The 115,343-nt window shown below is 61.7% G+C and carries 102 protein-coding genes and 4 pseudogenes (2 of these 106 only partly in view); 48 read left to right on the top strand and 58 right to left on the bottom strand.

The window, feature by feature from the left end:
- The 11 genes and pseudogenes from hutH (QU606_RS04870) to QU606_RS04820 all read left to right on the top strand — a co-directional run.
- On the top strand, nt 1-1,228 hold the 3' portion of the coding sequence (hutH, locus tag QU606_RS04870) for a histidine ammonia-lyase (RefSeq protein WP_193690091.1). The gene continues 305 nt to the left of window position 1, outside the view; only the last 1,228 of its 1,533 coding nucleotides appear in the window; its start codon lies beyond the left edge, outside the window; it ends in the stop codon at nt 1,226-1,228.
- Between the two features lie 145 nt (nt 1,229-1,373).
- A complete protein-coding gene (gene hutI / locus QU606_RS04865) occupies nt 1,374-2,579 on the top strand; it encodes an imidazolonepropionase (protein WP_069075079.1) in 1,206 nt (401 codons plus the stop codon).
- 11 nt (nt 2,580-2,590) lie between these two features.
- Nucleotides 2,591-3,394: an N-formylglutamate deformylase gene (gene hutG / locus QU606_RS04860; protein WP_304998158.1), complete on the top strand. Its 804-nt coding sequence runs from the start codon at nt 2,591-2,593 to the stop codon at nt 3,392-3,394.
- 261 nt (nt 3,395-3,655) lie between these two features.
- On the top strand, nt 3,656-4,627 hold the full coding sequence (gene pip / locus QU606_RS04855; RefSeq protein WP_024072919.1) for a prolyl aminopeptidase: 972 nt from the start codon (nt 3,656-3,658) through the stop codon (nt 4,625-4,627).
- Nucleotides 4,624-5,061, top strand: a complete 438-nt coding sequence (gene dtd / locus QU606_RS04850; RefSeq protein WP_069075077.1) for a D-aminoacyl-tRNA deacylase — start codon at nt 4,624-4,626, stop codon at nt 5,059-5,061. Before pip ends, dtd begins: the two co-directional genes overlap by 4 nt.
- Nucleotides 5,062-5,327: 266 nt before the next feature.
- Complete coding sequence (locus QU606_RS04845; protein ID WP_041161080.1) at nt 5,328-7,064, top strand: glucan biosynthesis protein G; 1,737 nt, start codon at nt 5,328-5,330, stop codon at nt 7,062-7,064.
- Nucleotides 7,057-9,629: pseudogene (mdoH, locus tag QU606_RS04840) on the top strand (glucans biosynthesis glucosyltransferase MdoH); the annotation flags it as partial. The gene QU606_RS04845 and the pseudogene mdoH, both read left to right, overlap by 8 nt.
- A 225-nt stretch (nt 9,630-9,854) precedes the next feature.
- Nucleotides 9,855-10,655, top strand: coding sequence for a transporter substrate-binding domain-containing protein (locus tag QU606_RS04835; protein WP_193690092.1), 801 nt, complete (start codon nt 9,855-9,857; stop codon nt 10,653-10,655).
- A gap of 218 nt (nt 10,656-10,873) precedes the next feature.
- Entirely contained in the window at nt 10,874-11,671 is a 798-nt protein-coding gene (locus tag QU606_RS04830; RefSeq protein WP_041160821.1) for a transporter substrate-binding domain-containing protein, read from the top strand.
- A gap of 276 nt (nt 11,672-11,947) precedes the next feature.
- Entirely contained in the window at nt 11,948-12,907 is a 960-nt protein-coding gene (locus tag QU606_RS04825; protein ID WP_024072925.1) for an amino acid ABC transporter permease, read from the top strand.
- Nucleotides 12,900-13,634: an amino acid ABC transporter ATP-binding protein gene (locus tag QU606_RS04820; protein WP_024072926.1), complete on the top strand. Its 735-nt coding sequence runs from the start codon at nt 12,900-12,902 to the stop codon at nt 13,632-13,634. Before QU606_RS04825 ends, QU606_RS04820 begins: the two co-directional genes overlap by 8 nt.
- 72 nt (nt 13,635-13,706) lie before the next feature.
- Here the strand turns inward: QU606_RS04820 and QU606_RS04815 are convergent, their stop codons facing one another.
- From QU606_RS04815 to ubiE, 12 genes and pseudogenes are all read right to left on the bottom strand, one after another.
- Complete coding sequence (locus QU606_RS04815; RefSeq protein ID WP_304998157.1) at nt 13,707-15,614, bottom strand: methyl-accepting chemotaxis protein; 1,908 nt, start codon at nt 15,612-15,614, stop codon at nt 13,707-13,709.
- Between the two features lie 138 nt (nt 15,615-15,752).
- Nucleotides 15,753-16,466, bottom strand: a complete 714-nt coding sequence (locus tag QU606_RS32820; RefSeq protein WP_370531105.1) for a methyl-accepting chemotaxis protein — start codon at nt 16,464-16,466, stop codon at nt 15,753-15,755.
- A 144-nt stretch (nt 16,467-16,610) separates the two neighbouring features.
- Nucleotides 16,611-17,669: pseudogene (locus QU606_RS32815) on the bottom strand (methyl-accepting chemotaxis protein); the annotation flags it as partial.
- 102 nt (nt 17,670-17,771) lie between these two features.
- Nucleotides 17,772-18,479, bottom strand: a complete 708-nt coding sequence (locus QU606_RS04805; RefSeq protein ID WP_024072929.1) for a 16S rRNA (uracil(1498)-N(3))-methyltransferase — start codon at nt 18,477-18,479, stop codon at nt 17,772-17,774.
- A complete protein-coding gene (gene tatC / locus QU606_RS04800; RefSeq protein WP_024072930.1) occupies nt 18,476-19,267 on the bottom strand; it encodes a twin-arginine translocase subunit TatC in 792 nt (263 codons plus the stop codon). The genes QU606_RS04805 and tatC overlap by 4 nt, the downstream gene beginning before the upstream one ends.
- Entirely contained in the window at nt 19,264-19,686 is a 423-nt protein-coding gene (gene tatB / locus QU606_RS04795; RefSeq protein WP_024072931.1) for a Sec-independent protein translocase protein TatB, read from the bottom strand. The genes tatC and tatB overlap by 4 nt, the downstream gene beginning before the upstream one ends.
- Nucleotides 19,687-19,696: 10 nt before the next feature.
- Nucleotides 19,697-19,975: a twin-arginine translocase TatA/TatE family subunit gene (locus tag QU606_RS04790; RefSeq protein ID WP_024072932.1), complete on the bottom strand. Its 279-nt coding sequence runs from the start codon at nt 19,973-19,975 to the stop codon at nt 19,697-19,699.
- A 25-nt stretch (nt 19,976-20,000) separates the two neighbouring features.
- Nucleotides 20,001-20,333, bottom strand: a complete 333-nt coding sequence (locus tag QU606_RS04785) for a phosphoribosyl-ATP diphosphatase (protein ID WP_024072933.1) — start codon at nt 20,331-20,333, stop codon at nt 20,001-20,003.
- 2 nt (nt 20,334-20,335) lie between these two features.
- The gene (gene hisI, locus QU606_RS04780; protein ID WP_024072934.1) at nt 20,336-20,728 is read right to left on the bottom strand and encodes a phosphoribosyl-AMP cyclohydrolase; all 393 of its coding nucleotides are present in this window, start codon (nt 20,726-20,728) and stop codon (nt 20,336-20,338) included.
- A 42-nt stretch (nt 20,729-20,770) separates the two neighbouring features.
- Nucleotides 20,771-22,375, bottom strand: a complete 1,605-nt coding sequence (ubiB, locus tag QU606_RS04775; protein WP_304998156.1) for a ubiquinone biosynthesis regulatory protein kinase UbiB — start codon at nt 22,373-22,375, stop codon at nt 20,771-20,773.
- Nucleotides 22,372-22,995, bottom strand: coding sequence for an SCP2 domain-containing protein (locus QU606_RS04770; RefSeq protein WP_024072936.1), 624 nt, complete (start codon nt 22,993-22,995; stop codon nt 22,372-22,374). The genes ubiB and QU606_RS04770 overlap by 4 nt, the downstream gene beginning before the upstream one ends.
- A complete protein-coding gene (gene ubiE, locus QU606_RS04765; RefSeq protein ID WP_003171186.1) occupies nt 22,995-23,765 on the bottom strand; it encodes a bifunctional demethylmenaquinone methyltransferase/2-methoxy-6-polyprenyl-1,4-benzoquinol methylase UbiE in 771 nt (256 codons plus the stop codon). Before ubiE ends, QU606_RS04770 begins: the two co-directional genes overlap by 1 nt.
- Before the next feature lie 144 nt (nt 23,766-23,909).
- Between ubiE and QU606_RS04760 the strand changes: the two genes are divergently transcribed.
- From QU606_RS04760 to QU606_RS04750, 3 genes are all read left to right on the top strand, one after another.
- A complete protein-coding gene (locus QU606_RS04760) occupies nt 23,910-24,185 on the top strand; it encodes a polyhydroxyalkanoic acid system family protein (protein ID WP_024072938.1) in 276 nt (91 codons plus the stop codon).
- Nucleotides 24,186-24,290: 105 nt separating this feature from the next.
- Complete coding sequence (locus tag QU606_RS04755; RefSeq protein ID WP_024072939.1) at nt 24,291-24,713, top strand: phasin family protein; 423 nt, start codon at nt 24,291-24,293, stop codon at nt 24,711-24,713.
- A 12-nt stretch (nt 24,714-24,725) separates the two neighbouring features.
- Nucleotides 24,726-25,685: a phasin family protein gene (locus tag QU606_RS04750; protein WP_304998155.1), complete on the top strand. Its 960-nt coding sequence runs from the start codon at nt 24,726-24,728 to the stop codon at nt 25,683-25,685.
- Nucleotides 25,686-25,765: 80 nt separating this feature from the next.
- Here the strand turns inward: QU606_RS04750 and QU606_RS04745 are convergent, their stop codons facing one another.
- The 6 genes from QU606_RS04745 to QU606_RS04720 all read right to left on the bottom strand — a co-directional run bounded on the left by QU606_RS04745 (nt 25,766) and on the right by QU606_RS04720 (nt 32,216).
- Nucleotides 25,766-26,290 carry a fimbrial protein gene (locus QU606_RS04745; protein WP_024072941.1) on the bottom strand — a complete coding sequence of 175 codons (525 nt, stop codon included), beginning with the start codon at nt 26,288-26,290 and terminating at the stop codon, nt 25,766-25,768.
- A gap of 18 nt (nt 26,291-26,308) precedes the next feature.
- Complete coding sequence (locus tag QU606_RS04740; protein ID WP_069075071.1) at nt 26,309-27,244, bottom strand: fimbrial protein; 936 nt, start codon at nt 27,242-27,244, stop codon at nt 26,309-26,311.
- A 56-nt stretch (nt 27,245-27,300) separates the two neighbouring features.
- The gene (locus QU606_RS04735; protein WP_370531086.1) at nt 27,301-29,805 is read right to left on the bottom strand and encodes a fimbria/pilus outer membrane usher protein; all 2,505 of its coding nucleotides are present in this window, start codon (nt 29,803-29,805) and stop codon (nt 27,301-27,303) included.
- Nucleotides 29,806-30,016: 211 nt separating this feature from the next.
- On the bottom strand, nt 30,017-30,784 hold the full coding sequence (locus QU606_RS04730) for a molecular chaperone (protein ID WP_069075069.1): 768 nt from the start codon (nt 30,782-30,784) through the stop codon (nt 30,017-30,019).
- An 8-nt stretch (nt 30,785-30,792) separates the two neighbouring features.
- Nucleotides 30,793-31,569 (bottom strand): molecular chaperone, encoded by a 777-nt coding sequence (locus QU606_RS04725; protein WP_304998153.1) that lies wholly within the window; start codon nt 31,567-31,569, stop codon nt 30,793-30,795.
- Between the two features lie 68 nt (nt 31,570-31,637).
- Nucleotides 31,638-32,216: a fimbrial protein gene (locus QU606_RS04720; RefSeq protein WP_024072946.1), complete on the bottom strand. Its 579-nt coding sequence runs from the start codon at nt 32,214-32,216 to the stop codon at nt 31,638-31,640.
- A gap of 348 nt (nt 32,217-32,564) precedes the next feature.
- On the opposite strand from QU606_RS04720, the gene QU606_RS04715 reads away from it, so the two are divergent.
- Nucleotides 32,565-33,260: a response regulator transcription factor gene (locus QU606_RS04715; protein ID WP_304998605.1), complete on the top strand. Its 696-nt coding sequence runs from the start codon at nt 32,565-32,567 to the stop codon at nt 33,258-33,260.
- 17 nt (nt 33,261-33,277) lie between these two features.
- On the opposite strand, the gene QU606_RS04710 is transcribed toward QU606_RS04715, so the two are convergent.
- From QU606_RS04710 to QU606_RS04665, 10 genes are all read right to left on the bottom strand, one after another.
- Nucleotides 33,278-33,898 (bottom strand): TetR/AcrR family transcriptional regulator, encoded by a 621-nt coding sequence (locus tag QU606_RS04710; protein WP_024072948.1) that lies wholly within the window; start codon nt 33,896-33,898, stop codon nt 33,278-33,280.
- Between the two features lie 27 nt (nt 33,899-33,925).
- Nucleotides 33,926-35,608 carry a class II poly(R)-hydroxyalkanoic acid synthase gene (gene phaC / locus QU606_RS04705; protein WP_168232209.1) on the bottom strand — a complete coding sequence of 561 codons (1,683 nt, stop codon included), beginning with the start codon at nt 35,606-35,608 and terminating at the stop codon, nt 33,926-33,928.
- An 88-nt stretch (nt 35,609-35,696) separates the two neighbouring features.
- Nucleotides 35,697-36,542: a poly(3-hydroxyalkanoate) depolymerase gene (phaZ, locus tag QU606_RS04700; RefSeq protein WP_024072950.1), complete on the bottom strand. Its 846-nt coding sequence runs from the start codon at nt 36,540-36,542 to the stop codon at nt 35,697-35,699.
- Between the two features lie 146 nt (nt 36,543-36,688).
- A complete protein-coding gene (phaC, locus tag QU606_RS04695) occupies nt 36,689-38,368 on the bottom strand; it encodes a class II poly(R)-hydroxyalkanoic acid synthase (protein ID WP_024072951.1) in 1,680 nt (559 codons plus the stop codon).
- Nucleotides 38,369-38,617: 249 nt separating this feature from the next.
- Nucleotides 38,618-38,995: a gamma-butyrobetaine hydroxylase-like domain-containing protein gene (locus tag QU606_RS04690; protein ID WP_069075066.1), complete on the bottom strand. Its 378-nt coding sequence runs from the start codon at nt 38,993-38,995 to the stop codon at nt 38,618-38,620.
- 147 nt (nt 38,996-39,142) lie between these two features.
- The gene (gene hslU, locus QU606_RS04685) at nt 39,143-40,480 is read right to left on the bottom strand and encodes an ATP-dependent protease ATPase subunit HslU (protein WP_024072953.1); all 1,338 of its coding nucleotides are present in this window, start codon (nt 40,478-40,480) and stop codon (nt 39,143-39,145) included.
- Between the two features lie 37 nt (nt 40,481-40,517).
- On the bottom strand, nt 40,518-41,048 hold the full coding sequence (hslV, locus tag QU606_RS04680; protein WP_010563201.1) for an ATP-dependent protease subunit HslV: 531 nt from the start codon (nt 41,046-41,048) through the stop codon (nt 40,518-40,520).
- 257 nt (nt 41,049-41,305) lie between these two features.
- Nucleotides 41,306-42,007: an SPOR domain-containing protein gene (locus QU606_RS04675; RefSeq protein ID WP_024072954.1), complete on the bottom strand. Its 702-nt coding sequence runs from the start codon at nt 42,005-42,007 to the stop codon at nt 41,306-41,308.
- 1 nt (nt 42,008) lies between these two features.
- Nucleotides 42,009-43,745 (bottom strand): arginine--tRNA ligase, encoded by a 1,737-nt coding sequence (gene argS, locus QU606_RS04670; RefSeq protein WP_150054090.1) that lies wholly within the window; start codon nt 43,743-43,745, stop codon nt 42,009-42,011.
- A gap of 110 nt (nt 43,746-43,855) precedes the next feature.
- Entirely contained in the window at nt 43,856-46,075 is a 2,220-nt protein-coding gene (locus QU606_RS04665; protein WP_304998152.1) for a primosomal protein N', read from the bottom strand.
- Between the two features lie 280 nt (nt 46,076-46,355).
- Here QU606_RS04665 and rpmE point away from each other — a divergent pair, with 280 nt between their 5' ends.
- The 3 genes from rpmE to QU606_RS04650 all read left to right on the top strand — a co-directional run bounded on the left by rpmE (nt 46,356) and on the right by QU606_RS04650 (nt 48,860).
- On the top strand, nt 46,356-46,589 hold the full coding sequence (gene rpmE, locus QU606_RS04660) for a 50S ribosomal protein L31 (protein WP_005784030.1): 234 nt from the start codon (nt 46,356-46,358) through the stop codon (nt 46,587-46,589).
- Between the two features lie 14 nt (nt 46,590-46,603).
- On the top strand, nt 46,604-47,410 hold the full coding sequence (locus QU606_RS04655; RefSeq protein WP_304998151.1) for a thermonuclease family protein: 807 nt from the start codon (nt 46,604-46,606) through the stop codon (nt 47,408-47,410).
- A 181-nt stretch (nt 47,411-47,591) separates the two neighbouring features.
- On the top strand, nt 47,592-48,860 hold the full coding sequence (locus QU606_RS04650) for a malic enzyme-like NAD(P)-binding protein (RefSeq protein ID WP_024072958.1): 1,269 nt from the start codon (nt 47,592-47,594) through the stop codon (nt 48,858-48,860).
- A 465-nt stretch (nt 48,861-49,325) separates the two neighbouring features.
- Here QU606_RS04650 and QU606_RS04645 read toward each other — a convergent pair whose 3' ends face one another.
- Nucleotides 49,326-51,788: a penicillin-binding protein 1A gene (locus tag QU606_RS04645; RefSeq protein ID WP_370531104.1), complete on the bottom strand. Its 2,463-nt coding sequence runs from the start codon at nt 51,786-51,788 to the stop codon at nt 49,326-49,328.
- A gap of 221 nt (nt 51,789-52,009) precedes the next feature.
- On the opposite strand from QU606_RS04645, the gene pilM reads away from it, so the two are divergent.
- The 24 genes and pseudogenes from pilM to QU606_RS04525 all read left to right on the top strand — a co-directional run.
- On the top strand, nt 52,010-52,666 hold the full coding sequence (gene pilM / locus QU606_RS04640; protein WP_304998150.1) for a type IV pilus assembly protein PilM: 657 nt from the start codon (nt 52,010-52,012) through the stop codon (nt 52,664-52,666).
- Nucleotides 52,663-53,214, top strand: a complete 552-nt coding sequence (locus QU606_RS04635; RefSeq protein WP_024072961.1) for a PilN domain-containing protein — start codon at nt 52,663-52,665, stop codon at nt 53,212-53,214. Before pilM ends, QU606_RS04635 begins: the two co-directional genes overlap by 4 nt.
- Entirely contained in the window at nt 53,211-54,191 is a 981-nt protein-coding gene (locus QU606_RS04630) for a pilus assembly protein PilP (protein ID WP_102625308.1), read from the top strand. The genes QU606_RS04635 and QU606_RS04630 overlap by 4 nt, the downstream gene beginning before the upstream one ends.
- Nucleotides 54,192-54,326: 135 nt before the next feature.
- Nucleotides 54,327-55,583 (top strand): annotated as a pseudogene (locus QU606_RS04625) (type IV pilus secretin PilQ); the annotation flags it as partial.
- Between the two features lie 4 nt (nt 55,584-55,587).
- Entirely contained in the window at nt 55,588-56,106 is a 519-nt protein-coding gene (gene aroK, locus QU606_RS04620; RefSeq protein WP_024072964.1) for a shikimate kinase AroK, read from the top strand.
- 125 nt (nt 56,107-56,231) lie between these two features.
- Nucleotides 56,232-57,332: a 3-dehydroquinate synthase gene (aroB, locus tag QU606_RS04615; RefSeq protein ID WP_024072965.1), complete on the top strand. Its 1,101-nt coding sequence runs from the start codon at nt 56,232-56,234 to the stop codon at nt 57,330-57,332.
- A gap of 10 nt (nt 57,333-57,342) precedes the next feature.
- On the top strand, nt 57,343-58,899 hold the full coding sequence (locus QU606_RS04610; RefSeq protein WP_193690099.1) for an SPOR domain-containing protein: 1,557 nt from the start codon (nt 57,343-57,345) through the stop codon (nt 58,897-58,899).
- A gap of 349 nt (nt 58,900-59,248) precedes the next feature.
- On the top strand, nt 59,249-63,694 hold the full coding sequence (gltB, locus tag QU606_RS04605; protein WP_069075058.1) for a glutamate synthase large subunit: 4,446 nt from the start codon (nt 59,249-59,251) through the stop codon (nt 63,692-63,694).
- Between the two features lie 32 nt (nt 63,695-63,726).
- Entirely contained in the window at nt 63,727-65,145 is a 1,419-nt protein-coding gene (locus QU606_RS04600) for an FAD-dependent oxidoreductase (RefSeq protein ID WP_024072968.1), read from the top strand.
- Nucleotides 65,146-65,385: 240 nt separating this feature from the next.
- Nucleotides 65,386-66,453 carry a uroporphyrinogen decarboxylase gene (gene hemE / locus QU606_RS04595; RefSeq protein WP_069075057.1) on the top strand — a complete coding sequence of 356 codons (1,068 nt, stop codon included), beginning with the start codon at nt 65,386-65,388 and terminating at the stop codon, nt 66,451-66,453.
- 312 nt (nt 66,454-66,765) lie between these two features.
- Nucleotides 66,766-68,226, top strand: a complete 1,461-nt coding sequence (gene gbpA / locus QU606_RS04590; protein WP_069075056.1) for an N-acetylglucosamine-binding protein GbpA — start codon at nt 66,766-66,768, stop codon at nt 68,224-68,226.
- Between the two features lie 103 nt (nt 68,227-68,329).
- Nucleotides 68,330-68,854, top strand: coding sequence for a cytochrome b (locus QU606_RS04585; RefSeq protein ID WP_069075055.1), 525 nt, complete (start codon nt 68,330-68,332; stop codon nt 68,852-68,854).
- Between the two features lie 7 nt (nt 68,855-68,861).
- Complete coding sequence (locus QU606_RS04580; protein ID WP_304998149.1) at nt 68,862-69,368, top strand: type II secretion system protein N; 507 nt, start codon at nt 68,862-68,864, stop codon at nt 69,366-69,368.
- Nucleotides 69,369-69,372: 4 nt separating this feature from the next.
- A complete protein-coding gene (gene gspD / locus QU606_RS04575) occupies nt 69,373-71,274 on the top strand; it encodes a type II secretion system secretin GspD (RefSeq protein ID WP_168232211.1) in 1,902 nt (633 codons plus the stop codon).
- Nucleotides 71,271-72,719, top strand: a complete 1,449-nt coding sequence (gspE, locus tag QU606_RS04570; protein ID WP_168232212.1) for a type II secretion system ATPase GspE — start codon at nt 71,271-71,273, stop codon at nt 72,717-72,719. The genes gspD and gspE overlap by 4 nt, the downstream gene beginning before the upstream one ends.
- Nucleotides 72,720-72,721: 2 nt before the next feature.
- Entirely contained in the window at nt 72,722-73,927 is a 1,206-nt protein-coding gene (gene gspF, locus QU606_RS04565) for a type II secretion system inner membrane protein GspF (RefSeq protein ID WP_193690102.1), read from the top strand.
- Entirely contained in the window at nt 73,928-74,371 is a 444-nt protein-coding gene (gene gspG, locus QU606_RS04560) for a type II secretion system major pseudopilin GspG (protein WP_024072976.1), read from the top strand.
- A 4-nt stretch (nt 74,372-74,375) separates the two neighbouring features.
- Nucleotides 74,376-74,837, top strand: a complete 462-nt coding sequence (gene gspH / locus QU606_RS04555; RefSeq protein WP_024072977.1) for a type II secretion system minor pseudopilin GspH — start codon at nt 74,376-74,378, stop codon at nt 74,835-74,837.
- On the top strand, nt 74,827-75,222 hold the full coding sequence (gspI, locus tag QU606_RS04550) for a type II secretion system minor pseudopilin GspI (RefSeq protein ID WP_277379065.1): 396 nt from the start codon (nt 74,827-74,829) through the stop codon (nt 75,220-75,222). Before gspH ends, gspI begins: the two co-directional genes overlap by 11 nt.
- On the top strand, nt 75,215-75,763 hold the full coding sequence (locus QU606_RS04545; RefSeq protein ID WP_024072979.1) for a type II secretion system protein GspJ: 549 nt from the start codon (nt 75,215-75,217) through the stop codon (nt 75,761-75,763). The genes gspI and QU606_RS04545 overlap by 8 nt, the downstream gene beginning before the upstream one ends.
- Nucleotides 75,760-76,614, top strand: a complete 855-nt coding sequence (locus QU606_RS04540; RefSeq protein WP_024072980.1) for a general secretion pathway protein GspK — start codon at nt 75,760-75,762, stop codon at nt 76,612-76,614. Before QU606_RS04545 ends, QU606_RS04540 begins: the two co-directional genes overlap by 4 nt.
- 2 nt (nt 76,615-76,616) lie before the next feature.
- Nucleotides 76,617-77,717, top strand: coding sequence for a type II secretion system protein GspL (gene gspL, locus QU606_RS04535; protein ID WP_041160824.1), 1,101 nt, complete (start codon nt 76,617-76,619; stop codon nt 77,715-77,717).
- A complete protein-coding gene (gene gspM, locus QU606_RS04530; RefSeq protein WP_024072982.1) occupies nt 77,714-78,145 on the top strand; it encodes a type II secretion system protein GspM in 432 nt (143 codons plus the stop codon). Before gspL ends, gspM begins: the two co-directional genes overlap by 4 nt.
- 192 nt (nt 78,146-78,337) lie before the next feature.
- Nucleotides 78,338-78,826, top strand: a pseudogene (locus QU606_RS04525) (cytochrome b/b6 domain-containing protein); the annotation flags it as partial.
- Nucleotides 78,827-78,858: 32 nt separating this feature from the next.
- Here QU606_RS04525 and QU606_RS04520 read toward each other — a convergent pair.
- Complete coding sequence (locus QU606_RS04520) at nt 78,859-80,127, bottom strand: MFS transporter (RefSeq protein WP_041161085.1); 1,269 nt, start codon at nt 80,125-80,127, stop codon at nt 78,859-78,861.
- A gap of 124 nt (nt 80,128-80,251) precedes the next feature.
- Between QU606_RS04520 and QU606_RS04515 the strand changes: the two genes are divergently transcribed.
- Nucleotides 80,252-81,145: a LysR family transcriptional regulator gene (locus tag QU606_RS04515; RefSeq protein WP_304998148.1), complete on the top strand. Its 894-nt coding sequence runs from the start codon at nt 80,252-80,254 to the stop codon at nt 81,143-81,145.
- 229 nt (nt 81,146-81,374) lie between these two features.
- Here the strand turns inward: QU606_RS04515 and QU606_RS04510 are convergent, their stop codons facing one another.
- From QU606_RS04510 to QU606_RS04415, 20 genes are all read right to left on the bottom strand, one after another.
- The gene (locus QU606_RS04510) at nt 81,375-81,791 is read right to left on the bottom strand and encodes a hypothetical protein (protein WP_024072986.1); all 417 of its coding nucleotides are present in this window, start codon (nt 81,789-81,791) and stop codon (nt 81,375-81,377) included.
- A 26-nt stretch (nt 81,792-81,817) separates the two neighbouring features.
- A complete protein-coding gene (locus QU606_RS04505; protein ID WP_024072987.1) occupies nt 81,818-83,044 on the bottom strand; it encodes a beta-ketoacyl-ACP synthase in 1,227 nt (408 codons plus the stop codon).
- The gene (gene fabG, locus QU606_RS04500) at nt 83,044-83,772 is read right to left on the bottom strand and encodes a 3-oxoacyl-ACP reductase FabG (protein ID WP_069075105.1); all 729 of its coding nucleotides are present in this window, start codon (nt 83,770-83,772) and stop codon (nt 83,044-83,046) included. Before fabG ends, QU606_RS04505 begins: the two co-directional genes overlap by 1 nt.
- Entirely contained in the window at nt 83,769-84,230 is a 462-nt protein-coding gene (locus QU606_RS04495) for a hotdog family protein (protein WP_024072989.1), read from the bottom strand. Before QU606_RS04495 ends, fabG begins: the two co-directional genes overlap by 4 nt.
- On the bottom strand, nt 84,227-85,393 hold the full coding sequence (locus QU606_RS04490; RefSeq protein WP_069075106.1) for a beta-ketoacyl-[acyl-carrier-protein] synthase family protein: 1,167 nt from the start codon (nt 85,391-85,393) through the stop codon (nt 84,227-84,229). The genes QU606_RS04495 and QU606_RS04490 overlap by 4 nt, the downstream gene beginning before the upstream one ends.
- Nucleotides 85,390-85,872: a hypothetical protein gene (locus tag QU606_RS04485; protein WP_024072991.1), complete on the bottom strand. Its 483-nt coding sequence runs from the start codon at nt 85,870-85,872 to the stop codon at nt 85,390-85,392. The genes QU606_RS04490 and QU606_RS04485 overlap by 4 nt, the downstream gene beginning before the upstream one ends.
- A complete protein-coding gene (locus QU606_RS04480; protein ID WP_150054006.1) occupies nt 85,869-86,603 on the bottom strand; it encodes a class I SAM-dependent methyltransferase in 735 nt (244 codons plus the stop codon). The genes QU606_RS04485 and QU606_RS04480 overlap by 4 nt, the downstream gene beginning before the upstream one ends.
- Nucleotides 86,600-87,847: an NAD(P)/FAD-dependent oxidoreductase gene (locus QU606_RS04475; RefSeq protein ID WP_024072993.1), complete on the bottom strand. Its 1,248-nt coding sequence runs from the start codon at nt 87,845-87,847 to the stop codon at nt 86,600-86,602. Before QU606_RS04475 ends, QU606_RS04480 begins: the two co-directional genes overlap by 4 nt.
- 33 nt (nt 87,848-87,880) lie before the next feature.
- Nucleotides 87,881-90,193, bottom strand: coding sequence for an MMPL family transporter (locus QU606_RS04470; protein ID WP_024072994.1), 2,313 nt, complete (start codon nt 90,191-90,193; stop codon nt 87,881-87,883).
- Nucleotides 90,183-90,833, bottom strand: a complete 651-nt coding sequence (locus QU606_RS04465) for an outer membrane lipoprotein carrier protein LolA (protein WP_102623823.1) — start codon at nt 90,831-90,833, stop codon at nt 90,183-90,185. Before QU606_RS04465 ends, QU606_RS04470 begins: the two co-directional genes overlap by 11 nt.
- A 29-nt stretch (nt 90,834-90,862) precedes the next feature.
- Nucleotides 90,863-91,288 (bottom strand): thioesterase family protein, encoded by a 426-nt coding sequence (locus tag QU606_RS04460; RefSeq protein WP_024072996.1) that lies wholly within the window; start codon nt 91,286-91,288, stop codon nt 90,863-90,865.
- On the bottom strand, nt 91,281-92,822 hold the full coding sequence (hutH, locus tag QU606_RS04455) for a histidine ammonia-lyase (RefSeq protein WP_304998147.1): 1,542 nt from the start codon (nt 92,820-92,822) through the stop codon (nt 91,281-91,283). The genes QU606_RS04460 and hutH (QU606_RS04455) overlap by 8 nt, the downstream gene beginning before the upstream one ends.
- Nucleotides 92,806-93,741 (bottom strand): glycosyl transferase, encoded by a 936-nt coding sequence (locus QU606_RS04450; protein WP_304998146.1) that lies wholly within the window; start codon nt 93,739-93,741, stop codon nt 92,806-92,808. Before QU606_RS04450 ends, hutH (QU606_RS04455) begins: the two co-directional genes overlap by 17 nt.
- The gene (locus QU606_RS04445) at nt 93,738-94,472 is read right to left on the bottom strand and encodes a glycosyltransferase family 2 protein (RefSeq protein WP_304998145.1); all 735 of its coding nucleotides are present in this window, start codon (nt 94,470-94,472) and stop codon (nt 93,738-93,740) included. The genes QU606_RS04450 and QU606_RS04445 overlap by 4 nt, the downstream gene beginning before the upstream one ends.
- Nucleotides 94,473-94,549: 77 nt before the next feature.
- A complete protein-coding gene (locus tag QU606_RS04440) occupies nt 94,550-96,220 on the bottom strand; it encodes an AMP-binding protein (protein ID WP_304998144.1) in 1,671 nt (556 codons plus the stop codon).
- The gene (locus QU606_RS04435; protein ID WP_024073001.1) at nt 96,217-96,762 is read right to left on the bottom strand and encodes a membrane protein; all 546 of its coding nucleotides are present in this window, start codon (nt 96,760-96,762) and stop codon (nt 96,217-96,219) included. The genes QU606_RS04440 and QU606_RS04435 overlap by 4 nt, the downstream gene beginning before the upstream one ends.
- Nucleotides 96,759-97,013: an acyl carrier protein gene (locus QU606_RS04430; protein ID WP_003187949.1), complete on the bottom strand. Its 255-nt coding sequence runs from the start codon at nt 97,011-97,013 to the stop codon at nt 96,759-96,761. Before QU606_RS04430 ends, QU606_RS04435 begins: the two co-directional genes overlap by 4 nt.
- A 9-nt stretch (nt 97,014-97,022) precedes the next feature.
- Entirely contained in the window at nt 97,023-97,292 is a 270-nt protein-coding gene (locus QU606_RS04425) for a phosphopantetheine-binding protein (RefSeq protein WP_024073002.1), read from the bottom strand.
- Nucleotides 97,270-98,082, bottom strand: coding sequence for a 1-acyl-sn-glycerol-3-phosphate acyltransferase (locus QU606_RS04420; protein ID WP_024073003.1), 813 nt, complete (start codon nt 98,080-98,082; stop codon nt 97,270-97,272). The genes QU606_RS04425 and QU606_RS04420 overlap by 23 nt, the downstream gene beginning before the upstream one ends.
- A complete protein-coding gene (locus QU606_RS04415; protein ID WP_024073004.1) occupies nt 98,058-98,777 on the bottom strand; it encodes a beta-ketoacyl synthase chain length factor in 720 nt (239 codons plus the stop codon). The genes QU606_RS04420 and QU606_RS04415 overlap by 25 nt, the downstream gene beginning before the upstream one ends.
- A 337-nt stretch (nt 98,778-99,114) precedes the next feature.
- On the opposite strand from QU606_RS04415, the gene QU606_RS04410 reads away from it, so the two are divergent.
- The gene (locus QU606_RS04410) at nt 99,115-99,885 is read left to right on the top strand and encodes a ParA family protein (protein ID WP_024073005.1); all 771 of its coding nucleotides are present in this window, start codon (nt 99,115-99,117) and stop codon (nt 99,883-99,885) included.
- A 229-nt stretch (nt 99,886-100,114) separates the two neighbouring features.
- Here the strand turns inward: QU606_RS04410 and trxC are convergent, their stop codons facing one another.
- The gene (trxC, locus tag QU606_RS04405; protein WP_024073006.1) at nt 100,115-100,549 is read right to left on the bottom strand and encodes a thioredoxin TrxC; all 435 of its coding nucleotides are present in this window, start codon (nt 100,547-100,549) and stop codon (nt 100,115-100,117) included.
- Between the two features lie 236 nt (nt 100,550-100,785).
- Between trxC and QU606_RS04400 the strand changes: the two genes are divergently transcribed.
- Complete coding sequence (locus tag QU606_RS04400) at nt 100,786-101,073, top strand: type II toxin-antitoxin system HigB family toxin (protein ID WP_024073007.1); 288 nt, start codon at nt 100,786-100,788, stop codon at nt 101,071-101,073.
- Between the two features lie 6 nt (nt 101,074-101,079).
- Nucleotides 101,080-101,481 (top strand): type II toxin-antitoxin system HigA family antitoxin, encoded by a 402-nt coding sequence (locus tag QU606_RS04395; RefSeq protein ID WP_024073008.1) that lies wholly within the window; start codon nt 101,080-101,082, stop codon nt 101,479-101,481.
- Nucleotides 101,482-101,499: 18 nt separating this feature from the next.
- Here the strand turns inward: QU606_RS04395 and selO are convergent, their stop codons facing one another.
- The 4 genes from selO to QU606_RS04375 form a co-directional block, all read right to left on the bottom strand.
- Complete coding sequence (gene selO / locus QU606_RS04390) at nt 101,500-102,963, bottom strand: protein adenylyltransferase SelO (RefSeq protein ID WP_069075112.1); 1,464 nt, start codon at nt 102,961-102,963, stop codon at nt 101,500-101,502.
- Between the two features lie 48 nt (nt 102,964-103,011).
- Nucleotides 103,012-106,395, bottom strand: coding sequence for a mechanosensitive channel MscK (gene mscK, locus QU606_RS04385; protein ID WP_024073010.1), 3,384 nt, complete (start codon nt 106,393-106,395; stop codon nt 103,012-103,014).
- A gap of 50 nt (nt 106,396-106,445) precedes the next feature.
- Nucleotides 106,446-108,188, bottom strand: a complete 1,743-nt coding sequence (locus tag QU606_RS04380; protein ID WP_024073011.1) for a potassium/proton antiporter — start codon at nt 108,186-108,188, stop codon at nt 106,446-106,448.
- A 232-nt stretch (nt 108,189-108,420) separates the two neighbouring features.
- Nucleotides 108,421-110,046 (bottom strand): methyl-accepting chemotaxis protein, encoded by a 1,626-nt coding sequence (locus QU606_RS04375; RefSeq protein WP_304998143.1) that lies wholly within the window; start codon nt 110,044-110,046, stop codon nt 108,421-108,423.
- Between the two features lie 277 nt (nt 110,047-110,323).
- On the opposite strand from QU606_RS04375, the gene QU606_RS04370 reads away from it, so the two are divergent.
- On the top strand, nt 110,324-110,554 hold the full coding sequence (locus tag QU606_RS04370) for a hypothetical protein (RefSeq protein WP_024073014.1): 231 nt from the start codon (nt 110,324-110,326) through the stop codon (nt 110,552-110,554).
- Complete coding sequence (locus QU606_RS04365; protein ID WP_024073015.1) at nt 110,551-110,844, top strand: cell division protein ZapA; 294 nt, start codon at nt 110,551-110,553, stop codon at nt 110,842-110,844. Before QU606_RS04370 ends, QU606_RS04365 begins: the two co-directional genes overlap by 4 nt.
- A gap of 123 nt (nt 110,845-110,967) precedes the next feature.
- Here the strand turns inward: QU606_RS04365 and QU606_RS04360 are convergent, their stop codons facing one another.
- From QU606_RS04360 to putA, 3 genes are all read right to left on the bottom strand, one after another.
- A complete protein-coding gene (locus QU606_RS04360; RefSeq protein ID WP_069075114.1) occupies nt 110,968-111,399 on the bottom strand; it encodes a hypothetical protein in 432 nt (143 codons plus the stop codon).
- 131 nt (nt 111,400-111,530) lie between these two features.
- Entirely contained in the window at nt 111,531-113,333 is a 1,803-nt protein-coding gene (locus tag QU606_RS04355) for an acyl-CoA dehydrogenase (protein WP_069075115.1), read from the bottom strand.
- Between the two features lie 229 nt (nt 113,334-113,562).
- Nucleotides 113,563-115,343, bottom strand: the 3' portion of a protein-coding gene (gene putA / locus QU606_RS04350) for a trifunctional transcriptional regulator/proline dehydrogenase/L-glutamate gamma-semialdehyde dehydrogenase (RefSeq protein WP_024073018.1). It continues 2,173 nt past the right edge of the window; only the last 1,781 of its 3,954 coding nucleotides appear in the window; its start codon lies off the right edge, out of view; it ends in the stop codon at nt 113,563-113,565.

Below are 115,343 nucleotides of genomic sequence, written 5' to 3'. Positions count from 1 at the left end.
GCTCAAGGTCAACAGCCTGAGCCGTGGCTTTTCCGGGATTCGCCGCCAGGTCATCGACGCACTGATCGCGCTGATCAACGCCGAGGTGTACCCGCATATTCCGCTGAAAGGTTCGGTCGGTGCGTCCGGCGACTTGGCGCCCTTGGCCCATATGTCCCTGGTGCTGCTCGGCGAAGGCAAGGCGCGCCACAAGGGCGAATGGCTGGAGGCGACCGACGCGCTGAAAGTCGCCGGCCTCACGCCGCTGACCCTGGCCGCTAAGGAGGGGCTGGCGCTGCTCAACGGCACCCAGGTGTCCACTGCCTACGCCTTGCGCGGCCTGTTCGAAGGTGAAGATCTGTTCGCCGGCGCCCTGGCCTGTGGCGGCCTCACCGTGGAAGCGGTGCTGGGTTCGCGTTCGCCGTTCGATGCGCGTATCCACGCAGCCCGTGGCCAGCGAGGGCAGATCGACTCGGCGGCGGCTTATCGCGACCTGCTCGGCGACAGCAGCCAGGTGTCGCAGTCGCACCAGAATTGCGACAAGGTGCAGGACCCGTACTCCCTGCGCTGCCAGCCACAGGTCATGGGCGCCTGCCTGACCCAGTTCCGCCAGGCCGCCGACGTGCTGGTGATCGAAGCCAACGCCGTGTCAGACAACCCGCTGGTCTTCGCCGCGGAAGGCGACGTGATCTCCGGCGGCAACTTCCACGCCGAACCGGTGGCCATGGCTGCTGACAACATGGCGCTGGCCATCGCTGAAATCGGTTCCCTGAGCGAGCGCCGTATCTCGTTGATGATGGACAAGCACATGTCGCAACTGCCGCCGTTCCTGGTGGGCAATGGCGGGGTGAACTCCGGCTTCATGATTGCCCAGGTGACCGCCGCGGCACTCGCCAGCGAGAACAAGGCGCTGGCCCATCCCCATAGCGTCGACAGCCTGCCGACCTCGGCCAACCAGGAAGACCACGTGTCCATGGCGCCGGCGGCCGGCAAGCGCCTGTGGGAAATGGCCGAGAACGTGCGCGGTATCTTGGCGGTTGAATGGCTGGCCGCCTGCCAGGGCCTGGACCTGCGCGAAGGCCTGAAAACCTCGCCGAAACTGGAAAAGGCCCGTGGCATGCTGCGCGCCAAGGTGGCGTTCTACGACAAGGACCGCTTCTTCGCCCCGGACATCATCGCCGCCAGCGAACTGCTCGCCAGCCGCTGCCTGAATGAACTGGTGCCGGCCAAGTTGCTGCCGAGCCTCTAAACACACCACACCCCCCTGTAGGAGCGAGCTTGCTCGCGAAAAACTCAAGGACACCGCATTCATCCAGGATGCACGCGTTATCGCTGACGTCCTTCGCGAGCAAGCTCGCTCCTACAGGGATCAGGGATCACATCGGGAGCCGTTGATGAAAACCCTTTGGCAGCACTGCCACGTTGCAACCATGGCCCAAGGCAAATACTCGATCATCGAGGATGCCGCGATGGTCACCGTGGGTTCGCTTATCGAGTGGATCGGCCCGCGCAGCCAAGTGCCCACGCTGGACTATGCCCAGGTGCATGACCTGCAAGGCGCCTGGGTGACTCCCGGGCTGATCGACTGCCACACCCACACGGTGTTCGGCGGCAACCGCAGTGGCGAATTCGAGCAGCGCCTTGAAGGCGTGAGCTATGCCGAGATCGCCGCCCAGGGCGGCGGTATCGCCAGCACTGTGCGCGCCACGCGCGCCGCCAGCGAAGACGAATTGTTCGAAAGCAGCCGCAAGCGCCTGTGCAGTTTGCTGCGCGATGGCGTGACCACGGTGGAGATCAAATCCGGCTACGGCCTGGACCTGGCCAGCGAACGCAAGTTGCTGAGGGTGATTCGCCGCCTCGGTGATGCGCTGCCGGTCAGCGTGCGCGCCACCTGCCTGGCGGCCCACGCCTTGCCACCGGAGTACAAGGACCGCGCCGACGACTACATCGATCACATCTGCACCGAGATGCTGCCGGCGCTGGCCGCCGAAGGGCTGGTGGACGCGGTGGATGCCTTCTGCGAATACCTGGCGTTTTCGCCCGAACAAGTCGAGCGCGTGTTTAAAGTCGCCCGGCAACTCGGCCTACCGGTCAAGCTGCACGCCGAGCAACTGTCATCGCTGCACGGTTCGAGCCTGGCGGCGCGTTACCAGGCGCTGTCGGCGGATCACCTGGAGTTCATGACCGAAGACGACGCCATCGCCATGGCCGCGTCCGGTACCGTCGCAGTCTTGCTGCCGGGGGCGTTCTACTTCCTGCGCGAAACCCAGTTGCCGCCCATGGATGCCTTGCGCAGGCACGGCGTGAAAATCGCCATCGCCAGTGACCTCAACCCCGGTACCTCGCCGGCGTTGTCGGTGCGGTTGATGCTGAACATGGCCTGCACCCTGTTCCGCATGACCCCGGAAGAAGCCCTGGCCGGCGCCACGCAACACGCGGCCACCGCCCTGGGCATGGGCGATACCCATGGCTCGCTGGAAGTGGGCAAGGTTGCCGACTTTGTGGCCTGGCAGATCGATCGCCCCGCCGACCTGGCCTATTGGCTGGGCGGCGAGCTGGATAAACGCGTCGTGCGCCACGGCGTCGATATCAATGTTTAAGGAGTACCGTTGTGGATAAGGTTCTGAGCTTCAAACAAGGCCGCGTGCCGCTGCTGATCAGCATGCCCCACGCCGGGTTGCGCCTCACGCCCGCGGTCGAAGCCGGTTTGATCCCCGAGGCGCAAAGCCTGCCGGACACCGACTGGCACATTCCGACCCTGTATGACTTTGCCGAGGAACTGGGCGCCAGCACCTTGGCGGCGCAGTACTCGCGATTTGTCATCGACCTCAACCGGCCGTCCGACGACAAGCCGCTGTACGTCGGCGCCACCACCGGCCTGTACCCGGCGACGCTGTTCGATGGCGTGCCGTTGTTCCGTGAAGGGCTGGAACCGAGCGCGACCGAACGCGCCAACTACCTGCAAAAGGTCTGGGGCCCGTACCACCGCACGCTGCGAGAGGAGCTGGCCCGCCTCAAGGCTGAGTTCGGCTATGCGCTGCTGTTCGATGCGCATTCGATCCGCTCGGTAATCCCCCACCTGTTCGACGGCAAGCTGCCGGACTTCAACCTGGGCACCTTCAACGGCGCCGCCTGTGATCCGGAACTGGCCAGCCAGCTCGAAGCCATCTGTGCCACTTATCCACAGTACACCCACGTCTTGAACGGGCGCTTCAAGGGCGGCCATATCACCCGCCATTACGGCAACCCGGCGCAGGATATCCACGCCGTGCAGCTGGAGTTGTGCCAGAGCACCTATATGGAAGAGTTCGAGCCGTTCCGCTATCGCCCGGATCTGGCCGAACCGACGCGGGTGGTGTTGAAGCAGTTGCTGCAAGGGCTTCTAGCGTGGGGGAAACAGCGTTATTCAAGGTAATTGAAGTGCGAGCTCTCGGGGGCGTGGGCACTGTGCTGTACCTCGGCAAAGGGCTGGTCCACGCTCGTTTGCGGGCCCAGGGCCAGGCGGCAGAGGTCGATCCGTTGTATCGCTGTCTGTTCCAGTACTTACATGGCGAACGGCTGACACCGGTCTAAGTACTCAAGGACATGCTCATTGCACAATTCGGGTTTATAGTGCCAGACGGCAAAATAAAAGACGTCCCACCAGGGATGAACCCGACCCCTTATGGAGCGCGCAATGCAGACTTGGTACCCGCAGATCAAACCCTACGCCCGGCACGATCTGGCCGTTGATGCCATTCACACGCTGTATGTCGATGAAAGTGGCTCCCCCGAGGGCTTGCCTGTGGTCTTCATCCACGGTGGCCCAGGCTCAGGTTGCGACGCCCAGAGCCGCTGCTATTTCGATCCGAACCTGTACCGCATCGTCACATTCGACCAACGTGGCTGCGGCCGCTCAACACCCCGCGCTAGCCTGGAAAACAACACCACCTGGGACCTGGTCGCCGACCTCGAGCGCATCCGCGAGCACCTGGGCATCGACAAATGGGTGCTGTTTGGCGGCTCCTGGGGCTCGACCCTTGCCCTGGCCTACGCGCAAACCCACCCCGAGCGCGTGCATGGCCTGATCGTGCGCGGCATTTTCCTCGCCCGCCCGCAGGACATCGAGTGGTTCTACCAGGCCGGCGCCAGCCGCCTGTTCCCGGATTACTGGCAGGACTACATCGCGCCGATTCCTGCCGATGAGCGTCACGACATGATCGCGGCCTATCACAAGCGCCTGACCGGCAACGACCAGATCGCCCAGATGCACGCGGCCAAGGCCTGGTCCGGCTGGGAAGGTCGCATGCTGGGCCTGTGCCCGAGTCCGCAGCATGTGGAGCGTTTCTCCGAGCCGCAACGCGCACTGTCCATTGCGCGTATCGAGTGCCATTACTTCACCAATAACTCCTTCCTGGAGCCCAACCAACTGATTCGCGACATGCATAAGATCGCCCATCTGCCTGGCGTAATCATCCATGGGCGCTACGATATGATCTGCCCTCTGGATAACGCTTGGGAGTTGCATCAGGCGTGGCCCAACAGCGAACTGCAGGTGATCCGCGAGGCTGGCCATGCGGCGTCCGAGCCCGGTATTACGGATGCTCTGGTCCGCGCGACCGGCGAAATGGCGCGACGCCTGCTTGACCTGCCACCAGAAGAAGCATGAAGGGCCTGTTGCAGCGGGTGCGTGGCGCCCGTGTCGAAGTCGCAGGCGAAATCGTAGGGGCGATCGACCAGGGTTTGCTGGTGCTGGTGGCCGTTGAGCCATCGGATACACGCGAGAGTGCCGACAAACTCCTGCACAAGCTGCTTAACTACCGGGTATTCAGCGACGACGAGGGCAAGATGAACCGTTCGCTGAGGGATATCGGCGGCGGTTTGCTGCTGGTGTCGCAGTTCACCCTGGCGGCCGACACCAGGAGCGGGCTGCGGCCAAGCTTCTCCACGGCGGCGCCTCCCGCCTTGGGAGCGGCGCTTTTTGAGCACTTGTTGTCACAAGCGCAACAATTGCATGGCACGGTGGCGTCGGGGCGTTTTGGTGCGGATATGCAGGTGCATTTGGTCAATGATGGCCCTGTGACCTTCCTCCTACAGACATGAATGTATTAAAAACGACTTTAATGCCTAAAAACGCAGGGTTTCGCTACAAATACTTCGTTGTCCCTGATGCGTTGTATCGCGGGCTACTAGATAATCGCGCGCTACGGGGATCAGCGTTGATTGGTCCATTTTTGACTTAGGTAGAGACTTGTCCGATAGCCTCAGGGGAATCATTTTGACCCAGGGGAGTCGGAACAATGCTCGCCAACCTGGCATATAGATAGCTGGCCGTTGGTTTTTTGATCTGTTTTCGGCGAGGGTTGCTCGTGATTGTTAGTCCCTGTAATGCACCAAAATTGTCTGCCAAACGGTTACGAAACGCACTGGTGACGGGCTCCGCCCTGTTTTGCCTGTTCGGCGCGGGTCAACTGTGGGCATTCAGTCTGGACGATGTGTCGGCCAAGGCAAAAGAGCTGGCCGGGCAGAAATACGAAGCTCCGCGCAGCAATCTGCCGAACGAATTCCGCGAAATGAAATTCGCGGACTACCAGAAGATTCGTTTCCGCAACGAAAAAGCCGAGTGGGCCGATCAGAACACCCCGTTCAAACTGTCCTTCTATCACCAGGGTATGCACTTCGATACACCGGTGAAAATCAACGAAGTCACCGCTGACAGCGTCCAGGAAATCAAGTACGACGCGTCGCGTTTCGATTTTGGCGACGTCAAGGTTGATCCCAAGGCCACCGAACAGCTCGGTTATGCCGGTTTCCGTGTGCTGTACCCGATCAACAAGGGCGACAAGCAAGACGAAATCATGACCATGCTCGGCGCCAGCTATTTCCGCGTCGTGGGCAAGGACCAGGTGTATGGCCTGTCCGCCCGTGGCATGGCGATCGATACCGCGCTGCCGTCCGGCGAAGAGTTCCCGCGTTTCACCGAGTTCTGGATCGAACGTCCAAAGCCGGGTGACAAGCACCTGGTGATCTTCGCCCTGCTGGATTCGCCACGCGCCACCGGCGCCTACCGCCTGATCCTGCGCCCGGGCACCGACACCGTGGTCGACGTCAAGTCCCAGATGTTCCTGCGCGACAAAGTCAGCAAGCTGGGGGTTGCCCCGTTGACTTCCATGTTCCTGTTTGGCGCCAACCAGCCATCCAAGGTCCTGAACTACCGTCGCGAACTGCACGATTCCAGCGGCCTGTCGATCCATGCCGGCAATGGCGAGTGGATCTGGCGCCCGCTGAACAACCCTAAACACCTGTCGGTCAGCAACTTCACCGTGGAGAACCCGCGTGGGTTCGGCCTGCTGCAACGCGGCCGCAACTTCAGCCACTACGAAGACCTGGACGACAACTACGACAAGCGCCCAAGCGCCTGGATCGAGCCTGAAGGCGACTGGGGCAAGGGTTCCGTCGACCTGGTCGAGATTCCGACCGCCGATGAAACCAACGACAACATCGTAGCGTTCTGGAGCCCGGCCGAACTGCCGGAAGTCGGCAAGCCGCTGGATGTTGCCTACCGCCTGCACTGGACCCTGGACGACGCCGCGTTCCATTCGCCGGACAGCGCCTGGGTCAAGCAGACCCTGCGTTCGACCGGTGACGTGAAACAATCCAACCTGATCCGTCAGCCCGACGGCAGCGTGGCGTACCTGATCGATTTCGAGGGCCCGTCCCTGAAGAAACTGCTGCCGGACGCGCCGGTGCGTAGCCAGGTGAGTGTGGGTGACAACGCTGAGCTGGTTGAAAACAGCGTGCGCTACAACGAGCACACCAAAGGCTGGCGCCTGACCCTGCGCATGAAGATCAAGGATCCCGGAAAACCCACCGAGATGCGTGCGTCCCTGGTGCAGGACATCGTGCAGCCTGAGCCTGAGCAGGTTTCGACCCAAGTGCTCAAGGCCGACAAGGTCCTGGCCAAGCAGCACGAGAAACAGGCCAAGAAAGACGCGAAAGACAAGGACGCCAAGCAGCCAGAAGCTGCCCCAGCCACACCGGAGCCGATCAAGACCGAGCAAGTCCTGACCGAAACCTGGAGCTATCAGTTGCCTGCCGATGAGTAATTCTCAAGCCCAGCCAGAGACTCTGTCCGAGTATCTGGCGCATCTCCCGATGACCGCTGAGCAGCGTGCCGAACTGGCAGGCTGCACATCCTTCACCGAACTGCACGAGCGTTTGTCGTCTTCGACCTTCGATGCGCCCGTCGACGCCGCCCAGGCGTCGGTCGGCCGCCGGTTGACCCTCAGCACGGCCGAAGAGCTGCAAGACGCCGAAATGCTGGTGCTCGACGCCAGCGGCCGCGTGTGCCTCAAGGCCACGCCGCCGATTCGTCGCACCAAGGTCGTACCGGAGCCATGGCGCACCAATATCCTGGTGCGCGGCTGGCGTCGCCTGACTGGCCGAACCAACCCGCCGAAGCCGCCGAAAGACGAGCGCGTGCTGCCGGCGGCGCGCTGGCGCACCGTGGGGTCGATCCGTCGCTACATCCTGCTGGTACTGATGCTCGGCCAGACCATCGTGGCCGGCTGGTACATGAAAGGCATCATGCCGTACCAGGGCTGGTCGCTGGTCGACTTTGACGAGATCCGCAACCAGACCCTGTTGCAAACCGCCACCCAGGTCCTGCCTTACGCCCTGCAAACCAGCATCCTGATCATGTTCGGGATCCTGTTCTGCTGGGTTTCGGCCGGTTTCTGGACCGCGTTGATGGGCTTCCTTGAACTGCTCACCGGTCACGATAAATACCGTATCTCCGGTAAAAGTGCCGGCAACGAGCCGATTCCCAAGGATGCACGCACCGCGCTGGTGATGCCGATCTGCAACGAAGACGTGCCGCGGGTATTCGCTGGCCTGCGCGCCACGTTCGAGTCGGTCGCGGCCACGGGTGACCTGGACCGCTTCGATTTCTTCGTGCTCAGCGACAGTAACGACGCTGACATCTGTATCGCCGAGCAACAAGCCTGGCTGGACGTGTGCCGCGAAGCCGGTGGCTTCGGCAAGATTTTCTATCGCCGCCGTCGCCGTCGCGTCAAACGCAAGAGCGGCAACCTCGACGACTTCTGCCGTCGTTGGGGCGGTGAATACAAGTACATGGTGGTGCTCGACGCCGACAGCGTGATGAGCGGTGAATGCCTGACCAGCCTGGTGCGCCTGATGGAAGCCACGCCGGATGCCGGGATTATCCAGACCGCGCCACGGGCGTCGGGCATGGACACCCTGTATGCGCGCATGCAGCAGTTCGCCACCCGCGTCTATGGCCCGCTGTTTACGGCTGGCCTGCACTTCTGGCAGTTGGGTGAATCCCACTACTGGGGTCACAACGCAATCATCCGCATGAAGCCGTTTATTGAACACTGCGCCCTGGCGCCGTTGCCAGGTAAAGGTGCGTTCGCCGGTGCGATCCTGTCTCACGACTTCGTCGAAGCCGCGCTGATGCGTCGTGCCGGTTGGGGTGTGTGGATTGCCTACGACCTGCCGGGCAGCTATGAAGAACTGCCGCCGAACCTGCTGGACGAACTCAAGCGTGACCGTCGCTGGTGCCACGGTAACCTGATGAACTTCCGCCTGTTCCTGGTCAAGGGCATGCACCCGGTACACCGTGCCGTGTTCCTGACCGGTGTGATGTCCTACCTGTCGGCGCCGTTGTGGTTCTTCTTCCTGGTGCTGTCGACGGCCCTGCTGGCGGTGAACACCCTGATGGAGCCACAGTACTTCATGGCACCGCGCCAGTTGTACCCGCTGTGGCCGCAATGGCATCCGGACAAGGCGGTGGCGCTGTTCTCCACCACCATTGTGTTGCTGTTCCTGCCAAAGTTGCTGAGCATCATCCTGATCTGGGCCAAGGGCGCGAAAGAGTTCGGCGGCAAGTTCAAGGTGACCCTGTCGATGTTGCTGGAGATGCTGTTCTCCATGCTGCTGGCGCCGGTGCGCATGATCTTCCACACCCGTTTCGTACTGGCCGCGTTCCTCGGCTGGGCCGCGACCTGGAATTCGCCGCAGCGTGACGACGACTCCACCCCCTGGGGCGAAGCGATCAAGCGCCACGGTACCCAGACCTTGCTCGGCTTCCTGTGGGCACTGCTGGTGGTGTGGTTGAACCCAAGCTTCCTGTGGTGGCTGGTGCCGATCGTGGGGTCGTTGATGCTGTCGATCCCGGTATCGGTGATTTCCAGCCGGGTCAATCTGGGCCTCAAGTCCCGCGACGAAAGCCTGTTCCTGATCCCTGAGGAATACAATCCGCCGCAGGCGTTGCTGTCGACCGAGAAGTACACCCACGAAAACCGTTGGCACGCCCTCAATGATGGCTTCATACGTTCGGTGGTCGACCCGCAGCAGAACGCCCTGGCCTGCGCCCTGGCGACCTCGCGTCACCGTGAGGCGGAGCCGATCGAGTACCTGCGTGGCGAGCGTGTTCGTCATGCGTTGAAAGTCGGCCCTGCCGGCCTCAACAACGCTGAACGCTTGGCCCTGCTCAGCGACCCGGTCGCCCTGGCTCGCCTGCACGAGCAGGTCTGGAACGATGGGCACGCCGAGTGGTTGGCCGCTTGGCGTAACTCGATCAAGGCCGACCCGCACGCCCCGTTGCTACCGTTGCAACCGGTGGTGTCCCAGGCTCAACCGGCCTGATGCTGAAGCCCTCAGGGGGTTACCCTGAGGGCATTCACGGCGTCTTCCTACAGCGCCCTCTGTTGCTCCAACCCCTTGTTATTTCGAAACAAAAGACCCCTGTCCAAGGCGTATTGCCGCGGCGACGGGTGGGTTAGCATCGCCCCCCAATCTGACTCGACCACCCAGGTTTACGCGCACTGGCGCTGTAGCGGGTTGTCGTGTGCTCAATGGAACGGGGGTATCTCATGATCAAAAGGTGTTTGTGTGCTGTGTTGCTGGGTGTCATCGGGTTCTTATACGGTGCTCCGGCCAACGCTGGCGCCATCGACGACGCGGTTCAACGAGGGGTATTGAGGGTCGGCACGACGCCCACCTACGTGCCCTTCGAAATGACCGATAAGCGTGGGCAGATCGTCGGCTTCGAAATCGACTTGCTCCAAGCCATGAGCAAGGCCCTGGACATCGAGCTGGAGATGGTGCCGGTGCCCTATACCGAACTGCTGCCGGGGCTGATGCAAAAGCAATACGACCTGATCGGCAGCGGCATGACGGTGACTCAGCAGCGCAACCTGAAATTGAACTTCAGCGACTCTTTCATCATTGTCGGCCAGACCGTGTTGCTGCATCCCGACCTTGCCGGCAAGGTCAGCAGTATCGAAGACCTGGATGATGCCGGTTATCGAGTCGTCGCCATCGAGGGGACGACCGGTGAGTTGGCCGCCAGGCGATTTCTGGGAGCGGCGCGGTTACGCACGTTCCCGACGCCGGAAGAAGGCGTGCGTCAGGTGGTAGAGGGCAAGGCCGACGCTTTTATCCACGATGCGCCTTACAACCTGATCGCCATCGCCAAGCCCGAAAACAGCTCGCTGTTGGCCCTGGAGCAGCCTTTCACCTATGAGCCACTGGCGTTCGGCCTGAAAAAAGGCGATTACGACAGCCTCAATTGGATCAACCATTTCCTGAACCAGGTGGCCCAGGACGGGACCTACGATCGTCTGTATGACAAGTGGTTCAAGGACACCGCCTGGATGGCGGAAGTGTACTGAAGTCATAACTGCTTACACATCAATCAATGGCTATTGCCAGGTGGCGAAGTGTCTGCCTCTGCGCTTTGCTGCACCGTTGTAGGGCGTTTCTGACATACCCCGACAACAAATCCCGGTGAAACCTTTGTGACAGGCATCGAGTGGGTTAGGATCGCACCCCGAAATGGTGCAGCCCTTTTGCGCGCCGACCTCATAAGAATGGTTCAGGGGACTTGATGATGAAAAAGTATCTTTCGATGCTGCTGCTCGGCGTCACCGCGCTGGTCGCGGCCAATGCGGCCCAGGCCGGCGCGATCGATGATGCGGTCAAGCGCGGCACGTTGAAAGTCGGCATGGACCCGACCTACATGCCGTTCGAAATGACCGACAAGCGCGGTGAAATCATTGGTTTCGAAGTCGACATTCTCAAGGCCATGGCCAAGTCCATGGGCGTCAAGCTGGAGCTGGTGTCCACTGGCTACGACGGCATCATCCCGGCGTTCCTGACCGGCAAGTTCGACATGATCGGCAGCGGCATGACCCTGACCCAGGAACGCAACCTGCGCCTGAACTTCAGCGAACCCTTCATCGTGGTGGGCCAGACCCTGCTGATTCGCAAGGAGCTGGAAGGCACCATCAAGTCCTACAAAGACTTGAATGACGAGAAATACCGCCTGACCTCCAAGCTCGGCACCACCGGCGAGATGGTTGCCAAGAAGCTGATCTCCAAGGCCAAGTACCACGGCTATGACAACGAGCAGGAAGGTGTGCTGGACGTGGTCAATGGCAAGGCCGATGCCTTCGTGTATGACGCCCCGTACAACGTCGTTGCCGAGAAAAAAGTCGGCAACGGCAAGCTGGTGTTCCTGGAAGAACCCTTCACCTTCGAACCGCTGGCGTTCGGTCTGAAGAAGGGCGACTACGACAGCATCAACTTCATCAACAACTTCCTGCACCAGATCAAGAACGACGGCACCTACGATCGCATCCATGACAAGTGGTTCAAGAGCTCCGAATGGCTCAAGGACATGGAATAACGCTGTAGTGCTTTGGTGCGACGGCTTGATGTGGTGAGCGGGCTTACTGTGGCGAGCGGGCTTGCCCCGCGTTGGGCTGCGAAGCAGCCCCAAAAACCTCAGGCCACGGTCCAGCTGAAACAGCGCGGCGATCTTAGTGGGGCTGCTTCGCAGCCCAACGCGGGGCAAGCCCGCTCGCCACAACAAGCCCGCTCAGCACAGTAAGCCCGCTCGCCACAGAGCAAGCCCGCTTGCCACATCAGGTGCGCGTACCCCGATTCTTTTGGATGTTGAGTAATGAAACAGAAAAAAGCCCAATGGCCCTGGCACCTGCTGACCGTGGTCGTGCTGGTCGGCCTGGCGGGCGCCTTGTACTACGCCACCTCGCTGATGTCCTACGAATGGCGCTGGAACCGTGTACCGCAATACTTCGCCTACCAGGCCGAAGAGTCCCAGCGCGCCGCAGACATTTCCACCGTCGTTGAACTGGTGCGCAAAGGCGATGTGGCCGAAGTCACCCTGCGCAACGATGCCGGCGTCGAACAACGCGTGAGTGTGGCCGGCAACAGCCTGCAAGTGGCGCGCGGCGATGATGTGGCCGAAGGCGATGTCATCGGGGTTAACCGCCATTGGGCGTTGGGCCCCTTGATGTGGGGCTTGTGGACCACGTTGTGGCTGTCGGTGGTGTCCGGGATTCTCGGCCTTGCGATTGGCCTTGCCACCGGTTTATGCCGGCTGTCCAATAATCCGACCCTGCGCGATCTGTCGACGATCTACGTCGAACTGGTGCGCGGTACGCCGCTATTGGTGCAGATCTTCATTTTCTATTTCTTTATCGGCACGGTGCTCAACCTGTCCCGGGAATTCGCCGGGATCGCCGCGCTGTCGCTGTTCACGGGCGCCTACGTGGCGGAAATCGTCCGCGCCGGCGTGCAGTCCATTACCCGTGGCCAGAACGAGGCGGCTCGCTCCCTGGGCCTGAGCGCCAGCCAGTCGATGCGCCATGTGGTGCTGCCGCAGGCCTTCAAGCGCGTGCTGCCGCCGCTGGCCGGGCAATTTATCAGCCTGGTGAAAGACACCTCGCTGGTCTCGGTGATCGCGATTACCGAGCTGCTCAAGAGCGGGCGCGAAGTGATCACCACCTCGTTCTCGCCGTTTGAAATCTTGTTCTGCGTCGCAGGCCTGTACCTGCTGATCAACCTGCCGCTGTCGAAAATGGCCAGCCGGCTTGAGCGGAGGCTCGCACAAAGTGATTGAAGTCCGCGATCTGGTAAAAGTCTTCGACACCCGTGGCCATGTGGTGCGCGCGGTGGACCATGTGACCACCCAGGTGGCCAAGGGCGAAGTGCTGGTGGTGATTGGCCCGTCAGGCTCGGGCAAGTCCACGTTCCTGCGGTGCCTCAATGGTCTGGAAGAGTTCGATTCGGGCTCGGTCAGCATCGATGGCCTGCAACTGGCCGACCCGAAAACCGACGTGAATGCCTATCGGCGTGAAGTCGGCATGGTGTTCCAGCACTTCAACCTGTTCCCGCACATGACGGTGCTGGAAAACCTCTGCCTGGCGCAAAAAGTCGTGCGCAAGCGCGGCAAGAAGGAGCGCGAAGCCAAGGCCCTGGCACTCCTGGAAAAGGTCGGCATCGCGCAAAAGGCCAATGAATTTCCGTCGCGCCTGTCCGGCGGCCAGCAGCAGCGGGTGGCGATCGCCCGTGCCCTGGCGATGGAACCCAAGGTGATGCTGTTCGATGAGCCCACCTCGGCCCTCGACCCGGAAATGGTCGGCGAAGTGCTGGACGTGATGAAGACCCTGGCCCTGGAAGGCATGACCATGGTTTGCGTCACCCATGAAATGGGCTTTGCCCGTGAAGTGGCAGACCGTGTGTTGTTCTTCGACCACGGCAAGTTGCTCGAAGATGCGTCACCGGCGCAGTTCTTCGACGCGCCGAAAGACCCGCGTGCCCAGGCGTTCCTGCGCCAGGTGTTGTAGCGCTGATGGTTCTTGGGGAAAGGGCTCTGTGTGGTGGGCGAGCACGCTCACTCACCACGCGTGCCGTGAACCTCAGAGCTTGAACTTGCCGACCAACGCCTGCAAATCCAGGCTCAGCCGCGTCAACTGAACGCTCGCCGCCGCCGTTTCCTCACTGGCGGCGGCGGCTTGTTCGGTCACGTCCCGTACCTTCAATACGCTGCGATTGATCTCCTCGGCCACCGCGCTTTGCTCCTCGGCGGCGGCGGCTATCTGTGGGTTCATTTCCTGGATCACCGATACCGTGCGCGCGATGGCCGCCAGCGCGTCGCCCGCATCGCGGCTCAGGCCAACGCTGAAGTCGGTCAAATTGCGGCTGCTGTCCATGATGTCTGCCACCTGCCGGGTGCCGTTGTTCAGGCCAAGGATCAGCCCTTCGATTTCCTCTGCCGACGCCTGGGTGCGCTGGGCCAGGCTGCGTACTTCATCGGCCACCACGGCGAACCCTTCACCGGCATTGCCCGCACGTGCCGCTTCGATCGCCGCGTTCAACGCCAGCAGGTTGGTCTGTTGGGACACCGACTTGATCACATCCAGCACACTGCCGATCTTGCTGCTTTCCTGCTGCAGCGTCAGCATCGCTCGACTGGAGAGCGCCATTTCATCGGCCAGTTGGCCGATCTGTTCGATCACCTGCGCAACCACTTTGTCGCCTGCGTGGGCCTGGTGGTCTGCCTCGATGGCCGCGAGGGAGGCTTGTTCGGCATGCCGTGCGACCTCCTGGGCCGTGGCGAGCATTTCGTTCATGGCGGTGGCGACCTGGTCGGTTTCAACTTTCTGGTGGTTCACGCCGGTCCGGGACTGCTCGGTCACGGCGGACAGTTGCCCGGCCGCGCTGGCAATCTGTCGGGCGCTGTCACCAATACCGCTGATCAGGTGGCGCAGGTTACGGGTCATCTGCCCGATGCTGTGCTGCAACTGGCCCAGTTCATCCCGGCGTTCCACCTCGGCGGTGTGGCGCAGGTCGCCCTCGGCGATGCAATTGGCGGTGATCAGTACCTGACGCAGGGGGGCGGCAATTTGTCGGGCGATCCCCCAGGCGGCCAGTGAGCCTAGCAACAAGGCGCCGAGGGTCACGCTGATCAGCAGGCGGCGTGTATTGTCCGCCTCTTTGTCGCGTTTGAAGGTCTGGCCCTCTATCACCTGTTCGCTTTGTTCGAGCAATTGGTTGAGCAGGTGTTCAAGCCGGTCCTGGACCGTCTCCGTGGCCACTTGGGCCTCCTTGAGTTTGATCAACTGCGCGCGATAGGCGGCCACGTCTGTCTTGAGCAAGGCCGAGTCCACGGGCAGGCTGGTCACGGCCGCATGCGTGACGTCCAGGGTGTCGAGGGTCCGGCCCACCCCTTCGGCGTACGCATCCAGTGAATCGGCGGCCCAGGCAGGCGCCTGGGCGCGATCCTCGGCCCGTGCCATGGCCTGGCGCAGGTTCTCGATGGCGTCGAGGGCCTGCTGGTCATTCTGGTCGGGCAGGTCGCTGGCCACTTGGGTGAGGGTATCGCTGGCCTGGAGGCTGGACTGGTGCAGGGAGGTGTGGGTGGCTTCTCGCTGTTCGATCAGGGGCGGTAGCTCTGCCAGGCCGGTCTTGAAGCCGATCACCAGGCGCTCCGCTTCCTGAATGCGCTGCAAGTCGGCCGGGGCGAGCAGATGGTTTGCCAGATAACTCAGGTGTTGGCCGATTTGCTCGATCCGCGTGTTCATGGCGTCGAGGCTGGCAGTGTCCGTGAGGGTTCGATACACGATACGGTCGGCGCGCACCGCTTCGGCGGCCGCAGTGAGTTGACCCAGGACCGTCAGGTTGGCTGAGCGGAAAAGCGCGGCATTCAAGGCTTGCCAGCCGGTTGCGGCGATGATGAGGCTGAGGATCAGCACTTGGCCGAACCCCAGGGCGAGCTTGAGGCGGACGCTGGCATTGGCCAGCAAGCGGATCAGCCGAGGAAACATGGTGAACCTCCGAATCGGAATAAACGCTTCGTTAGAAACGCTAAAACGATTCGAGGTGATGGCGGGCTGATAACTGCGTAGGAAATTTCACAAGTAGTCGTGTGGCGGCGACCTGGAGGGGGCGCCGCGCACGACCGCTCAGATGCGGAAGCGTCCGACCAGGGTTTGCAGGTAGTTACCCAGGCGCGCGAGTTCGGCACTGGACGCGGCCGTTTCTTCACTGGCGGCGGAGGTCTGCTCGGACACATCGCGCACGTTCAGTACGCTGCGGTTGATCTCCTCGGCCACCGCGCTTTGTTGCTCGGCCGCCGTGGCGATCTGTGAGTTCATCGTCTGGATGGTCGACACGGTGCGAGTGATGCTCGCCAGGGCGCTGCCGGCCCGGCGGGTCAGCTCGACACTGCTGTCGGTGAGCCCACGGCTGTTGTCCATGATGGTCGCCACTTGCTGGGTGCCGCTTTGCAGGCCGACGATCAGTTCTTCGATCTCTTCGGTGGACTTCTGGGTGCGTTGGGCCAGGCTGCGCACCTCATCGGCCACCACCGCAAAACCACGCCCGGCCTCGCCGGCGCGCGCCGCTTCAATGGCGGCGTTCAGGGCCAGCAGGTTGGTTTGCTGGGCCACCGACTTGATCACGTCGAGCACGCTGCCGATCTTGTCGCTTTCGCGCTTCAGATCGCCCATGGCCACCGTGGAATTACCGACCTCCGTGGCCAGGCGCTCGATCTGGGCGATGGCTTCACCGACTACCTTGTCGCCTTCGCGGGCCTGCTGGTCGGCGGCTACGGCGGCTTCGGAGGCTTCTTCCGCGTTGCGGGCGACTTCCTGCACAGTGGCCGCCATTTCGTTCATGGCCGTGGCCACCTGGTCCGTCTCGACTTTCTGGCTGTTGACCCCGGCGCTGGTTTGCTCGGTGACGGCCGAGAGCTGCTCGGCAGCGCTGGCAATCTGGGTGACGCCTTCGCTGATGCCGCCGATCAATTCGCGCAAGCCGACGGTCATGCTTTGCATGGCGCGTTGCAGTTGGCCGAGTTCGTCCTGGCGCTCCGACGTCAGGTTTTGGCTCAGGTCGCCCGAGGCGACGCGCTCGGCCAACTTGAGGGTCTGGCTCAGCGGGATGATGATCTGGCGGGTAATGGCCCAGGCGGCGACCAGGCCGAAGATCAACGCCAGCACGGTGGCCAGCAGCAACAGGTACTTGGCTTGTGCAGCGTCGGTGTCACGCACCACGGTCTGGGAGGCCGTGAGTTTTTCGCTATGGCTGAGCAGGATATCGCCCTGGGCACCCATGGCCTTGAGTGCTGCCGCGCTGGCCACCTGGGAGTCACGGTACTGGCTGACGGCCGCGCGATAGGCTTGCAGCGAGACGCTGGCCTGTTGCAGGTTGGCCTGGTAGTTGGCCGGCAGTTGGCCTTCCAGCTCGGTGATTTTTTTCAGGGCGTTGTCGATGGCATCAAGGGCCGGTTGCTCGGCTTCGACCTTGGCGCTGTAGGTGTAGCCGCGCACTTGGAAGCGCGCTTGCTGGATCAGCTTGCTCAGGCTGACCACGTTGTTGAACTGGGTGACGCTGTCGCCTTGCAGCAGGGATTTTTCGACTTCGCCTATCTTGAGCACGGCATTGTCGGCGGTATCGCCCAACTTGCTGCGCGCGTTTTCGCGATTGGCGCCGGCTTGTGCCATGTCGTTGAAGGCCCGCTTGTACTGCTCCACGGCCGCCAGTTGCTCGTCGATCAGGGCGACGTCGGCCGGTTGTTCGATCAGGGTGCGGGCGGTCTTCAGGCCGCTGTCGAGCTGGTTCAGCAACTCGCTGACAGCGCTGGTGCCTTGCTCGCCACGGCGCATTTCGTAGTCCAGGCGGGCCAGACGCAGGTCTTTGGTCAAGGCATTGAGGCTGGAGATATACCCCAGTTTGTCGCCACGACTGATCACATCACCCAGGCCGGTCCAGCCAGTGAAGGTGATCACCAGCGTCAGCAGCAGTACCAGACCAAAGCCGACGCCCAGTTTGGTTTTGACGCTGACATTCCCCAGCTTTTCGGCTAACCAACGATACATGCTGCGAACTCCCCTGGAGCAAAGCTTAGATTTATTCAGGGGGTATCGGCCTGCAAACGGGATTCTGTAGCGCCGTGGTGCGACTGTGGGAGGGTCGTGTGGTTAGAAGAGGCGGGCGAGCAGGGCAGTGACGGCGGTTTCCACGCGCAGGATGCGAGCGCCCAACTGCACCGGCTGCAGGCCGGCCTTGGCCAGCAGATCCACCTCGTAGGGAATCCAGCCGCCCTCCGGGCCGATGGCCAGGGTGACCGGCTCGTCCAGGGCACGCGGGCAAGGCGGATAGTCGCCGGGGTGGCCGATCAGGCCGAGGGTGCCTTGCGTCATGGCTGGCAGGCGGTCTTCGACGAATGGCTTGAAACGTTTTTCGATGATGATTTCCGGCAGCACCGTGTCCCGAGCCTGCTCGAGACCGAGGATCAGTTGCTCGCGAAGCGCCGCAGGCTCCAGGAACGGGGTTTGCCAGAAGCTCTTCTCAACCCGGTAGCTATTGAGCAGTACCACTTTCGGCACACCCATGGCCGCCACGGTTTGCAGCACCCGACGCAGCATCTTCGGGCGCGGCAGGGCGAGCAACAGGGTCAGGGGCAGTTTGGCCGGGGGCGGCAGCTCGAAGCTGACTTGCAGCTCGGCCTCACGGGCGTCCAGGCGCAGCAGTTGCGCATTGCCCATCAGGCCGCCGATGCGCCCCACGCGCAGGTTGTCGCCCACCGCCACACGGTGGACGTCCTGCATATGCACCAGGCGCCGATCACGCAGCACCACCCGGTCGGCCGCGATAAAGTCGGCCTCCTCCAGCAGCAGCAGGTTCACGGCTGGGTCGCTGGCGGCTGGTCATCGTCGGCGGGTTGGTCATCCGGGTGCTCGCCCCGCTTGCTGATCAGGCCGCTGAACAGGATGCCAATCTCGAACAGCATCCACATCGGCACCGCCAGCAGGGTCTGGGAGAAGATGTCCGGCGGCGTCAGGATCATGCCGACCACGAAGCAGCCGATGATCACGTACGGGCGGACCTTCTTCAGGTACTTCACGTCGACTACGCCGATCCATACCAGCAGCACCACGGCCACGGGGATTTCGAAGGCCACGCCGAAGGCGAAGAACAACGTCATCACGAAGTCGAGGTAGCTGGTGATGTCGGTCATCATCTCCACGCCAGCGGGGGTGGCCGCGGCGAAGAACTTGAAGATCAGCGGGAACACCAGGAAGTAGGCGAATGCCATGCCGGTATAGAACAGCAGGATGCTCGACACCAGCAACGGCACGGCGATGCGCTTCTCATGCTTGTACAGCCCTGGTGCGATAAAGCCCCAGATCTGATGCAGGATCACCGGGATCGCCAGGAACAGCGAGACCATCATCGTCAGCTTCAACGGCGTCAGGAACGGCGACGACACATCGGTGGCGATCATCGTCGCGCCGGCCGGCAGGTACTGGCGCAAGGGCGTGGAGACGAAGGTGTAGATCTGCTGGGTGAAGGCGAACAGCCCGGCGAAGATCACGAAGATTGCCGCTACGCAACGCAGCAGGCGGGTACGCAGCTCGGTGAGGTGCGAGACCAGCGGCATATGCTGGTCGTTTTCCGGTTTATCAGCGCTCATGGGGCTCGCGGCGGCAATGTAGGGTCATGGGGAGCGGGCGACGCCACGGGCGCCGGCGCTGGCTCTGTCGGGGTAGCGGTCGGGCCTGGCGCGACCGGTGTGGCTTCGGTCGCTGCGGGTGTGGGCGCGATGCTGTGCTCGGCCACAGGCTCCACCGGTTTGGCCGGCTCCTGCACCGGCGACAGAATTTTGCGCGCCTCTTGCTCCAACGACAGGATGTGTTCGTTGTGCAGTTGGCGGCGGATTTCATCGGCGCCGATTTCCCGTTCAACTTCCTGTTTGATGGCGTTGAAACTGCGTTTCAGGCGCCCGATCCACAGGCCGGCCGTGCGTGCGGCACCGGGCAGGCGTTCCGGCCCCAGCACCAGCAAGGCCACGAGGCCGACGAGGAGCAGTTCAGAGAAGCTGATACCAAACATTAGTCAGTGCTCACGAGTCTTTGCGGGTCGGCTCTTCGACTTTTTCAGCCTGCACGTCGAAGGTACGACGCTCGGTAATCGGCTGGGCGGCCTGCGGGTGGACAGGCTGGGCCGGCGGCACCGGGTTGACGACGGGCTCGGCCGGTTTTTCGTCGTCGTTCATGGCCTTGCGAAAGCCCTTGATCGACTCGCCGACGTCAGTGCCGAGGTTTTTCAGTTTCTTGGTGCCGAACACCAGTACCACCACCACCAGAATGACGATCCAGTGTTTCCAGTCAAAAATGCCCATGCTGCAATTCCTCGTTGAAAGTTATTCAGGCGGACGGGCGCGAGGCCTTTTCGGCATGCCCGGACAGGCCGAAGCGACGGTCCAGTTCATCCAGCACGGCCTGTGGGTGCTGCCCCAGTTGGGCGAGCATGACCAGGCTGTGGAACCACAGGTCGGCGGTTTCGTAGATCACATCGCTGCAGTCGCCGCTGATCTCGGCATCCTTGGCAGCGATGATCGTCTCGACGGATTCTTCGCCGAGTTTTTCCAGGATCTTGTTCAGGCCCTTGTGATACAGGCTCGCCACATACGAGCTGTCGGCGTCCGCGCCTTTGCGGTCTTCCAGCACCTGGGCCACACGGTTCAGGGTATCGCTCATGTTCAGTGTCCTGCCGAATAAATGGCGTGCGGGTCTTTGAGTACCGGTTCCACCACCTTCCATTCGCCGTTCTCGAACACGCGATAGAAGCAGCTGTGGCGGCCGGTGTGGCAGGCAATGCCGCCGATCTGCTCGACCATCAGGATCACCACGTCGGCGTCGCAGTCGAGGCGTATCTCGTGCAGGGTCTGCACGTGCCCGGACTCTTCGCCCTTACGCCACAGTTTGCCACGCGAACGTGACCAGTAAATGGCGCGCTGCTCGGCGGCAGTGAGGCTCAGGGCCTCGCGGTTCATCCAGGCCATCATCAGCACGCGCCCGGTCTTGTAGTCCTGGGCAATGGCCGGCACCAGGCCGTCACTGTCCCACTTGATCTCGTCCAGCCAGTCTTTCATCGTTCGGCTCCGGCAATTTGCGACAGTGTATAACCGGATCGGCTATCGACGCACGATCAGATAAACACCCACGGCGACCATGATCCCGGCCGGCCAGTGGCCCAACTCGTTCAATGGCCCGCCGATGGCCAGCATCACCCCGCCCACCAGGTGCGCGGCCCCCAGCAAGCGCAGGAACCAGTCATCCTTGCGCTGTTGCCACGGTGGCGACGGGTCCTTGGCGTGGGGCTGGGACATGCGCTCCAGCAGGTCGCGGGTCATATTGGCCAAGTGCGGCAGCTGTTCGACCTGGCTTTGCAGGTTGCCCAGCAGGGTTTTCGGGCTGACGCGCTCGCGCATCCAGCGTTCGAGGAACGGTTGTGCGGTGTTCCACAAGTCGAGGTCCGGGTACAGCTGACGGCCCAGGCCTTCGATGTTCAGCAGGGTTTTCTGCAAAAGAACAAGCTGCGGCTGCACTTCCATATTGAAGCGTCGCGCGGTCTGGAACAGGCGCATCAGCACCTGGCCGAAGGAAATATCTTTTAACGGTTTTTCGAAGATCGGCTCGCAAACGGTACGGATCGCCGCTTCGAATTCATTGAGCTTGGTTTCTGCCGGTACCCAGCCCGAGTCGATGTGCAACTGCGCCACGCGGCGGTAGTCGCGCTTGAAGAAGGCGAACAGGTTGCGCGCCAGGTAATCCTGGTCTTCCGGGGTCAGGCTGCCGACGATGCCGCAGTCGATCGCGATGTACTGCGGGCTCCACGGGTTGACGGTGCTGACGAAGATGTTGCCTGGGTGCATGTCGGCATGGAAGAAGCTGTCGCGGAACACCTGGGTGAAGAAAATTTCCACGCCACGCTCGGCCAGCATTTTCATGTCGGTGCGCTGGTCGGCCAGGGTGGCGAGGTCGGTGACCTGCACGCCGTAGATACGCTCCATTACCAGCACTTTCGGGCGGCACCAGTCCCAGTAGACTTGCGGCACATACAGCAGCGGCGAACCTTCGAAATTGCGCTTGAGCTGGCTGGCGTTGGCCGCTTCGCGCAGCAGGTCGAGCTCGTCGTAGATGGTTTTTTCGTAGTCGGCGACCACGTCCACCGGGTGCAGCAGGCGCGCATCGGCAGAAAAGCGTTCAGCGGCGCGGGCGAGGATAAACAGCCATGCCAGGTCCTGGCCGATGATCGGCTTGAGGCCCGGACGGATCACCTTCACCACCACTTCTTCGCCGGTCTTGAGTTGCGCGGCATGCACTTGTGCCACCGAGGCCGAGGCCAGGGGCTCGACGTCGAAGCGGCTGAACACGTCGCTGATTTTCTTGCCCAGCTGCTCTTCGATCAGCTTCATCGACTGCTGCGAATCAAACGGCGGCACGCGGTCTTGCAGCAGCATCAGTTCGTCGGCGATGTCTTCGGGCAGCAGGTCGCGGCGGGTCGAGAGAATCTGCCCGAACTTGATAAAGATCGGCCCCAGGTCCTGCAGGGCCAGGCGCAGGCGCGCGCCACGGCTCAGTTCCAGCGGCTTGCGCGGGAACCAGCGCCACGGCAGCATATAGCGCACCGCCAGCAGGAACCAGGGGAGAGGCAGGGCGAACAGCAGGTCATCGAGGCGGTAGCGGATTACGACGCGCTGGATACGAAACAAACGGCGGACGGCGAGCAGCTTCATGCGTTATCGCTTGGATCAAGGGAACGGCTCAGGCGCTCGAAGCGTGCCTCAAGGCGTTCCAGGTCGATTTTGGCCTTGTCGAGTTCGCGAAAGCGCGCTTGCGCTTCCCGTTGTCCGACCAGGGTGCGCGATTCTTCGCTCAGGTATTCGGCGAGGTTCTGGTTGAGGCTGGCGAACCCCTGCTGGTACCAGCGTGCGCGGCTGCGCAGGTGCCCGCTGATCAGTTGGGTGGCGACTGGGCCGATCCATTGTGACAGCTCGTATTCCCAGTCCAGCTCCAGGTCCTGCAGCACGGCGGCCAGGTCCATCAGCACCGCGCTATCGCCTTCCAGCTCCACTTCCGGGCCATGCAGGATGGCGGTCTTGTTACGGCTCAGCGCCAGATGCAACAGGCTGGAGGCCGGCGCGCGCAGGGTGCAGTCGGCCTCGGCAGCCCAGTGGCTGGCAAGCAGCAGGCCCTCATCGCTGGGCAGGATAAACAGCTGCAAGGCAGGGCTGCGGCAGTCGACGGCAATGATCTTGCCGTTCAGGTGCGCGAGCCGTGCCAGGGCAGTGCTGTCCAGGTGCAGTACACGGTTGAGGCCGTGTTCGACGCTGGCGAGAAGACCTTTGAGCAGCATCAGGGCTTGATGCCGCGGTGCAGGGCGACGATGCCCGACGTCATATTGTGGTACGTCACGCGGTCGAAACCGGCCTCCACCATCATCGACTTCAGGGTTTCCTGGTCGGGGTGCATGCGGATCGACTCGGCCAGGTAGCGATAGCTTTCGGCGTCATTGGTGATCAGCTTGCCCATCAACGGCATGAAGGCGAACGAGTAGGTGTCGTAGACCTTGGACATCAGCGCGTTGGTCGGCTTGGAGAACTCCAGCACCAGCAGGCGGCCACCCGGCTTGAGCACGCGCAGCATCGAGCGGATCGCGTCTTCCTTGTGTGTCACGTTGCGCAGGCCGAAGGCGATGGTCACACAGTCGAAATGGTTGTCGGGGAACGGCAGCTTTTCAGCGTCGGCCTGGACGAATTCGATATTGCCGGCCACGCCTTTGTCGAGCAGGCGATCGCGGCCGACCTTGAGCATCGAGCCATTGATATCTGCCAGCACCACCTGGCCGGTCGGGCCGACGAGCTTGGAGAACTTGGCCGCCAGGTCGCCCGTGCCGCCGGCGATGTCCAGCACGCGGTTGCCGGTGCGCACGCCCGACAGCTCGATGGTGAAGCGTTTCCACAGGCGGTGCATGCCACCCGAGAGCACATCGTTCATCAGGTCGTACTTGGCGGCTACGGAGTGGAACACCTCAGCGACTTTTTCCGCTTTCTGGCTTTCCGGGACGTTCTTGAAACCGAAGTGAGTGGTGGGTTCGGCATCGCTGCCTTTGCGCTGATCAGTCATATCGCTGTCACCAAAAGAGAATGCGGGACATGATAATCCCCAAGGCCTGCTTTGTCTTGGCAAGGCTGAAGGTAAGATAGAGGGCCACCGAGACCTTTTGCCGCATGGCGGGTGTTCCAGTCGTTATAAAGAGGAGTCATTGCAATGGCCCGTATTACCGTTGAGCGCGCACATTCCCTGGGTAAAGAAGGCGCACGCGCCAAGGCCGAAAAGTTGGCGAGCAAACTCCAGGAGCAATATGGCCTGGAGCCGTCGTGGTCTGGCGACACCTTGAACCTCAAGCGTTCGGGGGTTAAAGGCACGGTGTGGGTGGCGGATGATTCGCTGCGTATTGATGTGGAACTGGGCCTGTTGATGTCGGCCATGAGTGGCACCATCAAGTCCGAAATCGAGAAAGCCCTGGATAAAGCCCTGGCCTGATCCGATTGCTCTTAGGGTGCCGATTCTAATTTTTCAACCTACTTTGTGCCCAAGCCCTCAACTCCTGTGGGCCGTTCCTCCACCCTATTCTGCGTGAGGTGCACCATGGCCAAAGTTATCCTGAAGAAAAAAATCGACGCTCAGACCACTGCCCTGAGTGACGTTAAAAGCTACGCCCGCAAGATCTGGCTGGCAGGTCTTGGGGCCTACGCCAAGGTCGGAAGCGAGGGCGGCGAGTACTTCAAAGAGCTGGTTAAAACTGGCCAACATGTTGAAAGTAAAGGCAAAAAAGTTGTAGTTGAACAACTTGATGCTGCCAATAGTCAGATTGACCAAGTAAAGAGTAATGTCTCCAGCGTCAAAGGCCTGGTTGAAGTTCAGCTGGATAAAGTTGAAAAAGCTTTTGATACTCGTGTTGCAAGTGCCTTGAATCGAATCGGCATTGCGACTAAACATGACGTGGAGACACTCTCTGCTAAGCTCGAAGAGCTGACGGCATTGCTCGAACGTGTCGCGCGTAAACACTAAGGAGACATCGGGATGGCTGTTAAAAAGACTACTCAGAAAGAAGGCAGCTCGTGGGTCGGGAAAGTTGAAGAATATTCCCGCAAAATCTGGCTCGCTGGTTTAGGCGTTTACTCGAAGATCGACAGTGACGGCAGCAAACTCTTCGAGACGCTGGTTAAAGACGGCGAGAAAGCCGAGAAGTTGACCAAGAGCACGGTGGGTAAAAAAGTTGAAGCGGCGAAGGCAACTGCCGGCTCCGCCAAGTCGAGCATTTCTGACACTTGGGGCAAGTTGGAAGAGACGTTCGATAAACGCCTCCACAGTGCTATTTCGCGGCTTGGGGTGCCAAGCAAAGCGGAATTGAAGGCGTTGCATAGCAAGGTCGATACCCTGACCAAGCAGATCGAAAAGCTCACCGGCGCCAAAGTGACTCCGGTGAAAACCGCAGCCGCCAAACCGGCAGCCAAGCCTGCCGCTAAAATCGCTGCTGCCAAGCCCGCCGCGAAAGCCGCTGCCAAGCCTCTGGTAAAAGCTGCCGCCAAGCCGGCTGCCAAGGCTCCAGCCAAAGCTGCCGCCAAGCCAGCAGCCAAGCCAGCGGCAAAAACCGCAGCGGCCAAACCGGCCGCCAAGCCTGCCGCTAAACCAGTGGCCGCAAAAGTGGCTGCCAAGCCAGCAGCTAAACCTGCAGCTAAACCAGCAGCCAAGGCAGCTGCTAAACCCGCCGCCAAGCCAGCAGCTAAAACCGCAGCCGCCAAACCCGTTGCCAAGGCAGCCACTGCAAAACCTGCAGCCAAGCCAGCGGCCAAACCGGCCGTCGTGAAGAAGCCAGCTGCGGCTAAAAAACCAGCGGCGCCCAAGCCAGCTGTAGCGGCCAAACCTGCCAGTGCACCTGCATCCACTGCTTCCACGGCCAACTCGGTGTCCGCACCGACGCCCGCAGCTGTGGCTCCGACTGCAGTGCCGGTTACCCCGACGCCATCCAGTCAGTCCTGATTTCTTCCGGGACATAAAAATGCCTGACCCGCAAAGGTCAGGCATTTTTTTTGCCCAGGGCGCAGCCGCTTAAGTCGCCATCAGTTGTACGTGATCGATACGGTCACCGCGCTGGCCAGGGTTCCCTGGGTGATCGCACCGATTTTATAGTAGGCCGCGTTGAGCGGTATGACGGCTTTTTTGTTGCTTGTCGCAATCGTCCGGCTGCGCTGAGCGGCGGTGCCGTTGGCAGGGATGGCATCAACAGAGGTCGCACGATGTGCCAGCCAAAGAGCCGTGCCGGCCGACGTTCCGGTATTGGCAAACAGTGCAGCGTTCCCGGTGGATGGGGTGCCGGCGAACAGGAAAACCACGTTGCGGATGTCCGATTCGCAGTCGGCGGATATTTCGAAGTCGTGCGAGCCTGCCGAAGCACTCTTGTCGAAGTCTGAAATCTTGACGGTTGGCAGCGTAATGGTGCGGTTCACATCGCCGGCCGCCAGGTTACAGGTGCCGGCGTTGACCTGGCCGGTAAAACGCAAGGTGCCTGTCGTTGCGGCCTGGGCCGTGATGTGGACAAGGCTCGCCGTAATAACCAGCAGCAGGGGCAGGGGTGGGATCTTCATCGGGTCGTTCTCAGGGTTTCAGTTGTAGGTAATGTTGACGGTGGCGGTACTCACCAGCGTGCCTTGGCTCACCGTACCGTTTTTGTGATAAGCGGCACCGAGCGGCAAAACTGCACGGTTGCCGGAAACCGCCAGCGTGCGCTCGCCATTGATGCTGATGTTCTGGGGCACGCCATTGATGCGTGAGTACAGCCACAATGCGACGCCCTTGGCCGTGCCTGTATTGGCGAAGAGCGCGTTGTTCCCCGATGCGGGCGTGCCGCTGAAGCGGAAGGTGACGTTGGCGGCATTGCTGCAGTTGGCGATCAGTTCAAAGTTGTGTGCGCCCGCATGGACGGCCTTGTCCAAATCGCTGACCTTGATGGCGGGAAGTGTAATCGTGCGGTTTACGTCGCCGGCTGCCAGGTCGCAGGTGGCCGCGGGCCTGATAAAGCGAACCGAGTTGCCCAGCATCAGGGTGAATTTGTCTGGAACGCTGCCCCATCTGTCCGACCAGAGGAACCCGCCAGGCACTGTTCCGTCCGTGACAGGACCGGTTTTGTAGAACAAGGCCTCTGCGGCGATGAAGCTGGGAACCCGCCCAGGGGGTATCGCGCCTGTTTGGCTATGTAACCCAAAGGTTGCGGGGCCTCCATCGGCCCATTTCAATCTGACGTGCAGCCCAACCCCCGGCGCCTCGGTTTGATAAGCGCCTGTTGCCGGGTCTGTTTGGCGTGGGTATCGGCCGATGATTGTTCTCAGGGTCGGCCCGCAATCGGCAAAAAAGGCTTCTGACGTACCGCTGAATGTCTGGCGGGTGATGACACTCCCGACAGGCAGGTTGTCCGGTACGGTGATAGTCGTCGGCATGTTCAGCGTCAGCGTTGCATCGGGATACCGGGTGCATGCCGCTTGCGCGGCGATTGGCAGCGCAAGGGTCGCGAGGGTCGAAACGAGTTTGGTGGAATGTTTCATCTTCAGTCCGCTAGGAGAAATAGAGGGGCTGCGGCAACATGCAGGCTTGCGCCCAATCAACCGCTCGTATGGGTTTTGCAAGTGCCTGCGTCCAGATGGCGCAAACGCGCTGAGCCATTCGCCTTCGGCCCTGTGCCCAGGCGGTATTGCAGCCGGCAAGAGTCCTCGGTATCGCCCCCCCATTTGACGGTTAGCCGCCCCTGCGCACGCGCCACTCGCACAAAGGCTTTACCGCCCTGGCCGACAATGCCGACGCTGGCGCCGTCTTCATCGAATACGTCCGAACCGAACGGCAGTGGGCTGGCATCGTCGCGCAGTGCCGTGATCAAGATGGCTTGACCGCTGACGGTAGCGAACTGCAGCTTCACCACTGAACCGGCACGCGGTGCGACGTTTTGCGCAGCGGTCTTGAGTTCCACATCCACCGATAGGTCTTTGGGGTCGAGTTCCACCGCGTTCTGTCGATACGGCGTGAGGTGGGGCACCACGGCAAAGCCGCTCCGGCCGACCTGGGCGCTGTGGTTGCCATTGATCCGCGCACCCTGGGCATCCGGCGCCTGGACGACACCGATGGTGTCGCCCAGCTCCGGGGCGAAAGTCACGCCCTCTGCATGGGCAACGATACCGCCGGTCATGCCGAGCGACATCGCGCGGTAGGTGTTGCCCTGCCCGAAACCGGCGGACACCACCCCCTGGCTGGTCTGGTACTTCGCGTCAGCGCTCGTCGCCGTACTGGCACCCTGTACCCGGCTGGCCCCTATCCCGTAGGTGAACTCGTTGCGCTCACCCAGAGTGCCGCCCAGGCTCAACCGCTCGCCGTCGCCTTGGTTGCCGCGATACGCGGTGGTGGTCAAGGTCGGTGTGCGTGCGCCGCTGCCCAAGGGCAGGCTCAGGGTCAGCTCCAATTGCTGGTCGATCCGCTCACTGAGTAAGTCCTTGGTGCGCTGGGCGCTGACGGTGTAGTGCAGGCCCTTCCAACTGCCCGTGTACCCAGTGGTGAACGTCAGGTTGCCGCTTTTGCGGTTCCAATAGTTCTGCGACGAGCCGGTAAGGTATATCGATCCGTTGCCCAGGCTTTGATTGAGGCTGATGTCCATCCTGTCGCGCAAACGCGATACGTGCTCCAGGTTGCCTCCGTCTATGGCTAGGTCGCGAACCCGGGCGGCATCGGCAGCGCTCAGGAAACCTTCGGTGGAGTAGCGATAGGCGCCGAGGGCAAAGTGGGTGCCGGTCTCGGTGAAGTTCTTGCTGTAGCGCAACTGCACGCTTCGTCCGTCACGGGACCCGTGGCCCGGCAACGTTGCATTCGAATGGGTCAGGTCAATGGACAGCGCGCCAAACGGGGTATTGAACGCTGTACCCAACAAATGGGACCGGTAGTCTTCGCCCAGCACCGCGCCGGTATAGCCGGTCAGCAGGTTGCTGAGGCCATGTTGGTAAGTGGCTTGCATCAGCTTGGGTGGGTGGCGCAGGCCAATTTCATCCAACTGGCCGACACTCAGTGCGTAACGGTGATAGCCCGTACGCAGCAGGTTGGCGTTGGCGGCGAACGGAACGATGAACTCGCGTTGACGACCATCGGCCTCGGTGATCGTAACGGTCAGATCGCCACCATAGCCGGTGGGAAACAGGTCGTTGAGCACGAAGGGGCCAGGGGCGACGGAAACTTCATCCAGCAACACGCCGCGCTGGCGCACCGTGACCCGCGCATTGGTCTCGGCGATGCCGCGCACGACCGGCGCAAAACCTGTCTGGGAGTCCGGCAGCATCCGATCATCGCTGAACAGGCTGATCCCCCGCAGGCGCACACTGTCGAACAGATCGCCTGGCGTGTAGGTTTCTCCCATCATCAACTGTGACTGGAGCGGGCTCAGTTCCCGCTGCACATAGGTGGCACTGCTTTGGTACTTCGAAGTGGAGTCGGTGCGGTTGAAGCTGGCGTTATGACGCCAGTGCCAATCGCCCAGGTTGAGCCCGGTGTTCAGCCCCAGGTACTGGGAGTCGAGCGAGCGGCCATTCGTACGGGTCACAAACGTGTTGGCGTTGTAGCGTACAAAGGCGGCGTCGATCCCACTGTCCCAATGTTGTGGGTCGACATAGCCCCGCGCCTTGCGCGCCAGGTAGATCTGCGGAACCTGCAGCGCCAGGCGGTTTTCGCCGGCGTCGAACTGGCTGCTGCTGCCCGGCAGGTAGGACGAAATATCATCGCAGCTGGCAAAGGTACGACGCGGTGCTTGAGCGGGTTCGGTGGGTTGATTGTGCGGCGCATCCACCTGGATTCCAAACCGCAGAAGCGCTTCGCGCTCCAGGCACATTTGTGCAGAGTCTCGGCCTTGCACCGCAACGAATGACAGGGTTTCCCGCCCGATCCACTGACCGTTCAGATAAATATCGATGCGGTAGCTTCCGGGCAGAACAACGTTGCCCTGGCTGAACTTTGAAATATCAACCTGTCGGCCTCTGACGGCATCCGGGAAGAAGGCGGGGTTGAATTCGACATTCTCGACAGCGCCTGCACCCCAGGCGTGAGCGCTGGTCAGCAGTATCAGGCCACGCGCCATGAACGGTAATCGACGACGTATCAGGGACCCGTTTCTCACCCTGACGGGCGTGTTCAAACTCATGTTTGGCATTCTCAAAAAAAGGTGCTGTCCGAATGTGGGCAAAGGGAAGCCCTGCCCTGAGCAATGGGCATCAACCGAACGTAGGTAATGAAGTGAGCTGCGTGACCCGCCAGGCGATGGCGGCTCGCGAGGCGGCGGCGTCAGGTGGTCATGTGGAGACCTTGGCGCGGTGAGAGACCGTTACTCCGAAGTCATCCAGCGTCTGAAACTCCACGGTTGCCGCGTTGCCTGGCGGCGACTTGAGGTTGGGCAGTTCAAAACGGCTGCGACCGCCGGGCATCACCATATTCGCGGTGCCTGAGGTGGAGGCCTGGTGGGTAGGGCCGTGCTGGGCCTCGAGCAGTTGGACCTGTTCGAAAGTCACGTAGTAAGGCGTGGGGTTATAGACCTCCAGGACTTGGCCTTGCTCGGTCAATTCGCGACGCCATTGCAGTTTTCCGGGGGCGGCGTCGGCGCCGTAAGGCAGGTTGGGCGGCCGGAAAAACAGCTTGATCCGAGAGCGGAAGGCGAGCTGCAACTGGTTGCTGTGTTCGGGGCCTTGCGATTGGGCGGGTACCTCGAGCACATTGAACCAAAACAGGCTTTCCTGGGCCGACGGCAAGGCCTCTCCCGTATACGCCAGGCGCATGACCTGTTGTTTGCCTGGCTCCATACGAAAAATGGGAGGGGTGGCAATAAAAGGAATGCCGGTCAGGTCCGGTGTCGAGTGCTCGTCGCCCTTGTCCAGCCAGGCCTGGATCAACACCGGTGCCTGATTCTTGCTTTCAAGCCTGACCGTCACCTCCTTGGCGTGCTGCGGGTAGACAATACGGGTGTTGTCGATGACAACACTCGCGTGTGCGGCAGTGCTGCCCGACAGCACGAAAACCAAGGCCATGAACTTGACTGACAAGTATGAAATGGAGCGCGCGTTCATCTGGGTATTCATCTGGCGGCTGGAGGGGCAAGGGGGGCCGAGTGGCGCACGCGGGCACCGAAGTCACTGACGCTGGTGAACTCGACTTCTGCCACATCGTTGGGGCGACTGCGCAGCAGCGGCAGTGCAAACAATTTGATGTCACCGGCCGGCATGAGCAGGCCATCGTTGGCATCCTTGTTTGCCGCTTTGCTGAAGCGTTTGCCGCCGCTCAGCAAGTCAACCGAGGTCAGGGAGATATGGTAGGGCGTCGGGTTGGTCGCTTGCAGCGCATAGCCCTGCTCGTGGGCCACCAGTGCCCATTGCAGTTTTGATGGGGCGCTGCTCACCGGGTAGGGCAATGCATCGGGCCGCAGGAACACGCGCACGCGGGTACGGAACGCCAGTTCGATCTGGTTGTTTTGTTCTGTATTGGCGGTGCGCGGCGGTACTTCCAGCACATTCAGCCAGTACAGGCTTTCGCGATCGGCAGGTGCTGGTTCGCCGGAGTAGCGTAGGCGCAACGCCTGTTGCTGATGCGGCTCAATGCGGAAGATCGGCGGCGAAAGGGTGAACGGCGTTTGCGTTGTGCTCGGTGTTGAGTGTGGATTGCCCGTATCCAGCCAGGATTGCACCAGCGCCGGACGGTCTCCCTTGTTCTCCAGGCGCACGACGACCTCTCGTTGTTCCGCCGGGAAGATCACGCGGGTACCGTAAATAATCACGCCGGCATGGGCTGGGGGCGCCAGCGGTGGGAGCAACCCAAATCCACAGGCTGCAAATGCGAGGCAGACCATTCTTTTCATGGTGTCAGAGGTCTCTTCGGGTCAGGGGAGGACCTGCCTGACGGCTGCAGGTCCGTTGTCTACACACCTTAATCGGCGTACACGATCGTAAAGCCGACCCGAGTCTTGACCGTACCTTCAGTGGACGCGCCGCTGGCATACATTTGTGCGGCCAGTGGGATCAATGCCTGGTTGTCGGCGATTACCACGCCTTCAGATTTTTCGGTGTATACGTTCAGGGGCGAGCCATCGCGTTTAGTCACTTCAACCTGTACGTTCTTGGCATTGGTTGTGTCGGACGGGTCATCATGGCCATCGATGTTCAAACGGCCGGTCGCCACATCAATGGCGGGGCTGGTGGGATCGAATGCAACCATGGCGGTGCGACCGTTGGTGCAGCTGCCTTCGCCAGGCGCGCCAATGCGAATGGTGAAGCCTGTGAGGTTGGCGCGATCACCCGGTTTCGCCAAGCGCGCGGCAGAAACCCCGCCCAGGTTGACGTCCTTGACCACAGCCCCGGTGCCCGGTGCCGCACCCTCGACCGTGCAAGTCACATCGGTGACCAGGCCGCTGAAGTTCATAACGCCATCTGCAGCGTGCGCGCAGTGTGATACAGCAACAGTCAAGGCCAATGCGGCCGCGACAGTAGATAAAACATTTACGTTCATGACATTTCCACTGATGAATGACAGGTGTTGCCAGCCACGGGTTGAAACACAGCATGTGTTGAGTGGCGGGTGGCTGTAATTTGTATCTAAACGTGAATGACTTCTATAGGAGCGTGACGAGTTTTAGTTCGAAATTGTTCGAAAGCATGCTGTTTTAGTTAAATTTTTTTTCGGCTGTAATTTGGGTTTTTACTGTTCTATTGGGAATATTCTTTCAGTTGTTTCTGTAGGAAGTGGCGGGGCTTATTGCGTGCCTGTATTGAACCCTGTGCATGGCTGGGCTATACCGGGCTAGAAACAATGGGTGATTGTGGGTTCGATGCTGCATTTATTCATGCGGGTATCTTTATGCCGACTTCAAGTTCCAATCCATATACCGTCGTTCTGTTGGATGATCATGAGATGGTTCGGCAGGGGATCGAGTTGGGCTTGAGAAAAGAGGCCGACCTCAGCGTGATCGGCTCCTTCGGCACGGGGAAGCAATTGCTGGAGGCGCTGACCCTGCGGCCGGCGGATGTGGTGGTCATGGACTTTATTCTGGCGCCGTCGGAAATCGACGGCCTCAGTTTGATCCAGACGTTGAACCGACGTTTTCGCCAGTGCAGGCCCTTGATTGTATGTTCACACTACACGCCCGCCACTGTTTCAATGTCTTTGAAGGCGGGTTGTTGGGGGGTACTGGGCAAAACCCAGAACATGAGCGAGTTGGTTACGGCGATTCGAACGGTGGCCCAGGGGCGTATTTATCTGCACCCCTGCATGATGCCAGCGTTGCAGAGTATGCAATCACTTATTGATGTTGCCCATAAACCGTCGAACATGGAGTTTTCAACTTCGTCATGGTTGAACGCCTGCCTTACGCCAAAAGAGCAGGAAGTTCTGCGGTGTTTTCTGGATGGGATGTCTGTGAATTCAATTGCGGCAAAGTTCTCGCGCAGCGTCAGTACGATCAGTACACAAAAACAATCGGCGTATCGAAAGTTGGGCATCAAGAGCGACAGCGAACTGTTCAGGTTTACCCAGCAGTTCGGGGAGTTTGGCTGACCGTATTGAACACTCCGTTAAACCGCATCCTCCAGATAACGCAGCGCCAACCGCTCGGTCGCCTGTCGTGTCGGTAGCAGCAGATGGGGGGCCACCAGCATCATGATTTGATATATCACCACCCGTACCTCCCCTTCACGATCGAGAATCCGTTGATAGTCCAGGGAGAACAGCAGGGTCATGGTGATCTGTTCCACTAATTGCCCCAGCGCCTGGGTATCGCTGACCAATTGCCCCGCAGCCTTCAAGTGCGCAAGCAGCGATGCAAGGGTGCGCTTGAGCGCAGTGAGCAGGTTGCGAATGCCCTTGGCCAGTTTCGGCAGGCGCCCCGCCAAGTTTGACAGATCCTGGAACAAAAAACGGTAGTGAGCCATATGCTCGATGATCAAGTGCAGGAACAGCCAATAGTCCTCGGCTTCCAGTTGGGCGTCTGCCGGTGGGTCGAGCAGGGGCATCAGCTCACTCTGGAAGCGCTCGAACAGCCCGAGCACCAGTGGCTCCTTGCCATGGAAGTGGTAGTAGAGGTTGCCGGGGCTGATCCCCATTTCATTGGCCACCTCCATGGTCGACACGTTCGGTTCGCCCTTCTGGTTAAACAGCTGCAGGGCGCATTCAAGGATACGGTCGCGGGTCTTCATCCAGTCTTCTTAATGTGATCGTTGAGCTCAGCGCACGCGCACGTAAGTGCCCGGCGCCGCTTCCATCGGTGGGTAATTCTGGTTGCCCAGGGCGGTGAGGGTTTCGCGCTGTACGCCTGAGCGTTGCTGGATCCACTCCAGCCACTGCGGCCACCAGCTGCCCTCGACGTGATTGGCGTCGTAGTACCAGGCCCGTGGGTCGCTGCTCAGCTTGGGGTTCTCGACATAGTTGGCCTTGGGGTTACCCGGCGGGTTGAGGATGCTCTGGATATGCCCGCTGTTGGACAGCACGAAGCGCCGGTCGCCGCCGAGCAACTGGGTGGAGCGGTACACCGCGTCCCACGGCGTGATGTGGTCGTTGATCCCGGCCACGCTGAAGCTGTCTACCGTGACCTTCTGCAAATCGATAGGCGTGCCGCATACCTCCAGGCCACCGGGGTGGCTCAGGGGGTTGTGCTTGAAGAAGTCCAGCAGGTCGCCATGCAGTGCGGCGGGCAGGCGCGTGTTGTCGTTGTTCCAATACAGGATGTCGAAGGCCGGCGGTTCCTTGCCCAGCAGGTAATTATTGATCCAGTAGTTCCAGATCAGGTCGTTGGGACGCATCCAGGCGAACACCTTGGCCATGTCGCGGCCCTCGAGCACGCCTTGCTGGTAGGAACGGCGCTTGGCGGCTTCGAGGGTTTGTTCGTCGGCGAACAGGGTGGCGGGGCTGTCAATCTGGCTGTCCAGCAGGCTCACCAGGTAGCTGGCGCTGGAGATGCGCCGCAACTGGCGCTTGGCCTGCAAATGGCCTTGCAGGGCGGCAATGGTCAGGCCCCCGGCGCAGGCGCCCATCAGGTTGACTTCGCGTGCACCGGTGATGGCCCGGCAGACGTTGAGCGCTTCCTCCAGCGCCGCCACATACGTGGACAAGCCCCATTCGCGATGACGCACATCCGGGTTGCGCCAACTGACGATAAAGGTTTGCAGGCTGTTCTTCAGTGCGTATTGCACAAAGCTGTTGGTCGGGCTCAGGTCGAAAATGTAGTACTTGTTGATTTGCGGCGGCACGATCAGCAGCGGCTTGGCGTACTGTTTTTCGCTCATGGGCTTGTACTGGATCAGCTCCAGCAGCTCATTGCGAAACACCACCGAGCCTGGGGTCGTGGCCACGGTCTTGCCGACTTCGAACGCCTGCTTGGTCACCTGGCGCGGCAGGCCGTTGTTGTGCAGCAGGTCGTCGAGCAGGTTGCTCACGCCGCGCACCACGCTGTTGCCGCCGGAGTTGAGCAACTCCTTGACGGCCAGCGGGTTGAGCAGGGTGTTGGAGGGGGAGACGGCGTCGTTGAGCAGCGAGAAGGCAAAGTGCGCACGGGCCCGGTCGTCGCTGCTCAGGGTGCTGTCGTCGATCCAGTGGCGGACTTCTTTCTGCCAGCTCAGATAGGCCTGCAGGCTGCGTCGGTAGAAGGGGTTGAGCGTCCAGGTCGGGTCCGTGAAGCGGCTGTCGCGCGGGTTGGGCTCATGCACGGTCTCACCCAGCAGCACGCGCCCCAACTGACCGCCCAGGGCCAGGGCGTGACGGGCGGTGTGCAGCGGGTTACGCCAGCCGTGGGCGGCAACGCTGCGCAGGGTCGACAGCAAATCCCGACCGTGCAGGCCGGTGATCGCGTTTTGCGCGTTGATGAACGCGGCGGGGGTGGGCGCCGGGTTCGTCACGGGTCTTTCTCGCATGAGCCAACACTCCTTCGTCAAGCCATCAACAGGCACGCCAATTCAGAACCATAGTCGGTTCTCGGCAAGTTGCGCGGCGGTGTGGTCCTTACACCGCTGGTCGCGGGTGAATCACGGCCCGCATGCGCTCCTCCTCGAGAAATTTCATGATGATCGGTGCCACGGCTTCAGCCCGGGTGATCAGGAACAGGTGGCCGTCATCGATGATGTGCAACTGTGCGTTGGGAATGCGCCAGGCCAGCATGCGCATGTTGACCAGCGGGATCAGCGGGTCGTCGTCCCCGGCCAGCACCAGGGTCGGCTGGCGGATCTTGTGCAGCCAGTGGATGCTGGTCCAGCCCAGCCCCGCGAACAGTTGCCAGTAGTAGCCCAGCTTGCCGGCCGAGCGCACTTTGCTGGCGTGCTCGGCGGCCAGTTTCGAGTCGCGGCGGAACGAGCCGCCATAAATCATCGGCGCAATGCGCACCACGTGGGACGGTTGGATATACCGCCGGGGGCTGGCCATCAGCCACAACACTTTCGGCTTGCCCGGCACCATCACCGCACCGGCGGCGGTGGCGGCGAGGATCAGCTTCTTGCAACGCTCCGGGTAGTCATAGGCAAATTGCTGCGCCAGCGCGCCGCCCCAGGACACACCCACCACATTCACCTGGCCATAATCCAGGTAATCGAGCATGCGCGCGGTGAGCTTGGCCAGGCCAGGGAAACGATACGGCCGTTTGGGCGTGGACGAACCGCCCACCCCCGGCACATCGAAGGCAATCACTTCCAGGTCCGGGTCCAGGGCCTGGACGAACGGAAACACCAGCTCAAGGTTGGCGCCGATGCCGTTGAAGATCAGCAACGGTGTCAAGTGGGGCTTGCCCGGGCGTACCGCCGTGCGGATGGTCTGGCCATCCAGGTCGATGGTACGGAAGATGAACGGTTGCGGCATGCTCAAGCCCTGTGAAGTATTGCAGTCCGAGTGAGGTCAGTGTGGGAGGGGGCTTGCCCCCGATGGTGGTGTATCAGTCACCACAGGATCAACTGGTCCACCGCTATCGGGGGCAAGCCCCCTCCCACATTTGAACGCATTTCAATCTAGCGTTCGTGCACATAGGTGCCTGGCGCCGCCTCTGCTGCGGCGTAGGTTTTATTGCCTAATGTTGTCGGAGCCTTCTTCAGCTTGCCCGCTCTTTCCGCCTGCCATGCCTGCCAATGCAGCCACCACGAGTCAGTGTGCTTGGTCGCATTCTCCTGCCATTCAAGCGGCTTGCCCGCCAGGCTGTCGCTGGTCTGGTAGCGTGCCTTGGGGTTGCCCGGTGGGTTGAGGATGCTCTGGATATGCCCGCTGCTGGACAGCACGAACTCTACTTTGCCGCCAAACAGCTGCGCCGACTTGTAGCAGGACTGCCACGGGGTGATGTGGTCGTTGGTGCCGGCCAGGGAGTAGATGTCGGCGGTGACCTGCTTGAGGTCGATCGGTGTACCGCACACTTCCAGGGCGTTGGCGCGTACCAGTGGGTTGTTCTTGAACAATTCGATCAGATCGCCGTGGAACGCGGCGGGCAAGCGCGTGGTGTCGTTGTTCCAGAACAGGATGTCGAACACCGGCGGCTCGTTGCCCAACAGGTAGTTATTGACCCAATAGTTCCAGATCAGGTCGTTGGGGCGCATCCAGGCAAACACCTTGGCCATGTCGCGGCCTTCCAGCACACCGGCCTGGTAGGAGTGGCGCTTGGCCGCTTCCAGGGTCTGCTCGTCGACGAACAGCGCCACCTGGGTGTCCAGGGTGGTGTCCAGCACGCTCACCAGCAGGGTCAGGGCGTTGACCTTCTTCTCACCCAGCGCGGCATAGTGGCCCAGCAGGGCGGTGCAGGTGATGCCGCCGGAGCAGGCGCCGAGCATGTTGATGTCTTTGCTGCCGGTAATCGCCGTGACCACGTCCACCGCTTCCTTGAGCGCCTCGATGTAGGTGGACAGGCCCCACTCGCGCTGGGCCTTGGTCGGGTTGCGCCAACTGACGATAAAGGTCTGCTGGCCATTGCGCAGGCAGAAGCGCGCCAGACTCTTATCCGGGCTCAGGTCGAACACATAGAATTTGTTGATCTGCGGCGGCACCACCAGCAACGGGCGCTCATGCACCTGCTCGGTGATCGGCTTGTACTGGATCAGCTCCAGTACGTCATTGCGAAACACTACCGCGCCTTCGGTGGTGCCCAGGCTCTTGCCGACTTCAAAGGCGCCCATGTTGACCTGGCTCGGCATGCCGCCGTTATGCACCATGTCCTTGGCCAGGTGGGACAGGCCGTCGAGCAGGCTCTTGCCGCCGGTTTCGAAGAAGCGCTTGATTGCCGCCGGGTTGGCCGCGCTGTTGGTGGGGGCCATGGCTTCGGTCATCAGGTTGATCACGAAGTGGCCGCGACTGATGTCCTGTTCCGAGAGGTTGCTGTCGCCGATCCAGTCGTGCAGTTCCTTGCGCCACGCCAGGTAGGTTTGCAGGTAGCGTTTGTACAGCGGGTTCTGGCTCCAGGCCGGGTCGTGAAAGCGACGGTCATCGTTTTCGGGTTGCAGCTGCGATTTGCCGAACATCACGTTCTTCAATTCAACGCCAAAATGGGCGACGTGCTTGACGCTGTGCAACGGCTGCTTGATGGCTTGGGTCAGCACCATCTTGGCCGAGGCCAGTAAATCCTTTTTACGTAACGCGATGATCGGGTTGAGCCCCAGGGTGTTTTCCGAGGCCTGGCGTTTCAAGTCATCGTTATTCTTGTTACTCATCTACGACGCTCCATTGTCCGAAAGACGAGTACCGGGTACCGCTGCGCACCAGTTTTCGATACACAACACAAGCCAGGTACTGCGACTCGGGTGACCGTTGATACCGCATCGTCAAATGCAGGGAACTTGCCAGTTCCATTGGTTACCCGAGTTTAATTTTTTTCGCAAGCGGGCCAATCGTTGGCCACGCGACAGGGCATTCAAGCAGATGAAATTAGAAAATGCCCTCTAAAGAGCAAGAAGCCTGGGCTAGAGCATCAGCCGTACGACCGACTGACTCGGGTCGCGGGTTTTGCCGGCTGCCTTGAGCTCGGCGAGGTAGTCAGCCCACAGTGCGTCCTGACGCACGGCCAATTGGTAGAGGTAGTCCCAGGTGAACAGTCCGCTGTCATGTCCGTCGTCGAAGGTCAATTTCAGTGCGTACTGGCCGGCCGGTTCGACCTTGCTCAAGCGCACGTTGAGCTTGCCGAATTGCAGGATGGGTTTGCCGTGGCCCTGGACCTCGGCGGAAGGCGAGTGAACCCGTAGGAATTCGGCGGGCAACCGGTAGGCCTCATCGGGCCCGTAGGTGAGGCCGAGGGTGTTGGAGGTTTTGTGCAGGTTTACAGCAGTGGGAAATTTGGACATTGATGATGATCCTGAATAAACCGGCTCAAAATGTGGGAGGGGGCTTGCCCCCGATAGCAGTGGTCAGTCAGGCATACATCTTTCTGACAGACCGCTATCGGGGGCAAGCCCCCTCCCACATGAAAGCAAAGCGATCCTGTATATGGCTTACAGGATATAACGAGACAGATCTTCGTTCTGCGCCAATTCACCCAGGTGGCTGTTGACGTAGTCGGCATCGATCTTGATCGTTTCGCCATTCTGCGCACCGGCCAGGTCACCGGCGCTGAAGGACACTTCCTCAAGCAGGCGCTCCAGCAAGGTGTGCAGGCGACGAGCACCGATATTCTCGGTCTTCTCGTTGACCTGCCAAGCGATCTCCGCCAGGCGCTTGATACCGTCCGGCAGGAACTCGATGCCCAAGCCTTCGGTTTTCAGCAGCTCACAGTACTGCTCGGTGAGCGATGCGTGCGGCTCGCTGAGGATGCGCTCGAAGTCGCCTGGGGTCAGCGCCTTGAGTTCCACGCGAATCGGCAGGCGGCCTTGCAGCTCCGGCACCAGGTCGCTTGGCTTGCTCAGGTGGAATGCACCGGAGGCGATAAACAGGATGTGGTCGGTCTTGACCATGCCCAGCTTGGTGTTCACGGTGCAGCCTTCGATCAGCGGCAGCAGGTCGCGCTGTACGCCTTCACGGGACACATCGACGCCGCCGGAGTTACCGCGCTTGGCGACCTTGTCGATCTCGTCGATAAACACGATGCCATGCTGCTCGACCGCTTCCAGGGCCTTGGCCTTGAGCTCTTCCTCATTGACCAGGCGCCCGGCTTCTTCGTCGCGTACCAGCTTCAGCGCTTCTTTCACCTTGAGCTTGCGGCTTTTCTTCTTGCCCTTGCCCATGTTGGCGAACAGGTTCTGCAACTGGCTGGTCATTTCTTCCATGCCAGGCGGCGCGGAGATGTCGACGCCGGACACTTCGGCGATTTCGATCTCGATTTCCTTGTCGTTCAACTGGCCTTCGCGCAGGCGCTTGCGGAACAGCTGGCGGGTGTTGGAGTCCGAGGCCGGTGCGGCGTCTTCGTTGAAGCCCATGCGTGCCGGCGGCAACAGGGCATCGAGGATGCGTTCTTCGGCGGCGTCTTCGGCGCGCAGGCTGACCTTGGTCATTTCCTGCTCGCGCAGCAGCTTCAGGGCCGCGTCGGCCAGGTCGCGGATGATCGACTCGACATCGCGGCCTACATAGCCGACTTCGGTGAACTTGGTCGCTTCGACCTTGATGAACGGTGCATTGGCCAGTTTGGCCAGGCGCCGGGCGATTTCGGTTTTACCGACGCCGGTCGGGCCGATCATCAGGATGTTCTTCGGCGTTACTTCAACGCGCAGTTCTTCGGGCAGTTGCATGCGGCGCCAGCGGTTACGCAGCGCAATGGCAACGGCGCGCTTGGCATCGTCCTGGCCGATGATATGGCGATTGAGTTCATGGACGATTTCGCGGGGAGTCATGGACATAGTGTGTGCGGCCCTCAAGCGGGAATAAGCCTACGGCTTACTCGGCGAGGTCCTGCTCCTCAATGGTGAAGTTGTGGTTGGTGAATACGCAGATATCGCCCGCGATGCCCAGGGCGGTCTCGACGATTTCGCGGGCCGACAAGTCGGTTTTCTTCAACAGCGCGCTGGCCGCCGCCTGGGCGTAGCCACCGCCGGATCCCATGGCGATCAGGCCATGTTCAGGCTCAACCACATCGCCATTGCCGGTGATGATCAGCGACGCGTCTTTGTTCGCGACGGCCAGCATGGCCTCGAGACGGCTGAGGGAGCGGTCGGTACGCCATTCTTTGGCGAGCTCGACGGCGGCACGGACGAGGTGGCCCTGGTGTTTTTCCAGTTGGCCTTCAAAACGCTCGAACAGGGTGAAGGCATCGGCGGTGGCACCGGCGAAACCGGCGAGCACCTGGCCGTGGTACAGGCGACGCACTTTTTTCGCGTTGCCTTTCATCACGGTATTGCCCAGGGAAACCTGGCCGTCGCCACCCATGACGACTTTGCCGTGGCGACGTACTGAAACGATGGTGGTCAAGGGGAGAGTCTCCACGCAGCGGGGCGAAAATGCCCGGATGGAAACTCATATGGGGGTGGCGGGGGGGATTTCAACCGTAGGGGTTTATGGCGGACGAGTGGTGTTTATCGGTCTGACACACTTTCGAGAACACCCAAGAACCAATGTGGGAGGGGGCTTGCCCCCGATGGCGGAGTATCAGTCACCAGATTGATTGACTGACACTCCGCTATCGGGGGCAAGCCCCCTCCCACATTTTGATCGGTGTTGAGCTTGAATCAGCGGCTCTGGCGTTGTTGTAACAACAGGTTGCTAAAGCCCGCGCCCGCCAATTGTTTCTGCGCCACGGTCAGCTGTTCGCGGTTGCTGAACGGCCCCACCAGTACGCGATACCAGGTCGCATCTTTCACAGTGCCGGACTCTACCGTCACCGACTGTCCCAGCAGGATGATCTGCGCACGCACACGATCCGCATCCGCCTGTTTCGGGAAGGAGCCCGCTTGCAGGAAGAACTTGGTCACCGGCGCTGCCTTGGTCTCCGCAACCGGTGGTGCTGGTGGCGGGGTGATCCCGGCCAGCGCGGCCTGGGCCCGGGCGGTGTCGATTTTCGCCGCTTCCGCCGGGGTTACCGGGGTGGTCGGCACTTGTGGCGTCGGCAGGGTTTTTTCCGGCACGGCGTCAGGCGGCACGATCACTTCCGATTCCGGCAGCAACGTATAGAAGTCGTATTTCGGCTTCACCGGTGCGGTCGGACTTGGCGTGGTCTTGTTGGCCTCGGCGATTTTCGTGGCTTTTTGCTGCTCCTGCTTGACGCGTTTGACGTCATCGCCCTGGCCTGGGTCCAGCTTCATCAGGAACACGATAAACGCGCCGACCGTGAGGCCGATGGCCATCCACAGCCAGCCCGGAATGGGCTTCTTTGCCGGTGCCTGGTAGCGGCTGGCGCCGCGCTTGGGGGCAGGTTTTTTCTTGGCGGCCAACTTACATACGCTCCAGGGTTTCCAGGCCTAACAGTTCCAGGCCTTGCTTGAGGGTCCGTCCAGCCAGTGCGGCGAGGCGCAGGCGACTTTGCTTGTGGGCTTCGTCGTCGGCGCTGAGGATCGGGCAGTTCTCGTAGAAGCTGGAGAACAACCCGGCTACTTCGTACAAATAGGTGCACAGGATATGCGGCGTGCCTTTCTCGCCGACGCTGTTCAGCACTTCGCCGAATTGCGCCAGCTTGGCGCCCAGCTCCTGTTCCTGGGGGGCTTCCAGCACGATCCGCCCTTGCACTTCGCTGAAATCCTTGCCCAGCTTGCGGAACACCCCGGCCACGCGGGTGTAGGCGTACAGCAGGTACGGCGCGGTGTTGCCTTCGAAGTTGAGCATCAGTTCAAAGTTGAAGCTGTAGTCGCTGGTGCGATGCTTGGACAGGTCGGCATATTTCACCGCGTCTATGCCCACCACACGGGCGATGTTGCGCAGATCGGCCTCGGCCAGCTCCGGGTTCTTTTCCTTCACCAGGGTGTAGGCGCGTTCCTGGGCTTCGGTCAGCAGGTCGATCAGCTTCACGGTGCCGCCGTCGCGTGTCTTGAACGGGCGGCCATCGGCGCCGTTCATGGTGCCGAAGCCCATGTGTTCCATGTGCATCGGGTGGGTGACGAAACCGGCGCGGCGCGCCACTTCGAACACCTGCTGGAAGTGCAGGGCCTGGCGCTGGTCGACGAAATACAGCGCACGATCCGCCTTGAGCACGCCGCTGCGGTAGCGCACGGCGGCCAGGTCAGTGGTGGCGTAGAGGTAGCCGCCATCGGCCTTGACGATGATCACCGGCAGCGGCTCGCCATCGGCGGTCTTGAATTCTTCGAGGAACACGCACTGCGCGCCATTGCTCTCGACCAGCAGGCCCTTGGCCTTGAGGTCGTTGACCACGTTGATCAGGTCGTCGTTGTAGGCGCTTTCGCCCATCACGTCGGCCATGGTCAGCTTGACGTTGAGCAGTTCGTAGAGGTGTTGGCAGTGGGCCAGCGAGATATCGCGGAAGCGGCTCCACAGTTCCAGGCATTCCTTGTCGCCGGCTTGCAGCTTGACCACCAGGCCACGGGCACGGTCGGCGAACTCTTCGGATTCGTCGAAGCGCTTCTTCGCGGCGCGGTAGAAGTTCTCCAGGTCCGACAGCTCGTTGCTGGTGATCGGGTTTTCCTGCAGGTAGGCCATCAACATGCCGAACTGGGTACCCCAGTCGCCCACATGGTTCTGGCGGATCACGGTGTCACCGAGGAACTCCAGTACCCGCGCCACGCCGTCGCCGATGATGGTCGAACGCAGGTGACCCACGTGCATCTCCTTGGCCAGGTTCGGCGCCGACAGGTCAATGACCACACGCTGGGTATCACCCGCTTTGCGCGTGCCGATCCTGGCATCGGCCAGCGCGGCGTCGAGGCGCGAGGCCAGGGCCTGGGTGTTTTGGAAGATATTGATAAAGCCTGGGCCAGCGATTTCGGCCTTGCTCACCTGTGGGTCGGCGGGCAGCGCGGCGATGATTTTCTCTGCCAGGTCGCGCGGCTTCATGCCGGCGGGCTTGGACAGCATCATGGCAATGTTGCTGGCGAAGTCACCGTGGGTCTTGTCGCGGGTGTTTTCCACCTGGATCGCCGGCGTCAGGCCTTCAGGCAACACACCTTCGTTGACGAGTTGGGTGAGGGCTTGTTGGATCAGCTGGCGAATGGTGTCTTTCATGGTGTTCTCTTTCGACCGCAAGCGGCGGTGCGCGATGCGCAGGTGGAAAAACTGGGCATTATCCGTGGCGAGGGCGGGCTTGCCAACCTTCGCGGGACCTATGGCCAGGCTTAATACAAATCTACCGGGTCTACATCCAGTGACCATCGCACCTGGCGGCCGCTGGGCATTTGCTCCAGCGCAAGTAACCAGCTACTTAATAGCCGGTGCAGGGGCGCGCGGGAGGTGGCTTGCAGGAGTAGTTGAGCGCGATAACGCCCGGCGCGGCGCTCCATGGGGGCGGGCACGGGGCCGAGCAATTCGATGCCGCCCAGGCCCAGTTCGCCGAGCAAGCGTTCGGCAGCGCTGCACGCTTCATCCAGAAAACCTTCGGCCTGCCCCGGCTTGTGGGCTTCGGCGCGCAGCAACGCCAGGTGCGCAAAGGGCGGCAGGCCAGCGGAGCGGCGTTCACTCAGCGCCTGCTCGGCGAAGGCGAAGTAGCCTTGTTCTGTCAGTTGAATCAGCAGTGGATGGTCGGCCAGGTGTGTCTGGATGATCACCTTGCCCGGCTCCTCGGCCCGCCCGGCGCGCCCGGCGACCTGCACGATCAGTTGTGCCATGCGCTCGCTGGCGCGGAAATCGCCGGAAAACAGGCCGCCATCGGCATCCAGGATCGAAACCAGGGTCACCCGGGGAAAGTGATGGCCTTTGGCAAGCATTTGCGTGCCCACCAGGATGCACGGCTGGCCTTTCTGGATCGTGGCGAACAGTTGGTTCATCGCGTCTTTGCGCGAGGTGCTGTCGCGATCGACCCGCAGTACCGGGTAGTCCGGGAACAGAATGCCCAGGCGCTCTTCGGCGCGCTCAGTGCCGGCACCCACCGGGCGCAGGTCGACCTTGCCGCACTGCGGGCAGTGGCGTGGCACGCGCTCCACATGGCCGCAGTGGTGGCAGCGTAGTTCGCCATGGCGCTGGTGGACGGTCATGCGCGCATCGCAGCGCTCGCACTCGGACATCCAGCCGCAGTCATGGCACAGCAGCGTCGGCGCAAAGCCACGGCGGTTGAGAAACACCAGGACTTGCTGGCCGGCAGCGAGGGTCTGGCCGATGGCCTGCTGCATCGGGCCGGAAATCCCGCTGTCCAGCGGGCGGCTTTTCACGTCCAGGCGCAGGAAGCGGGGCTGTTTGGCGCCGCCGGCCCGTTCATTCAAGCGCAGCAGCCCATAACGACCGGTGTAGGCGTTGTGCAGGCTTTCCAGGGACGGCGTGGCTGAGCCCAGCACGATCGGGATGTCTTCCTGGCGGGCGCGCACCAGCGCCAGGTCGCGGGCGTGATAGCGCAGGCCTTCCTGCTGTTTATAGGAGCCGTCGTGCTCCTCGTCGATGATGATCAGCCCGGGATTTTTCATCGGCGTGAACAGCGCCGAACGGGTGCCGATAATGATGTCTGCTTCGCCGTCCCGCGCCGCCAGCCAGGACTCCAGGCGCTCCCGGTCGTTGACCGCCGAATGCACCAGGGCGATACGCGCGTTGAAGCGTTGCTCGAAACGCGCCAGGGTCTGCGGGCCCAGGTTGATTTCGGGGATCAGCACCAGCGCCTGCTTGCCGGCTTGCAGGGTTTCGCGGATCAGCTGCAAATAGACTTCGGTCTTGCCGCTGCCGGTGACACCGGCCAGCAGGAATGCGTGGAAACAGTCGAAACCGGCGCGAATGGCTTCGTACGCGGCGCGTTGTTCGGGGTTGAGCGGCAATTCCGGCTGGGCCAGCCAGTGTTCGTGGCGTGGGTCGGGGGCGTGCTTGCGGATTTCCACTTGCACCAGGCCCTTGGCCAGCAGCAGGTCGAGGCTGTCTTTGCTCAGCATCAGCTTGCTTAATAGCTGATGCGCGACGCCATGGGGGTGCTGGGCCAGGGTGGCGAGGGCTTCACGCTGGCGCGGGGCACGGGCGATGCGTGGGTCGTCAAGGCGCGCGCCGGGCATCATCGACCAGAAGCGCTCCTGGCGCGCCTCGGCCGGCTCGCCCTGGCGCAGCAGTACGGGCAGCGCCCAGCTCAATGTGTCGCCCAGGCTGTGCTGGTAATACTGGGCGGTCCACAGGCACAGCTTGAACAGCGCGGGCGGCAGAGGCGCCGTGGCATCAAGGATGGCCACGGCGGGCTTGAGTTTTTCGGCGGGCACTTCGCTGTGGTCGGCGACTTCCACCAGGATGCCGATCATCTCCCTGCGGCCAAACGGCACGCGCACGCGCATGCCCGGCTGCAACTGCGCGCGCAGCACACCGGCTGGGGCCCGGTAGTCGAACAGGCGGCGCAGGGGCGAGGGCAGGGCGAGGCGCAGGATGGCGTCGGGCACGCGGGGGGTCTCATCTATAAGGGCAGGCGGTGGCGCAGGGGCGGGAGACTAGCAGACCGGCGGTGAGCATGCAGCACTGCGGTGCCTGCATCGCGAGCCAGAGCGCTCCCGCAAGGGCCAGGCTATGCCGTTGTTTTCTGATGAAAGGCGCTTTTATCTTTACCGGCGACGGGCGTCGACGCTTGCGCGTTTAAAAAGGTCTGGTAGAATCCGCGGCCTAATTACGTGCGGTATTCGACAATAGTGTCGAGTGGCGGCACGCTAGCCCGAGGAAGTCACCATGAAAGCCGATATCCATCCAGCGTACGAAACCATCGAAGTAACCTGCAGCTGCGGCAACAAGTTCGAAACTCGCTCGAACCTGTGCAAGCCACTGGGTACTGACGTATGCAACGAGTGCCACCCGTTCTACACCGGTAAGCAGAAAACTCTGGACACCGGCGGCCGTGTACAGCGCTTCGCAGATCGCTTTGGTGCTTTCGGCAAGAAGCCTGCTGCTACTCCAGCAGAGTAAGGCTCAAGGGCCTTATGGGCTTTTGCCAGCTGTTGAAAAAGGCGTCCCTTGTGGGCGCCTTTTTTGTGCCTGGGATTTGGCTGTCGGCTGCCCAGGCCCAGGTGTTCTGCCCCGCACCGGCGGCCCTGGCGCGCGTAGACGTGCAGCGCGTGGTGGATGGCGACACGGTGCGCCTCAAGGATGGCCGCAGCGTGCGTATGATCGGCCTCAACGCGCCGGAAATCGGTAAGAAGGGCCGCCCCGACGAACCTTTTGCCGTTGCCGCCCGCCTGCGCCTGCAGACACTGGTGGACGCCAGTGAGGGGCGCGTGGGCCTGGTGCCGGGGCGTGAGCGCAAGGATCATTATGGTCGCACGCTGGCCCACCTCTACGGTGCCAACGGCGAGAACCTGGAGGCGCAACTGCTGGCCGACGGCCTGGGTTTCCAGGTGGGCGTGGCGCCGAATGTCGACCTTGTCACCTGTCAGCAGGCGGCGGAAGACAGCGCTCGCCAGGCACGCCTGGGGGTGTGGCGCCAATCGCCGGTGCAAAGCGCGGAGCAGCTCAAGCGTTCCGGGTTTGCCGTGGTCGGCGGCCGGGTCAGCAGGATAGAGCGCAATCGCGGCGGAATCTGGATTGAATTGCAAGGGGCGCTGGTATTACGCATTGCGCCCGATTTGATCAGTCAATTCGACACGACGCTGCTCGATGGTCTGCAAGGCCGCTCGATCGAGGCGCGTGGCTGGGTACAGGATCGTGCGCGACGTGGCGGCCTGAAAAGTGGACAGGCCCGTTGGCTCCTGCCGCTGACCGCCCCCGGCATGTTGAAAACCACGCCTTGAGAAAAAATTGTAGACATTTTTTGTGTCGATTGTGAACAGTTAAGCCCTTGTATCCCGTGGCTCTTGGCCGAAAGTCTTAGTGCAGGGCCCTTGACACCGGTGACTGCCCAGTCTTGTAGGGACTTTGCGACACGAGTATCCTCGGCGGTCCGTCGACCAACAGTAAAAGCGGAATGCCGATATGTCTGATTTGAAAACTGCCGCTCTCGAATATCATGCCCATCCTCGTCCAGGAAAGCTGAGTGTAGAGCTCACCAAGGCCACTGCCACTGCCCGCGACCTGTCGCTGGCCTACAGCCCTGGCGTTGCCGAGCCCGTACGTGAAATCGCCCGCGACCCTGAGCTGGCCTACAAGTACACCGGCAAAGGCAACCTGGTTGCAGTGATTTCCGATGGCACCGCGATCCTTGGCCTGGGTAACCTCGGCCCATTGGCCTCCAAGCCAGTCATGGAAGGTAAAGGCGTGCTGTTCAAGCGCTTTGCCGGCATCGACGTTTTCGACATCGAAGTCGATTCCGAAAGCCCGCAGGCTTTCATCGACACCGTTAAGCGCATTTCCATCACCTTCGGTGGCATCAACCTGGAAGATATCAAGGCACCTGAGTGCTTCGAGATCGAAAAGGCCCTGATCGAGCAGTGCGACATTCCGGTATTCCACGATGACCAGCACGGCACCGCGATCGTTACCGCGGCCGGCATGATCAACGCCCTGGAAATCGCTGGCAAAACCCTGGCTGACGCCAAGATCGTCTGCCTGGGTGCTGGCGCTGCGGCCATCTCCTGCATGAAGCTGATCGTCAGCATGGGCGCCAAGCTGGAAAACATCTACATGGTCGACAGCAAGGGCGTGATCCAGTCCGAGCGTACCGACCTGAACCAGTACAAGGCGATGTTTGCCCACCCGTCCTCCAAGCGCACCTTGGCTGAGGCCCTTGACGGTGCCGACGTGTTCGTCGGCCTGTCCGGCCCGAACCTGCTGAGCGCTGAAGGCCTGAAGGCCATGGCGGCCAACCCGATCGTGTTCGCCTGCTCCAACCCGGACCCGGAAATCGCCCCGGAGCTGGCTCACGCTACCCGCGACGACGTGATCATGGCCACCGGCCGTTCCGATTACCCGAACCAGGTCAACAACGTACTGGGCTTCCCGTTCATCTTCCGTGGTGCCTTGGACGTTCGCGCCAAGCGTATCAACGAAGAAATGAAAGTGGCTGCTGCAAACGCCCTGCGTGAACTGGCCAAGCTGCCAGTCCCTCAGGATGTGTGCGATGCCTACGGTGGCGCCAAGCTGGAATTCGGCCGTGAGTACATCATCCCGAAACCAATGGATAAGCGCTTGATCACCGTGATCTCCGATGCCGTGGCTAAAGCCGCCATCGAGACCGGTGTGGCGACCCTGCCGTATCCGAAGAACTACCCGCTGCAAAGCGTGGATGATGTGTTCAACGGCTAAGCCGTTGTAGCGCACCAACAAAAAGCCCCGGCTCTCACGAGTCGGGGCTTTTTGTTGGGTGACCGTTATCTGAAGATTTTTGAAGGCCCCAATGTGGAAGGGGGCTTGCCCGATGGCGGTGTGTCAGTCACTCGATGAGCTGGCTGGTCCACTGCTATCGGGGGCAAGCCCCCTCCCACATTGGGTTCTGCGTAGGCTGAGGCCCAGGTCAGAATAAATCGATCGGCGCCGCCTCATCCGCCGGCAGCGGGCTGCCCGGCCACCCACCGGGTCGATCCGCAGGCTCAGGATGCCTTTCGGGGCATTTTGTTGGATGACAGTTATCTGAAGATTTGTGAAGTCCCAAATGTGGGAGGGGGCTTGCCCCCGATGGCGGTGTGTCAGTCACTCGATGAGCTGGCTGGTCCACTGCTATCGGGGGCAAGCCCCCTCCCACATTGGGTTCTGCGTAGGCTGAGGCCCAGGTCAGAACAAATCGATCGGCGCCGCCTCATCCGCTGGCAGCGGGCTGCCCGGTGCAACGCCATTGCCCAGCTCGTTGACCGAGGGCGGGGTGTCTTCGCTCTTGAACAGCTCGAAGTACGCATTCGGGGTGCTCGGCGATGCCGCCCGGCCACTCACCGGGTCGATCCGCAGGCTCAGGATGCCTTCAGGTTCCGGTTGGGTATGCAGCGGTTTGTCCTTCAATGCCGCGCCCATGTAGCTCATCCAGATCGGCAATGCGACGGTGCCACCGAACTCGCGGCGGCCAAGGCTTTCCGGTTGGTCGAAGCCCGTCCAGACGGTGGTCACGTAGTCGCCGTTGTAGCCGGAGAACCAGGCATCCTTGGATTCGTTGGTCGTACCGGTCTTGCCTGCGATATCCGCGCGGCCCAGGGCCAGGGCGCGGCGGCCGGTACCCTTCTTGATCACGTCTTCGAGGATGCTGTTGAGGATATAAGTGGTGCGACCGTCGACCACGCGCTCGGCCACGGCGGGTACCTGTGGGTCGGTGGCGGCGGCGCCCGGTGCTACGGGGGCGGTGCCTGGGGTCGGCTCGATGGTGATACCACCGTGGCTCGGCGCTGCAATGCCATCGCTGGCTGCCACGCCGTTGACCACGTCACCCGGCACGCGTGGCGGGTTGGCGGTGAACAGGGTATCGCCATTGCGGCTTTCGATCTTGTCGATCAGGTAGGGCGTGATCTTGTAGCCGCCGTTGGCGAAGGTGCTCCAGCCGGTGGCGATTTCCATCGGCGTGAGGGTCGCGGTACCCAGGGCCAGGGACAAGTTGGGTGGCAGGTCCGACTTGGCGAAACCAAAGCGGGTGATGTAGTCGATGGTCTTGCCTACGCCCATCGCCTGCAGCAGGCGGATCGACACCAGGTTGCGCGACTTATACAGCGCCTCGCGGATACGAATCGGACCGAGGAACGTGTTGGTGTCGTTCTTGGGGCGCCAGACCTTGTCCAGGTACTCATCGACAAACACGATCGGCGCGTCGTTGACCAGGCTGGCGGCGGTGTAGCCGTTATCCAGTGCGGCGCTGTAGATGAACGGCTTGAAGCTCGAACCCGGTTGGCGCTTGGCCTGGGTCGCGCGGTTGTAGTTGCTCTGCTCGAAGGCAAAGCCGCCAACCAGGGAGCGAATTGCGCCGTTCTGTGGGTCGAGGGACACCAGGGCGCCCTGGGCCACGGGGAGTTGGCTGAACTTGAGGCTGTCGTCTTTCTGGCGTTGCACGCGGATCAGGTCACCCACCTGCGCCACGTCTGACGGCTGCTTGGGCATTGGGCCCATGCTGTTGGTATTCAGGAATGGGCGTGCCCATTTCATGCTGTCCCATGCGACATGGGCTTCGCCGGTACGGGTCAGTACCTGCAGGCCATCCTTTTGCACCTGGATGACGATGGCCGGCTCCAGGCCGCTGATCGCGCGCTGCTTGCCCAGCTCGGCGGTCCAGGCGCTCAGGGTCTTGCCCGGCAGGCGCGACTCAGGGCCGCGATAGCCGTGGCGCTGATCGTAGGTGATCAGGCCGGAATGCAACGAGGTATTCGCGATTTCCTGCAAGTCGCTCGACACCGTGGTCGTGACGCGGAACCCTTCGGTATAGGCATCGCTGCCATAGCGGCCGACCATCTCGGCCCGCGCCATCTCGGCGATATACGGGGCGTTCACTTCCGGCGTCGGCACGTGGTAGCTGGCGTTCAGCGGCTCGGCCACCGCACTTTCATAGGCGGCCTGGTCGATCTTGCCCAGCTTGTACATGCGGCCCAGGATCCAGTCGCGGCGTTCTTTACTGCGTGCCGGGTTGGCCAGGGGGTTGAAGCGCGACGGCGCCTTGGGCAGGCCGGCAATCATCGCCATCTGCGCCAGGCTGGCGTCACGAATCGACTTGCCGTAGTACACCTGGGATGCGGCTTCGATGCCGTAGGCGCGGTTGCCCAGGTAGATCTTGTTGACGTACAGCTCGAGGATTTCGTCCTTGGTCAGCTGACGTTCGATCTGCAAGGCCAGGAGAATCTCGGTGGCTTTGCGCGAAAAACTGCGTTCGCTGGTGAGGAAGAAGTTCTTCGCCACCTGCATGGTGATGGTGCTGCCGCCGGATTGAATGTGTCCGCTTTTGACCAACTGCGTGGCGGCCCGTACCAGGCTGCTGGGGTCGACACCGTAGTGGTTGGCGAAATTATCGTCTTCAGCCGACAGCAATGCGCTGATGAAATTGGGCGGGATGTCGGCGAAACGGATCGGGGTACGGCGCATTTCGCCGAACTCCGCGATCAGTTTTTCATCGCTGCTGTAGACCCGCAAAGGAATCTGCAACTGGATGCTTCTCAGGGCCTCTACAGAGGGCAAACCCGGACTAAGGTAGAGGTAGGCCCCGCTGAGTACGAGCAGTAGCCCGCAGACGATCGCGATGATGGAGTACCCGAAAAACTTCAGCAGACGAATCAAGGCTTTTGGATTTCCAGAGAAAAGAATGAGTTAGGCGCCGGGGTATGCATGGGAAACGATGGATCGACCCGACCTGCAGATAAAAAGCGGGAAAAAACGCTGGGCATTAAAGCATTTTTCGCCTTGGGGCGTCATTCGCGCCTCTTAAACAAGCCGACCGAATGCAGGGTGCCCGGCCGCAATCAGGCGGTATGACAGGGAAAGCAATGAGGAGTTTTATGGTAAAGGGATTTTTCAGGCGAAAAGTCGACACCGTCCTGGGGGTCGATATCAATGAAGCGGGGATCAAACTGGTCGAGCTGGGGCGTTCAGCCAGCGGCTACACCGTTCAAGGCTACGCCACGCAGGCCCTGCCGGCCCGCGCGGTGGTCGATGGCACGTTGCTCGACCTTGAGGGCATCGGGCTGGCGCTGCAGCAGGCGTTGTCCCGGCTGCATACGTCGGCCCGGCAGGCGGCGATTGCCGTGTCTGGGTCCTCGGTGATCACGCGGGTGATCGAAATGGAGGCAGGGCTCAGTGACGATGAAATGGCCTGCATGATCCTGATGGAGGCAGACCAATACATTCCCTACCCATTGGAGGAGATGGCCCTGGACTTTCAGGTGCGCGGTCCATCGGCCGCGGATCCGAAGCGGGTCGAGGTGTTGCTGGCGGCATGCCTCAAGGAGCAGGTCGAGGCGCGTGAGGCGGTTCTGGCCTTGGCCGGGTTGGTGCCGCGAGTGGTCGATGTGGAAGGGTTTGCATTGGCGCGCGCAAGCAGTCAGGATTTCGCCAGCTTCACGCCGGGCCGTCGAGTCGATGGCGCACAGTGGGCCGTGGATGCCCAAGGGATGGGAGTAGCCTGCGGGTTGGCCCTGAGGAGTTTCGCTGGATGACACGAATCAATCTTTTGCCCTGGCGCCAGGCACTGGCGGAGCGGCGGCGCAAGTATCTCCTGATGCTGTTGCTGGCGTTTGCCTGCGTGGCGCTGGCGGCGGTATGGCTGGCGGACCAGGTTATCGACCAGGCGATCGACCGGCAGGTGACGCGTAACAATCACCTGGGCAAGGAAATCACTGTCCAGGACGCGCGCATCAAGACCATCGACGACCTGCAGGTGCAAAGCCAGCAACTGGCGGAGCGCATGAAAGTCGTGCAGGACCTGCATGACGCCCGCTCCGGCAGCGCGCGGTTGTTGGATCAACTGGCCCGTGCGGTGCCTGATGGCGTACATCTGCATGAGGTCGTGGCAAAGGGCAATACGGTGAGCATCAGCGGCAGCGCTGATTCGAGCCAGGATATCGCCCAGTTGATGCGCCGCCTGGACGCCTCCGAAGGCGCCCACGCGACGCGTCTGCAACAGGTGCGGGCGGAAGGCGAGCGGGGCAGCAACGGGTTTCAATTGATGGTACGCCAGGGAGCGTCCACCGAGGCCCAGCCATGAGCCTGCCCAGGCTCGACTTTTTTGCACTCTCTCACCACGCTGCGAAATGGCCCTTGCCTGGCAAGGTCCTGCTCGGCTGCGCGCTCGCCGGCCTGGTGCTGGTAGTGGGCGAGGCTGCATGCCTGAGTCCGTCGCGGGACCGGTTGAAGGTACTCGAGGTGCAGGAAGGAGGCTTGCGGCAGCAGCTCGCCGAGAAAGTTGGGCTGGTCGCCGCGCTTGAACAGCAAACCCAACAGTTCCAGGCGATGCAACAGCGCTTCGCCGGGCTTTTGCAGGCGTTGTCCCAAGAGGCTGAAGTGCCAAGGCTGCTTGAAGACATAGCGCGGTTGGGCGTCGCCAATGGCTTGGCAGTCGAGGGCATCGTCCTGTTGGATGAGCAGGCGCACGCCTTGTATATCGAGCAGCCCGTGCAAATGGCTGTCACCGGGGGGTATCACGACCTGGCGACATTCCTGAGCGCTCTGGCCGGGTTGTCGCGAATCGTCACGGTACACGATCTGGCGCTGCGATCTGATGGGCCACTGCTGCGCCTCGACCTGCAGGCCAGGACCTATCGGCGTACGTCGCCAGGTGTCCGGTCGGTAGAGCTCGGCCAGGGCGTCGAGCCGCGGCCGCACTTTGTCTACGACGCTTCGTCCTTGCGCGATCCCTTCCAGCCGCCCGCGTTGCAGGTACATCACACGCCAGGCCGGCCAACCCAGGCCCCCGACTTCGCGCGGCCACGAGGCGCGCTCGAAGCTATCGCTATCGACCAGTTCGAAATGGTCGGCACGCTGTCCCGTGGTGTGCAGCGCTTTGCCCTGCTGCGGGCGGCCTCCGCGGTGCATCGGCTCGCAGTGGGTGACTACCTGGGGCCCGACCATGGTCGGGTGACCGCCATTCATGATGGTCATGTCGAACTGGTCGAGCTTTTCCCGAATGAACAGGGTGCCTGGCTGGAGCGCCCACGAACCCTCGTACTCAACGTCAACTCATAACGGAATCAAACAATGAAAAGGATTTTCTCGTCCTTCGGTGTGGCGCTATGGATAGCGTTCACGGCACCGATGGTTTTCGCTGTGCCCAATCGTGTGGACCTGATCCAGCTGCCGCCACCCGAAAGCGCGTCGCCGAGCTACTCCGGCGACAAGCTGAGCCTCAATTTCCAGAACATCGAGCTACGCGCGGTGCTGCAACATATCGCCGATGTGGCGGGCCTCAATCTGGTGGCCAGCGACGAAGTGCAGGGCGCGATCACCCTGCGGCTCAGGGACGTGCCCTGGGATCAAGCCCTGGACCTGGTGTTGCAAAGCAAGGGCTTGGACAAGCGCATCAAGGCCGGTGTCTTGCTGGTGGCGCCTGCCGACGAGCTGGCCGCCCGCGAACTGCTGACCCTGGAGTCGCGGCGGCAGATGGCCGAACTCGCGCCACTGCGCCGCGAACTGTTACAGGTCAACTACGCCAAGGCAGCGGACCTGGCCAAGCTGTTCCAGTCGGTGACGGGGCACGAGGGCGCGACCGATGAGCGCGGTTCGGTGGCGGTGGATGATCGCACCAATAACATCATCGCCTACCAGACCGGCGAGCGCTTGGAGGAGCTGCGGCGGATCGTGGCGCAGTTGGACATCCCGGTGCGCCAGGTGATGATCGAGGCGCGGATTGTCGAGGCCAACGTTGACTATGACAAAAGCCTGGGCGCGCGTTGGGGCGGTCGATTGAGTCACGGCAAGTGGGGCGCAGGTGGTATCAGCAAACCCTTGGCGAGCGGCGAGGAACTGCCGGATAACCCGCCCAGTTCGCCCTTTGTCGACCTGGGCGCGGTTACGGGCACCTCAGGGCTGGGCGTCGCGTTTATCACCGATAACCTGCTGCTGGACTTGGAACTGACGGCCATGGAGAAGACCGGCAATGGCGAAATCGTCTCGCAACCCAAGGTAGTGACGTCCGACAAGGAAACCGCGCGCATCCTCAAGGGCACCGAGATCCCCTACCAGGAATCCAGCTCCAGTGGCGCCACCTCGGTGTCCTTCAAGGAGGCCTCGCTGTCACTGGAGGTCACCCCGCAAATCACGCCTGACGACCGCGTGATCATGGAGGTCAAGGTCACCAAGGACGAGCCCGACTACCTGAACAAGCTCAACGACGTACCGCCGATCAAGAAAAACGAGGTGAACGCGAAGGTGCTGGTCAAGGATGGCGAGACCATCGTCATCGGCGGGGTTTTCTCGAATACCCAAAGCAAAGTGGTAGATAAAGTGCCATTTTTCGGCGATGTGCCGTATCTTGGCCGCCTTTTCCGGCGCGATGTGCTGGCGGAGAAAAAATCCGAGCTGCTGGTATTCCTGACTCCGCGTATTATGAATAACCAGGCGATTGCTGTGAGTCGTTGATTCTGTGCGAAATTTGATTCTTGTAGGACCGATGGGCGCTGGCAAAAGCACCATCGGCCGTTTGCTGGCCAAAGAGCTGCGCCTGCCATTCAAAGATTCCGACAAGGAAATTGAATTGCGCACGGGCGCCAATATCCCATGGATCTTCGATAAGGAAGGCGAGCTGGGCTTTCGCGACCGCGAGCAGGCGATGATTGCCGAGCTGTGCGGCTGCGATGGCGTGGTATTGGCGACCGGCGGTGGCGCGGTGATGCGCGAGGAAAATCGCCGGGCCCTGCATGCCGGTGGTCGGGTGGTCTATCTGCATGCGTCGGTCGAGCAGCAGGTGGGCCGCACTGCTCGCGATCGCAATCGCCCATTGCTGCGCACCGCCGACCCGGCGAAAACCTTGCGGGATCTGCTGGCGCTGCGCGATCCGTTGTATCGGGAAATCGCCGATCTGGTGGTGGAAACCGATGAGCGGCCGCCTCGTATGGTGGTACTCGACATTCTTGAGCGCCTGCAACGGTTGCCACCCCGTTAAAGCCAGGCCCGAAATGCGTTATTCTCGGCGGCGCGTTATCACCCTGCGGGGTGTGGCGTAGAGCCATCAGGTGGCGTCGGATTTCGACGTTACCGGTCGTCAAAACATCTTCAACGCGGGGACACATGCAGACACTTAAGGTCGATCTAGGCGAGCGCAGCTACCCGATCCATATTGGCGAAGGTCTGCTGGACCAGCCCGAGTTGCTCGCACCGCACATTGCCGGGCGGCAAGTGGCGATCATCTCCAACGAAACGGTCGCGCCGCTGTATCTTGAGCGTCTGAGCCGCAGCCTGGCGGCTTATTCGGTGATCTCCGTGGTATTGCCCGACGGCGAAGCCCACAAGAACTGGGAAACCCTGCAACTGATCTTCGATGGTCTGCTCACCGCACGCCATGACCGCCGCACCACCGTGGTCGCCCTCGGCGGCGGCGTGATCGGTGACATGGCCGGCTTTGCGGCCGCCTGTTACCAGCGTGGCGTGGACTTTATCCAGGTGCCCACCACCCTGTTGTCCCAGGTTGATTCGTCGGTGGGCGGCAAGACTGGCATCAACCACCCGCTGGGCAAGAACATGGTGGGTGCGTTTTATCAGCCTCAAGCCGTGCTGATCGACACCGCGACCCTCAACACATTGCCACCGCGCGAGCTGTCGGCGGGGCTGGCCGAAGTCATCAAGTACGGGCTGATCTGCGACGAACCGTTCCTGACCTGGCTGGAAGAACACGTCGACGCCCTGCGCGCCCTCGACCAGGTGGCGCTGACCGAAGCGATTTCCCGCTCCTGCGCCGCCAAGGCGTTGGTGGTGAACGCCGATGAACGGGAGTCCGGCGTACGGGCCACCTTGAACCTCGGGCACACCTTCGGCCATGCGATCGAAACCCACATGGGCTATGGTGTGTGGTTGCATGGAGAGGCCGTAGCGGCTGGCACAGTGATGGCATTGGAGATGTCCCAACGCCTGGGCTGGATCAGCGCTCAGGAGCGTGATCGCGGTATCCGCCTGTTCCAGCGCGCCGGCTTGCCGGTCATCCCGCCTACCGAGATGACCGAGGCAGACTTCCTCGAACATATGGCGATAGACAAGAAAGTGATCGACGGTCGACTGCGACTGGTGCTGCTGCGCCACATGGGTGAAGCGGTAGTGACCGACGATTATCCGAAAGAGATTTTACAGGCCACGCTGGGAGCGGATTACCGCGCCCTGGCCCAGCTTAAAGGTTAATAAGATCCCGATGACTAGTTTGCATGCCGACGAGGCGTTCCTCGGCCATTACCAGTTAAGCCACGACCCTTTTGCTCCACGGGTGCCTGGTTTCAAATTTTTCCCGGCCCAGCGCAAGCCGGTGCTCGGCCAGTTGCACCATCTCGCGCGCTACAGCCAGTTGCTGCTGGTGGTCACCGGCCCGCTGGGCAGTGGCAAGACCCTGTTGCGCCAGGCGCTGGTCGCCAGTACCAACAAGCAATCGGTACAGAGCGTCGTAGTATCGGCTCGCGGTGCCGGTGATGCGGCGGGTGTACTGCGCCAGGTGGCCCAGGCTCTTGATGTGTCCACTGCCGAGCCGAACGCGATTCTCAAGCAGGTGGTGCAACTGGGCCTGACCGGCCAGGAGGTCTACCTGCTGGTGGATGACGCCGAGCAGCTTGATGAATCCGCCCTGGAAGCGCTGTTGGCGCTGGCCGCCGGTACGCCGGAAGGTCGCCCGCATGTGTTCCTGTTCGGTGAGTCGTCGCTGATCGCCGATCTGGAGCAGATCAGTGGCGAACAGGAGCTGTTCCACGTCATTGAGTTGCAGCCTTACGAAGAGGAAGAAACCCGTGAATATCTGGCCCAACGCCTCGAAGGCGCCGGGCAGGGCATCGAACTTTTCTCCGCTCAACAGATCTCTGATATTCACGAAAGCTCCGACGGCTGGCCTGGCACCATCAATCAGGTCGCCCGCGATGCAATGATCGAAGCCATGATTGCCAGCCGCTCTGCGGTCAAGCGTCCAAAGATGGGGTTCACTATGCCTAAGAAGCACGTATTGGCCATTTCCGCCGTGGTCGTGGTCGCCGTTGCCGCCGCCTGGTTGATCCCGGGCCGCAGCAAGGCACCGACGACCGCCGGCGCGCCAACCGAACAGGCGCAGTTGCCACTGGGCAAGCCCACGCCAAATGTAGAGTTCGCCAACTCCGGTCAGCCGACCAGCCTGCCGATGGTGGGCCAGCCGGTCATGCGCGGCCCGCTTGCCGAAGAAGCCGGTGGCATCTCCGAAGGCGACGACGGCGTGCCGGTAGAAGGCTCCAGCGCCACGCCGCCGACCGTGACCACCACCGCGCCACCTGCGGGCGTGCCAGCCGGTCAGCCGGCGGCAAAACCGACACCAGCGCCGACGGTCGCGACCGCCAAGCCTGCGCCTGTCACCAAGCCCGTCGCAGTTGCACCGGTCGCCAAGCCAGCCCCGGCGCCGGCCGCCAAGCCTGCTGAAAAACCCGTGACCGTTGCCAAGGCCGGTGCCGCCGGCAGCAGCTGGTACAGCAGCCAGCCTACCGGTAACTTCGTGGTGCAGATTCTCGGCACCAGCTCCGAAGCCAACGCCCAGGCGTTCGTGAAAGAGCAGGGCGGCGAGTACCGTTATTTCAAGAAAGTGCTCAACGGCAAGCCTCTTTACGTGATCACTTACGGCAACTTCTCCAGCCGCGCAGCAGCTGAATCCGCTATCAAGGCCTTGCCAGCGAAGGTTCAGGCTGGTAAACCTTGGCCTCGCACTGTCGCCAGCGTTCAACAAGAACTGGCAACAACTCGCTGAAGATCCGGCGGCCTTACCCAGGCCGCCCTCTCGGCACCTCAAAAAAACAACAAAGCGTGCAGCCCTGAAGGCCGCGCGCTTTGTGGTGTCTGCGTCACAGTAGCTTTTGAGTCGTAGCGGTCAGAATTAAAAAAGTTTTGACTAGCACAGCATATCGCTTTAAACCTTTCATAAATGCGACATAGATTTGCGACATTTCGTCGCTAAATTTGTGGGCGTCTGTGTCGGTGTGTACAATGACCTCCCTTTTGCCCCCGCAAAGCCGGCGTACGTTCGGCGTGGAAGGTAACCGGTTGAATTGAAAAGAAATTTGCCTCGATATAAGAGGCAGCCTGGTGAGAAAGTGTCTATGAAAGCAGGTCTGTACCAACCCGATGAATTCAAGGATAACTGCGGTTTCGGCCTGATTGCCCATATGCAGGGCGAGCCCAGTCATACCCTTTTGCAAACGGCCATCGAGGCCCTGACCTGCATGACCCACCGCGGTGGGATCAACGCCGACGGCAAGACCGGTGACGGTTGTGGCTTGCTGATTCAAAAGCCCGACCTGTTCCTGCGCGCCGTCGCCAAACAGCATTTCGCTGTCGACCTGCCCAAGCAGTACGCCGTGGGCATGGTGTTTTTCAACCAGGACCCGGTCAAAGCCGAAGCCGCTCGCGAGAACATGAACCGCGAAATCCTGGCTGCCGGCCTGCAACTCGTCGGCTGGCGCAAAGTGCCGATCGACACCAGCGTGCTCGGCCGCCTGGCCTTGGAGCGCCTGCCGCAGATCGAACAAGTGTTTATCGCGGGCGATGGCCTGAGCGACCAGGACATGGCGATCAAGCTGTTCACGTCCCGTCGTCGTTCGTCCGTGGCCAACGCTGCCGACACCGATCACTACATCTGCAGCTTTTCCCACAAGACCATCATTTATAAAGGCCTGATGATGCCGGCGGACCTCACCGCCTTCTATCCAGACCTGAGCGATGAGCGCCTGCAAACCGCAATCTGCGTGTTCCACCAGCGCTTCTCCACCAACACCCTGCCGAAATGGCCGCTGGCCCAGCCATTCCGCTTCCTCGCCCACAACGGCGAGATCAACACCATCACTGGCAACCGTAACTGGGCCGTGGCCCGTCGCACCAAGTTCGCCAACGATTTGATGGACCTCGAAGAGCTCGGCCCGCTGGTCAACCGCGTCGGTTCCGACTCCTCCAGCATGGATAACATGCTCGAGCTGATGGTCACCGGCGGCATCGACCTGTTCCGTGGCGTGCGCATGATCATTCCGCCTGCGTGGCAGAACGTCGAGACCATGGACCCCGACCTGCGGGCGTTCTATGAATACAACTCGATGCACATGGAACCCTGGGACGGCCCGGCCGGCGTGGTGATGACCGACGGCCGCTACGCGGTGTGCCTGCTCGACCGTAACGGCCTGCGCCCGGCGCGTTGGGTGACCACCACCAACGGTTTCATCACCCTGGCGTCGGAAATCGGCGTGTGGAACTACCAGCCGCAAGACGTGATCGCCAAAGGCCGCGTCGGCCCTGGCCAGATCCTGGCCGTGGACACCGAAACCGGGCAGATCCTCGACACCGATGCGATCGACAACCGCCTGAAGTCCCGTCACCCCTACAAGCAATGGCTGCGCAAGAATGCCCTGCGCATCCAGGCGACCATGGAAGACAACGACCACGGTTCGGCGTTCTACGACATCGACCAGCTCAAGCAGTACATGAAGATGTACCAGGTCACGTTCGAAGAGCGCGACCAGGTGCTGCGCCCGCTTGGCGAGCAAGGCTACGAAGCCGTCGGCTCCATGGGTGACGACACGCCGATGGCCGTGCTGTCCCAGCGTGTGCGCACGCCGTACGACTATTTCCGCCAGCAGTTCGCCCAGGTGACCAACCCACCGATCGACCCGCTGCGCGAAGCCATCGTGATGTCCCTGGAAGTCTGCCTCGGTGCCGAGCGCAACATCTTCCAGGAGTCGCCTGAGCACGCCTCCCGCGTGATCCTCAGCTCGCCGGTCATTTCCCCGGCCAAGTGGCGCTCGTTGATGACCCTGGAGCGTCCGGGCTTCGACCGCCAGATCATCGACCTGAACTACGACGAGAGCCTCGGCCTTGAAGCCGCTGTGCGCAACGTCGCCGACCAGGCCGAAGAAGCTGTGCGCGCCGGGCGTACCCAGATCGTGCTGACCGACCGCCATATCGCGCCGGGCAAGCTGCCGATCCACGCCTCCCTGGCCACTGGTGCAGTACACCATCGCCTGACCGAAAAAGGCCTGCGCTGCGACTCCAACATCCTCGTGGAAACCGCCACCGCCCGTGACCCGCACCACTTTGCGGTGTTGATCGGCTTCGGCGCCTCGGCGGTGTACCCGTTCCTTGCTTATGAAGTGTTGGGCGACCTGATCCGTACCGGTGAAGTACTGGGCGACCTCTATGAGGTGTTCAAGAACTACCGCAAGGGCATCACCAAGGGCCTGTTGAAGATCCTGTCGAAGATGGGCATCTCCACCGTCACCTCGTACCGCGGTGCTCAATTGTTCGAAGCGATCGGCCTGTCCGAAGAAGTCTGCGAGCTGAGCTTCCGTGGCGTGCCGAGCCGCATCAAGGGTGCGCGTTTCGTCGATATCGAAGCCGAACAGAAAGCCCTGGCCGCCGAAGCCTGGAGCGCGCGCAAGTCGATCCAGCAAGGTGGCCTGCTCAAGTTCGTCCACGGTGGCGAATACCACGCCTACAACCCGGACGTGGTCAGCACCCTGCAAGCCGCCGTGCAGCAGGGCGACTACGCCAAGTTCAAGGAATACACCGCGCTGGTGGATAACCGCCCGGTGTCGATGATCCGCGACCTGTTCAAGGTCAAGACCCTGGACACGCCGCTGGCGATCAGCGACATCGAACCGCTGGAATCGATCCTCAAGCGCTTCGACTCCGCCGGTATCTCCCTGGGCGCCTTGTCGCCTGAGGCCCACGAAGCCCTGGCCGAAGCCATGAACCGCCTGGGTGCGCGTTCCAACTCCGGTGAAGGCGGTGAAGACCCGGCGCGCTACGGCACCATCAAGAGCTCGAAAATCAAGCAAGTGGCGACGGGCCGTTTCGGGGTGACCCCGGAATACCTGGTCAACGCCGAAGTGCTGCAGATCAAGGTTGCCCAGGGCGCCAAGCCCGGCGAAGGCGGCCAGCTGCCAGGCGGCAAGGTCAACGGTTTGATCGCCAAGCTGCGTTACGCAGTGCCGGGCGTGACCCTGATTTCGCCGCCGCCGCACCACGACATCTACTCGATTGAAGACTTGTCGCAGCTGATTTTCGACCTCAAACAAGTCAACCCGCAGGCGCTGGTCTCGGTGAAACTGGTAGCAGAGGCGGGCGTCGGTACCATCGCCGCTGGCGTGGCCAAGGCCTATGCCGACCTGATCACCATCTCCGGCTACGACGGCGGCACCGGTGCTTCACCGCTGACCTCCATCAAGTACGCCGGTGCGCCGTGGGAACTGGGCCTGGCTGAAACCCACCAGACCCTGCGCGGCAACGACCTGCGTGGCAAAGTGCGCGTGCAGACCGACGGCGGCCTGAAAACCGGCCTCGACGTGATCAAAGCCGCGATCCTCGGCGCCGAAAGCTTCGGCTTCGGCACCGCGCCAATGATCGCCCTGGGCTGCAAATACCTGCGCATCTGCCACCTGAACAACTGCGCCACCGGCGTCGCCACTCAGAACGAGAAGCTGCGCAAGGATCACTACATCGGCACCGTCGACATGGTGGTGAATTTCTTCACCTACGTCGCCGAAGAAACCCGTGAGTGGCTGGCCAAGCTGGGCGTGCGCTCCCTCGAAGAGCTGATCGGTCGTACCGATCTGCTGGACGTCCTCGAAGGCCAGACCGCCAAGCAACAGCACCTGGACCTGACGCCACTGTTGGGCAGCGATCACATCCCGGCAGACAAGCCTCAATTCTGCCAGGTGGACCGCAACCCACCGTTCGACAAGGGCCTGCTGGCCGAGAAGATGGTCGAGATGGCTGCTTCCTCGATCAACGATGCCAGCGGTGGCGAATTCGCTTTGGATATCTGCAACTGCGACCGTTCCATCGGCGCCCGCATCTCCGGCGAAATCGCGCGCAAGCACGGCAACCAAGGCATGGCGAAAGCGCCGATCACCTTCCGCTTCAAGGGCACTGCGGGCCAGAGCTTTGGCGTGTGGAACGCCGGTGGTCTGCACATGTACCTGGAAGGTGACGCCAACGACTACGTGGGCAAGGGCATGACCGGCGGCAAGCTGGTCATCGTTCCGCCCAAAGGCAGCGTCTACAAGACCCAGGACAGTGCCATCATCGGCAACACCTGCTTGTATGGCGCCACGGGCGGCAAGCTGTTCGCCGCCGGTACGGCCGGTGAGCGTTTCGCCGTGCGTAACTCCGGTGCCCACACCGTGGTGGAAGGCACTGGCGATCACTGCTGCGAGTACATGACCGGGGGCTTTGTCGCGGTACTGGGCAAGACCGGCTACAACTTCGGTTCGGGCATGACCGGCGGTTTCGCCTACGTGCTGGACCAGGACAACACCTTCGTCGACCGGGTCAACCACGAGTTGGTCGAGATCCAGCGGATCAGCGGCGAAGCGATGGAGTCCTACCGTAACCACTTGCAGCACGTGCTGGACGAGTACGTCGAGGAAACCGGCAGCGAATGGGGTCGTAACCTCGCCGAGAACCTCGATGATTACCTGCGTCGTTTCTGGCTGGTCAAGCCCAAGGCTGCCAACCTGAAATCGTTGCTTTCCAGCATCCGTGCCAACCCGCAGTGATATGCGCCTGAAGAGTTTGATGAGGTTTTAACATGGCTGAACGTCTGAATAACGACTTCCAGTTCATCGATGTCGGGCGCAAAGATCCGAAGAAGAAACTGTTGCGTCAACGCAAGAAAGAGTTCGTGGAAATCTACGAACCCTTCAAACCCCAGCAGTCGGCCGACCAGGCCCACCGCTGCCTGGGTTGCGGTAACCCGTATTGCGAATGGAAGTGCCCGGTGCACAACTTCATTCCCAACTGGCTCAAGCTGGTGGCCGAGGGCAACATCCTCGCCGCCGCCGAGCTGTCGCACCAGACCAACACCTTGCCGGAAGTCTGCGGCCGGGTGTGCCCGCAAGACCGTCTGTGCGAGGGTGCCTGCACCCTTAACGACGGCTTCGGCGCGGTGACCATCGGTTCGGTGGAGAAGTACATCACCGACACCGCGTTCGCCATGGGCTGGCGTCCGGACATGTCCAAGGTCAAGCCGACGGGCAAGCGCGTGGCGATCATCGGTGCGGGCCCGGCGGGCCTGGGCTGTGCCGACGTGCTGGTGCGTGGCGGCGTGACCCCGGTGGTGTTCGACAAGAACCCGGAAATCGGCGGCCTGCTGACCTTCGGTATCCCCGAGTTCAAGCTGGAAAAAACCGTACTGAGCAACCGTCGTGAAGTGTTCACCGGCATGGGCATCGAGTTCCGCCTGAACACCGAAATCGGTAAAGACGTGACCATGGAGCAACTGCTCGCCGAATACGATGCCGTGTTCATGGGCATGGGCACCTACACCTACATGAAGGGCGGCTTTGCCGGTGAGGACCTGCCGGGCGTGTATGACGCCTTGGATTTCCTGATCGCCAACGTCAACCGCAACCTGGGCTTTGAAAAGTCGCCGGAAGACTTCGTCGACATGAAGGGCAAGAAGGTCGTGGTGCTGGGTGGTGGTGACACCGCGATGGACTGCAACCGCACCTCGATTCGCCAGGGCGCCAAGTCGGTGACCTGTGCCTACCGTCGTGACGAAGCCAACATGCCTGGCTCGCGCAAAGAGGTGAAGAACGCCAAGGAAGAAGGCGTGAAATTCCTCTACAACCGCCAGCCGATCGCCATCGTGGGTGAAGACCGTGTCGAAGGCGTGAAGGTGGTCGAGACCCGTCTCGGCGAACCGGACGCCCGTGGCCGTCGCAGCCCCGAGCCGATCCCGGGCTCCGAAGAGATCATCCCGGCCGACGCCGTGGTCATTGCGTTCGGCTTCCGCCCAAGCCCGGCCCCCTGGTTCGAGCAGTTCGAAATCCAGACCGACAGCCAGGGCCGCGTCGTCGCCCCGGAACAAGGCCAGTACAAGCACCAGACCAGCAACCCGAAAATCTTCGCCGGTGGCGATATGGTGCGCGGCTCTGACCTGGTGGTAACCGCGATCTTCGAAGGCCGTAACGCCGCCGAAGGGATCCTGGACTACCTGAACGTCTAACCCATTTCAGGCTGAAATGCGGTCAAAAATGTGGGAGGGGGCTTGCCCCCGATAGCGGTGGTTCAGTTACAGATACTGAGACTGACACACTGCAATCGGGGCAAGCCCCCTCCCACATTTGATTTGCGCAGGTTCAAGAGATTGTCGTAAATCAACCCGATAGATAAAAGGCACGCCTCATCCCGTGCCTTTTGCGTCGCGCTCTGAGAAAATGCCCGCACTTTTTTTGCGGATGCCGACATGACTGCCCTCAAGAACGACCGTTTCCTTCGTGCCCTGCTCAAGCAACCTGTAGACGTGACCCCTGTGTGGATGATGCGTCAAGCCGGTCGCTACCTGCCGGAATACCGCGCCAGCCGCGCCCACGCCGGTGACTTCATGAGCCTGTGCATGAACCCGGAGTTCGCCTGCGAAGTCACGATGCAGCCGCTGGACCGCTACCCGCAACTGGACGCGGCCATCCTGTTCTCCGATATCCTCACCATCCCCGACGCCATGGGCCAAGGCCTGTACTTTGAAACCGGCGAAGGCCCGCGTTTCAAGAAAGTCATCAGTACCCTGGCCGATATCGAAGCCCTGCCGATTCCCGATCCCCACAAAGACCTCGGCTATGTGATGGACGCCGTCAGCACCATCCGCCGTGAGCTCAATGGCCGCGTGCCGCTGATCGGCTTCTCCGGCAGCCCCTGGACCCTGGCTACCTACATGGTCGAAGGCGGCTCGTCGAAAGACTTCCGCAAGACCAAGGCCATGCTCTACGACAACCCGCAGGCCATGCACCTGCTGCTGGACAAGCTGGCGCAGTCGGTCACTTCTTACCTCAATGGCCAGATCATGGCCGGCGCCCAAGCGGTACAGATCTTCGATACCTGGGGTGGCAACCTGTCGGCGGCGGCGTACCAGGAGTTTTCCCTAGCCTACATGCGCAAGATCGTCAGCGGTCTGATCCGTGAACACGAAGGCCGTAAAGTGCCGGTGATCCTGTTCACCAAGGGCGGCGGCCTGTGGCTGGAAAGCATCGCCGACGCCGGCGCCGATGCACTGGGTCTGGACTGGACCTGCGACATCGGCGAAGCCCGCCGTCGTGTCGGTGGTAAGGTCGCGCTGCAAGGCAACATGGACCCGACCGTGCTCTACGCCAAGCCGGAAGCGATCCGCAGCGAAGTCGGCCGCATCCTGGCCAGCTACGGCAAAGGCACCGGGCATGTGTTCAACCTCGGCCATGGCATCACCCCGGAAGTGAACCCGGACCATGCCGGCGCGTTCCTGCAAGCCGTGCACGAGTTGTCCGCGCAATACCATCAGTAATACTCCCGTCAGAACTTCATCACCCTCTTTCTCGAAGAGGGTGATGCTTGTCGTTTAAGTAAAAAATAATAAATTTCCTGTTGCGACTTTCTATCGTAGGGATACTTCAGTGTTTTTGTAGGAGTATTCTTTTTGGGCGGTGGTCATTAGTCGAAGCTTGTTTTTTTAATCGTGATAATTCAACTTGTCCTACATTAATTTTTTTTAACGCCCGTAAAATCCATCTCGCTCGTTTTGCAGTAGCCGTAGAAAAACGTCTTCCATATTGCAAAGTATGGGTTTTTATTGGGTTGTGTGTTAGGGCTGGATTGTATGATTAAAAAAGATATTTCCCGTTGGGGCGGTGTTTCGTCGTTGGCATTGTTAAGTGCCTTGTTATTACCCTCCCAAAGTGCACAGGCGCATGGTTATTTGAATGATCCACCGTCACGCGCCTTTCAATGTCAGAAAGGTCTGAATAAAGACTGTGGTGGTGCACAGTACGAGCCTCAAAGTGTCGGTGAAACCTTCAAGGGGTTTCCTGCTGGCGTCGGCGGTAAACCGATGCAGGGGCCGGTAGACGGTAAGATCGCCAGTGGTGGCATCGGCCTGTTCTCGGCTATGGATGCGCAGTCGGCCACTCGCTGGCACAAGACTGAAATCAAAGACCGAAATATCACGTTCGACTGGAAGTACACGGCGGCTCACCCGGCCACCAAGCACGAGTACTTCATCACCCGCAACGGATGGAACCCCAATGAGCCGCTCAAGCGTGCATCGTTTGACGGTACGCCGTTCTGTGTCGTGGAGGGTGGCAATGTACTGCCGGTCAGCGGCGAAAAACATGCGTGTGTGATCCCTCAAGACAAGACGGGCTCTCATGTGCTCCTCGGTATCTGGACCGTCGGTGATACCGATGCGGCGTTCTACAACGTCGTCGACGTGGACATCCTCGCCGAACCCGAATTACCGGGCGGTTGGAGCGCCGTCGGTAGCATCACGCCATCCGCCACGTTGCTGGTGGGCGACAAGGTCAAGGCCCGTGCCTTCACCGCCATGGGCGAAAGCGCGGCGTACACCGTCGAAATCTCGATAGACAATGCCGAAGAGGGCCAACCGCAGAATTGGGCGTTCAAACTGGCTGAAAAGATCAACCAGACCCAGACCCTGATTCAAGCGGGCATTCGCGATGAGCAGGGCGGTATAGCACCGGTCAAAGGCAAGAACAATCTGTTCGCTCAGAAAGACAGCGGCGTGATTCGTTATGAGCTGGCGATGGACGTCAAGGAAGATACCGAGGCACGCATGGCGCTGTCGGCGTTCGCCGAAGAGTACGTTTTGGATAAGGGCCGCGCGAAGGTTCGCTTCGCCATGATCGCCAACCGCGATATGAATGTCGAAGCGACGCTGTTCAATGCCAGCAACAAGCCGGTGGGTACCGTCAAAGCGCTTGCGCAAGGCACCAGTAACTGGCTTGAAATGGATGTTCGCAGCGAGCCAGGGCTTCACCACATGACCTTGCTGGGCACCACCACAGATGGTCGTACCACTCGCCAGGATACCCAGGCCGTCAACCTGACGGGTGAAGGGGGCGCGAAGGACTATCACTTCGTGTTCCCTGAAGGTCTGGCCAGTTACGAAGCAGGCACTCGCGTGTTGCATCCGCAAACCGGCGAAGTGTATGAGTGCAAGCCGTTTCCGAGTTCGGGCTACTGCAAACAGTACCTGCCAACCGCCAATGGCTTTGAGCCGGGTGTAGGCCATCATTGGCAGACCGCCTGGGACCAGCTCTGATCGTTCGTTGACGAAGTCCCAGGCAGGCGCGTTCGAGCCTGCCTGGGCATTTCTATCGTGCAGTTATTCTTTTCTGAATGTGGATTTTCAATTGACGACGTATATGCGCTATTCGGTCGGCCAGATTTGGCTTCATTGGATTTCGGCCGTGGTTATTTTGTGGACCTTATTCTCAGGCTTTTATGTCGCGTTTATTGATGTGGCGATGGAAACCAAGAATTGGGTGGGGTTTATAAACGTTTCGTTGACTGCTCTATATATTCCAATCTTTATTCTCAGAGTCTATTTTTCTTTTTTTCATGGTTTTTTAGCGTATGGCAGAAAGCGCTGCGCAGCCGAGTATGTGGCGTTAGTTGTTCATAAAGCCATTTATCTGGTGTTGGGCATTGTGCTCGTGACGGGAGTCCTGATGATGGACCGCCCGATCAACATATTTAACGTCCTGTTGATTGCACAACTGCTGACTGATCCGACGGCCATTGAGTGGTTCACGCAGATCCATATTCAAGCCTGTGTGGTGCTCGCGGTGCTGGTTGCCCTGCATGTGGGAGCTGTTTTCAAGCATGAGATGAGCGGTCGCCCGGTTCTGAAGAATATGTCTTTTTCCCAAGAAACGATCCGCCAGTGAACGCGCCATGAAGACGGCTGGCTGGCGGGTGCTCGTCTTGATGCTGCCCTTGGGTTATGGGCTGATGTTGGCGTGGCAGGAGTGGCAGTTTCGTCAGGCGCGGATGCCGGCAGCGCAGGCGCTGCCTGTTCCGTCGGCCATGCCCCGGCCGACCGTCGCTCTCGATACCCTGGCCGTCGCGTCGGTGCTCGGCTTGAGCGCGCAGGGCGGTGCCTTGAGCAGCGCTGAACCACTGACATTGCGAGCCACTGTGGTTGCCAGCGACAGCGAGTCACGTGCCTTGCTGGCCGGGCCCGACAGTGAGCGGTTTTACCGCGCCGGCGAGCGCTTGCCGGGAGGTAGCCTGCTGCGTCGCATCGAGCCTGCACAGGTGGTGTTGTGGCGTCAGGGGCGCGAGGAGTTGCTCAGGCTCCATCCGGCGAGCGGGGGCTTTCTGCAGCCCGCCCACGCGCAACGTAAAGCGACGGCGGCCCTTCATCTACGGCCCATGGTCGAACAACCGAGGAGTGAGTAGTCCCATGAACCGCATCATCGGACAGCGCGCTCTGACCGGCGTATTTGGCACGTTCGTGTTGGGCGCGTTGTTACACGTTGGGCCGTCGTCGGCGGCTGAGCAGCGTTGGCAGGTGACGATGAATAACGCTGAGTTGCGTGATGTTGTTGAGGAAATGTCGACCATCCTCGACACCACCGTCATCCTCGACCCCAAGGTACAAGGACGCATCACCGTCATGTCCAGGCAGGCCCTGAACCGTGAAGGCGTGCGCCAGCTGTTTTATAGCGTGCTGGATGCCCATGACTTCAGCGTGATCGATCAAGGCGACCAGATCCTCATCGTACCGGTGGCCCAGGCTAAATCGCTGGCCGGTACGGCGGACCCGCACTCATCGCCCCCGCAGCAGTTTGTCACTCAGGTCATTGCGTTAGGCGCCAGCAATGCGGCGGATCTGGCTGGGCTGGTGCGACCGTTGATTTCGCCCAATGGCTATGTCGGCCCTTCGGTATCGGCCAATGCCTTGGTGATTACCGACACCGCGAGCAACGTCCGTCGCATCGGCGAGGTCGTCAGGCAACTGGATTCCGGAGCGAAAAATGCCTATGAGCTGGTGGACTTGCGCCATGGGGTGGCGGTGGATATCGCCCGGTTGATGGAAGCGTCCCTCGGTAAGCAGAGTGCCGACGGTGCCATTCAGGTCTTGGCCGACTCGCGCAGCAACCGGTTGGTCATTGTCGGTACGGCGCAGGTTCGTCAGCGCCTCGTGCAACTGGCCCGTAGCCTGGACACGGTCACCCCTGCGCGGCTGGACAATGCCCGCGTCATACGCCTGCGCTACAGCGATGCCAAGCAATTGGCCGAAGTGCTAGACACCATGGGCCAGAGCATGAAAACGCCACTGGCGAGCTCGGGCCTGAAAGAAACGGCCGCTGCCGCAGCGTTCATGGTACGGGCCGATGAAAGCCAGAACGCCCTGGTGATCGTGGCGCAGACGGCCCAGCTCGCGACCCTCGAAGGCATTGTGCGTGAGTTGGATCGGCCGCGGGCTCAAGTACTGATTCATGCCGCCATCGTTGAGGTCACCGGTGATATCAGCGAGGCCCTGGGTGTGCAATGGGCGCTGAACAGCAGTGATGCCAAGGGGCTTATCAACTTCCCCGGCACAGGCATTCCGATCCTCGGTGCCCTTAAGTTCGATGAAAGCACGGTTGCCCCGGAGGGCGGCGTGCTTAAGCTGGGCGGTGATCGTTTCGGTGCATTGGTGTCCGCCCTGGCCGGCAACTCGCGCAGCAACCTGCTATCGACGCCAAGCCTGCTGACGCTGGACAACCAGGAAGCCGAAATCATTGTGGGTCAGAACGTGCCGTTCAAGACTGGCTCCTACGCTACCAACGGCAGTGGCGCGGATAACCCGTTCACCACGGTGGAGCGCAAGGACGTCGGGATCAGCCTCAAGATCAAGCCCTATATCAACGAAGGTTCGACCCTGCGGCTGGAGGTCGAACAGGAGGTCTCCGACATTGCGCCGGCGGTGTCCGGTGTCGACTCGTCGGACCTGATCACCAATAAGCGTGCATTGAAAAGTACGATCCTGGCCGACGATGGCGAGATCATCGTGATCGGCGGCCTGATCAAAGACAGCGTGCGCACCCAGAAAAGCGGCGTGCCACTGTTGCGTGATATTCCCTACCTTGGGGCGCTTTTTCGCTGGAGCCGCGACACCCAGACCAAGAGCAACCTGATGGTGTTCCTGCGCCCGACCATTGTGCGTAGCGGTCAGGATCTCTCCGGGATCAGCCGGCAGCGTTACCAGGACCTGCGCCAGCACAGCCTGCCGAACGCCCGCCCGGAGCACTCGCTGCAACTGCCCGATAGTGCGTCGCAGCTGTTCGACCTGGGTCAGCCTGCGCGGGAGGTTCCATGAAACCCCTGCCGTTCGGTTTCGCCCGACGTTTTGGTGTACTGCTCGACGATGGGCACCTGATCGTTCGCTGTGATACGTCGTTGAGCGCCATTGCCGAAGCGCGGCGCCTGACCGATCACGAGCTGCCGCTGCGGATGCTGACAGTCGAGGACTTCGCCACACGCCTGGCGGTGGTCTACAGCGAAGGCCAAAGCGCCGCCGAACAGGTTGCCCAAGGCTTGGATGATGAGTTGGATCTGCTCAGCCTGGTGGACCAGGTGCCGCAGACCGCCGACCTGTTGGAGCAGCAAGGCGATGCGCCGATCATACGTCTGATCAACGCACTGCTCAGTGAAGCGGTGCGGGAAAAGGCCTCGGATGTGCACCTTGAAACCTTCGAACACACACTGACCGTTCGCATGCGGGTGGATGGTCAACTGCGCGAAATGCTGCGGCCACGGCGTGAGCTGGCAACGCTGCTGGTGTCGCGAATCAAGGTCATGGCGCAGCTGGACATCGCTGAAAAACGCGTCCCCCAGGATGGCCGCATGGCGTTGCGCCTGGCGGGCCACGAAGTGGACGTACGGGTCTCCACGCTGCCCTCGGCCCATGGCGAGCGGGTCGTGTTGCGCCTGCTCGACAAGCATGCCGGGCGCCTGCAATTGGTGCGATTGGGCATGGCTGAAGAAACCCTGGACGGCCTGCTGCAATTACTGGGCAGGCCCCATGGCATTTTACTGGTGACCGGCCCCACCGGCTCCGGCAAGACCACCAGTTTGTATGCGGCGCTGACCCACCTCAATGACCAGACCCGCAATATTCTCACGGTCGAAGACCCGATCGAATATCACCTGCCGGGCATCGGCCAGACACCGGTCAACCCCAAGGTCGAGATGACGTTTGCCCGTGGGCTGCGCGCGATCCTTCGCCAGGACCCGGACGTGGTGATGGTCGGCGAGATTCGTGACAGTGAAACCGCCGAGATCGCCGTTCAGGCGTCACTCACCGGGCATTTGGTGTTGTCGACACTGCACACCAACAGTGCCATCGGTGCCGTTACCCGGTTGGTGGACATGGGGGTCGATGCCTATCTGCTCGCATCGTCGTTGGTGGGCGTGCTGGCGCAGCGTTTGGTGCGCAAGCTTTGCCCCGCCTGCAAGGCCCCCGCAGCGGCGGACGCCGACGTATGCCGGCGGTTGGGGTTAGACCTCGACCAAGTACCTCGGGTGTTCAAGGCCACCGGTTGCGAACAGTGTCGCCAAGGTTATCGCGGGCGGATCGGTATCTACGAATTGGTCAGCCTCACGCCCACGCTCTGCGCGCTGATTCATCAGGGCGCCAGTGAACAGCAACTGCTGGCTGAAGCGCGGCGTGCCTCGCCCAGCCTGTTCGAGGATGGGCGCCGTCGGGTGCTCGAAGGGCTCACCAGCATGGATGAGCTGTTGCGGGTTACCCAGGAGGACTAGCTGTGCCCACTTATGACTACCGGGCCCAGGACCGCGAGGGACGTCCGTGCAAGGGCCGGCAGGAGGCTGACAGCCCACGTCATGCCCGACAGTTGCTGCGCGAACGGGGGCTGTTGCCGAGCCAGGTGCAGGTTGCGAGCGCACACGGTGGCAGGGGGCCGGAGGGTGTGGCAAGGCTGAGTGCGGGTGATCTGGCTTTGCTGACCTTACAACTGTCGACTCTGGTCCAGGCCGGTTTGCCATTGGGGCTGGCGTTGCAAGCCGTTGCCCAGCAAAGCCAGAAGCGGCGGGTCAGCAACTTGCTGGCGCAGATTCGTGAGCGGGTCATGGAAGGGCACTCGCTGGCGGCCGCTCTCGGTGCGTTTCCTCGGGCGTTTCCCGATGTGTTTCGCGCCACGGTTGCCGCGGGCGAACGCTCGGGTCACCTGGGCCATGTGCTGGAGCAATTGGCAACCTATACCGAGGCGCGCCAGGCGTCCCGGCAGAAGATCCAGCTGGCGCTGGTGTACCCGGCACTGCTGATGTTCGCCTGCATCGCCATCGTTGGCTTTCTGCTCGGCTATGTGGTGCCCGATGTGGTGAACATTTTTGTCGACAGTGGCCAGCCGCTGCCCTGGCTCACCCAAGCCATGATCGTCGTGAGCAATGGTCTGCGTACCTATGGCCTGGTGCTGTTGGGGGTATTGGCGAGCATCGCAATGGCGCTGCGCTGGAGCCTGCGCCAGCCACGCGGACGCTGGCGCTGGCATTGTCTGGCGCTGCACCTGCCTTTGCTGGGCAGTGTCTTTCGAGCCATGGAAGCCGCGCGGTTCGCCAGCACCCTGGCGATACTCGGCAAAAGTGCCGTCCCCCTGGTCGATGCGCTGGAAATTGCCGCCGCCGTGATTGGCAACGTGACCATCCGTGCGCGCATGAGCGATGTGGCCCGCTCGGTCCGTGAGGGCGGCACCCTGACCCGTGGCCTCGAGGCCGGGGGCGATATACCACCGTTGATGTTGCACATGATTGCCAGTGGCGAACGTGCCGGTGAACTCGACGCGATGCTGGCGCGCGCGGCCGAGCAACAGGAAAAAAATCTCGCTGCCCGCATCGCGCTGGTGGTGAGTTTGTTTGAACCGGCGATGCTGGTGGTGATGGGCGGGGTCGTGCTGCTGATCGTCATGGCCATTCTGTTGCCGATTCTCAGCCTTAACCAATTGGTGAACTGAATGGTGAAAATACTCAAGCAACAACGCGGGTTTACCCTGATCGAGATTATGGTGGTGGTGGTCATTATCGGCGTGCTGGGGGCCATCGTGGTGCCGCAGTTCATGAGCCGACCCGACCAGGCCAAGGTCACCGCCGCCAAGACCGATATCCAGGCGATCGCTACCAGCCTGGAAATGTACCGTCTCGACAACGCTGTTTACCCCTCGACCCTGCAAGGGCTGGAGGCCCTGAGCAAGCGTCCGACCGGCACACCGGCCGTCAGGAACTGGAACGCCCAGGGCTACCTGAAAAGCCAGCCGGTGGATCCGTGGGGGACGCCTTACCAGTATCTGAACCCTGGCGTGCGCTCCGCTAACGGTGGCTATGACCTCTATTCCCTCGGGGCCGATGGTGCCCCCGGTGGCGAAGGTTCAGCGGCCGATATAGGTAACTGGGAGGGTTGACCGAGTGCCCAGGCGTAGCCGCGGTTTTACCCTGCTGGAGCTGATGGTGGTGATCGCATTAGTCGGCATCGTGCTCGGTGTGGCTGGCCTGGCAGCGGGTAATACGCCGGCGCGTCAGGCCCGACAGGAGGCCGGCCAGGTGTTGCAACTGATCCAGCAATTGCGCGAGCAGGCGGTGATTGAAGGGCGTGAATACGGTGTGCGCGTGCGGCGTACCGAGTACCAGGTGTGGCGCCTTGAACCTCCGGGGTGGCAGCCGGCGGGCGCGGTTCATCGGTTGGGACAAGGTGTGCAAATGCACCTTGAACAGGAGGGGCAGCGTCTGAGTCTCGATAGCCTGGCCCCGCAATTGCTGATGCTCAGCAGCGATGAAATCAGTGCGTTTGTGTTGTCCTTCGTCGCCGAAGAACAGGTGCTGGCGCACATTGTCAGCGATGGGATTGGAGAGCTGTCCGTTGAAAGCTAATCACCGTCGACGTCGACAGCGTCCGGCGAACACCCGTGGTTTCACCCTGTTGGAAGTGATGATTGCATTGGCGGTTTTTGCCGCCCTGGCGGGAGCGGTGATTGCCGCCGGGCACTATTCATTGCGCCAGAATGCTCGCTTGCAACAGCAGGTGCAGTGCGCCTGGGTAGCGGACAACCAATTGAGCGAGCTGCGTTTGCAAACGGCGTCGCCGGGGCACCAGCAACTGTTACGACGCTTCGATGGGCGCGACTGGAAGGTGGACCAAACCATCACCCCCGAAACGGACCCGCGCCTGCTGAGGGTCGATATCGATGTCAGCCCGGCCGACGACGATCAGCCGGTCTACCGCACCCGGGGTTGGATACCCGCTGGGCATGAATAAGCAGTCTGGCTTCACGTTGTTGGAGCTGGTTATTGCGCTGGCCATCTTCGCCTTGCTGGGGCTCGCCAGTGGGCGCTTGTTCGACACCGTGGTGCGCGCGCAGCAGGCAACGACCAGCCATGAACAGGATCTGCGGCGCCTGCAACGAGCGGTCGGGGTGATTGAGCGTGACGTGCTGCAATTGGCGTCGGCCGTCATTGTCCTGGGGCCCACCACGTTGCAATTGCAGCGCGGCAACTGGCGCAATCCGCAAGACTTGCCGCGCAGTGAGCGCCAGCAGGTGATTTATCGGCTGGACAACCAAATGCTATGGCGCGAAAGCCGCGGCCTGGAGTCATCAACCGTCGAGCGGCAACGATTGCTCGACGATGTGCGCATGTTGAACTGGCGCCTGTTTGACCGCGATGTGGGTTGGAGCCACGTCTGGCCAGTGGGCAAAGGCGCGGCGGCGACGCCCCCGCAGGCGCTTGAAATGGTGCTGTCGGCTGGGCGCTTCGAACAGGTGCGACGCGTCTTGCCATTGCCCCAGGGACACCCATGAAAACTCGCCAGCAAGGTGTCGCGCTGCTCAGTGTCTTATTGGTCATGAGCCTGGCGTTGTTGCTGACGGCCGGCATGTTGCGCAGTCATCAACTGATGGTGCAGAGCAGCGCGCGCCAGGTGCATCAGGTGCAATTGCGTCAGTTGGGGTTTTCGGTCGAAGCCTGGGCGATGGCGGCATTGGCGCGCACGGATGACGCCGAACAGTCAGTGGTGCACCTGGGTCAGGCGTGGGCTCGGGTCACCTGGCCTTTTGAGACGCCAGGCGCGCAGGTCGCGCTGGAAATCGAAGACCTGTCTGCACGCTTCAACGTCAACGCGTTGCTCGGCACCGGGCAAGTCGATGAAGTCGCGCGCCAGCGTTGGTCAAACCTGCTCGCCAGCCTGGGGTTGCAGCCATTGGACTTGCGGGCCGCCGGCCAGGTTTTGCAACGTCAGGAACTGAGTCAACTGCGTGAGCTCCCAGGTGTGGACGGCGCGATCTTGCGACAACTGGAACCCTGGGTCGCGCTGTTGCCCAGGGATGCCGGCTTGAATATCAACACGGCTGCGCCACAGATGCTGGCAATACTCGATGGGGTCTCGCTGTCGACCGCTGCAGCCCTGGTCCGCCAGCGACCCGTCGGCGGTTATGCGCGAGTGGCGGCATTTACCCATGATCCGTTGATCGCCGGGCAGGGGGTGACCAGCCATGGGCTGGGCGTCAGCAGCCGCTGGTTTCGCATCAACATCGACGTGAGCTTCGGCAGCAGCCGACTGCGTATGGCCAGCGACGTCGAGCGCGAGCTTAAATCCGGGCGTTGGCGTGTGGTGCAGCGACGCTTCCTCCCTGCGAATCTGAACGAGATCTGATGATGAAAACCTGGCTTCATTTGAGTGCCGAAGGCTTGACCTCACCCTCGAAGCAATGGCCGTGTTGTGTCTGGCGCGCAGCAGGGGACAATCGGCAGATGACCCTGGATGAAGCGGCGGTTTACCTGGCAGGGCAGCCGGTGCACCTGCTGCTGCCAATGGAGATGTGCAGCGGTTTGCGCACCGACGTGTGGCCTTCAAAGCGACGACCCAGCGCCCAGGCCATCGCCTTCGCCATTGAAGAACAGGTGGGCGAGGACCTTGAAGCCTTGCATGTGTGTGTCGGACCTCGTGACGGGGCGGGCTGCTACCCCGTGCTGGTAACGCACAAGGCGCGTTTCAAGGCGTTGTTGCACCTGCTGGCGACGCTGGCCATTGAGGTGCGTGCCGTGCATGTCGATGCCGATATGCTGCCTGGCGACTGCGCCGTTGCAGTCCACTGGTACGGTCGCCGGGTTGTCCGCTGTCCCGCGCCCCTGGCCATGTCCGCAGTGGCCCTCAAGACGCTTGAAGGGGTGTTGAGCGAGCCGTTGCAGTGGCTGGATGAAGAGGCGAGCAGGGCACAGGTCGAACAGGCGTTATGGGGGGCTCAAGGTCAACCGATCAACCTGCTGCATGGGGAATTGGGCCGTGTCCGGCAACGCTGGCCCTGGTCAACGCTGGTCCTGGCCACCGCGGTGTTATTCCTGCTTGAGGTGGGGTTTATGCAGCTACGTAGCCAGTACGTCGAAGGGCAAGCCCATCGGCTGTATGCGCAGAGTGTGGAGCGCTTCCAGGCGATGTATCCCGAGCAGACTCGTATTGTCGATCTGGCCGCGCAGCTCAAGGCGCTACAGGGGCAAAATGCAAACCAGCTCGCGACGCCGCTGACACGATTGGTCAGCCTCAGCGAGCAGGTGATCGGTGGTGCCGATGTGGAGGTACAGCGTATGGAGTTTCGCCGTGGTGAAGGGTGGACGATCCAATTGGCCGCCAACGGTTTCACCGCATTGGAACGGTTGCGGGAGCAGGGGCAGCGCAGCGGTATGCCAGTGCGTATCGGTCACGCCAGCAAGGAAGGTCATCGAGTGCATGCCGTGCTGATGCTGGAGGACCCATCATGAAGGGGCTCCAGACCTGGAAAGCGCTGTCGCCACGTGATCGGTTTTTGTTGAAAGGACTGACGGTATTCGTGATCGGTGTGCTGGCCTTCCAAATGCTGTGGCAGCCCAGCCGACAACGTGTGACCAGCGTCGAGCGCCATTACCAGCAGCAACTGGCGTTGGCGCAGCAGGTCAACAGCACTCAACCCCAACGCGCCTTGCCGGTGGCAGGGCAACCGCTAGCCTCGACCATCAACGACAGTGCCGAGGCGGCGGGGCTGAAGGTGCAGCAGATCGAGGTGCAAAACGAGCAGTTGCGCCTGACCCTCAGCGGCGATGCACACGCTTTGCTCAAATGGCTTGCGGAACTGGAGCGCGATGCGGGCGCTTTCCAGACGCTGACGCTGGAAAAGCGCGGCAGCCACCTGGAGGCACGCTTGGTGCTTTAAGCATGGGACAACGGCGGCAGCTTCGCCCAGGCGGCGGGGGATTTGCTGCGCTTCAGCGTTCGTTAAGTCCTGCCTTGGTAGTTTGGGCGCCTTGGGATTTCTCCTACAGCCTTCGGTAACTCGCCTCGGTAAAAATCCTACCCGACTCTTCCTCTCGCCAGTGCATGGCGTTCATTGTCAGGTGATATCAGGATGAACACTTCAGCGTATTCAACGAGCCAGAAACTGCTGCATTGGGTTTCGGCTGTCATTATTGTGTGGGCGTTACTCTCAGGCTTTTTTGTGGCCGTATTCAGCGTGCCTGCGTCGGTCAAGGCGTGGGTGGCGTTCTTCAATGTATCGTTGACCACCCTCTATATCCCGGTGTTTGTCTTGCGGGTCTATTGTTCCTTTGCCCACGGCCTGGACTTTTCCATCAAGCGAACACCGCAGGAATACATGGCGTTGCTGGTCCACAAAGCCATGTACCTGGTGCTTGCCTTGGTGTTGGCGACGGGCGTGCTGATGATGGATCGTCCGATCAATGTATTTAACCTGGTCTCCTTCGGCCCATTTGAGAGCGATCCGGCCCGCATCGCCTTGTATACCCGTACGCATGTGCTGTCCTGCGTGGCGTTGTTGCTGATGCTGGTCCTGCATATCGGCGCCGTAGTCATGCACGAGCGCCGGGGTAAGCGGGTGCTGGCGCGAATGTCGTTCAAGGTGGCGGCCCCTCAAGCCGAGGCCAGTGGCGGCAGCTTCGCCAGCTTCAACGCCACCAGCAGCGCGCCGACCAACAGCGCCACGATGAAGGCACCGATGCCGTTCCACCCGGCAAAGTGCCAAAAGAACCCGCCCGCCGTACCGGCGATACTCGACCCTACGTAGTAGCAGAACAGGTACAACGACGACGCCTGCCCCTTGGCCTTCACCGCGCGGCGCCCGATCCAGCTGCTGGCCACCGAGTGGGCGCCGAAGAAGCCGAAGGTGAAGATCAGCATGCCGGGCACCACCAGCCAGAGTGGGGTGAACAGGGTCAGGGCCATGCCGGCGAGCATCAGTACGATGGTGCCCCACAGCACACGGCGGCGGCCGAGGCGGTCGGCCAGGGAGCCGATCTTGGCCGAGCTGTAGATGCCCGACAGGTACACCAGCGACAGCAGGCCGACCACGGCCTGGCTCAGGTCATACGGGTCGGCCAGCAGGCGGTAGCCGATGTAGTTGAACATCGTCACGAATGCACCCATCAGCAGGAAGGCTTCAAGGAATAACCACGGCAGGCCCGCGTCCTTGAAGTGCATGACAAAGCCGTTCACCAGGCTGCGCGGCTTGAGGCTGCTGGCGCGGAAGTTGCGCGATTCGGGGAGGATCTTCCAGAACACGGTCGCGGCGATCAGGGCCAGGCCGCCGATGATCAGCATTGCGGTGTGCCAGCTGACGAAGTCGATCAGCACGCCGATGATCAGGCGCCCGCTCATGCCGCCAATCGCGTTGCCGCCGATATACAGGCCCATGGCCAGGCCGATGTGTTGGGGGTGGATCTCTTCACTCAGGTAAGTCATGGCCACGGCGGCCAGGCCGCTCAAGGACAGCCCCACCAGCGCGCGCATCAACAGGATCCCTTGCCAGGTCGGCATCAAGCCGCTGGCGATGGTGGCCAGGGCTGCGCAGAACAACGCCGCGACCATCACCGGCTTGCGCCCCAGGGTGTCGGAGATCGGCCCGGTAATCAGCAGGCCCAGGGCCAACATGGCGGTGGACACCGACAGGATCAGGCTGCTCTGGGCCGCGTTGATGGAAAATTCCTGGGACAGCGCCGGCATCATGGGCTGCACGCAATACAACAGGGCAAAGGTGGCGAAGCCGCCGGAGAACAGCGCCAGCACCGTGCGCATGAACATCGGCGTGCCTTTTTCGATGTACGCGTCGTTGAGCTGGGCTACCACCTCATCCAGGGCGGTCGGCGGGGCTTCTTGAGGGAGTGGAGCGACAGCAGATTTCACGGGGACCTCGGGGAGGAAGAACGTGCCAGGACCGGCAATGCAAAAAAGCATATAGCTGCCTAATGATTCTTTCCAATATATTGTTCGACCTGTTTGATAGCTTTTACGACCTAATGAGGCTTGCATGGAATTACGTCACCTGCGGTACTTCATCGCCGTCGCCGAGGAACTGCATTTTGGCCGTGCGGCGCAGGCGCTGGGCATCTCGCAGCCGCCGCTGAGCCAGCAGATCCAGGCGCTGGAGCAGGAGGTGGGGGCGCGGTTGTTTGAGCGGACCAATCGTCGGGTCGAACTGAGTGAGGCGGGGCGCCTGTTCCTGCACGAGGCGCGGTTGGTGCTGGCCCAGGTCGACAAGGCGGCGGATGTGGCGCGACGGGCGCAGTTGGGTGAGCTGGGGGAGTTGAAGATCGGCTTTACCTCGTCGGCCCCCTTCAACTCCAGCATCCCCCAGGCCATCTTTGCCTTTCGCCAGGCGTTCCCGGCCGTGCACTTGAATCTGCAGGAAATGAGCAGCACCGAGGTGGCGGAGTCGCTGGTGGACGAGTCGATCCAGGTGGGTTTGATGCGCCCGCTGCCTTTGCCCGATTCGCTGAGTGTCATCGAGCTGATGCGTGAGCCCCTGGTCGCGGTACTCAACGCCGGACACCCGTTGGTGGACGACAGCGAGCGCGGCCTGCACCTGGCGCAACTGGCGCAGGAACCGTTTGTGTTTTTCCCGCGCACCTACGGCAGCGGTCTGTATGCGCAACTGCTCAACCTGGCCCGCGACGCCGGTTTCAGCCCGCACTTCGCCCAGGAGGCGGGGGAGGCGATGACCATCATCGGCTTGGTGGCGGCGGGGCTGGGGGTGTCGGTGCTACCGGCGTCGTACCAGCGCATACGTATCGATGGCGTGGTCTATCGCACCTTGCTCGATCAGGAAGCGGTGACAGCGGTGTGGCTGGTGCAGCGCAAGGGCGCGCAAACACCGATGGCGAAGGCGTTTGTGGCGTTGTTGGTGGCGAGCGGCTTGCCCTGATGCCAGTCAGTTCAGGAGGAACACTGTAACTGTGGCGAGCGGGCTTGTTGTGGCGAGCGGGCTTGCCCCGCGTTGGGCTGCGCAGCAGCCCCAAAACCAGGCACTGCGGTGTGTCAGTTAAAAACACATCGCCTGTAATGGGGCCGCTTCGCGCCCCAACGCGGGGCAAGCCCGCTCGCCACAACAAGCCCGCTCGCCACAGGTTACTGTTGCCCGTTCTATCTCTTAACTACTGTCCGGTCGTATTCGCTTCATTTACGCCATACACCCGCAACCCCGCCAGGATATCGCGGTCCAGCATGCTCACCCAACGGTTGTAGTTGCGGTGGATCTTGCCGTCCTTGTAGCCCAGGTCGCGGCTGTCGCGGTAGGTGATGGCGTAGCTGTTGCGGGTGTAGCGGATGTCGATGGCGGCATAGAACTGGTTACGCACGGTGATCTCCGCCTGTACCAGTTGCGGGCTCAAGCGTTGTACGCTCCATTCGCGTTTTTGCAGGGCGGCAACGATCACCTGCTTGATTTTTTCTTCGCTGACCTGGGCATTCGCCGGCAGGTCGTGCTGGGTGTTGAGCACCGGTTTGCTGGTGCAAGCGGCCGTGGTCAGCAGGGCCAGGGTGATCAGGGTCGCGCGTAGCAAAGAAGACATTCCGTTTTCTCCAGTCGATTAAAAAGTCAGGACCAGCGGCGGAAGATCAACGAGGTGTTGACGCCGCCAAAGGCAAAGTTGTTGTTCATCACGTAGTCGTGGTGCATCTCGCGGAATCCACCTTGCAGGTAGTCCAGCTCGCCGCACTGTGGGTCGACATGGTCGAGGTTGAAGGTGTGCACGTACTGGTCGCGATTCATCATCTCGATGCTGAACCACGACTCCAGCGCGCCACAGGCGCCCAGGGTGTGGCCGAGGAAGCTTTTCTGCGAGCTGATGGGCATGCGGCTGCCAAACAGGCTGCTGGTGGCCAGGGTCTCGGCGATGTCGCCCTGGTCGGTGGCGGTGCCGTGGCCATTCACGTAACCGATGGCCGCTGGCTCAAGCCCGGCGTCTTCCAGGGCCAGCTCCATGGCGCGGCGCATGGTTTTCTGTTCCGGGCGAGTGGTGTGCTGGCCGTCGGCGTTGCTGCCAAAGCCGACAATCTCGGCGTGGATATGTGCACCCCGCGCCAGGGCGTGTTCCAGCTCTTCGAGCACCAGCATGCCGCCGCCTTCGCCGATCACCAGGCCGTCGCGGGCGCTGTCATACGGGCGCGGGCTGGTCTGCGGTGCGTCGTTCTTCAGGCTCGTGGCGTACAGCGCATCGAACACCATGGCTTCGGTGGGGCACAGTTCTTCAGCGCCGCCGGCCAGCATCAACGGCAGGCGCCCGAATTTGATCGCCTCGTAGGCATACCCAATGCCCTGGCTGCCGCTGGTGCAGGCGCTGGACGTGGGGATCAAGCGCCCGGTGAGGCCAAAGAAGATGCTGATATTCGCCGCCGTGGTGTGGGGCATCATTCGCACGTAGGAGTTGGCGTTGAGCCCTTCGGCCACCGAGTTGAGCAGCATATTGCCGAACGCCTTGATCTCGTCGGTGCTGCCGGTGGACGAACCACAGGCCACACCCATGCGCCCGTCCTTGATCGACTCATCGCCGAGCAGGCCCGCATCCTTCAAGGCCTGCTCCGCCGCCCACACGGCCAGGCGCGACACGCGGCCCATGCTGCGCAACTGCTTACGGGTCCAATGGGCAGGCACGACGAAATCATCGATCGGCCCGGCCAGGCGCGTGTTCAGTTCGGTGAAGCGGTTCCACTCGTCCATGCGACGGATACCGCTGCGGTTGGCGCGAAAGTTGGCGGCGATGGTCTCCCAATCGCTGCCCAGGGAGGTCATGCCGGCCATGCCGGTGACTACGACGCGCTTCATCAGCACAGGCCCCCATTCACGGCCAGGACCTGGCGCGTGATATAGCCGGCTTCGGCCGACATCAGGAAATTCACCGCGCTGGCCACCTCTTCCGGGGTCCCCATGCGCTGCGCCGGGATCATTTTCATCAATTCTTCGACCGGTACGTTCTCATCGAGCATGGCAGTTTCGATCAAGCCGGGGGCGACGCAGTTGACGGTGATCTTGCGCTTGCCCAATTCGATGGCCAATGCCTTGGCCGCGCCGATCAGGCCGGCTTTCGAGGCACTGTAGTTGACCTGCCCGCGATTGCCGATCAGGCCCGATACCGACGTGATGCACACGATACGCCCGGCCGCGCGCCGCCGAATCATCGGCATCATCACCGGGTGCAGTACGTTGTAGAAACCATCGAGGTTGGTACGCATCACCACGTCCCAGTCCTCTTCGGACAAGGCCGGGAACGCACCGTCACGGGTCAGGCCGGCGTTGAGCACCACGCCGTAGTAGGCACCCTGTTGCTCCACATCTGCCTCAAGGATGGCCTTGCACGCCGCGCGGTCCGCCACGTCGAATTGCAGCACCCGCGCCTTGCGGCCCAGGGCTTCGATCTCGACCTGCACCGCGTCGGCTTCAGCGCGACCACTGCGGCAATGCAGCACGATGTCATGGCCGGCCTGGGCCAGGCGCAGGGCAATGGCGCGGCCGATACCACGGCTGGAGCCGGTGACCAGTACGGATTCAGTCATGGCGTTTCGTCCTTCGATTCTTCTAAATAGTTGGCCGCCTGGGGCGGTCGAAATACGTTCAGGCGCGCGGTGGCCTGGATACCGTCACCGGTGAGGTGGCATTCGAACACACCCATGCCGTTGTCGTCTTCCAGGGAGCGCAGGCCGTGGATGCGTAACTCGGCGCCTGCCGGGAAATGCGCCACGTTGCACTCGAACTTGCGTGTGCCCAACAGGAAACCCAGTTCCACGGCCTGGCCTTTTTGGCGGGCACGACAGCCGGCATAGGCGGCGACGCTCTGCGCCATCAATTCGATGCCGACCCAGGCCGGCAGGCTGCCGTCGGGGCGATTGAACAGGCCGCCGGGCTTGACGGTGGCGCGGGTGTGTATCTGCTCTTCATCGAACGACAGCACCTGGTCGATCAGGATCATGTCGCCCGCGTGGGGCAGCAGTTCGGCGAGTGGCCAATCGATCATGGGGCCTCTGCGATAATCAGGCTGACGTTATTACCGCCGAAAGCAAACGAGTTGCTCATCAGGCAGCGTTTTTCCAAGGCGTCACCGGCCTGCGCCCAGTGCAAGGCCGGCAGCGTCGGGTCGGCCTGGCCGTCCCACACGTGCGGCGGCACCCGGCCATGGGCCAGGCTCAGCCAGCAGAACGCCGCTTCCAGTGCGCCGGCGGCGCCCAGGGTGTGGCCGCTCATGGGTTTGGTCGAGGAGCAGGCCACCCCGGCAGGGAACAGGCTGGCGACGGCCAGGCTTTCCATGGCGTCGTTGTGTTGGGTGGCGGTGCCGTGCAGGTTCAGGTAACCGATCTGCTCGGGCTGCAACCCGGCACTGGCCAGCGCCTTGCGCATCGCCTGCAACGCGCCTTTGCCCGTCGGCTCCGGCGCAGAAATATGGTGCGCATCGCAACTGGCGCCGCTGCCCAACAGGGCGATCGGGGCGGTCTCGCGACTCATCAGGAACAGCACCGCCGCTTCGCCGATATTGATGCCGTTGCGGTTCACTGAAAAGGGGTTGCAACGTTCGTTGGATACCGCCTCCAGCGCCGTAAAGCCGTTAAGCGTCAACTTGCACAGGCTGTCGACGCCGCCGCAGATCACCGCGTCGCACACGCCCAGATCCAACAGGCGCCGGGCACTCATCAGCGCGCGTGCGCTGGAGGTGCAGGCGGTGGAGATCACGTAGGCCGGGCCGCTCAGTTGCAGCCAGTCGGCGAGGAAGTTCGCCGGGGCGCTGAGTTCCTGTTGCTGGTAGTCGTAGTCCCTGGGGAAGTGCTTGTCGCGCAGGTAATGGGCGATGCTGCGGCTGGCCTCGTCAATGCCCGAGGTGCTGGTGCCCAGCACGATGCCGACCCGTGAGGCGCCGTAGGTCAGGATCGCCTGGCGGATATCCGCTTCGATCTGCAACGCGGCTTCCAGCAACAGTTGGTTATTGCGGCTGTTCTGCCGGCCCAGTTGCGCAGGGATGCTCGCCAATTCGCCGGGTACGCTGCCCACCGGCAACACTCGTTCCGGCACCCAGCCGCTTTCGGCGCGCATCCCTGCGCAGTCGCCGGCAAACAGGCTGCGGCTGACTGCGTCCTGGCCGCGCCCCAGGGCGCAGATCACGCCGAGGGCATTGAGGTAGGCGGTCATCGGGCGGCCCCAAGCGGTGTGATGCGATAACTCAACGGCTGCCCGCTGATGTTCACACTGAACACTTCTGAAGACTGATAGACGATTTGCCAATGGCCCGGAAGCGTGCGTGTCAGGTCCATCGCCTGGGCGTTGGGGTAAAGGCTGCGCACGTCATCCGCCGAAGCCAGGGCAAACAGCAACGCGGCAAACAGCTCGCGCGCCTGGGGGTTGGGCGGCAGCAAGCCGTCGGCCTGCCACTGGCCATCGATGAGTTTCTGCCGGGCCAGGGGGATGCCCAGCGGGTCCATCATCGACCAGCGGATGGCGTTGCCCTCGCGTTGGATCACCAACAGCCAATCCTGGCTCTGGCCACGTTCCATGCGCTGCACATGCAATTGCAGCGGCAACGCCAGGGTCGGGGTTTTCTCCGGCAGCGGTGGCTGGCTGGCGCAGGCGCTCAGCAGCAACAGGCAACCGATCAACAACAGGCGGATCATGCCGCGACGCTCGCCAAGGGTTTGCGCGCCACGCAGTTGACCAGGGTTTCTTCCCGCTGGCCCACCGGGGGCGCCTTGCGCAGGCCCCAGCGCTCGAGCAGGCCGAAATCGCGGGCACGGCTCCACCACAAGTACGGGTAAGAGACATTCCGTGCGTCGAATTCAAAGCCCTGCTCGCGGAGCATGTCCAGGTACTGCTCGGCGCTTTTTTGCACGTGCATCGGGTGGCGGAACAGCCAGCGAATGACCCAGGTGTCGATATAGGCTTCGGTGGACTCGGCAAACAGCAGGTAGCCACCGGGCTTGAGGACCCGGTAGAACTCGTTCAGCGCGCGATGCTGCTCGACCAGATGGTGGAAGGTCTGGTGGCAGAACAGGATGTCGACGCTGGCATCCGCCACATCGAGGGTGGCGCAGTCGCTGCCGATCAACTCGACGGCCAGGCCCTGGCGCGTGGCTTCTTCACGGCTCCGTTCCAGGCTATGGGGGTCGGCGTCCAGGCCGATCAGGCGCGAGGGCGCGAACACCTGCTGCAACAGCTTGAAGGATTTCCCCTGGCCGCAACCGGCGTCGAGCAATACCGGCGCGACGGGCAACGGCTCGCTGAACAGGCTGCGCAGGTCGTTGATGGCCACGCGCAACACATGATGCTGCCAGGTGTGGCTGCGCAGGAACCAGAAGCCGAACCTGGTTTCTTCGACGTAGTGCTTACTTAAGTACTGACTGCTCACGCGGCATCCCCCGCACAAATCTCCGACAACATCCGCAGCCGCCGCTTGGGTTCGCTGACGAATGGGTTGCGCTCATCCCAGGCATAACCGGCGAGGATCGAGCTGATCATCCGACGAATCTCTGGCGAGCTGCCTGCATGGAAAATCACATCCTGGAAGGTCCCGGCGTACCAACCTTCGACGTAGCAACGGAAGGTGTCGACACCGCGCTTGAGCGGCTCGGCAAACTCAGTTTGCCAATCCACCGTCTCCCCCTTGAGCTGGCGGTGCAGCACACCGGCCGCCATGCTCGCCGAACGCATGGCGATGGTCACGCCGGACGAGAACACCGGGTCGAGGAATTCCGCAGCGTTGCCCAGCAGCGCAAAGCCCGGGCCATGCAGGGTTTTGACGTTGGCCGAATAACCGCCGATGGTCCGTGCAGGTGTATCCCATACCGCATTTTGCAGCACGCCGGACAGGCTTGGCGTCTCGTCGATAAAACCGCGCAGGCAGGCATCGAGGTCACTGTCGCGGCCGTCGAAATGCGCCTTGGCCGCGACCACGCCCACCGAGCAGCGGCCGTTGCTGAACGGGATGGTCCAGAACCAGATATCGCGCTGGGTCGGGTGGGTGGTCACGAGGATCTTGGTGCGGTCAAAGCCTGGGTGTTCGATGCGGTCTTCGACATGGGTGAACACCGCCTGGCGCAGTGGGAAGTTCGACGGCGCTTCCAGGTCCAGCAGGCGCGGCAGCACGCGGCCGTAGCCGCTGGCATCGAGCACGAACTTGGCTTTGACGTGGTACTCGCTGCCATTCTCGCGGCGCACATGCAGGTAGCGACACTCGCCGGAAAAATCCACGCCGACGATGGTTTGGCCGTAGCGGATGTCCACCCCTTGCAACGCCGCCTGGTCTGCCAGCAGCTTATCGAACTCGCCGCGCTGCACCTGGAAGGTGGTCGGCTTGCCCTGGCTGAAGGTATCGCCAAAATCGAACGCGCTGTAGCGCTCGCCCCAGGCAAACGCGGCACCGGTTTTCACCTGGAAACCCGCCGCCTGCACAGCGTCGAGCATGCCCGCTTCTTCGATAAAGTCGATGCAGTGGGACAACAGGCTTTCACCAATCGAGAAGCGCGGGAAATGCTGGCGCTCGATAATCAAGACATCATGCCCCTGGCGCTTTAGCAGCGTCGCGGCGATGGCACCGGATGGGCCGGCACCGATCACCACCACCTGGCGACGTTCCATTTCAACTATGGGCACGAGGGCTCCTTGCCACATTGGCGATAATCACATTCATAAGGCGTGCTTCTGTTGGCCGGCCCAGGGCGCCAGCATAAAACTGAACGCCAGGCCCAGGCTGACCGATAGACCGAAATTACTCACTGCCGGCGTGCTCGACACCGCCAGCAGGCCGAACGACAACCAGGTTGTCAGTGCCGCCAGCAGTGTTCCTAAAAGGCTGACCGCGGGCCCGCCGATCTGTTCACGCATCAGGATCGCGTAGTCGACACTGATGGCCGTGACCAGCAGCAGGCCGAACAGGCTGAACAGCGTCAGTGGCTGGCCCAGCCAACCCAGGCTGGCCAGGCTGCACAGCGCCGCCAGCAACGGCAGGGCAACGATACGCAACGCACCGCCCAAGCCGAACGGCAGGACCAGCAGTAGCACGATCAACCCGCACGACATCAACTTCAATTCAGCCGCGCTGATCTGGGTCGCGGCGAAAACGCGATTCAAGTCACCCAGGCGATCGACCAGTTGCACGCCGGGCAAATCCACGGCCTGCACCTGCAGCAGTGCCGGGTTGTTCAAGCCTTGCAGGCTGACCATGGCCGCCACGCCGCCGTCCACCGGGCCCAGCCACAGCGTGCGCCAGGGTTCAGCCAAGGGCCCGACCAGCGCAGCGTCGATGTCTTCGGTGGGCAGCGCCTGCAACTGCGCGACTTCGGCTTGCAGCGCGCTGGCCGGCACACCGAGGTCCAGCAGCGGTTGCCAATGTTCCGGCAGTTTATTCAATGCCTCGCGCAGCCGTTGTTGCTCGGCCGGCAGGTTGACCAACTGGTTCAGCGCCAGGTAGCCCTGGAGCTTGTCCATATTCACCAACTGCTCCAGGCGCTGGCCCAGGGCGGCTTGGCGTTCCAGTAACTGCTGCTGATTGTCCGCGCGCACCAGGAAGAACTGGCTGGTGGGCTGGAACCCGGTAATACGCGCCACGGCCTGGGCCTCTTGCAGCAATTGCGGCGGTGCGCCGATCCACTGGCGAATATCGTTTTTGCTGTTCAACTGCCACAGGCCAGCGGCGCAGAACAGCAGTACCCACACCAGCAGCACCGCGCTCGGCACGCGCTTGACCAGCGAGGCGCGCATGCGCCACAGGCCCTCGGCGATGCGCAGCGGCCATTGCGCCGGGCGCAGTTCCACGCCCTTGAGTAACGCCGGCAACAGGCAGACGGCCGACAGATAGGCGCCGACCAGCCCCGCCGCGGAGAACACCGCGATTTGCGTCAAGGCCGGGAAGGGCGTCCAGGCCAGCGCCAGGTAACCGATGCAACTGGTGGCCAGGCTCAGGGTCAGCCCCGGCAGGGTCAGGCGTAATGCCGGCCAGCTGCGCCACGGCTGCATGCTCCAGCTTTTGGACAGGTAGTGCAGCGGGTAATCCACGGCCACGCCGATCAAGCTGGAGCCGAGTACCAGGGTCATCACGTGCATATGGCCAAACAGCGCCACACAGGCCACCGCGCCAAACAGCATGCCCACCAGCACCGGCACAAACGCCAGCAACACGCGCCAGCGGCGGAACGCAAGCAACAGCAGCAACAGGATGCCAACGGTCGCGCCGCCGCCGACCCAGGTGATTTCCCGGCTGGCCTGCTGCTGCCCGTTGGCGGCGTAGAGCAGGCCGCTGGCGGCGAGCAACTGCGCGCCTTGTTCACTGGCCTGCGTGCGGCTGGCCTGGAGCAAATCCGCCACTTGCAACGGCAGTTTCATATCGAAGGCATTGCCGGTGGTACGCGCGCGCAGCAGCACCCAACTCTTGCCGTCGGCCTCGGCGATCAGCGCACCGCTGCCGATATCCAGCTGCACCGCGCCTTGTTGCGGCTGGCTGTTCTGGATGCGCCCGGTGAGGCCCAGCCAGTCATCCTGGCTCGGCACCAGGCTGAACCCGGTGAAGGGGTCGAACAGTGATTGCACACGCTGCTGGATGAACGCGTCGGGATGGTCGATCAGTTGCTCGCGGTCTTTGCCCGACAGCATCGCCAAGCGCCCGCGCAGCAATTGCTCACGCAGTGCCGGTAAGTCGGCTTGCAGGTTCCATTGCACCTTCTCGAACAACCCGCTGGCCTGCCAGCGCTCGCCCAATTGTTGGGCCACGGCCACCGCCTGCTGGCGATCGGCATGCCCGACCAACACCAGCATCTCGCGATTCAACGGCTCCTGCATGCGCTGTTCGGCTTGCTGCTCCAGGGCGTCCGGCGCGCCGCCCGGCACCAGTTCCATCAGGTTGGCCGACAGCGGTGCACCGTGGCGCCACTGCCAGCCGGCCAGGGCCAGCACGGCCACCAGCAGGATCAGGAACAGGCGCGGTAACTGGCGCTCACTGGGCAAAGTCGTGTTGCTCCGCGTCGCTCAAGGGTTGGCTCGCCGTGCTGTCTTGCATGCGCAATACGGTGCTGTCGCCCTGGGTTTCCAGCAGTTCGATGGTATGCACCAGCTCGCCGCCGTCGATATTGATCAGGGTGAACACTTGTTTGAGCAGCAGCGAACGCGGGATCAGCGTCAGCTTCCACTGCGTGGCCTCACCTTGCAGTTGCAGTTCGAAATCGCGTTGCAAACCGCTGCTGTCACCCTGGAGCACGGCGAGGAACAGACGGTTCTGCTCGGCCCCGGCGCTCTTGTTCGGCAGGGTTTGCCAGCCATTGGCGTCGCGGCGGGCAATGCCCTGGGGGCTGATGCGGTAATCCTGCTGCAACGGGGTTTTCAGCAGCCAGAGCAGGCCGTGGTCCTTGGCCAGCACAAAGGTGCCTTTGCTGACCAACGGTTGCGGCAGTGCACGCAGGTGTTTTTCCTGGATGAAGCTGCCGTGGATCACAGACGGTTTGGCCAGTTGATCGCTCAGTTGCTGCAAATCGAAAGCGTGAGCGCTGAAGCTCAGCAACAACCCGGTCAGGGTGGGAGCGAGCTTGCTCGCGAAAAAACGCAGGGCGCTGCGCAGTGTCAGGCGGGTCGCGTTATCGTTGACGTCCATCGGGGGCAAGCCCGCTCCCACAGGGGATCTCATTTCAAGGCTCTCTCTACGGCGTCGGTGAAGACTTTGGGCGAGGCCAGTTGCATTTCGCGAGTGGCAATTTCCACCGCCACTTGCACGGTACTGGCGCGGGTCAAACGCTCGCCGCTGGCCAGATCGGTGATCAGGTAATTGACCTTCAAACGGTTCTCCCACTCCACCAGGCTGGCGCGCACGTTGATCGTCTGGCCGAACACCGCACCGCGCACATAGCGCAGTTGCATGTCGATCACCGGCCAGGCGTAGCCGGCTTCGAGCATCGCCGCGTAGTTATGGCCGATCTTGTCCAGCAACGCGCAGCGCGCCACTTCCAGGTACTTCACGTAATGCCCGTGCCACACCACGTTCATGGTGTCGACGTCGAAAAACGGCACGAGGATTTCGGTGTCGCTGTGCAGTACGCCAGGGCTACGCATGCAGCCCCCAGTGTTGCTCGGCGATGCGTTGCAGGCACAGGCGCAGTTCGCCTTCCAGGGCACGGTCTTCGATGACCGGCGGGAAGTCCTTGGCCAGTTCTTCGTGCATGGCGGCCAATGCCGGTGGCAGTGGGCGTGCATCCTCGGCCTGGGCGCGCAGCCACACACCCTGGTTGGCCGCGAGCAAGGTGGCGGCGGCCACCTGTTCGGTCAGCTCCAGCACGCGGATCGCGTCGCGGGCGGCAATGGTGCCCATGCTCACCTTGTCCTGGTTATGGCATTCGGTGGAGCGCGAGAACACGCTGGCCGGCATGGTATTTTTCAGCGCTTCGGCGGTCCAGGCGCTGGTTCCGATCTGCACGGCCTTGAACCCGTGGTTGATCATCGCGCGGTCCGCCGGCGCGCCGGACAGGTTGCTCGGCAGGCCATGGTTGTAACGCACGTCCACCAGCAGCGCGAGTTGCCGGTCCAACAGATCAGCGACGTTGGCCACCAGGGTCTTGAGGCTGTCCATGGCGAACGCGATATGCCCGCCGTAGAAATGCCCGCCGTGCAGCACGCGCTCTTCTTCGGCGTCGATGATCGGGTTGTCGTTGGCGCTGTTGAGCTCAATCTCGATAAACGAACGCAGCCAGTTCAGGCTGTCGGCCAGCACGCCGAGCACATGGGGCGCGCAACGCAGTGAATAACGATCCTGCAAGCGGTGCAAAGGGGCTGTCGGCGCATCAATCGCCAGGTCCTTGCGCAGCCAGGCCGCAACTTGCATCTGCCCAGGGTGCGGCTTGGCGGCGAACAGGCGCTCGTCGAAGTGCTCCGGGTTGCCTTGCAGCGCCACCACGTTCAGCGCGGTAATGCGCGTGGCCAGTTGCAGCAGGTAATCGGCGCGGGCGAACGCCAGGCAGGCGAGGCCAGTCATCACCGCAGTGCCGTTCATCAGCGCCAGGGCTTCCTTGGGGCGTAGCACCAGCGGCTGCCACCCCAATTCGCGGTGTACGTCGATGGCCTGGCGGCGTTCGCCACGGAACAGCACGTCACGTTCGCCGGACAGGGTCGCAGCCACATAGGACAGCGGCGTCAAATCACCGCTGGCCCCCACCGAGCCTTCTTCCGGGATCAGCGGCAGTACATCGTGTTCCAGGAGTGCATGCAGGCGCTCGAGCAGCTCCACACGCACGCCGGACACGCCGTGGCACAGCGACTGCAAACGCGCCGCCAGCACGGCACGGGTGGCTTGTGCGTCGAGCAACTTGCCCAGGCCGCAACCGTGGAAGGTGTACAGGTGACGCGGCAGCGCTTCGACGTGCTGCAATGGCACCGCCACCACGCAGGAGTCACCGTAGCCGGTGGTCACGCCGTAGATCACGCCTTCCTTGTCGAGCAGCGAGTCGAGGAACTGCGCGCCTTTGGCGATGCGCTGGCGATAGGCGGCGTCATCCTGCAAGTGCGTGGGCACCTGACGGTTGGCCAGGGCCAATACGTCTTCAATGCGCAGAGGGCGTTCGCCAAAGGTTACCGGCTCAAGATGCGTCGTCATCGGTCTTCCAGAAGGGATAAAAGTTGAACCATTGTTGGGGCGCTTCCAGGCAGAACTGGCCCAGGCGTGCGGCGTAGCGCGCGGTCCACTGCGCGATGACCTGCTCGCGGGTGCTGCGCTTCCATTCGATCGATTGCGCGAAGGGCTCGATGGTCAGGCGATAGCGGCTCTGGTGTTTGAGGCACATCAGCAGGTTTACCGGGCATTTGAGCAGGCCGGCCAGCAGCCACGGGCCCTGGGGGAAGGCGGCGTCATGGCCGAGGAAGTCCACGCGCACCGTGCGCCCGCCATGCAGCGGTACGCGGTCGCCGGCAATTGCCAGCCATTCGCCTTCGTCCAGGCGCTGGCTGAGCAGCAGCATGGTGGCCGGGTCCAGCTCGCTGACCTGGATCAGGCGTAAATGGGTCGCGCCGGCTTCGCCCAGCAGGCGGTTGAAACGCTCGGCATGCTTGGTGTGCACCAGCACGTTCATGGTGACGCGTTCGCCGATTTCCGCCAGCGCACGGCACACTTCGAGGTTGCCCAGGTGCGCACCCACCAGCATCTGTCCGCGTTCGCCACGCAGTTGCCCGCGCAATTGCGCCGGGTCGTTGATCTCGATCTGTTCCAGGCGCAGCTTGCCGTTCCAGACGTCGAGCTTGTCGAGCAAGGCGTCGGCAAAGGCCATGAACTGGCCGAAGACTTTGCGCTGGCTCGGGCGCAGCTCATCCCGACCGCTCCACTCAGCCAGGCGCTGCTGGTACTGCCAGGCGCTCTGGCGCGCCGTGCGGCCGAACAGGAAGAAGTACAACACGATGCCGTACAACAGCGGGCTCAGCAGGCGCCGGCCAAGCACCTTGGCGGCGACGGCGGTGAATTTCATCAGCCAGTAGCTGCCGCGCTCCTCGCGATCGGCCCAGTGTTTGCTGCTGTCGCTCATGCCTGCCACCGTCGCCACAGGATCATCGGCGCGCGCACCAGCATGCCGAAGAACAACCGGGTGTGCATGGCCGAAATGCGCACGTTGTCACGGAACAGGCGGAAGTGTGACAGCCCGTCGGCGGGGTAATGCACCTGGGTCGGCAGCCAGCGCATTGGCTGGTTGCGCCAGGCCAGGCGCACCAGGATGTCGGAGTCGAAATCCATGTGTGTGCCGATGTAGGCCGAGTCCATCAGGGCCAGCGTGGGCGCCAGCGGGTATACGCGAAAGCCGCACATCGAGTCGCGAATCTGTAGCGACAGGGTATTGATCCATACCCACACATGGGTCAGGTAGCGCGCATACAAACGAGTCTTGGGCACGCTGTCATCGTATTCGGGGTAGCCACAGATCACGGCCGTGGGGTGCCGGCGTGAGGTGTCGATAAAGCTTTCGACTTCGCGCAGGTCATGTTGGCCGTCGGCGTCCACTTGCAGGGCGTGGGTGAAGCCCAGGCGCGCGGCTTCGCGAAAACCGGCCATGACCGCACTGCCTTTGCCCTGGTTGTTGGGCAGGGTCAGCAGGGTGACGTTATCGAGGTTCGCCAGTTGCGCCAATACCGCCGCGCACGCCGGGCTGCTGCCATCGTCCACCAGCAGACAGGGCAGGCCGCTGTTCAGCAGGCTATAGACCACGGCCGGCACGGCGGCTTCGTGGTTGTAGACCGGGATCAGGGCGCAGGGGTTATGCATGGTGTCCCTCATTGATAGGAAAACACCCTGTGGCGAGCGGGCCCGCTCGCCACAGGAAGCCGATTTGCCACAAAAGCTTATGCATGGGCGGCTTCCAATTGGATCCGGCCGCTGGAGCAGGTGGCGACGCCGTTGCGGTAGGCGAAATACAGCTTGCCGCGTTCCTGGTCGAAGCGCAGGTGCAGTTCGATACAGTCGCCCGGACGCACCAGTTGCTGGAACTTGAGCACTTCCATGCCGGCGAAGGTCGGCGGCAGGTCCAGGCACTGCTGGCCGAGGTTGAATGCCCACTCTACTTGCACCACGCCCGGCAGCACCGGGGTGACCGGGAAGTGGCCGCTGAAATAGGCCAGGTCCGGCGGGACGCTCAGTTGCAAGGTCCATTCGCCATCGACTTCGACGTGTTCCAGCACTTCCGGCGCTTTTGGCCGGGGGGCCAGCAGCAGTGCTTCGACATCCGCCTGGGGCAGCTTGCCTTGGCTGTTCAGTGGCAACTGGCGCAGCAAGCGCCAGCGCCGAGGCAGGGCCAGGGCTTCGCAGTGTTGGCTCAGGTGCTGGCGCAGGGTTTGGGTCACGGTGCGTCGGCCCTGGTTGCGCAGGGCATGCAGGCCCTCGGCGCTCAACACCACCAGCGCGCCGAGTGACGCACGGTTTTCCTGGACCACGCCCAGGCGGGTTTCGGTGACCCACGGGTGGGCCATCAGCGCGTGTTCAAGCATAGGCAGGGAGATGCGTTTTTCTTCCAGCTTGACGATGCGGTCCAGGCGGCCGAGCAGTTCGAAGCGGCCATCGGCGTGGATGCGGGCGGCGTCGGCGGTCTGCTCGATGTGCCCGGCGGGCAAGTACGGCGATGCGATGCGCAGGGCGCCGTCGGCGTCCTGGCTCAGCTCGACACCGGCAAACGGCTGCCACGGCTGTGCGCCTTGGCGCCAGGCAATACCACCGGTTTCCGAGCTGCCGAGGATTTCTGTCGGCCATTGCTGCAGGCGATCGTAAAGGCTGCCGGCGGCCTCGATGGGCAGCGCGCCACCGGAAGAGAACACCCGCGACACTTGGCTCAGCGCCGTCCAGTCGAGGTTATCGCCCATGCGCTTGAGCAGCGCCGGGCTGGCGACCCAGGCAAAATGCGCGTGTTCGCGGCTGGCGCGCTGTAAATCCTCGGGGAAGGCCAGTTGGTGGCGCACAAAGGGACGGCCGGCGCACAACGGCCATAGCACCCGGAACAGCAAACCGTAGATATGTTGGGTGGCGACGCTGCCGATGATGCACGCGTCTTCGAGGTCTGGACCCCATAGGGCTTCCAGGGCCTCAACTTCGTTGGCCAGCTGGCGCAGGGTCTTGTCGATGCGCTTGGGTTCGCCGCTGGAACCGGAGGTACACAGGCTCAGTTGGCAAGTGTCCAGATCCAGTGCCGCCGGGTCCAGCGGCGTTTGGTCGAGCGCGGCGAGGTCATCGGCGGCGATCAACCAGGCATCGACGGCATCGGCCCAGCGTAGGCGGGTTTGCGGTTGCAGGTCGGCGGGCAGCAGCACGCTGGCCCCGGCGCGCCAGGCAGCCAGCAAGGCGACGGCCAATAGGCCGGCATCTTCCAGATGGACAGCCACGCGCTTGATGCCATGTGCCTGCAAACCCGCCGCCAGGCGCAGGGATTGTTCCCACAGCTGGGCGTGATTCATTGCAGGTTCGGTGGTGACCAAACGCTGTTGCAGCGGCTCAAGCAGCAACTGCTCAAGTTTCAACCCATTCATACGCGGCCTCGAACCCTTTGTCGTACCAGCCATTCCACGGCAAACAACAGCCCCATCAGCCCGTAGGCGATCAGGCCGTTGTACAACGTCCACCAGCTCAGCGGCGCCCACAGGGTGAGGGCGGCGGCGAGCAGGCCATTACATAGAAAAAACACACTCCACACCACGGTGACCTGGCGCGTATACACGACGGCGTGGGTTGGCAACTGAGGGTCGCTCATGCGGGCCAGGCGCTCGACCATCGGCGGGCCGTATTTCAGGCTCAGGCCGAACAGCGTGAGCATGAATGCACTGACCAGGCTCGGGTACCAGCGCAACAGGCGAGGGTTGTCGAACCAGGCCAGCAGCAGGCAAAACACGATGACCGCCACGGCCATCCAGCGGCTACCGGGGCGCCGTGCAGCGGTCAGCGCGCGCAACAGCCACAGGCTGCCCAGCAGCAAGCCAAATTGCCACGGCGCAAAGTGCTCGGTGCCGTAATACACGGCAAAAGGGTACAGCAGCCCCGCCAGCAACAGGCCAAGGCTAATCAACCGGCTCATGCGGCTGGCTGGACCAGACGGTACACCGCCTCAACCACATCGTTCACGGTGCGTACTGCCTTGAATTCCTCAGCGGCGATCTTCTTGCCGGTCTGGCGCTTGATATGGTCGATCAGGTCCACGGCGTCGATGCTGTCGATTTCCAGGTCCTGGTACAGGTTGGCGTCGAGGGTGACGCGTTCCGGGGGCAGTTCAAACAGTTCCACCAAGGCATCGCGCAGGGTGTTGAAAATATCGTCACGAGTTTGCATGGTCCGGTCTCAAGCTGCCTGTCTGGCCGTGACGAACGCCGCAAGGCTGGCCACGTTGGTGAAGTGATTGCGGGTGTCCTTGGCGTCGGCATCGATTTTTATGCCGTACTTTTTCTGGATCGCCAGGCCCAATTCCAGGGCGTCTACCGAATCCAGGCCGAGGCCTTCGCCGAACAGGGTTTGATCGTTTCCGATGTCGTCGGCGCTGATGTCTTCCAGGCCCAGGGCCTCGATGATCAGCACCTTTATGTCGTGCTCAAGGCTGTGTTGGTCGCTCATCTTCGGCGAGCTCCTTAATAAAATAGTGATGCAGGTAATCGTTGAGCTTGCGTGAAGCCTGGGGCGCGGGCCCGAGTGCGGCAAACGCCTGTGGTTCTATATCGGCCCCTACCCGCAAACTGAAGTGCACGCGGCGTTTTGGGATGCGATACCAGGGTTCGGCCTTGGTCAGGGTGGTGGGGCTGACCTTGATCACCACGGGGGTGATGATTGTCGCACCGCGCAGCGCAATGGCGGCGGCGCCGCGATGAAAGGCAGGCGCCGAGCCAGGGGTGGTGCGGGTGCCTTCGGGAAAAATGATCAGGGTCTGGCCGCCGCGCAGGGCATCGGCGGCGGCATCGAGCATTTCGCTGCTGCCGTCGTTGCTGATATAGCCCGCATCGCGCACCGGCCCACGGGTGAAGGGGTTCTGCCACAGGCTTTGCTTGACCACGCAGTTGGCCTGGCGCACCAGGCCGATCAAAAACACCACGTCGATCAGCGACGGGTGGTTGGCGATGATCATCTGGCCTGGGCGCCCGAGGTTTTCCGCACCTTCGACGCTGTAGGTCAGCACGCCGGCGCGTTGCATCAGGCGGATAAAGAACCAGAACAGCTTGCTGATGGTATGGCGGGCGCGGCGTTGGTGTTTTTCGGCGCTTCCTGGCAGGCACGCGAGCAACGGGAACACCAGCAAACGCAGGCACAGGCCGCCTGCTCCGAACAGCGCGAAGCTGGCGGCGGTGGCGAGCAGGCGCCAGTAGTAGGCGTCCCGTGGTTTGTCGGTCAGGGCTTGCGTTGCCAGTTCCATACGCGGTTCTTCCAGGCATGTTGGCAGGCGACCTGTTCAGTGAGCAGGGTGCGCAGCAGGTTCAGGGCATGGGGCCACTGGGTTTGAGTGGGTTGGACAGTGCCGCGGGTAAGTTCCAGTTGCCACTCGTCGCCTGGGGTCAGCAGCAGGCCGAGGGCATAGGGGAACGGCACGTCGGCGATCCAGTCGGCATAGGCTTCAGGCGGCTGTTCTTCGGTAATCACCAGCAACACGGCCGGGGCGCCTTCATTGAGCAGGGCGGCGGCTTCGAGCAGGCCGTGTTCCAGGCCGTCGCCAGCGGCAGCAAGGGCCGTCATCTCGCTGGTTTCATTGCGTAGGATCGACCACAGGCCAATCACTGCGTTATGTACCGACAGGCTGAACTGGGTCGGCGACAGCGGCTGGTCATTGGCCAGGTCGCTGAGGATGTCGAGGGTGCGCGGGGTTTCGCCGTGACGCGAAATAAACACCAGGGGCAGGTCTTGCCGGCCCTCGGCCAGCGGCCAACCCACGCTGAACGCCATGCGTGCCAGGCGGCTGAGGCGGCGGCGCTGCATGGCGGGCAAGAACGATACGTCGGGGCTGGCTTCGCTGGCGGGCAGCAACACCGGGGCCCGGCACCAGGCGTACCAGTCGTCCGCGCTGTCCAGGCCAGGAGCCCAGGCACGCCATTGGGCGATGTTGAAGTTGATCACTGAGAAGTTATCCCGCCCCTGCGGGCTTCCATGTGCGGCCATTGGCCGAGTTTACCGGGACGGTGAGCAAGAGCCGAATGGCGCGCATTATCCGGGTGCTGTGGGGTTCTAGCAAACTTTGGTAAAGAATTGTTCACGGCTGATTACAAAATTTGCGGAGAGATTTACAGATTGTCCTTTACCGCAGGACGAATTGGATTGTCGGACCCTTCCTATTCGTTTGTACGCGATGAGCCATGGCTCGCGGTTAATGCAGCCGTGCATGGATGAACGAGGTAGCGAACAGGCGCTTTTGCCCTCTACACTCGGACATTCATTGATACACGGAGGTTTTTCCATGCGGCGCGTGGTGTTCAATCAGAAAGGCGGCGTTGGCAAGTCCAGTATCGCCTGCAACCTGGCGGCAGTCAGCGCCAGTGAAGGCTATCGAACCCTGTTGGTGGACCTCGATGCACAAGCCAACTCCACCCAGTACCTTACCGGGCTGACCGGCGATGATATCCCGATGGGCATTGCCGAATTCTTCAAGCAAACCCTGTCTTCCGGGCCTTTTTCCAAGAAAAACCGCGTGGATATCTACGAGACACCGTTCGACAACCTGCATGTGATCACGGCCACCGCAGAGTTGGCGGATTTGCAGCCCAAGCTCGAGGCCAAGCACAAGATCAACAAGCTGCGAAAGCTGCTGGATGAATTGAGCGAGGATTACGACCGGATTTACCTGGATACCCCGCCGGCATTGAATTTTTATGCGGTTTCGGCGCTGATTGCCGCTGATCGTGTATTGATCCCCTTCGATTGCGACAGTTTCTCGCGCCAGGCGTTGTATGGCCTGCTGGCGGAAATCGAAGAGTTGAAGGAGGACCACAACGAGGGTCTGGAAGTGGAAGGCATCGTCGTCAACCAGTTCCAGGCCCGGGCGAGCCTGCCGCAGCAGATGCTCGATGAGTTGATGGCCGAAGGCTTGCCGGTATTGCCGGTGTACCTGGCCAGCTCAGTGCGCATGCGTGAGTCGCACCAGCAGAACAAGCCGCTGATCCACCTGGACCCACGGCATAAGCTCACTCTGCAATTCGTGGAGCTGCACAACCTGCTGGAAAATGCCTGACGTCAAGCGCTACCCGGACCCAATGTGGGAACGGGCAAGCCCGAATGCCAGTCAGTTAAGCGTACATCGCCTTCTGTAGGAGCGAGGGGGACGCCTAGTTCTTGCTCGCGAAAAACTCACAGACGCCGCATTCACTCAGGAAACACGCGTTATCGTTGACGTTTTTCGCGAGCAAGAACTAGGCGTCCCCCTCGCTCCTACAAAAAAACTTAACTGACTGGCATTCGGGTTACACCCCCTGGCTACGCAACCAACTCATCAACTGCGGCAACGGAAAGGCGCCGCTCTGGCGCGCCACTTCGCGGCCGTTCTTGAACAGAATCAAACTGGGGATCGAACGAATCCCCAACTGCGCCGACAGCTGCTGATTAGCCTCACTGTCCAGCTTGGCCAGCCGGCACTTGCCCGCCAGCTGCGCGGCCGCCTGTTCGAATACCGGCGCGAAGGATTTACACGGCCCACACCAATCGGCCCACACATCCACCAGCAACGGTAAATCGCCCTTGATCTGGCTGGCGTAGTCGCCTTGCTTCAGCTCGAAAGGCTTGCTCAGTAGAACCGGCTGCTTGCAGCGCCCACATTTGGGCGTATCCCCCAGGCGCTCTCCGGGGATGCGGTTGAGGCCGTTGCAATGGGGGCAGGGGATAACGAGAGGTTCGGACATGGTGGCGCTCCGTGGATGTGGCCAATGCTCCCTATCTGGAGTCAGGTAGCCGTTTTATCAAGCTCGAGGGCGACGACGCATGCGCTAACAGATTCGCAAATGTCGATTGGCGCATGCCTATCTAGGCTGGGAGTGCTTGTTCGAAACAGCACCATTGGTCCGTTCGGCGCCATAGCAAATTGCGATAGTCGCAGTTCGGGTTTAACCTCCATAGCAATATGCGATAGGGATGTTGCATGCGCGTAATCAGTGCGAAACAAATCCGCAATGCCAAAGTGAAGTGGCCTCATTCAGCCTGTGCTTTGGATGCGTGGTATCGGAAGGTCAAAGTCCTCAATCCAGAAGACTTCGCGGCGTTGAAATCGATTTTTCCGGCCGTGGATAAAGTGGGGGCGTTACACGTCTTCAACATAGGTGGTAACAAGCTGCGCCTCATTGCGATTGTGCGCTACCGAATGCAGCGGCTCTATATTCGACATGTGCTGGACCATCGGGAATACGACAAGGGTAATTGGAAGGAGTGAGTGGAAATGAGTGTGCTGATCGAGCAGGTGGCCGAGCATTGGCAATTCGTGTCGCCCCTGTTGCGCAAGCCCAAAACCGAGGCTGACTACGATGTGCTGGTGGAGGCGCTCGACGAATTGCTGGATATCGTAGGGGAAGACGAAGCTCACCCGTTGATGGGCGTGGTCGATATCATCGGTGACTGGGTCGAGGCTTATGACTTGGAGCATTGGCCAGTGCCAGAGGCCAGCGGTGTCGACGTATTGCGATCCCTGATGCAGGAGCATGGTTTGACGCAGAGTGATTTGCCAGGTGTTGGCGCTCAATCGGTTGTCTCGGAAATCCTCAGTGGAAAACGCCAGCTCAACGTTCGGCAGATTCGTTGGCTGGCGGATTATTTCAAGGTGCCGGTCGATATGTTCATCTAACCGCGAGCATGGCGCGTATCACGACGAACAGCTGATCTCCAGATGCTTGCCCCAATCCGGCGGCCGCTGCGCGTACTGTTCCATCCCCGCCTGTTCCTCGAATGGCTTGGAAAGCACCTCGTGCAAGCGCCGCACTTCGCTGTAATCGCCTGACTCGGCAGCGGTGATGGCGTTTTGTGCGAGGTAGTTGCGCAGGATGTACAGCGGGTTCACCGCATGCATTCGCGCACGGCGCTGTTCTTCGGTGCCGTCCCCATCCCGTTCGACACGGGCCTTGTACAGCTCGGCCCAGGCATCAAACCCGGCTCTATCGACGAAATCATCGCGCAACCGCGTCACGGCCAACGCTGCCGATTCATCCCCCAGCCGTCGGAAGAACAGCGTGTAGTCCACGCCGCTGTTCTGCATCAGCTTGAGCAAGCGCTCCACCAATTTCTGATCATCGTCTTCAGCAGTGGTCAGCCCCAAACGACGACGCATCAAATCCAGGTAGTGCGCCTGGTACAACGGCAGGTACAGGCCCAGGGCTTCCTTCAAGGCATCGACGCTGATAAACGGCGTGAGTGCCTGGGCCAGCGCGCTGAGGTTCCACTGGCCAATCGGCACCTGGTTGCTGAAGGAGTAGCGTCCTTCGTGATCGGAGTGGTTGCAGATGAAGTGCGCGTCGAAATCATCCAGAAACGCAAACGGCCCGAAGTCGAAGGTGATGCCGAGGATCGACATGTTGTCGGTGTTCATCACCCCATGGCAAAAACCATACGCCTGCCATTTGGCGATCAGTTCTGCATTGCGTTCGACGATTTCGCGGAACATCGCCAGATACGGTTCGGGCTGTTCGCGGCAGTCGGGGTAGTGCAGGTTCAACACGTGTTCGGCCAGTTCAGCCTGCTGTTCGGGCTTCTTGGTGTAATAAAAATATTCGAAATGACCAAAACGGATATGGCTGCGGGCCAGGCGCAGGACCATGGCCCCGCGTTCCTGCTTCTCACGCCACACCGGGGTGCTGGAGCCGATCACGCACAGTGCGCGGCTGCTGGGAATGCCCAGCGCGTGCAGCGCTTCAGAGGCGAGAAACTCACGAATCGAAGAGCGCAGCACGGCGCGGCCGTCGCCCATGCGCGAGTAAGGCGTCTGCCCGGCGCCCTTGAGGTGCAGGTCCCAATGCTCGCCGGCGGCGTTGTACACCTCGCCCAGCAGCAACCCACGGCCATCGCCCAATTGTGGGTTGTAGGAGCCGAACTGGTGCCCGGAGTAGACCATCGCCCGCGGTTCCGCCTCGGCCCATAGCTTGTGCCCGCCAAACAGCTCGGCGAATACCGGGGTTTCGGCCACCGTCGGGTCGAGGTCGAGCAGGGCCATGGCGGCATCGCTCGCCACGACCAGGCGTGGTTCGTCGAGGGGTTCAGGCAATACGTGGGTCGAGAACGCGTCGCCCAGGCGTGCGAAGCGGTTGTCGAAGGTCAGTTCGTCGAGGGCTTTCACCGGCCATCTCCAGCAGAATGTCCGAGCATTCTGCTGGGGATAGGCGGTTTAGTCGAGCTTGGAGGGGGGCGGCTCGGGGGCATCCGCCACTTTGCCCGGTGGTGGCTCCGGGGTATCCGGGGATTCGACCGGACCGACGATGGTCCTGTTTTCGTCTTCTACCGGCACCAGCTTGTACTCCTGGCCGTGGAGGTTTTTCAGGTAGACCTCCATCTGCCGGAACGAGATGTTGATGTGGTGGTTCTTGAACTCGCGGTTGATAAAGCGGTTCACCTCGTCGATCACCGGGTTGCGGTCGCCCAGGTCGCGCACGTGCATGCGCAATTCATGGTCGAGGGTGCTTTCGCCGAAGTTGAGGAAGTAAACATGGGGTTCCGGTTCCTTCAGCACCCGTGGGTTTTCTCGCGCAGCCTTGAGCAGCAATTCCTTCACCAGGTCCAGGTCGGAGCCGTAGTCCACCCCCAGTTTCAGGGTGACTCGGGTGATGGTGTCGGTCAGCGACCAGTTGATCAATTGCCCGGTGATGAAGGTCTTGTTCGGGACAATGATGTCCTTGCGGTCGAAGTCGGTGATGGTGGTCGCGCGGATGCGGATCTTGCTCACGGTGCCCGACAGGTTGCCGATGGTAATGGTGTCGCCGATCCGTACCGGGCGTTCGAACAGGATCATGATGCCGGAGATAAAGTTGGCGAAGATCTCCTGCATGCCGAAGCCCAGGCCCACCGACAGCGCGGCGACCAGCCATTGCAACTTGTCCCAGCTCACACCGAGGGTGGACAGGGTCGAGACAAAGCCGACGCCGGCAATCACATACGACAGCAACGTGGTGGTGGCGTAGGCGCTGCCCTGGGCCAGGTCCAGCTTGGACAGCACCAGCACCTCCAGCAAGCCGGGCAGGTTGCGCGCCAGGGCGAAGGTGATGCCGATGATGATCAGCGCGCCGAGCAGGTCGCCGATGCTGATTGGCACCATGCTGATATTGGCGCCGGTGCCGCTGGTGTATTCGTAGAGGGTGACGTTGTCCAGGTAGGAGAACACCGAGATCAGGTCTGACCACACCCAGTACAGCGCCGCGATGAAGCCGCCGAGCAAGGCCAGGCGGATCAGGCGCATCGATTGTTCGTTGACCTGTTCGATGTCCAGGGTCGGTTCTTCGATCACCGCCTCGCCGTCGCCGGCTTCCTTGGCTGCTTGGCGCTTGGCCAGGGCGCGGGAGTAGGCCAGGCGCCGTGCGGCAACGCCCAGGCCGCGTACGAAGGTGGCTTCGATGACCAGCCAGAGCATCAGCAGGTACAGGGTATTGATCAACCGGTCACTGAGCTTGAGCGCGGTGTAGTAGTAGCCGAAGCACACGGCGATAAACAGGGCGATGGGCAGCGCGGTAAACACCAGGCCCATGGCTTTGCGAAACAGCGAGGCTTTTTCGTGGGTCGGGCTGTGTAACAGCAGGCGCCCCAGTAGCCAGGCCATCAGCGCATAGCACAACAGCACCACGCCAATGCCCAGCACGTCGTCGGCCAGCGCTGCCGGTTGATGTTCGGCAATCGCCACCACGGCCACCAGGGCCAGAACCACCAGCCCGAGCTTGCGCACCCAGCCTTGCAGGAATTCGACCTGGGGTTTTTCCCAGCGGAAGTGCAACTCGGCCACGCCGCCCGGCGCCAGGATGCGGTAGGCGGTGTAGAACACCAGCCACGCCTGGGCGATCTGCAACAGTGCCGCGCCGAGGTTGGCGTTTTGCCCACGGGCGTCGATCTGCAGTGCATAGCCGCACAGCGCCAGGCCCAGGGCCACCGGCATCGCCAGCAGGATGTTCACCAGGATCGCCTGTGGTGTGTGCCACTGGCTGTCGCGCTTGAAGTGGCCGATATCCAGGTGGACCTTTTTCAGGCGGGCGTACAGGGCGTTACGTCGCCACAGCAGGGCGCCGATCAACAGCAGGAGCGGCAGGAACAGCAGGGGGCGCTGGGTCAGGCCATCGTACAGTTCGCTGACGCTGGAGGCCCAAGGCAGGCTGGTGACTTGCTTGCTCAGGTGCGCCGGTACGGTTTCCAGCCATTCGGTGTCCAGCGGCTTGTTGCTGGGGATCCAGAACATCTGCTCGTCCAACGTCGCACGCAGGGTGGTGGCGGTGCTGAGCAGTTGTTTCTGGTTCAGTTGCAGGGTGATCGATTCGTTAAGCAGTGCGCTCAGTTCGCGGCTCAGGCGCTCCAGCAGGTCGCTGCGGGTGATCGCCAGTTCCAGCAGGGTGCGGCGCAGTTGCGGGGTGATATCGTCCGGCGGCTGGTTGGCCAGCAGGTTGTCTACGTAGGTGCTGGGGGAACTGATCAGCTCGCGCTGCTGGTTGACCTCGAACTGATACAGGCGAATGTTGGCGATATCGTCCGCCAGGTCGCGGTCTACCGTGAGGCGTGGCAGTGCCTGTTTTTGCTTGTAGAGGATCTTGGAGAGCAGCAGGCTGCCCTTGAGGACGTTGATCTGTTCATCCAGCGCCGAGTCGCTCTGGGTCACGGTGTCCAGTTGCTGCTTGGTCTGCAGGTTTTTCTGGGTCAGGTCGTTGAGGCGGTCGGTGCTTTTGAGCAGGTAATCGGACAGCTTCAGGTTGGCCGCGCTTTCCGTGGCCAGCAGGCTGCTGCCACCGGCTTTCTGCGCTTCGATCGATTGTTGGGTAACGGTCTGTTGGGACTGGGCCAGGCGTTTCTGGTTGATCAGGGTTTGCAGGTCCTGGATCTCTTGTTCCAGGCGCGCGGTCTTTTCGACTACCAGGTCGTGCTGGCTGTTGCCCAGGTCTTGCAGTTGGCTGTTGCCGGCCAGTTCCTGGCGGCGCAGGGGGATCAACGCGTTCAGGGCGGCGAGTTCGGCGTTCAACTGGTTGCGCTGGTCGCTGCTGAGGGTCTTGCCATTGTCCTTGCCGGCCTTGAGGGTCGAATTGATCTGCTGGATGCGCGTCTGGCTGTTGCTGATTTCGGTCTGGGCGCGCTCGGGGCGGGTCTGGGCGGCAATGGTCAGGCTGTTGGCTTCGGCCAGGTCTTTTTGCAGGTCGCCTTGCTGGGTGGTGCGCTGCACCAGCAATTGCTCCAGTTGCGGCACCGGCAGCGAGGCGTAGCGCTGGGCTACCGGAATGACCTTGGTGGCCTTGAGCCGGGTCAGTTCGCGCTGGTTCTCGCTGGTCTGGCGCGGCGCGTCTTCCAGCTGGCGCTTGAGGTCCGCCAGGCGCTGTTCGTAATCCTGTTTGTTACCCAGGTAGGTCAGGGTCTGTTGCAGGATCGACTGCAGCGCCTTCATGTCGGCGTCGGGCAGCTTGCGATCAGGCAGCTTGTCCAGGGTTTGCTGGATGGCGTCGGCGCTGGGTGGGTCGGCGGCATATACGCTGCCGACACAAAGAGTCAGGCCCAGCAGGGCAGTGGCGAGAAAAGTGCGCAGGGTTAGCATAGAGACCGGTCGAGCAAGGTGAAGAATCAGGGGCGTTGTCGCCCCGCAGTTTAGAGGAAGAGTCCGGGGCCCGGGCGACTTCCTTCGGGGAATCTGACGCCGACTTTGCCAATCTTGTTCCCGTCCATGACCGCGACGGTCCAGATGGTGTTGTTCCACTCCACCTGGTCGCCGACCACGGGCGCACCGCCGACTTTCTGGGTGATGAAGCGGCTCAGTGGCATGTCCGGGTCGATACCTTCCAGCTTGAGGCCGTACAGGGCGGAAACCGCGCCCAGCTGGGCGTCGCCCTCGAGGACGAAGTCGCCGAAAAAGCGCAGATCCAAGCCGCGTTGCGGCGCCTGGCTGAACAGTTTGCCCAGGGCCGGCAGGTTGTGTTCGTGGCCGATCACGCAGAGCAGATCGCCGACTTCCAACACCGTACTACCCGACGGGTGGAGCAGTTGCTGGCCACGGAACAGCGCGGCGATCCGTGTGCCTTCGGGCATTTTCAGTTCGCGCAGGGCGGCGCCGATGCACCATTTCTCTGCGCCGAGGCGGTAGACGAACAGCTCCCACTCGCTGGTGACGTGGACTTCCAGGGCCGCCCGGGAAATCGGTGCGGGCTCCGGCGGTACGGTCACTTTCAGCAGCTTGGCCACCCACGGCAGGCTGGTGCCCTGTACCAGCAGCGAGACCAGCACGATAAAGAACGCCAGGTTGAAGTACAGCTGCGCATGGGGCAGGCCGGCCATCAGCGGGAACACCGCCAGGATGATCGGCACCGCGCCGCGCAGGCCGACCCAGGCAATAAAGGCTTTCTCGCGGCCGTGGAACGCCTTGAACGGCAGCAGGCCGACCATCACCGACAATGGCCGCGCAAACAGGATCATCCACAGTGCCAGGCCTAGGGCCGGCAGGGCGATGGGCAGCAGGTCATGGGGCGTGACCAGCAACCCCAGCACCAGGAACATGCCGATCTGGGCCAGCCAGGCCATGCCGTCGAGCATATGCAAAATGCCATGGCGGCTGCGCACCGGGCGGTTGCCGATCACCAGGCCGCACAGGTACACCGCGAGGAAGCCGCTGCCGTGCAGGGCGTTGGTCAGGGCGAATACCACCAGGCCGCCGGCGATCACCAGGATCGGATAGAGGCCAGTGGCCAGGTTGATGCGGTTGACCATTTGCAGCATCAGCCAGCCGCCGCCGAGGCCGATGAGGCCGCCGATGCCGAATTCGCGGATCAGGTGGGTCAGCAGGCTCCAGTGCAGGCCGGTCTGGCCGCTGGCAAGCATGTCGATCAGGGTGACGGTGAGGAACACTGCCATCGGGTCGTTGCTGCCGGATTCGATTTCCAGGCTGGCGGTGACCCGTTCGTTGAGGCCCTTGCCGCCGAGCAGCGAGAACACCGCGGCGGCGTCGGTGGAGCCGACGATGGCGCCGATCAGCAGGCCCTGGATGATATTGAGGTTGAACAGCCAAGCGGCGGCCATGCCGGTGAGGCCGGTGGTAATCAACACCCCCACCGTGGCCAGCGATAGCGCCGGCCAGAGTGCCACGCGAAAACTCGCCACCCGCGTGCGCAAGCCGCCGTCGAGCAGGATCACGGCCAACGCGAGGTTGCCCACCAGGTAGGCGGTCGGGTAGTTATCGAAGATGATACCGCCGCCGTCAACGCCGGCGACCATGCCCACGGCCAGGATGATCACCAGGATCGGGATGCCCAGGCGGGACGACAGGGAACTCACCAGAATGCTTGCACCCACCAGCAACGCGCCGATCAAGAACAGGCTGTTGATGGTCGTCGCATTCAAAGGCAGTACTCCATGAGCATATAAGACGGGCGCAAACTGACCATGCAGTCTACGTGCCAGCGATTCTAACCTGTTGAATTGCCGCGCTGTCAAAAAGCTTTTTCTGATTCATATAGATCCAAATGTGGGAGGGGGCTTGCCCCCGATTACGCTGTATCAGAATCAGATGTGCTGATTGACACACTGCTATCGGGGGCAAGCCCCTCCCACCTTCTTGACCCAGTTGTATCAGTTAGAGGCGGAAGCGCCCGACCATCCCGTTCAAATCCACCGCCAGGCGCGACAGCTCACCGCTCGCCGCACTGGTCTGGCTGGCGCCGGTTGCCGATTGCACCGACAAGTTGCGGATATTCACCAGGTTGCGGTCCACTTCCCGCGCCACCTGGGCCTGTTCTTCCGCCGCGCTGGCGATGACCAGGTTGCGCTCGTTGATCTCGATGATCGCCGTGTTGATGGTGTCCAACGACATACCTGCGCCTTTGGCGATGTTCAGCGTCGATTCCGCGCGCTCGGTGCTGTTACGCATCGAGTCCACGGCGTGCTCGGTGCCGGCCTGGATGCTGCCGATCATGCGCTCGATTTCGCTGGTGGATTGTTGGGTGCGATGGGCCAGGGCCCGCACTTCATCGGCCACCACGGCAAAACCGCGGCCGGCTTCGCCCGCCCGCGCCGCTTCAATCGCCGCGTTCAGGGCCAGCAGGTTGGTCTGGTCGGCCAGGCCGCGAATCACGTCGAGTACCTTGCCGATATCACGGGACTCATTGGCCAGCTCGCCAATCAGCGTGGCAGTGGCTTGCACGTCGCCACTCATGCGCTCGATGGCGCTGACGGTTTCCTGTACCAGGTCGCGGCCGTCACCGGCAGAGGTGGTGGCGTTGCGCGAGGCCTCGGAGGTGCTCACCGCATTGCGCGCGACTTCCTCGACGGCGCTGGTCATCTCGTTGACGGCGGTGGCGGCTTGTTCGATTTCGTTGTTTTGCTGGGTCAGGCCGCGAGCGCTTTCATCCGTGACCGCGTTCAGTTCTTCCGCGGCGGAAGCCAACTGGGTGGCCGAGCCGGCGATGCGTTGCAAGGTGTCGCGCAGTTTGTCCTGCATCTTCGTCATCGCCGCCAGCAGGCGACCGGCCTCGTCGTTGCCGTCGACCTTGATCGGCCGCGTGAGGTTGCCTTCGGCGATTTCTTCCGCGGCATCCAGGGCCTGGGAAATCGGCACGGTGATGCTGCGGGTCAACAGCCAGGCGAACAACAACGTCAGCGCGGTGGCGATCACCAGCAGGCCCACCACCAGGTCAAAGGCCAGGTTGTACTGGTCTTCGGCTTGTTGGTTGGTGGCCAGGGCCATCTTGTTATTAATCTCCAGCAGGCGCGTGAGTACGGCGTTGACCTGCTCGGAGTTGCTCAGCAATTCGGTGTTGAGCAGGCTGCGCAATTCCTCCATCCGGTTGGCGCGCGACAAGCTCTTCATGCGCTCTTCGATCTGATGGTATTGGCTGAGCAAACGTACGTACTCGTCGTAGGTCGAGCGTTCCTCGCTGCTGTCGATCAGTTTTTCGTAGACACCCTGTGCTGTGCGAATCTGCTGGTTGCGCAGGTCAAAGGCTTCCAGGGTTTTTTGCTGCACATCCGGTTCGCGGTTGGTCAGCAAGCGGTATGACAGCACCCGCAGGCGCAGGGTCAGTTGGGTGAATTCATCAAGGGCGCGAATGCTCGGCACGCTGGACAGGGTGATGTCTTCCGCGGCGCCACGGATCTTGCTCATCTGGTTCAGGGCGAATACACCGAGAAACAACATAAGTGCACCAATCAACGCGAAGCCTAGGAAGGCGCGCGGCGCGATATTCATATTACGAAGAGACATGCTGGAGTCCTGGGGGAGGAGCGCGATCCATGCGGCCATGAGACGGGGTGTGCATCGCGTATCGGCCGTACGACTAAAGTCTAAAGGGGCGTGCGCTTTTGTCGCATCTGACGAGGGGTTGCACCGATTCCGGAACCAGATGGGGTAAATGCAGTCACTAAGGCTCGAAAGTGCGGCCCGGCCCTTAACTATCGGGCTGCGCGCCGGGGATAACCCTGGCATCCGAGGTGAATTTTCTTTATCGTCACCGCCCTTTTAAAAAGCCAGAGAAATCAAAATGTTAGAAGCATCCCTCAGCCAACTGGAACAACTGGTCAGCGACCTGGTACAGCAGAATCAAGACCTGCTGGGCAGCAACGAGGCCCTCAAGGCCGAACTGGCCCGCGCCAAGGATGAGAACGACAGCCTGCAACTGAACCTGATGGAGCAGGAAGAAAAGCACGGTGCCACCGCCGCGCGCATTCAAGCACTGGTTGAACGCGTGAGCGCAGGGCCTGTCAGCGCATGAACCAAGGGATAAAGGTCGTTTCGATTCTCGGAGAGGATTACTCGATCAAGGCACCGGCCGGGGAAGATCAAACCCTGATGCACGCCGTGACGATGCTCAAGGCCTCGCTGGCCACCACCAAGAAAAAGTACCCGACCCTCATCGGTGACAAATTACTGGTGCTGGCCGCGCTGAACCTGTGCGCCGAGCAGATCGAAATGCAGCAGCGTCACCAGCAGGAACTCGACCGTTACCAAGAGCAAGTCAGCGCCACGGTCGAGGTGATTTCGAAGGCGATCGGGCAGCCTTGATACTGCCGTTGAACCGATGGCTGCATGCCAGGCGGTATCTAACCGCAAACTCGGCGATACGCTCCCATCTACCGGGAGCGTATGCCTGCTGAACATGGGCGCGTCGCTTTTGAATGTTCAGCCTTAACCCAGGTAATAGCCGATCGTCAGTCGGCCCCCTGACATAGGGCGATAGTATTTTCGAAGTACCGACGCTGTTTGGTTTGATCTGTCGGTCAAGCGATCGCCAATGGTGATGGAGAACACGTATTCGGGGTTGTGTTCCGTCCCTGGTACTTCCGGGAACGCGCGATCATTTTTAACAGTAAAGACCACTTCGACTTTGCGCGCCGAGGCGGGCTCTGTTGTCGCTTTTTCTGAAAATACGGCTTCGACGGTGTAGCGGTTTTTCTCCTCGCCCACGTCAGGCAGCAGCTTGTATGTTTTCTCGGTGCAAACGTAGGTCTTGTCTACGATCCACTCCTCACCGATTCTGATCAAAACATCTTCCGGCGCATCACCGACATAGCTGGATGTGCCGATGTTTTCTTGTTGAAGCATGATTTTCGTTTTCATTGATGTTGATCCTATGCGTAGTCGCGCTGCAGAAAAAACTGCACTTATCCCGAATACGGCAAGACAACGTTCAGGGCATACGATTCTATCTGCCTCTCGTGTGATCAACACCTGTCAACCTTGACAGGTGCTTAGTACCATTTGTCCTGCATGTTCAGGCAGGTGTCATCCCTGTCCTCCAGCAGGCGCAATTCGTGATGACAACCCGGCACCTCCCACGTCAGGAAATACCGCGCAGCCTGGAGCTTGCCTTTATAGAAGTCGACATCCGCTGCATTGCCCTTGGCCAACCCTTCCTCGGCGCGAATCGCCTGTTCCAGCCAGCGCCAACCGATCACCGTGTGCCCGAATACCTTCAGGTACAGTGCCGAGTTCGCCAGGCTGCTGTTGACCTTGCCTTGGGCGAGATCGGTCAGCAGGCCAATCGTGACGCTTTGCAGGCGGGCCACCAGGTGTTCCAGCGGTTCCCTCAGGGCGGTCAGCGAAGGGTATTTCTGCGCGCGTGCGCCGGTCTCGGCGATCAAGCGAATCAACTGTTTTAGACCAGCGCCGCCGTTCTGTGCGAGCTTGCGCCCGAGCAAATCCAGGGACTGGATGCCGTGGGTGCCTTCGTGGATCGGGTTCAGGCGGTTGTCGCGGTAGTACTGTTCCACCGGGTATTCACGGGTGTAACCGTGGCCGCCGAGGATCTGGATCGCCAGCTCGTTGGCCTTCAGGCAGAACTCCGAAGGCCAGGATTTGACGATGGGGGTGAGCAGGTCCAGCAGTTCGTGGGCTTGCCGGCGTTCGATGTCGGTGGCCAGGGTGGTGGTGTCATCGAACAGCCGCGCGGCATATAGGCCCAGGTCGAAGGCGCCTTCGACGTAGGCTTTCTGGGTCAGCAACATGCGCTTGATATCGGCGTGCTGGATGATGGACACCGGTGCAGTGGTCGGGTCCTTGCTGTCCGGCAGGCGGCCTTGGGGGCGTTCGCGGGCGTACTCCAACGAGTAGAGGTAACCGGCGTAGCCGAGCATCACCGCGCCCATGCCCACGCCGATACGTGCTTCGTTCATCATCTGGAACATGCAGCTCAGGCCCTGGTGGGGTTTGCCCACCAGGTAGCCGACGCAGTGGCCGTTATCGCCGAAATTCAGCGCTGTGGACGTGGTGCCGCGCCATCCCATCTTGTGGAACAGCCCGGCCAGCAACACATCGTTGCGCGCCCCCAGGCTGCCGTCGTCGTTGACGAGGAATTTGGGCACGATAAACAGCGAAATGCCCTTCACCCCGGCTGGTGCGTCCGGCAACTTGGCCAACACCATGTGCACAATGTTTTCCGACAGCGGATGGTCGCCGCCGGAGATGAAGATCTTGTTGCCCTTGAGGCGATAGCTGCCGTCGGCCGCAGGCTCCGCGCGGGTTCGGATATCTGATAGGGAGGAGCCGGCATGGGGTTCGGTCAGCGCCATGGTGCCGAAGAAGCGGCCCTCGATCATCGGCTGCAGGAAGCGTTGTTTCTGCTCCTCGGTGCCGAAACTTTCGATCAGGTTGGCTGCGCCCATGGTCAGGAACGGGTAGGAAGTAGAGGCGGCGTTGGCGGCTTGGAAGTGGGCGAAACAGGCCTGGGACAGCAGGGTGGGCAGCTGCATGCCACCGGCTTCGAAACTGCGCGCAGCATTGAGGAAACCGGCTTCCAGAAAGGCATCCACGGCGGGTTTCACTTCTGGAATCAAAATTGCCTTGCCGTCTTCGTAGCGCGGTTCGTTTTCGTCGTTTTTGCGGTTATGCGGCGCGAAGTACTTTTCCGCGATGCTGCGCGCGGTGCTGATCGCGGCGTCGAAGGTTTCGCGGTTGTGTTCGGCAAACCGCTCGCGCTGGGTCAGGCCCTCGGCGTCGAGGACTTCGTACAGCTCGAAAGCCAGATTGCGGGAACTGAGGAGCGTCTCGGACATGGCGGCTTACCTATATGGAGTAGGCCGGAGTCTAAGTGCGCGAATAGAGGCTGGATAGCAAGATTGATTTGGGTGATGAAGAGGCAGAACGCGGGGAGGGGAATTGAAAGGCGATCAAATGTGGGAGGGGGCTTGCCCCGATAGCAGTGTGTCAGTATCCGATGGACTGACTGATACTCCGCTATCGGGGGCAAGCCCCCTCTCACATGTTGACCGTGTTTCGTCAGGGTTAGCCGATGGTCATCAGGCTGGCGTTGCCGCCCGCCGCAGCGGTGTTGACGCTCAACGCTCGCTCGATCACCAGGCGCTCCAGGGCAATCGCCGTTTCCCCTTGGGACAGACCATGCACGCCGACAATCGCCCCGCCACGCTGGGCCACTTGCTGGCACACCGCACGCAGTTGGTCGGAATCGCCGTGGTGCAGGACCGCGTCGAACACCACTTCGTCTTTGGTCCAGTCCGCCACGCGTTTGATCTTCGCCTGAATCTCCTTCGGCAGGCGTGTGAACACGGCTTTGGTCAGGTCAGTTTCCGGCCATACCGCTGAACCGCCAACGGCCAAGACCGCCGCGAGCTGGGTCAGCAGGTCGCCTTCGACTTCCGCCAGGCACAACACGTGCTCGCGAGGCAGGATGGCGTAGCTGTTGCGCTCGCCGGTCGGGCCGGCCAGTTGGCGAGTGATACCGCTTTGCGATTGCGCGGCGAACTGCGTGCACAGGGCGCTCAGTTCGCTGAACTTATTGCTGTCGGCCCAGGTTTTCAGGGCGTTCAGCGGTTGGCTCATGGCGTCGCGCAGGCGCACATCGGGTGCAGTCAGCTTGTCGCCGCGTACGAAGGATTGCTCGATGGCATCCGTAGGACGGGTCGACAGCAGGCGATACAGGTACAACGGGCCACCGGCTTTCGGGCCGGTCCCCGACAGGCCTTCGCCGCCGAATGGCTGTACGCCGACCACGGCCCCGACGATGTTGCGGTTCACATAGACGTTACCGGCATTGACGTTGTCGATCACCTTGGCGATGGTCTCGTCGATGCGGGTATGCACACCCAGGGTCAGACCGTAGCCGGAGGCGTTGATCTGGCCGATGAGCTGGTCGATTTCTTTGCGCTTGTAGCGCACCACGTGCAGTACCGGGCCGAAGATTTCCCGTTGCAGCTCGTCGAAGCTTTCCAGCTCGATCAGGGTCGGCATCACGAAGGTGCCGCGCTTGATCTCTTCGCCATCGGCAATCGCCACCTGATACACATTGCGGCCTTTGTCGCGCATGGCCTGGATATGTTTCTCGATGCCGGCCTTGGCTTCGGCGTCGATCACCGGGCCGATATCCACCGACAGGCGCTCCGGGTTGCCCAGGCGGCATTCCGCCATGGCGCCCTTGAGCATTTCGATCACGCGGTCTGCCGAATCTTCCTGCAGGCACAGGACGCGCAGGGCCGAGCAACGCTGGCCGGCGCTATCAAACGCGGACGACACCACATCGATGACCACTTGTTCGGTCAGCGCCGAGGAGTCGACGATCATTGCGTTCTGGCCGCCGGTTTCGGCGATCAGCGGGATCGGACGACCCTGGGCATCCAGGCGCCCGGCGACGCTGCGTTGCAGCAGGCGCGCGACTTCGGTGGAACCGGTGAACATCACGCCTTTGACGCGATCATCACCGACCAGGCGTGCCCCCACGCTTTCACCCTGGCCTGGCAGTAGTTGCAGCACGCCTTCCGGGATACCGGCTTCGAGCAGGATGCGCACGGCTTGGGCGGCAACCAGTGGGGTCTGTTCGGCAGGCTTGGCCAGCACCGGGTTACCGGCGGCCAGTGCCGCGGCGACTTGGCCGCTGAAAATCGCCAATGGGAAGTTCCATGGGCTGATGCAGACCACCGGGCCCAACGGGCGGTGGGCATCGTTGGTGAAGTCGTTGCGCGCCTGTACCGCGTAGTAGCGCAGGAAGTCCACGGCTTCACGCACTTCGGCGATGGCGTTGGCGAAGGTCTTGCCGGCTTCGCGTGCCAGCA

It is taken from the genome of Pseudomonas sp. OVF7 (assembly GCF_030644265.1).
Classification (GTDB): domain Bacteria; phylum Pseudomonadota; class Gammaproteobacteria; order Pseudomonadales; family Pseudomonadaceae; genus Aquipseudomonas; species Aquipseudomonas gorinensis.
This window is presented reverse-complemented; position numbering and strand designations above follow the sequence as displayed.

Excerpts from the sequence above, each read along its gene's own strand:
- hutI (WP_069075079.1), top strand. The coding sequence starts at position 1,374 with ATGAAAACCCTTTGGCAGCACTGCCACGTTGCAACCATGGCCCAAGGC.
- pip (WP_024072919.1), top strand. The coding sequence starts at position 3,656 with ATGCAGACTTGGTACCCGCAGATCAAACCCTACGCCCGGCACGATCTG.
- dtd (WP_069075077.1), top strand. The coding sequence starts at position 4,624 with ATGAAGGGCCTGTTGCAGCGGGTGCGTGGCGCCCGTGTCGAAGTCGCA.
- QU606_RS04835 (WP_193690092.1), top strand. The coding sequence starts at position 9,855 with ATGATCAAAAGGTGTTTGTGTGCTGTGTTGCTGGGTGTCATCGGGTTC.
- QU606_RS04830 (WP_041160821.1), top strand. The coding sequence starts at position 10,874 with ATGAAAAAGTATCTTTCGATGCTGCTGCTCGGCGTCACCGCGCTGGTC.
- QU606_RS04825 (WP_024072925.1), top strand. The coding sequence starts at position 11,948 with ATGAAACAGAAAAAAGCCCAATGGCCCTGGCACCTGCTGACCGTGGTC.
- QU606_RS04815 (WP_304998157.1), bottom strand. The coding sequence starts at position 15,614 with ATGTTTCCTCGGCTGATCCGCTTGCTGGCCAATGCCAGCGTCCGCCTC.
- QU606_RS32820 (WP_370531105.1), bottom strand. The coding sequence starts at position 16,466 with ATGAACGAAATGGCGGCCACTGTGCAGGAAGTCGCCCGCAACGCGGAA.
- tatC (WP_024072930.1), bottom strand. The coding sequence starts at position 19,267 with ATGAGCGCTGATAAACCGGAAAACGACCAGCATATGCCGCTGGTCTCG.
- tatB (WP_024072931.1), bottom strand. The coding sequence starts at position 19,686 with ATGTTTGGTATCAGCTTCTCTGAACTGCTCCTCGTCGGCCTCGTGGCC.
- QU606_RS04790 (WP_024072932.1), bottom strand. The coding sequence starts at position 19,975 with ATGGGCATTTTTGACTGGAAACACTGGATCGTCATTCTGGTGGTGGTG.
- QU606_RS04785 (WP_024072933.1), bottom strand. The coding sequence starts at position 20,333 with ATGAGCGATACCCTGAACCGTGTGGCCCAGGTGCTGGAAGACCGCAAA.
- hisI (WP_024072934.1), bottom strand. The coding sequence starts at position 20,728 with ATGAAAGACTGGCTGGACGAGATCAAGTGGGACAGTGACGGCCTGGTG.
- ubiB (WP_304998156.1), bottom strand. The coding sequence starts at position 22,375 with ATGAAGCTGCTCGCCGTCCGCCGTTTGTTTCGTATCCAGCGCGTCGTA.
- QU606_RS04770 (WP_024072936.1), bottom strand. The coding sequence starts at position 22,995 with ATGCTGCTCAAAGGTCTTCTCGCCAGCGTCGAACACGGCCTCAACCGT.
- ubiE (WP_003171186.1), bottom strand. The coding sequence starts at position 23,765 with ATGACTGATCAGCGCAAAGGCAGCGATGCCGAACCCACCACTCACTTC.
- QU606_RS04760 (WP_024072938.1), top strand. The coding sequence starts at position 23,910 with ATGGCCCGTATTACCGTTGAGCGCGCACATTCCCTGGGTAAAGAAGGC.
- QU606_RS04755 (WP_024072939.1), top strand. The coding sequence starts at position 24,291 with ATGGCCAAAGTTATCCTGAAGAAAAAAATCGACGCTCAGACCACTGCC.
- QU606_RS04750 (WP_304998155.1), top strand. The coding sequence starts at position 24,726 with ATGGCTGTTAAAAAGACTACTCAGAAAGAAGGCAGCTCGTGGGTCGGG.
- QU606_RS04745 (WP_024072941.1), bottom strand. The coding sequence starts at position 26,290 with ATGAAGATCCCACCCCTGCCCCTGCTGCTGGTTATTACGGCGAGCCTT.
- QU606_RS04740 (WP_069075071.1), bottom strand. The coding sequence starts at position 27,244 with ATGAAACATTCCACCAAACTCGTTTCGACCCTCGCGACCCTTGCGCTG.
- QU606_RS04735 (WP_370531086.1), bottom strand. The coding sequence starts at position 29,805 with ATGGCGCGTGGCCTGATACTGCTGACCAGCGCTCACGCCTGGGGTGCA.
- QU606_RS04730 (WP_069075069.1), bottom strand. The coding sequence starts at position 30,784 with ATGAACGCGCGCTCCATTTCATACTTGTCAGTCAAGTTCATGGCCTTG.
- QU606_RS04725 (WP_304998153.1), bottom strand. The coding sequence starts at position 31,569 with ATGAAAAGAATGGTCTGCCTCGCATTTGCAGCCTGTGGATTTGGGTTG.
- QU606_RS04720 (WP_024072946.1), bottom strand. The coding sequence starts at position 32,216 with ATGAACGTAAATGTTTTATCTACTGTCGCGGCCGCATTGGCCTTGACT.
- QU606_RS04715 (WP_304998605.1), top strand. The coding sequence starts at position 32,565 with ATGCCGACTTCAAGTTCCAATCCATATACCGTCGTTCTGTTGGATGAT.
- QU606_RS04710 (WP_024072948.1), bottom strand. The coding sequence starts at position 33,898 with ATGAAGACCCGCGACCGTATCCTTGAATGCGCCCTGCAGCTGTTTAAC.
- phaC (WP_168232209.1), bottom strand. The coding sequence starts at position 35,608 with ATGCGAGAAAGACCCGTGACGAACCCGGCGCCCACCCCCGCCGCGTTC.
- phaZ (WP_024072950.1), bottom strand. The coding sequence starts at position 36,542 with ATGCCGCAACCGTTCATCTTCCGTACCATCGACCTGGATGGCCAGACC.
- phaC (WP_024072951.1), bottom strand. The coding sequence starts at position 38,368 with ATGAGTAACAAGAATAACGATGACTTGAAACGCCAGGCCTCGGAAAAC.
- QU606_RS04690 (WP_069075066.1), bottom strand. The coding sequence starts at position 38,995 with ATGTCCAAATTTCCCACTGCTGTAAACCTGCACAAAACCTCCAACACC.
- hslU (WP_024072953.1), bottom strand. The coding sequence starts at position 40,480 with ATGTCCATGACTCCCCGCGAAATCGTCCATGAACTCAATCGCCATATC.
- argS (WP_150054090.1), bottom strand. The coding sequence starts at position 43,745 with ATGAAAGACACCATTCGCCAGCTGATCCAACAAGCCCTCACCCAACTC.
- rpmE (WP_005784030.1), top strand. The coding sequence starts at position 46,356 with ATGAAAGCCGATATCCATCCAGCGTACGAAACCATCGAAGTAACCTGC.
- QU606_RS04655 (WP_304998151.1), top strand. The coding sequence starts at position 46,604 with ATGGGCTTTTGCCAGCTGTTGAAAAAGGCGTCCCTTGTGGGCGCCTTT.
- QU606_RS04650 (WP_024072958.1), top strand. The coding sequence starts at position 47,592 with ATGTCTGATTTGAAAACTGCCGCTCTCGAATATCATGCCCATCCTCGT.
- pilM (WP_304998150.1), top strand. The coding sequence starts at position 52,010 with ATGGTAAAGGGATTTTTCAGGCGAAAAGTCGACACCGTCCTGGGGGTC.
- QU606_RS04635 (WP_024072961.1), top strand. The coding sequence starts at position 52,663 with ATGACACGAATCAATCTTTTGCCCTGGCGCCAGGCACTGGCGGAGCGG.
- QU606_RS04630 (WP_102625308.1), top strand. The coding sequence starts at position 53,211 with ATGAGCCTGCCCAGGCTCGACTTTTTTGCACTCTCTCACCACGCTGCG.
- aroB (WP_024072965.1), top strand. The coding sequence starts at position 56,232 with ATGCAGACACTTAAGGTCGATCTAGGCGAGCGCAGCTACCCGATCCAT.
- QU606_RS04610 (WP_193690099.1), top strand. The coding sequence starts at position 57,343 with ATGACTAGTTTGCATGCCGACGAGGCGTTCCTCGGCCATTACCAGTTA.
- gltB (WP_069075058.1), top strand. The coding sequence starts at position 59,249 with ATGAAAGCAGGTCTGTACCAACCCGATGAATTCAAGGATAACTGCGGT.
- QU606_RS04600 (WP_024072968.1), top strand. The coding sequence starts at position 63,727 with ATGGCTGAACGTCTGAATAACGACTTCCAGTTCATCGATGTCGGGCGC.
- hemE (WP_069075057.1), top strand. The coding sequence starts at position 65,386 with ATGACTGCCCTCAAGAACGACCGTTTCCTTCGTGCCCTGCTCAAGCAA.
- gbpA (WP_069075056.1), top strand. The coding sequence starts at position 66,766 with ATGATTAAAAAAGATATTTCCCGTTGGGGCGGTGTTTCGTCGTTGGCA.
- QU606_RS04585 (WP_069075055.1), top strand. The coding sequence starts at position 68,330 with ATGCGCTATTCGGTCGGCCAGATTTGGCTTCATTGGATTTCGGCCGTG.
- QU606_RS04580 (WP_304998149.1), top strand. The coding sequence starts at position 68,862 with ATGAAGACGGCTGGCTGGCGGGTGCTCGTCTTGATGCTGCCCTTGGGT.
- gspD (WP_168232211.1), top strand. The coding sequence starts at position 69,373 with ATGAACCGCATCATCGGACAGCGCGCTCTGACCGGCGTATTTGGCACG.
- gspE (WP_168232212.1), top strand. The coding sequence starts at position 71,271 with ATGAAACCCCTGCCGTTCGGTTTCGCCCGACGTTTTGGTGTACTGCTC.
- gspG (WP_024072976.1), top strand. The coding sequence starts at position 73,928 with ATGGTGAAAATACTCAAGCAACAACGCGGGTTTACCCTGATCGAGATT.
- QU606_RS04545 (WP_024072979.1), top strand. The coding sequence starts at position 75,215 with ATGAATAAGCAGTCTGGCTTCACGTTGTTGGAGCTGGTTATTGCGCTG.
- QU606_RS04540 (WP_024072980.1), top strand. The coding sequence starts at position 75,760 with ATGAAAACTCGCCAGCAAGGTGTCGCGCTGCTCAGTGTCTTATTGGTC.
- gspL (WP_041160824.1), top strand. The coding sequence starts at position 76,617 with ATGAAAACCTGGCTTCATTTGAGTGCCGAAGGCTTGACCTCACCCTCG.
- gspM (WP_024072982.1), top strand. The coding sequence starts at position 77,714 with ATGAAGGGGCTCCAGACCTGGAAAGCGCTGTCGCCACGTGATCGGTTT.
- QU606_RS04515 (WP_304998148.1), top strand. The coding sequence starts at position 80,252 with ATGGAATTACGTCACCTGCGGTACTTCATCGCCGTCGCCGAGGAACTG.
- QU606_RS04510 (WP_024072986.1), bottom strand. The coding sequence starts at position 81,791 with ATGTCTTCTTTGCTACGCGCGACCCTGATCACCCTGGCCCTGCTGACC.
- QU606_RS04505 (WP_024072987.1), bottom strand. The coding sequence starts at position 83,044 with ATGAAGCGCGTCGTAGTCACCGGCATGGCCGGCATGACCTCCCTGGGC.
- fabG (WP_069075105.1), bottom strand. The coding sequence starts at position 83,772 with ATGACTGAATCCGTACTGGTCACCGGCTCCAGCCGTGGTATCGGCCGC.
- QU606_RS04495 (WP_024072989.1), bottom strand. The coding sequence starts at position 84,230 with ATGATCGATTGGCCACTCGCCGAACTGCTGCCCCACGCGGGCGACATG.
- QU606_RS04490 (WP_069075106.1), bottom strand. The coding sequence starts at position 85,393 with ATGACCGCCTACCTCAATGCCCTCGGCGTGATCTGCGCCCTGGGGCGC.
- QU606_RS04485 (WP_024072991.1), bottom strand. The coding sequence starts at position 85,872 with ATGATCCGCCTGTTGTTGATCGGTTGCCTGTTGCTGCTGAGCGCCTGC.
- QU606_RS04465 (WP_102623823.1), bottom strand. The coding sequence starts at position 90,833 with ATGGACGTCAACGATAACGCGACCCGCCTGACACTGCGCAGCGCCCTG.
- QU606_RS04460 (WP_024072996.1), bottom strand. The coding sequence starts at position 91,288 with ATGCGTAGCCCTGGCGTACTGCACAGCGACACCGAAATCCTCGTGCCG.
- hutH (WP_304998147.1), bottom strand. The coding sequence starts at position 92,822 with ATGACGACGCATCTTGAGCCGGTAACCTTTGGCGAACGCCCTCTGCGC.
- QU606_RS04450 (WP_304998146.1), bottom strand. The coding sequence starts at position 93,741 with ATGAGCGACAGCAGCAAACACTGGGCCGATCGCGAGGAGCGCGGCAGC.
- QU606_RS04445 (WP_304998145.1), bottom strand. The coding sequence starts at position 94,472 with ATGCATAACCCCTGCGCCCTGATCCCGGTCTACAACCACGAAGCCGCC.
- QU606_RS04440 (WP_304998144.1), bottom strand. The coding sequence starts at position 96,220 with ATGAATGGGTTGAAACTTGAGCAGTTGCTGCTTGAGCCGCTGCAACAG.
- QU606_RS04435 (WP_024073001.1), bottom strand. The coding sequence starts at position 96,762 with ATGAGCCGGTTGATTAGCCTTGGCCTGTTGCTGGCGGGGCTGCTGTAC.
- QU606_RS04430 (WP_003187949.1), bottom strand. The coding sequence starts at position 97,013 with ATGCAAACTCGTGACGATATTTTCAACACCCTGCGCGATGCCTTGGTG.
- QU606_RS04425 (WP_024073002.1), bottom strand. The coding sequence starts at position 97,292 with ATGAGCGACCAACACAGCCTTGAGCACGACATAAAGGTGCTGATCATC.
- QU606_RS04420 (WP_024073003.1), bottom strand. The coding sequence starts at position 98,082 with ATGGAACTGGCAACGCAAGCCCTGACCGACAAACCACGGGACGCCTAC.
- QU606_RS04410 (WP_024073005.1), top strand. The coding sequence starts at position 99,115 with ATGCGGCGCGTGGTGTTCAATCAGAAAGGCGGCGTTGGCAAGTCCAGT.
- trxC (WP_024073006.1), bottom strand. The coding sequence starts at position 100,549 with ATGTCCGAACCTCTCGTTATCCCCTGCCCCCATTGCAACGGCCTCAAC.
- QU606_RS04400 (WP_024073007.1), top strand. The coding sequence starts at position 100,786 with ATGCGCGTAATCAGTGCGAAACAAATCCGCAATGCCAAAGTGAAGTGG.
- QU606_RS04395 (WP_024073008.1), top strand. The coding sequence starts at position 101,080 with ATGAGTGTGCTGATCGAGCAGGTGGCCGAGCATTGGCAATTCGTGTCG.
- mscK (WP_024073010.1), bottom strand. The coding sequence starts at position 106,395 with ATGCTAACCCTGCGCACTTTTCTCGCCACTGCCCTGCTGGGCCTGACT.
- QU606_RS04375 (WP_304998143.1), bottom strand. The coding sequence starts at position 110,046 with ATGTCTCTTCGTAATATGAATATCGCGCCGCGCGCCTTCCTAGGCTTC.
- QU606_RS04370 (WP_024073014.1), top strand. The coding sequence starts at position 110,324 with ATGTTAGAAGCATCCCTCAGCCAACTGGAACAACTGGTCAGCGACCTG.
- QU606_RS04365 (WP_024073015.1), top strand. The coding sequence starts at position 110,551 with ATGAACCAAGGGATAAAGGTCGTTTCGATTCTCGGAGAGGATTACTCG.
- QU606_RS04360 (WP_069075114.1), bottom strand. The coding sequence starts at position 111,399 with ATGAAAACGAAAATCATGCTTCAACAAGAAAACATCGGCACATCCAGC.
- QU606_RS04355 (WP_069075115.1), bottom strand. The coding sequence starts at position 113,333 with ATGTCCGAGACGCTCCTCAGTTCCCGCAATCTGGCTTTCGAGCTGTAC.